The 115343-nt window shown below is 44.5% G+C and carries 66 protein-coding genes (2 of these 66 only partly in view); 59 read left to right on the top strand and 7 right to left on the bottom strand.

Annotation, left to right across the window (positions count from 1 at the left end; translation table 11 throughout):
• From G5B43_RS04730 to G5B43_RS04805, 16 genes are all read left to right on the top strand, one after another.
• Nucleotides 1–566 carry the 3' portion of a RagB/SusD family nutrient uptake outer membrane protein gene (locus G5B43_RS04730; RefSeq protein WP_165293573.1) on the top strand. The gene continues 901 nt to the left of window position 1, outside the view, so the window shows 566 of its 1467 coding nt (coding positions 902–1467); its start codon lies off the left edge, out of view; the stop codon is at nucleotides 564–566.
• A 5-nt stretch (nucleotides 567–571) separates the two neighbouring features.
• A complete protein-coding gene (locus G5B43_RS04735) occupies nucleotides 572–2188 on the top strand; it encodes a fasciclin domain-containing protein (protein ID WP_165293574.1) in 1617 nt (538 codons plus the stop codon).
• Between the two features lie 16 nt (nucleotides 2189–2204).
• The gene (locus G5B43_RS04740) at nucleotides 2205–3773 is read left to right on the top strand and encodes a fasciclin domain-containing protein (protein WP_165293575.1); all 1569 of its coding nucleotides are present in this window, start codon (nucleotides 2205–2207) and stop codon (nucleotides 3771–3773) included.
• Nucleotides 3773–6898 carry a SusC/RagA family TonB-linked outer membrane protein gene (locus G5B43_RS04745; RefSeq protein ID WP_240904756.1) on the top strand — a complete coding sequence of 1042 codons (3126 nt, stop codon included), beginning with the start codon at nucleotides 3773–3775 and terminating at the stop codon, nucleotides 6896–6898. Before G5B43_RS04740 ends, G5B43_RS04745 begins: the two co-directional genes overlap by 1 nt.
• A 14-nt stretch (nucleotides 6899–6912) precedes the next feature.
• On the top strand, nucleotides 6913–8541 hold the full coding sequence (locus G5B43_RS04750; protein WP_165293576.1) for a RagB/SusD family nutrient uptake outer membrane protein: 1629 nt from the start codon (nucleotides 6913–6915) through the stop codon (nucleotides 8539–8541).
• Between the two features lie 123 nt (nucleotides 8542–8664).
• Complete coding sequence (locus tag G5B43_RS04755; RefSeq protein ID WP_240904757.1) at nucleotides 8665–11901, top strand: SusC/RagA family TonB-linked outer membrane protein; 3237 nt, start codon at nucleotides 8665–8667, stop codon at nucleotides 11899–11901.
• Between the two features lie 12 nt (nucleotides 11902–11913).
• The gene (locus G5B43_RS04760; RefSeq protein WP_240904758.1) at nucleotides 11914–13728 is read left to right on the top strand and encodes a RagB/SusD family nutrient uptake outer membrane protein; all 1815 of its coding nucleotides are present in this window, start codon (nucleotides 11914–11916) and stop codon (nucleotides 13726–13728) included.
• A gap of 7 nt (nucleotides 13729–13735) precedes the next feature.
• Nucleotides 13736–14911: a glycoside hydrolase family 105 protein gene (locus G5B43_RS04765; protein ID WP_165293577.1), complete on the top strand. Its 1176-nt coding sequence runs from the start codon at nucleotides 13736–13738 to the stop codon at nucleotides 14909–14911.
• A 95-nt stretch (nucleotides 14912–15006) separates the two neighbouring features.
• Entirely contained in the window at nucleotides 15007–16107 is a 1101-nt protein-coding gene (locus G5B43_RS04770; RefSeq protein ID WP_240904759.1) for a glycoside hydrolase family protein, read from the top strand.
• A gap of 188 nt (nucleotides 16108–16295) precedes the next feature.
• On the top strand, nucleotides 16296–17744 hold the full coding sequence (locus G5B43_RS04775) for a polysaccharide lyase family 1 protein (RefSeq protein WP_206367242.1): 1449 nt from the start codon (nucleotides 16296–16298) through the stop codon (nucleotides 17742–17744).
• A gap of 8 nt (nucleotides 17745–17752) precedes the next feature.
• On the top strand, nucleotides 17753–19639 hold the full coding sequence (locus G5B43_RS04780) for a hypothetical protein (RefSeq protein WP_165293578.1): 1887 nt from the start codon (nucleotides 17753–17755) through the stop codon (nucleotides 19637–19639).
• 6 nt (nucleotides 19640–19645) lie between these two features.
• Nucleotides 19646–21358 carry a glycoside hydrolase family 28 protein gene (locus G5B43_RS04785; RefSeq protein ID WP_165293579.1) on the top strand — a complete coding sequence of 571 codons (1713 nt, stop codon included), beginning with the start codon at nucleotides 19646–19648 and terminating at the stop codon, nucleotides 21356–21358.
• Nucleotides 21359–21368: 10 nt separating this feature from the next.
• A complete protein-coding gene (locus G5B43_RS04790) occupies nucleotides 21369–24971 on the top strand; it encodes a DUF4450 domain-containing protein (RefSeq protein WP_206367243.1) in 3603 nt (1200 codons plus the stop codon).
• A 30-nt stretch (nucleotides 24972–25001) separates the two neighbouring features.
• Nucleotides 25002–27152 carry a hypothetical protein gene (locus tag G5B43_RS04795; protein ID WP_165293580.1) on the top strand — a complete coding sequence of 717 codons (2151 nt, stop codon included), beginning with the start codon at nucleotides 25002–25004 and terminating at the stop codon, nucleotides 27150–27152.
• A gap of 10 nt (nucleotides 27153–27162) precedes the next feature.
• On the top strand, nucleotides 27163–28290 hold the full coding sequence (locus G5B43_RS04800; RefSeq protein ID WP_165293581.1) for a glycoside hydrolase family 88 protein: 1128 nt from the start codon (nucleotides 27163–27165) through the stop codon (nucleotides 28288–28290).
• 131 nt (nucleotides 28291–28421) lie between these two features.
• On the top strand, nucleotides 28422–29486 hold the full coding sequence (locus G5B43_RS04805; protein ID WP_206367244.1) for a hypothetical protein: 1065 nt from the start codon (nucleotides 28422–28424) through the stop codon (nucleotides 29484–29486).
• 19 nt (nucleotides 29487–29505) lie between these two features.
• On the opposite strand, the gene G5B43_RS04810 is transcribed toward G5B43_RS04805, so the two are convergent.
• Nucleotides 29506–31404, bottom strand: a complete 1899-nt coding sequence (locus G5B43_RS04810) for a family 43 glycosylhydrolase (RefSeq protein ID WP_165293582.1) — start codon at nucleotides 31402–31404, stop codon at nucleotides 29506–29508.
• Nucleotides 31405–31637: 233 nt separating this feature from the next.
• Between G5B43_RS04810 and G5B43_RS04815 the strand changes: the two genes are divergently transcribed.
• The 25 genes from G5B43_RS04815 (at nucleotide 31638) to G5B43_RS04935 (ending at nucleotide 75930) form a co-directional block, all read left to right on the top strand.
• The gene (locus G5B43_RS04815) at nucleotides 31638–33485 is read left to right on the top strand and encodes a silent information regulator protein Sir2 (protein WP_165293583.1); all 1848 of its coding nucleotides are present in this window, start codon (nucleotides 31638–31640) and stop codon (nucleotides 33483–33485) included.
• Between the two features lie 295 nt (nucleotides 33486–33780).
• A complete protein-coding gene (locus G5B43_RS04820) occupies nucleotides 33781–35067 on the top strand; it encodes a Gfo/Idh/MocA family protein (RefSeq protein WP_165293584.1) in 1287 nt (428 codons plus the stop codon).
• Between the two features lie 27 nt (nucleotides 35068–35094).
• Nucleotides 35095–36087 (top strand): sugar phosphate isomerase/epimerase family protein, encoded by a 993-nt coding sequence (locus G5B43_RS04825; protein WP_165293585.1) that lies wholly within the window; start codon nucleotides 35095–35097, stop codon nucleotides 36085–36087.
• Nucleotides 36088–36105: 18 nt separating this feature from the next.
• The gene (locus G5B43_RS04830) at nucleotides 36106–37275 is read left to right on the top strand and encodes a Gfo/Idh/MocA family protein (protein ID WP_165293586.1); all 1170 of its coding nucleotides are present in this window, start codon (nucleotides 36106–36108) and stop codon (nucleotides 37273–37275) included.
• A gap of 94 nt (nucleotides 37276–37369) precedes the next feature.
• Nucleotides 37370–38680, top strand: a complete 1311-nt coding sequence (locus tag G5B43_RS04835) for a rhamnogalacturonan acetylesterase (RefSeq protein ID WP_165293587.1) — start codon at nucleotides 37370–37372, stop codon at nucleotides 38678–38680.
• Between the two features lie 12 nt (nucleotides 38681–38692).
• Complete coding sequence (locus G5B43_RS04840; RefSeq protein ID WP_165293588.1) at nucleotides 38693–41578, top strand: sugar-binding domain-containing protein; 2886 nt, start codon at nucleotides 38693–38695, stop codon at nucleotides 41576–41578.
• Nucleotides 41579–41775: 197 nt separating this feature from the next.
• Entirely contained in the window at nucleotides 41776–45021 is a 3246-nt protein-coding gene (locus tag G5B43_RS04845) for a SusC/RagA family TonB-linked outer membrane protein (RefSeq protein ID WP_165293589.1), read from the top strand.
• Nucleotides 45022–45054: 33 nt separating this feature from the next.
• Complete coding sequence (locus tag G5B43_RS04850) at nucleotides 45055–47211, top strand: RagB/SusD family nutrient uptake outer membrane protein (RefSeq protein WP_165293590.1); 2157 nt, start codon at nucleotides 45055–45057, stop codon at nucleotides 47209–47211.
• A gap of 455 nt (nucleotides 47212–47666) precedes the next feature.
• On the top strand, nucleotides 47667–49895 hold the full coding sequence (locus G5B43_RS04855) for a fasciclin domain-containing protein (protein WP_165293591.1): 2229 nt from the start codon (nucleotides 47667–47669) through the stop codon (nucleotides 49893–49895).
• 8 nt (nucleotides 49896–49903) lie between these two features.
• Nucleotides 49904–53176, top strand: a complete 3273-nt coding sequence (locus G5B43_RS04860) for a SusC/RagA family TonB-linked outer membrane protein (RefSeq protein WP_165293592.1) — start codon at nucleotides 49904–49906, stop codon at nucleotides 53174–53176.
• 17 nt (nucleotides 53177–53193) lie between these two features.
• On the top strand, nucleotides 53194–54696 hold the full coding sequence (locus G5B43_RS04865) for a RagB/SusD family nutrient uptake outer membrane protein (RefSeq protein WP_165293593.1): 1503 nt from the start codon (nucleotides 53194–53196) through the stop codon (nucleotides 54694–54696).
• Nucleotides 54686–56359, top strand: a complete 1674-nt coding sequence (locus G5B43_RS04870) for a fasciclin domain-containing protein (protein ID WP_165293594.1) — start codon at nucleotides 54686–54688, stop codon at nucleotides 56357–56359. The genes G5B43_RS04865 and G5B43_RS04870 overlap by 11 nt, the downstream gene beginning before the upstream one ends.
• Nucleotides 56360–56441: 82 nt before the next feature.
• Nucleotides 56442–56852: a hypothetical protein gene (locus G5B43_RS04875; RefSeq protein WP_165293595.1), complete on the top strand. Its 411-nt coding sequence runs from the start codon at nucleotides 56442–56444 to the stop codon at nucleotides 56850–56852.
• Complete coding sequence (locus tag G5B43_RS04880) at nucleotides 56853–58370, top strand: fasciclin domain-containing protein (RefSeq protein ID WP_165293596.1); 1518 nt, start codon at nucleotides 56853–56855, stop codon at nucleotides 58368–58370. It abuts the gene before it with no gap.
• Between the two features lie 9 nt (nucleotides 58371–58379).
• Entirely contained in the window at nucleotides 58380–61580 is a 3201-nt protein-coding gene (locus tag G5B43_RS04885) for a SusC/RagA family TonB-linked outer membrane protein (protein WP_165293597.1), read from the top strand.
• A 13-nt stretch (nucleotides 61581–61593) separates the two neighbouring features.
• The gene (locus G5B43_RS04890) at nucleotides 61594–63345 is read left to right on the top strand and encodes a RagB/SusD family nutrient uptake outer membrane protein (RefSeq protein WP_206367245.1); all 1752 of its coding nucleotides are present in this window, start codon (nucleotides 61594–61596) and stop codon (nucleotides 63343–63345) included.
• Between the two features lie 67 nt (nucleotides 63346–63412).
• Nucleotides 63413–64957 (top strand): right-handed parallel beta-helix repeat-containing protein, encoded by a 1545-nt coding sequence (locus tag G5B43_RS04895; RefSeq protein WP_165293598.1) that lies wholly within the window; start codon nucleotides 63413–63415, stop codon nucleotides 64955–64957.
• Nucleotides 64958–64986: 29 nt separating this feature from the next.
• A complete protein-coding gene (locus G5B43_RS04900; RefSeq protein ID WP_165293599.1) occupies nucleotides 64987–65637 on the top strand; it encodes a hypothetical protein in 651 nt (216 codons plus the stop codon).
• A gap of 133 nt (nucleotides 65638–65770) precedes the next feature.
• Nucleotides 65771–66307: an RNA polymerase sigma-70 factor gene (locus G5B43_RS04905; protein WP_165293600.1), complete on the top strand. Its 537-nt coding sequence runs from the start codon at nucleotides 65771–65773 to the stop codon at nucleotides 66305–66307.
• 240 nt (nucleotides 66308–66547) lie between these two features.
• Nucleotides 66548–67711 carry a FecR family protein gene (locus G5B43_RS04910; protein ID WP_165293601.1) on the top strand — a complete coding sequence of 388 codons (1164 nt, stop codon included), beginning with the start codon at nucleotides 66548–66550 and terminating at the stop codon, nucleotides 67709–67711.
• Between the two features lie 120 nt (nucleotides 67712–67831).
• Nucleotides 67832–71518 carry a SusC/RagA family TonB-linked outer membrane protein gene (locus G5B43_RS04915; RefSeq protein WP_165293602.1) on the top strand — a complete coding sequence of 1229 codons (3687 nt, stop codon included), beginning with the start codon at nucleotides 67832–67834 and terminating at the stop codon, nucleotides 71516–71518.
• Nucleotides 71519–71542: 24 nt separating this feature from the next.
• Nucleotides 71543–73129, top strand: a complete 1587-nt coding sequence (locus tag G5B43_RS04920) for a RagB/SusD family nutrient uptake outer membrane protein (protein WP_165293603.1) — start codon at nucleotides 71543–71545, stop codon at nucleotides 73127–73129.
• A gap of 8 nt (nucleotides 73130–73137) precedes the next feature.
• On the top strand, nucleotides 73138–74031 hold the full coding sequence (locus tag G5B43_RS04925; protein WP_165293604.1) for a putative zinc-binding metallopeptidase: 894 nt from the start codon (nucleotides 73138–73140) through the stop codon (nucleotides 74029–74031).
• A gap of 6 nt (nucleotides 74032–74037) precedes the next feature.
• Nucleotides 74038–75345: a DUF4302 domain-containing protein gene (locus G5B43_RS04930; RefSeq protein ID WP_165293605.1), complete on the top strand. Its 1308-nt coding sequence runs from the start codon at nucleotides 74038–74040 to the stop codon at nucleotides 75343–75345.
• A gap of 309 nt (nucleotides 75346–75654) precedes the next feature.
• Nucleotides 75655–75930, top strand: a complete 276-nt coding sequence (locus tag G5B43_RS04935; protein WP_165293606.1) for a hypothetical protein — start codon at nucleotides 75655–75657, stop codon at nucleotides 75928–75930.
• A gap of 184 nt (nucleotides 75931–76114) precedes the next feature.
• On the opposite strand, the gene G5B43_RS04940 is transcribed toward G5B43_RS04935, so the two are convergent.
• The gene (locus tag G5B43_RS04940; protein ID WP_165293607.1) at nucleotides 76115–76930 is read right to left on the bottom strand and encodes a hypothetical protein; all 816 of its coding nucleotides are present in this window, start codon (nucleotides 76928–76930) and stop codon (nucleotides 76115–76117) included.
• 576 nt (nucleotides 76931–77506) lie between these two features.
• Between G5B43_RS04940 and G5B43_RS19345 the strand changes: the two genes are divergently transcribed.
• The 3 genes from G5B43_RS19345 (at nucleotide 77507) to glk (ending at nucleotide 79232) form a co-directional block, all read left to right on the top strand.
• The gene (locus G5B43_RS19345) at nucleotides 77507–77692 is read left to right on the top strand and encodes a hypothetical protein (RefSeq protein WP_240904760.1); all 186 of its coding nucleotides are present in this window, start codon (nucleotides 77507–77509) and stop codon (nucleotides 77690–77692) included.
• Nucleotides 77693–77721: 29 nt separating this feature from the next.
• Nucleotides 77722–78129 carry a DUF4143 domain-containing protein gene (locus G5B43_RS04945; RefSeq protein ID WP_240904761.1) on the top strand — a complete coding sequence of 136 codons (408 nt, stop codon included), beginning with the start codon at nucleotides 77722–77724 and terminating at the stop codon, nucleotides 78127–78129.
• 65 nt (nucleotides 78130–78194) lie between these two features.
• The gene (glk, locus tag G5B43_RS04950) at nucleotides 78195–79232 is read left to right on the top strand and encodes a glucokinase (RefSeq protein ID WP_165293608.1); all 1038 of its coding nucleotides are present in this window, start codon (nucleotides 78195–78197) and stop codon (nucleotides 79230–79232) included.
• Here the strand turns inward: glk and G5B43_RS04955 are convergent.
• A complete protein-coding gene (locus tag G5B43_RS04955; protein WP_165293609.1) occupies nucleotides 79229–80290 on the bottom strand; it encodes an Mrp/NBP35 family ATP-binding protein in 1062 nt (353 codons plus the stop codon). The genes glk and G5B43_RS04955 overlap by 4 nt on opposite strands.
• A gap of 150 nt (nucleotides 80291–80440) precedes the next feature.
• On the opposite strand from G5B43_RS04955, the gene G5B43_RS04960 reads away from it, so the two are divergent.
• The 10 genes from G5B43_RS04960 to G5B43_RS05005 all read left to right on the top strand — a co-directional run bounded on the left by G5B43_RS04960 (nucleotide 80441) and on the right by G5B43_RS05005 (nucleotide 100828).
• Nucleotides 80441–83341, top strand: a complete 2901-nt coding sequence (locus G5B43_RS04960; protein ID WP_165293610.1) for a two-component regulator propeller domain-containing protein — start codon at nucleotides 80441–80443, stop codon at nucleotides 83339–83341.
• A 253-nt stretch (nucleotides 83342–83594) separates the two neighbouring features.
• Nucleotides 83595–86654 carry a SusC/RagA family TonB-linked outer membrane protein gene (locus G5B43_RS04965; protein ID WP_165293611.1) on the top strand — a complete coding sequence of 1020 codons (3060 nt, stop codon included), beginning with the start codon at nucleotides 83595–83597 and terminating at the stop codon, nucleotides 86652–86654.
• A gap of 18 nt (nucleotides 86655–86672) precedes the next feature.
• Nucleotides 86673–88223 (top strand): RagB/SusD family nutrient uptake outer membrane protein, encoded by a 1551-nt coding sequence (locus G5B43_RS04970; RefSeq protein ID WP_165293612.1) that lies wholly within the window; start codon nucleotides 86673–86675, stop codon nucleotides 88221–88223.
• Between the two features lie 21 nt (nucleotides 88224–88244).
• Nucleotides 88245–90293, top strand: a complete 2049-nt coding sequence (locus G5B43_RS19350; protein ID WP_240904762.1) for a glycoside hydrolase family 16 protein — start codon at nucleotides 88245–88247, stop codon at nucleotides 90291–90293.
• A gap of 203 nt (nucleotides 90294–90496) precedes the next feature.
• Complete coding sequence (locus G5B43_RS04980) at nucleotides 90497–93580, top strand: SusC/RagA family TonB-linked outer membrane protein (protein WP_165293613.1); 3084 nt, start codon at nucleotides 90497–90499, stop codon at nucleotides 93578–93580.
• Between the two features lie 12 nt (nucleotides 93581–93592).
• Nucleotides 93593–95155, top strand: a complete 1563-nt coding sequence (locus G5B43_RS04985) for a SusD/RagB family nutrient-binding outer membrane lipoprotein (protein ID WP_165293614.1) — start codon at nucleotides 93593–93595, stop codon at nucleotides 95153–95155.
• Nucleotides 95137–97185, top strand: a complete 2049-nt coding sequence (locus G5B43_RS04990) for an alpha/beta hydrolase family protein (protein ID WP_165293615.1) — start codon at nucleotides 95137–95139, stop codon at nucleotides 97183–97185. The genes G5B43_RS04985 and G5B43_RS04990 overlap by 19 nt, the downstream gene beginning before the upstream one ends.
• 66 nt (nucleotides 97186–97251) lie before the next feature.
• The gene (locus G5B43_RS04995; RefSeq protein WP_165293616.1) at nucleotides 97252–98679 is read left to right on the top strand and encodes a Gfo/Idh/MocA family protein; all 1428 of its coding nucleotides are present in this window, start codon (nucleotides 97252–97254) and stop codon (nucleotides 98677–98679) included.
• A gap of 98 nt (nucleotides 98680–98777) precedes the next feature.
• Nucleotides 98778–99509, top strand: coding sequence for a glucosamine-6-phosphate deaminase (locus tag G5B43_RS05000; RefSeq protein ID WP_165293617.1), 732 nt, complete (start codon nucleotides 98778–98780; stop codon nucleotides 99507–99509).
• 20 nt (nucleotides 99510–99529) lie between these two features.
• The gene (locus tag G5B43_RS05005; protein WP_165293618.1) at nucleotides 99530–100828 is read left to right on the top strand and encodes a sugar MFS transporter; all 1299 of its coding nucleotides are present in this window, start codon (nucleotides 99530–99532) and stop codon (nucleotides 100826–100828) included.
• A gap of 16 nt (nucleotides 100829–100844) precedes the next feature.
• Here the strand turns inward: G5B43_RS05005 and G5B43_RS05010 are convergent, their stop codons facing one another.
• The gene (locus tag G5B43_RS05010; protein WP_165293619.1) at nucleotides 100845–101867 is read right to left on the bottom strand and encodes a LacI family DNA-binding transcriptional regulator; all 1023 of its coding nucleotides are present in this window, start codon (nucleotides 101865–101867) and stop codon (nucleotides 100845–100847) included.
• A gap of 72 nt (nucleotides 101868–101939) precedes the next feature.
• Here G5B43_RS05010 and G5B43_RS05015 point away from each other — a divergent pair, with 72 nt between their 5' ends.
• Nucleotides 101940–104021: a transglycosylase domain-containing protein gene (locus tag G5B43_RS05015; protein WP_165293620.1), complete on the top strand. Its 2082-nt coding sequence runs from the start codon at nucleotides 101940–101942 to the stop codon at nucleotides 104019–104021.
• Here the strand turns inward: G5B43_RS05015 and G5B43_RS05020 are convergent, their stop codons facing one another.
• A complete protein-coding gene (locus G5B43_RS05020) occupies nucleotides 104022–106895 on the bottom strand; it encodes a PD-(D/E)XK nuclease family protein (protein WP_165293621.1) in 2874 nt (957 codons plus the stop codon).
• Entirely contained in the window at nucleotides 106892–110290 is a 3399-nt protein-coding gene (locus tag G5B43_RS05025) for a UvrD-helicase domain-containing protein (protein WP_165293622.1), read from the bottom strand. Before G5B43_RS05025 ends, G5B43_RS05020 begins: the two co-directional genes overlap by 4 nt.
• 310 nt (nucleotides 110291–110600) lie before the next feature.
• Here G5B43_RS05025 and G5B43_RS05030 point away from each other — a divergent pair, with 310 nt between their 5' ends.
• The 4 genes from G5B43_RS05030 to metF all read left to right on the top strand — a co-directional run bounded on the left by G5B43_RS05030 (nucleotide 110601) and on the right by metF (nucleotide 114364).
• Nucleotides 110601–111590, top strand: a complete 990-nt coding sequence (locus G5B43_RS05030) for a hypothetical protein (RefSeq protein WP_165293623.1) — start codon at nucleotides 110601–110603, stop codon at nucleotides 111588–111590.
• A 124-nt stretch (nucleotides 111591–111714) separates the two neighbouring features.
• On the top strand, nucleotides 111715–112284 hold the full coding sequence (locus tag G5B43_RS05035; protein WP_165293624.1) for a 30S ribosomal protein S16: 570 nt from the start codon (nucleotides 111715–111717) through the stop codon (nucleotides 112282–112284).
• A gap of 418 nt (nucleotides 112285–112702) precedes the next feature.
• Nucleotides 112703–113230, top strand: a complete 528-nt coding sequence (rimM, locus tag G5B43_RS05040) for a ribosome maturation factor RimM (protein WP_165293625.1) — start codon at nucleotides 112703–112705, stop codon at nucleotides 113228–113230.
• Between the two features lie 177 nt (nucleotides 113231–113407).
• Nucleotides 113408–114364: a methylenetetrahydrofolate reductase [NAD(P)H] gene (gene metF, locus G5B43_RS05045; RefSeq protein ID WP_165293626.1), complete on the top strand. Its 957-nt coding sequence runs from the start codon at nucleotides 113408–113410 to the stop codon at nucleotides 114362–114364.
• A 75-nt stretch (nucleotides 114365–114439) separates the two neighbouring features.
• Here the strand turns inward: metF and G5B43_RS05050 are convergent, their stop codons facing one another.
• On the bottom strand, nucleotides 114440–115343 hold the 3' portion of the coding sequence (locus tag G5B43_RS05050; protein WP_165293627.1) for a glutamine--tRNA ligase/YqeY domain fusion protein. It continues 767 nt past the right edge of the window; only the last 904 of its 1671 coding nucleotides appear in the window; its start codon lies beyond the right edge, outside the window — the gene reads right to left on this strand; the stop codon is at nucleotides 114440–114442.

Genomic DNA, 115343 nt, shown 5'->3' on the forward strand with positions numbered 1-115343 from the left:
ATGCCCTGTCATTATATGCGGAAGATACGGAAGATATACGTGCGCTAGGGGCTTCTTATGCCACCGATTTGAAAATATGGAAATATCTCGGTGCGGAAGCAGGTACCGGAATACCGCGCTCGTTTAGCGACCAAAACTGGATTGTGTACCGGATGGCAGACATTTATCTCATGAAGGCCGAGGCCCTAATCATGAAAGGTGAAAGCTCTTACCAGGCTGCGATAGAGCTTATCACTGCCGTCCGTGCCAGAGCGGCGATATCCCGCCCATTGGATGCAGGAACTACGGAGTTACAATTATTGGATGCATTGCTCAAAGAAAGAGCAAAAGAGTTTTTAGCAGAGGGGAAGCGTTGGTTTGATCTATTGCGTATCGCCCAGCGAGACAACTATAAATACAAAGAATATTTTATTGAGCAGGTACTTGCAGGTAACCCCGGAGCCTCTACACCGGTGATTCGAGCACAGCTGATGAATGAAAATGCACACTACCTGCCGATCCACATAGATGAATTACGCTTCAATAGGCTTTTAGTACAGAACCCCTATTATGAACACTTAAATTAAGAGAGATGAACACAAAAAAACAAATTTGGAGCTGGCGGTTCCTGATCTTTCTGGGTTGGATGCTCACCTTGGCGAGTTCCTGTAAGGATGCTTTCGAAAACAATACTTATACGGCGTATGAAGAGACACCAATCGCTCTTTACCTGAAAAATAACGAAGACAAATACAGCCTTTGGGTAGAGATACTGCAAAAAGCAAACTTATACAATACACTAAATCTCGACGCCATATATACGCACTTCGCTCCGGTTAACGAAGGTGTGGAACGTTATCTAAAAGCAACAAACTTAGGTGCGGTATCAGAAATGTCTGAGGAACAGGCTGCTTACTTAGTTCGATACCATTTAATTCCGAATGTAAAAGTAGAATTTGCGCAGTTTCAAAGTGGCGCCATTAACGAACTCAATGCGACGGACGATAACCTGTTTGTTGAATTTAGAAATGGAGGATTAGAAGCCGTTTATCTGAATGGCGTGTCGAGATTCAACAGTTATGATATTAAAGCGACGAACGGTATCATCCATAGTATTGATGACGTGTTGGTTCCGTTGGTGGAGACCGTTTATGACCGGTTGCAAGCACAGCAAGATTGGAGCCTGTTCAAGGCGCTGGTAGATCTGACCGGATACAAGGAAAAGCTAGCGACGGTTTATACGGAGACGACCGACCCTTTGGGAAATCCTATTCAGCAAAGGTTTAAATACACCGCCTTTGTTGTCAGTAATGAGACTTATAGCAAAGAAGGTATTCATGGCCTACCAGATCTATTGGAGCGGCTCGAGGTACCCGCTAGTAGTGATTATACAAGCCCGGAAAACCCATTGAATAAATACGTTTCATACCACTTATTGGATCAACAGCGATCGTATGCCGATCTGGGCCAATTCCCCGAAGGCATAACCAAAATGAACCTACAAACGATGGCACCAAATGAGTTGCTAAAAGTATCTGAAAGTGGCGTAGGATTGGTACTTAATAAGAATGAGGAAACACAAGAATCGATCGCGCTTGTAGAAACCAATATCGCCTGTAAAAATGGCGTTATTCATGAGGTGGACAACTGGATGCCGTTGTTTTTGCCGGAACAGGTGCAGGTGATTTGGGAATTGACCGATTATCCCGATATAGAAGCCAATGTGAGTCAGTACCGGAATGACAACTTAGGATCACAGTATAACAAAACATTCACGGCTAATGAACTAACGAATATCACGTGGTCTGCACGGCCTGAATACAAACAAAATGTAGTCACCTATCGGAATAATAGACCGTCGGAGGGGAATTGGTATGCCCTGTTGAACCACGATCATCTTCGTGCTGAATTAGGCGAGTCTGGCTGGATTGAATTTAAAGGGCCGACCATCGTAAAAGGGAAATACAAGGTGTCCTTTGTCTGGCCGAGTCCCAAGCATTCGACGCATACGGGAATTGCGGCATTTATCTTGGATCATGAGATGATCCACGCCCGTCTAGTGATATCGAACTCCCGGGAAGAGCGAAATTTAACCCAGGCGATGGGTACGGTAGAATTTACGGAAACAACAGATCATACCTTACGGATATTATCGTTAGATGGCCGTCTGATTACAATGGATTACCTGCAATTTGATCCCGTAGAATAATTTAAACCTCATTGTTATGAAACAGATACTTTATGCGGCAGTATGTTTAGTGACCATACTTGCCGGTTGCAACAAAAACTGGGACACCCACTATGGGAAAGAAGAAGGAACCGTGTCGCCACTGAATCTGCTGGACTATTTGAAATCACAGCCACAGTATTCGGACTTCGTAGCCAAGTTGGAAGAATATGATTTGGCAGAGGAATTGAAGCGCGACCAGAACCTGACCGTTTGGGCCGTTTCTAACGAAAAAATGAGCGCACTGGAAGATTTGGGCGAGGATACGAAGTTTATCCTTCGCTATCATATCAACAGTTTAATGTATGACAACACCAAGCTTAAGAGCGGATTGCGTGTCATGACCTTCAATGGAAAGTATTTATCCATCGACAAAGAAGGGCCGGCTATCCGTATCGGTGACGCAACTGTCGTGAAAGGGAACCAGATTTGTCAGAACGGTGTTGTGCATGAAATTGACCAGTTACTGACCCCCGACTTAAGTATCTATGAATATATAGAGTCGCTGGGCAATGATTATTCGATCATCCGGGATACCATCCTCGCGATGAACGACACCATTTTCGATCTTGAAAATAGTATCCCCATCGGTGTAGACCCCACTGGTAATACACTTTACGACTCGGTGTACGTCATCACAAACCCAATATTTGAACGTGTCAATATCCGATCCGAATTTTCGAATGTAACCATGTTTCTACCAAGTAATCAAGTGGTAGAAAAGTGCTTTGATAATTTGGGTATATTGTACGATCAATTTGGAAAAGACTTTTTGTATACGGATTCGTTGAAAGCATACACGTGGATCAAAGAGGCCATTTTTTATAATAGTATAGTGGATAATGTGATGGAAGGAGACATGACCTCTGCTTTTGGAAGGTTATGGAAACCAAGTATTCAGAAAGTCGATGCCGCTTTTAAACGAATGAGTAATGGACGGATTTATGAAGTGACCCACCTCAAAATACCGAATAATGTCCATATCGATATGATTAAGCAGCTGTTTCATTACTGGGAATTCGTGCCGGACGATGAAAAGGATGCATTATTTAAATTGAATAATGTCAAGAATATAGAACCGAAAGACAGAGATAAAGTTTCCTTCCCTACCATTGGCGTAGAGTTAACCTACCGTACATTGATGTTTGAAGGTGAGCTTGATGACGGTCAGTTAGCTTCGATCGAATATACACCAATAATGTTAGAACGAAACGAAGACGGATCGACAGGATATAAGACCGTAGAAGTACCTCCTGGTGAGTATAACCTGTATATGGGATTTTTGGCGAAAAATCATCCTTTTGTGAACATATATGTGAACGACACGCCAGTGGCGCTAAACCTCAACGTGGAACCTGCGACACCTTGGAATTATGACCGGGCGACGAATACGGTGTCGGGTACAAAATACAATGGCTGGGGGGGATTAGTTGGACCGATAATTATCGAAGGAACCGATGTTACATCATTTAAAATAAAAATAGAGTTTGCGGGGTTGGGTAAAGGAACTGTAGAACGTGTAGAACCGTACCACTGGGCACTGATCCCGACACAAAATAACTATTAATGAACCGAATATTAGCTGAATATATGACGAATATAACGAAGAGGAGGATGTGGCTCCCGCTATTGTTTACCGTATTGGTATGTGGGAGCGTTCCGGCATTTGCACAAACCACGATTACCGGGAAAGTAGTGAGCAATTACGACAAGAGTCCGGTGCCGGATGCGGTCGTGACCGTGCTCAACACCACGTCCAATATCCGCACGAAAAAAGATGGATCTTTTATCTTAAAGGACGTAGAGGATGGTGCTACCACCATTCGCGTTTGGAGCCCCGGCTATTATGAATCACATGTCGAAATATTGGGACGTACTACGTTCGAGATAACGTTGATTGGCGAAGGTAGAACGAATTACGTCAATGTCGTAGAAGGTACGTTTTCCGATAAAAACAGCAGTGTGCTATCAGACAATGACTACCGCGCCGGTGCCGCGGATATCGAACAGGTGCTGACAGGGGAGATGCCAGGTTTGCGGGTGTTGAACAAAAGCGGTATGGTCACCGAGGGGGGAATGTTAAATTTCCGAGGTGTGCGCTCGTTCGACGCGGATAACACGCCCTTGATTGTTGTCGATGGGATACCTTATTTACCGGATCTAGGGAATTCGCCCATCATAGGCGGATATTCCCGGGGGATGTTTGCACCATTTGCCTTACAGGACATAAAACATATCCGTTTATTAAAAGGAGCCGAAACAGCACGGTACGGATCCCTAGGTTCCAATGGCGTCCTATTGCTGGAAACTTCCTCGTCGGATGATCTAGAAACTGTGGTAGAATTTAAAGGAAATTACGGAGTCGCACATAATTACAATACGATTCCGCTATTAGGGGGTAGTGACTATAAAAGCTTATTAGGAATCGTAGGAATGACCCAATACGAAGATATGGGCGACTTACTGACGAGATTTCCTTTCCTCCGTGACGATCCGAATTACTATTATAATTTCCGCTATAACAATGCGACGGATTGGCAGGATGTCATCTATAGGAATGCGTTTGTTACCGATAACCATCTGCGTATCAAAGGAGGTGATGCGGTGGCGAAATACGATCTATCTTTGGGTGTACTGAGCCAGCAGGGTACACTAGATCAAACAGCGACTACGCGTTACAGCACCCGTCTGAACTCTAGCATTAATCTGGGCGGCAAGTTCGATTTAAAAGCGATCACTGCACTTACGTATAGCACCTCCAACATGCAAGAGCAGGGTATCCTACCCGCAACGAGTCCATTAGTGTCGGCACTTTACCGGGCGCCGATTCTAAGTCCCTTTCAAAAAGACGTGGATAATAATGTCCTGCCGGAGCTCGACGGCGTCGGTCAATTTGGTGTATCTAATCCGCTCGCACTTTTGCAAACGGCGGATTTTAAGTCGGATATCTACGATGTATTCGTGCAGGCCAACTTAGGCTATCAAGCGACCGATCGTTTTCGGCTGAACGCTGTTTTGGGTCTCTTCTCCAACTATACCCGGCAGAACGCTTTCATCCCGGGATTGTCTAGCGGTACGATCTTACCGCTAGAGGGCGGGATAGCGTTGAATACCGCGAGAGCAGGAGCCGGACAAGCATCTAACATTTCCTGGAACGTCTACGGAACGTATCACAAGAACTGGAATCGCGATGAAGCTTTTTTCGGTGGGGGTGTACAAGGCCTGTTGACTTCGCAAGAATATGATGCCGGAACCGGAAGAAATACGAGCTCAGATTTTTACCGGACCCTAAATTATGTAAATAACGCCGGCCGCTTGTTTTGGGGATACAACGAACAATGGAACTGGATGAATGTGTATGGGTATACTCAATATAACTGGCGTAGTCTCGCCAAACTAGACGTCAGCCTGAGTGTCGATGGTACCTCTGTGTCCGGCGTAAACGCGGATCGTTTTGGTATTTTTCCCGCGGCCGACTTATCTCTACTCTTGTCGAACACGGCACTTTTAAAAGACATCAACAGCATAGACAACTTGGTATTTAAGATTGGGTACGCCAAAACGGGGAATAGCCGTTTTTCGTCGAAGATTGGACAAGCGTACTATGGAAGCCAGCTATACCGGCAGCTAGCGGGAATTGTGGTAGGGAATATTCCCAACCAAGGGATCCGTTGGGAAGACAATGAAAACTGGCAGGCCAATTTGATTTTCTCCGGTATTAATCAACGGCTGAATGTGAATGTAGGCTATTATTTTAACCGAGCAAGTAACTTGTTGAATGCATTCCCGGTCTCTCCGATCGGTGGGATCGACCGGATTTATATGAATGGTGGAGCGATACATAACCAAGGACTGGAAGTGGATATGAATGTCGCAGTAATCGATAATCGCAACTGGTCGCTTACATGGCGCGGTAACCTATCCACGCTGAATAGCAAAGTAAAAAGCCTAGTCGGCGGTGTGGACATGCTACATCAGCAAGCCGATGGCGTCACGCGCATTAACCGCGTGGGCGAATCCCCCTTCTCTTATTATGGCGCTCGTTTTCTAGGTGTTATTTCCAGCGAGGCGGAGGCAAACGCTTTGGGTCTCCAAGACTACAAAAATCGTTCTTTTGGTGCGGGAGATGCCCGTTTTAACGATACCAATAGCGACGGTGTAATTGACACAGAAGACCAAGAACTGCTTGGCAATAGCTTGCCAAATCTTTTCGGAGGGACCTCACTGGCGATCCGGTACAAAAATATCCACCTGCAAGGGTTGCTCAGTTTCAGCAAAGGAAACCGCATGTACAACGGTTTGCGTCGCGGTTTGGAGCGTATGGACAGTTATGCGAATCAATCGGAGGCGACACTACGCCGCTGGCAAACGGACGGACAACAGACCAACATTCCCCAAGCAGCTTACGGCGATCCGATGGAAAATGCGCGTTTTTCTAGCCGTTGGATAGAAGACGCTTCGTTCCTTCGGATAGAAAATATCACGCTGTCTTATAAATTCGGACAACACCGGCTGAATGTACTTTCTAACTCGGAGTGGTATATCGCCGGCGAAAACCTCTTTACATGGACCGATTACCTAGGGTTGGATCCCGTGACGGCTTATAGCAATTCGATTAGCTATATGGGAGCAGACTATGGGAAAATTCCGTTGCCACGTACATTTAAATTAGGTGTTAACATTAAGCTGTAATGAACAATATGAGTATGAGAAAGACTTTTTTCGTATGTGGAATTGCCACGATGGCCCTTACCTTTGGGAGCTGTTCCGATTATTTTGAAGTGGATACGAACGATATTTTATTGGATAAAGATTATGTAAAGGAATCTAATGAACTTTACTCGGGCTATATGGGGGTGGCCTCCAAGATGCAGGCCATCGCGGATCAGACCGTGTTTCTGAGTGACCTGCGTACGGATTTGCTTGAGCCCACTGTAAATGCCCCACAAGATCTTTGGGATCTTTACAATTTTAAAGAAAAACCCGGTAATAGCTTTGCTAACCCACGGCCTTATTACGATTTGATCGTTAACGCAAATGCTTACTTGAGTAAGATTATCGCGTACAGAACAAATAACCCCACCGCCATTGAGGAGGCGCACTACCAAGCTCTAATATCCGGGACTATCCGTTTTAAGGTTTGGACGTATCTGACGCTGGGAAAACTTTATGGACAAGTAGCGTACTTCGATGATCCAGATCTCAATCTGGACAAGATCGGTGAGATTCCCGTGATCGGTTTCGATGAATTGATTCCACGCTTGATCTCCTTGATGGAAAGCGGCGTGGACGGCGTAAATGGTTTGTATGAAACCAACTGGGGCAATATTTTATATCCCGGCGTACCAGCCAACGAGCAAGATTTGGTGTGGAACATGATCTGTCCGTCACCAGCGCCCCTACGCATGGAGCTGTATCTTTGGAACAAAGAATATCAACGTGTCGTGGACATCGGTATTCCGTTTATATACGACAACGGTGGACGGCGTTATAAAGTAGATAACCAAGATTATAATGGCGAATGGATACAGGTCTTTACGCGGGATCCTGTTACGAAAACCCGTGTGCTTATCAATATCGTACCGTACGATTTTGAAAGAAACCAAACGAATCGCTTGATCAGCTTTTTTTCCAACCAGGAGCCATCGCTCTACTATTTAAAGCCTACGGAAGTAGCCATGCAACGGCATGCGTCCCAGTTACGCTATGACGGACATACCTTAGGTGATCAATATCGCGGAGAGAATTATACCTATTTTTTCCAGAATGGACAGTGGGTAATCCGTAAATTCTCCAGAGATCGGGAGAGTGCTTCGGAAATTTATAAAAACAATGTGCATATCGTCATCTATCGCGATTCGGATGTCCATTTTTTCCTTATCGAAGCGCTGAACAACCTAGGGAAATTCAGCCAAGCAGAGGCTCTATTGAATGATGGTATCGAGCAATACCTCATTCGTAATGTGGGAAATCTACAAGCGCCTTTTGATGATGAAGTGATGAATGCTGAATTAAAACGGAATTGGGGTATCCGTCGTCGAGTCAATCTCGGTCCGGTTTATCCGCAAGGCTTGTCTAAAGATGATATTGATACCGAAGCGGAAAAGCTGGAATATATGGAGGCCCTGGACCGCTTAGTAGCAGAAGAAACGCTGATGGAAAGTGCTGGCGAAGCAAAAGCTTATTTTGCATTGATGCGTATTGCCAAGCGATGGAATGATCCAGCTATCTTAGCCGATATCGTTTCTGCAAAATATCCAGATGGACAAAAGCAGCAGGTTAGAGGTCATTTGATGAACGAACAAAACTGGTTTGTAAAGTATCCATTGAAATAGGGGATAGCCTCCTGCTATTTAGTTGTTTTGTCAATTTTTAGATAAAATACGTCAATTTTTGAAAGTGTAAAACGCGCACTGGTCCCTACTTTTGACAGGAAGTAACTATAAACTGAAACATTTATGATGCTAACTGTTAGACAAAACGTAAAGGGGGGAGTGGTGTGCCTATTACTCTTTTTTGCTATGGTTTCGTTGGTTAAGGCACAAGAATTTTCCTTATCCGGGAGAGTGACTGACGCAAATAACCAAGCGATAAGTGGGGCCAGTGCGCAGGTCAAAGGAAAAAATGCAAGTACGTTAACAGATGAAGATGGTACTTTTTCACTATCGCTTGATGTGGGCGACGTATTACAGATAAGCTACGTGGGATATACGCCGGAAGAGGTGACCGTAAGCAGTCGAAACCCGATTACCGTCTTGCTGATGGCCGCTAACAACGATCTGGACGAGGTCGTGGTGATCGGTTACGGAACAGCTCGGAAAAGAGATCTCACCGGTGCGGTAGGCTCGGTAAAAGGTGACGATATTCGTCAAGTGCCGGTGACCACGGCAGCGCAAGCATTGACCGGTAAGGTCGCTGGTGTGAACGTCGTCACACAAAGCGGTGCTCCCGGAGCTGATGTCAATATTACCGTACGGGGCGGAACATCCATCACCGGTTCAACGACGCCGTTGTATGTCGTTGACGGATTCGTGATGGAAGATGCCTTAATGAAAATCGATATCAATGATATTGAAAACATTGATATCTTAAAAGATGCTTCCGCAACAGCCATTTATGGTGCGCGCGGAGCGAATGGGGTGGTATTGATTACGACGAAATCTGCAAAATCCGGCCGTACCGCGGTTGATTATAATGCCTATCTGAGTTTTGAACGGTTGAGCAGAAAGCTCGATCTGCTGGGCGTAGAAGATTATGTGAAATATCAATACGAATTCCAGACACTTGCTGGTAACGCGTCCAGGTTTGCTGATATGTACGGGGGAGATGTCGATGATCCTGATTTTGCTTCCGGTGCTTACGCACGGATCCATAACGACTATGGAACGCGTGCGGGCATTGATTGGCAAGATGAGGTGTTCGGTGGCAGCGCCTTGTTGCAAAACCACAACGTGAATATTTCCGGTGGAAACGAAAAGACAAAACTGATGCTGTCTTACAATAACACGAACCAAGACGGTATTTTAGCCAAATCCGGGTTCCGGCGGAACAGTGTGCGTGCTAAGGTCGACCACCAATTATTTGAAGGGGTGAATGTGGATTTCAATTCCCTGTTTCAGGATGCCAATAGACAAGGTGGCGGATCGTTGGGCGGTATGCTCAAAATGTCGGCCTTGCAGCCTGCCACCGGTGGCGTCCGTTATACTGACGAAGAAATGTTAAACACCGACATTGGGGACGAGATGCAGCTGATTGATTCGCAATACGATATTTCCAACCCAATTATTATGAACGACGCGCGTACCCGGGAACGGGCCTCACGTTTAGCGAATGTAAACGTCGGCCTGACGGCTAAATTTTTGAATGATTTTACGTTTCGTACGCAGGGATCCTATCAGTGGGGACAAACCCGTACCGATTTTTGGGACGATGGACGGACCAGGGATGCACAGAACAATGGCGGTCCCTATGGGGATATAAACAATGCCGAAGGATTTGAATGGCAATGGACGAATACCTTGTCCTGGATGAAAGACCTAGGGAACCACCATATTAATTTGATGGGCGGCCATGAAGTGCGGTACGAAGAAAGCCAAGGTCTTAAACACGAGTATTTTGAATTCCCAGCCAGTAATTTCGGTCTGAAAGACGTGAGTTTAGCCGGGCGGACAGAACGCGGCGAATCCGAAGCTGACCGCTACGGTTTGGTGTCTGGTTTCTTCCGCGGAATCTATAATTACGACGACCGCTACTTAGTGACGGCTACCGTTCGTGCGGATGGTGTATCGACCTTCCGTCAAGGTAACAAATGGGGAGCTTTTCCTTCTGCCTCCGCTGCTTGGAATATTCATAACGAAAGCTTCATGGAAGACAACGGCATTTTTGACCAGTTGAAACTGCGCGTGGGCTACGGTACGACCGGAAATGATAGAATCGGAACTACACGGTATGCAACCTTGTACGGATCGACCGTTGTTGCGGTAGATAATAAGACGGTCGTCGGTGTAAAACCGAGTAACACGTTAGGTAATCCAGCTTTAGTCTGGGAAAAGACACAAACAGCAAATGTAGGACTAGATGTGGCGTTGCTGAACAACCGGGTAAACCTGACTGCCGATTTTTACAACAACGAGTCGAAGAATTTATTATTGAAGGCCGCGATCCCCACATCGACGGGATACAGCGAGCAATACCAAAATGTCGCCACATTGCGCAATAGAGGTGTCGAACTCTCCTTGAACACGTTGAATATCCGTAACGAGAACTTCCAATGGCGGTCGGCCTTCAATATGACGTTCAACCGCTCGAAAGTGGGGCAGCTTTTCGGAAGCGGCGGCAATGATTACATGATCACCAATTATGAGTCCAGGATCAACTTTTATACTAGCGTAGGCGGCCCGATCAGTACTTTTTATGGCTATAAGTACGATGGCGTGTATACGACAGACGACTTCGTGCAAAACGGCGATGGTAGCTACACCTTGCGAGATGGGGTGGCTTCCCTTAAAGGTAAAGACCGTTCCGCGGTAAAACCAGGTGACGTAAAATACCTTCCTGTAGCCGGCCAAACAGACGCGGATGGAAATCCGGTATGGTCTGCGGACGATCGTACGGAACTGGGAAGCCCTGAGCCCAAATTTTTTGGTGGCTTCAACAACGAGTTTATTTATAAAGGGTTCGACCTTAGTGTGTTCCTGAACTTTGCGTACGGAAACAAGGTGTTCAATATGAATAGCCAGCGCTTTATGGGCCCGTACTTGCCTAACCAAAACTCGTTAGGCGATATGGCGGATCGCTTTACGCTGATCGATCCCAGCACAGGATTGGAAACAAATGACCTGAATCGATTGGCGGAACTAAATCCTAATCAACATGCAGCAGATCAGATATGGAGCTTAAATGCGGGCAATAATATCGCTATATCCGACCCGCTGGATTACTATCTGGAAGACGCTTCTTTTTTACGGATAAACAACATCACGTTAGGGTACACCTTACCGGGAGAAGTCTCCAAAAAGGCATTTATCCAACGGTTGAGGTTTTATATTACCTTAAACAACATCCATACGTTTACAAATTACTCCGGATTCGACCCTGAGGTTTCGGCGACCGATGAGATCTTAACACGAGGCGTCGACAACTCGGCTTATCCGCGGATAAAGAGCTTCGTAACCGGAATTAACTTAACGTTTTAAAAGCTAAGAATCATGACAAAATATAAATTTATCTATATGGCATTGGCTGGTCTTCTACTCAGTACATCTGCTTGTAAAGACTTTTTGGAGCTGCCATCAGAAAAGGATTTTGATAGCTCCACGATATTTGAGGACGTCGGCAAAGTGGAAATGGCCGTGTTGGGCGCCTATACCAGTACCTTTAATGCTGAACTGTTCTATCAGTTTGGTATGGGTAATGATGAAATTTTTTCTACCGAAGGAGAAACGAACTCGAAAAATCAGGTTTCAAATTATGTATATAGCCCCGCTATCAGTCCGACGGGTACCTATACGACGATGTATGCCGGTGTTGAACAGGCTAATGTATTAATCCGAAATATTCCGTTGATGGCGAGTGCGGACGACGCAGAACGCGACAAGTTGGATGCGCTTTTAGGCGAAGCTTATGCGATCCGAGCCATGAACATGTTGCATGTCGTACGTCATTTTGGTGATGTGCCTTATCCGACCGTTCCGGTAGTCGAGATGCCGGATTTCGCCTCGTCCCGCGTGAGCCGAGATACGATATTAGATGGTTGCGTGCAAGATCTGCAACGCGCTATCGAACTGCTGCCTTGGAAAGGAGAGTCGGGGATGCCAATAGAACGGGTATCGAAGAACACCGCGTACGGTCTATTAGCGCGTACCGCGCTTTATGCGGCAGGCTATTCGCTCCGTTGGGACTTGGACAGCTATGCACCCAGTAGCGTACAATTGGCCCGACGTTCGGATACGCAGCGTATTCAGGAGCTGTACGAAATCGCCCGGGACGCCTGTAAGGCCATTGTCGATAGAGGAGAAAATGAGTTGATCGATTATGAAACGATCTTCCGTGACTTGGTCAACGGAAAATATAATAAAGAGTCCATGTTCGAATACGGCCAAAAAGGTGCCGATCGTAACGAAGCGCGGCTTGGCTACACGAACGGTATCTTTGCGCATACCCAATCGTTTTATAACAAATCGCAGCCAGCAATGGCGGCATTACCTACATACTATTTTGAGTTTGAAGAAGGTGACGTTCGTCGTGATGTGACCATCTCGAATTATGCTATAACAGCGGAAAGCACGCACCAAATGAACACCTACGCGAACCACATGATCGGTAAGTATCGTGTCAATTGGAAAGCGGACGAAGGTGTTTCCGCAGCTCAGCGCGACATCAACTGGATCCATTTACGGTATGCCGATGTATTGTTAATGTATGCTGAAGCCGAGAATGAGTTGAACAACGGGCCGACTCCGGTGGCTAAAGAAATGTACGAGAAAGTGCGTTTGCGTGCTTTTCAGAACGATCGTGCACAAATTGGCGAAACGCCAAGTACCTACGAAGCATTCCGTGATGCCATTATCCAAGAGCGTAAGCTAGAACTCGGTTTTGAAGGCTGGCGTCGTACGGATCTCATCCGTTGGGGTATATTATACGAAAAACTTACCGCGACCAAGCAGGACGTCCTTGACTTAGCCAATCGTACTGGGAAATACGCGGACGTTCCGCGGTACCGCGCTTATAAGATCACCGATGCGAAGGCCTTCAACGATCCTACGGTTGCCTTAGACTTTATACCGTTAGCCATTGAGCCTACAGCCACGGAAAGGGAGGAGTTGCAGCGCCAAGGCTACACGATCGTGGACATGTATGGTGCCACGGCGGCCTTTTTTAATAATAAGCTGGCAGCCAATGAGGTTTGGGTAAGAAATATTTACCGCGGCTTAGAGAAGAACAAAGTAGAGCTGTTTCCACTTTCTACGAACACGATCGACGCAAATACAGGTTTGCGCGGACAACAACACCCTCTATACTAATTTAGATATGTCAACTAAAAAAATAGCGCTTTCGGGTTTTGTCTTTTTACTGTGCTTTATCGGTTTATCTTCAAGAATCCAGGCGCAAAAATTATACGTGCAATTCGCCGAGTCCGAAATGAAACGCTTCCCGGAAGCTTGGCAGATTGATCATGGCAAACGCCTGTACTTCGGCTACGGGCAAGGACTCGGCTGCTTGGCTATGCTCAAGATGTGGGAGAAAACCACCGACCAAAGGTATTTCGATTATGTGGAGGCTTGGGCCGATACGATCATCAACGAACATGGCGATATCCATCTCTATAAACGAGAAACATATAACATAGACTATATCAATCCTGGCAAAATTCTTTTTACCCTTTACGAGCAGACCGGAAAAGAAAAATATAAGCTTGCGATCGAACGGTTGATGGATCAGCTGAAAGTTCATCCCCGAACGCTCGAAGGAGCTTATTGGCATAAGCTGATTTATCCCCACCAGATCTGGTTAGACGGCGTGTATATGGCTAATCCGTTTATAGCGCAGTATGGTCGGTTTACAAATGATAGTGTGCATTATGACGACGTGATCAATCACATCCTCATCACGGCGAAACATACGTATGATGCCGAAACCGGACTTTATTACCACGCTTGGGACGAAAGCAAAAAACAGCAATGGGCCGACAACATGACCGGGCAATCGCCTAATTTTTGGGGTCGTAGCATAGGCTGGTGGTTTATGGCATTGGTTGATGTACTCGATTTTATTCCAACAGATTATCCCAGAAGAGACGAGATTGTGGCCATTATCAACGGGCTAGCTGAAACATTGCCTAAATATCAGGATGAAGAAGGCTTATGGTGGCAAGTCTTGGATAAAATTGGCAAGGAGAAAAACTATCAGGAGGCTTCTGTCAACGCCATGTTTATGTACAGTTTTGCAAAAGCGGCCAATAGAGGTTATATCTCACAATCTTATAAGACCGTAGCCGAGAAAACCTTAACAGGGATGCAAAAAAAATTGCTAAAGAAGGAAGCAGACGGTACACTTACACTTATCCAATGTAATGCCGTTGCGGGTTTAGGTGGGCATCCCTACCGCGATGGCAGCTACGATTACTATGTTAACGAGCGCGTCCGGGAAAATGATGCCAAAGCCACCGGTCCGTTCATTATGGGGTTATTGGAATTAAATAGATAACCTTGTTGTACACAGGACAGTGCATAACACTGTTGAGGTTGCTTTTTGATATATTAGAGAGATAAACTTAGATAGGTGACGTTAACAAATAAACCATGACGAACATAACAAGAGGACGAGCCGGACATTCCAGAAGAGATTTTATAAAAGCTAGCTTTTTTCTGCTGTCGGGTGCGATGATGACACCGTCTCTTTATGCATTTAACGCGAGCAATACGCCTGCTTTTACCTTAAAACCTATTGGTCGATCGCTTGCCCTGGCAGATTACTACATTTGGTGTTCTTCTCCGATTTGGGGCGATGACGGCAAAGTACATATCTTCTATTCGCGCTGGAAGAAAGAGAAGGGTATGAGTGGCTGGATTCGGGGTTCGGAAATTGCACATGCTGTGGCCGATCGTCCCGATGCTCCCTTTACAGATCTTGGCGTGGTGCTTAGTCCGAGAGAAGGATATTGGGATAGTACAACCTGTCATAATCCCCTCATCCAAAAAGTAGGGGATACCTATTACCTATTTTATATGGGGAACTCGAATGGAAAAACAGATACCAAGCGTATCGGTATTGCGACTTCAAAAAGCTTGGATGGACCTTGGGAACGTCCGGATAGTCCCGCGCTAATGCCGGGAGAGGAGGGTGCTTGGGACGATCATTGTACGACGAATCCTGCCTTTGTAGAGGGGAATGACGGCAAATATTGGTTGTTTTATAAATCGTGGAATACCGCAGAATACCAAAATCAATCGGGTGCAGTACGTGGAAACCGCAAGTATGGGCTGGCAAAGGCTGATCATCCCGAAGGGCCGTATATAAAAGTGTCGGAAAACCCGGTTATCGATTTTTCGGACCGTCCGAATAATGCGCAGCTGGAAGATGCTTTTGTATGGAAAGAAGCGGGGATGTATTACCTGATTGCTCGGGATATGGGATTTTATAACCATGAGTTTGGGCTGTTGTTGTCTTCTCCGGACGGTCTCCGTTGGTCAGAACCTCGGGTCTCTTACCTGGATATGAAAAGCTACGTGCAGGAAAGCGATCCTCCTGCGCATCTCAAACGCTTTGGTCGTTTGGAGCGACCCATGTTATTGCTCGACAAGGTTAAGGGAACACCGCGTTATCTTTTTGGTGCTACGCAGGGAGGAGCTGCTGAAACATCGACTACTTTTGTCTTCGAGATTGAATCGTATAAATTATAGTACGCCTAAAAATAGCCTCCACACCGATTTTGATCAGTTTTTAGATGGAATAGGTCAATTTTTAAACGTTTAAAAAGGGGGCTTATGTTATTTTTGGACATGCTGGAATATACGATCAGCATCTTTTTTTTAGCACAACTGTGTTAATTATAGTAGAGAAGACTATTCACTTATAAACATAATTCGATATGAAGAGTAATCCTTTTTTTAGAAAAACGTTAGCACTTGTTCTGTTTGCGGCACTGGGGATTATCAGCTGTACCAAAACGGAATTGGAGGGAGTACGCATTTATACAAAACCAAGCCAAGGGCCTTTCCCCGACTATGGGGAAGTGGTTGCGTTTCCGGGAGCAGAAGGCTTCGGTCGCAACGCAACTGGAGGTCGGGGAGGAGATGTTTATCGCGTTACCACGTTGGAAGATAGTGGGGAAGGATCGTTGCGGGATGCGGTTAGCCAACCCGGTAGAATCATCGTGTTTGACGTCGCCGGGGTTATAAACCTCCAAAGTGTACTGGTGCTGAGTTCCGATCTCACCATTTTGGGGCAGACAGCGCCGGGAGACGGCGTTGTGCTGTATGGGAATCGTATCTCTGCTTCAGGAGCTTCAAATGTTATTTGCCGTTATATCCGGATACGTATGGGAAGAAATGGCCCTAGTGGTCAGGATGCGATGGGAATTGCTTCGGGGGAAAACATGATCTTTGATCATATATCCGCAACTTGGGGGCGTGATGAGAACTTCTCCATCAACAGTAATACCACACGAAATATCACGATACAAAACTCATTCATCGGCCAAGGGTTGCAGAATCACTCGTGTGGAGGGCTTATGCAGACGACAGCAGAAAACGGTATTACCTTGTTCCGTAACTTGTATATAGACAACAAAACACGTAATCCGAAAGTGAAAGGTTTAAACCAGTTTGTCAATAATGTTGTATACAACTGGGGCAACGGTACGGCATATGATATGGGAGGTGGTTCGGAAGGGCTCTCCGTAACGAGTATTGAAGACAATTATTTCATTAAAGGGCCAGTGGTGAATTGGCAGGAAGTCCGATTGGAGGACGAGAGTCTTGAACTGCAATTGGTACCGATAAACCCAGCCCGTCCGTTTACAGGTGGAAACGAAAATTTCAGTGCATTTTTTGCAGGAAATCTTTACGATCACGATAAAGACGGTGCGCTGAATGGAGTGGAAATTATACCCGCATCCAACTGGGAAGAGTATTGTTCAGGAAATCCGGTATTCCTTTCATCCAGACCAAGCATATTCCCCAAAATAGGTCAACAAATAAGTGCCGCGGAGGCTTATGCATGGATTGTGGAAAATGGGGGGGCTAGTTTACCAGCCCGCGATCAGGTAGATAGCTATCTGATCGAAGAACTGACCTCACTGGGAACTAAGGGGACAATTATCCAGAATGAACGGGATACCCAGCAATTTCCATTGGGAGGTGTCGGTGAAATCAATGAAGGAGAAAAGCCGTTGGATAGCGACGGCGATGGTATACCGGATAGTTTTGAAGACGAATATGATTTGGATAAGAACGACCCGACCGATGCAACGAAGCTTGCTAGTAATGGCTACATGAACATTGAAAACTATGCGTTTTCTATTGGTACCACTAAATAATTACTCGTATGAAATCCATAATAAAAAGTCTGCAAATATTATTCATCGCTGTTCTATTTGCGAATTGTTCTAAAGATGCTTTGCAGCAATTCATTGTAGAGCAACCCAATTCCTTTGTTTTATCGATCAGTGAGGCGAGTGAGCTGAGCTATCAGATCAAAGCCAATGACAAGATTGGTATCAATAGTGCCGCCTATCCGGTACTTTATAATAGCCTCGTCAGTCTTTATGATGTACCCGTAGCGCCACAGTATCTGATTTATTATCCATCAAACGCGGAAATTTCGGGGGAAAATATACTAAAGTTTACATTACCTCAAACACAGAAGTATGTCAAAGGGAACATTGATCCCTTAGCGTACCCTCTTTTTAGCCTGACGGATAACGAAGGACTAGATAGTATGACCATGAGTCCGGTTTGTGGTGGACTAAAACTGATGGTACCAGCCAATGATCTTTTCAGCGCCATTACTTCGGTTTCGATAACGTCTGAAACAGACCTTTTAACGGGAACCGTAGAGATAAGAGGGGAGGACGGACAGATAGAACTTCTCGAGGAGCAGGCATCAAAGAAAGTAACGCTCAAAGGCGAAATTGATATTTCCGAGGGGCAACAGTTGTTCATTGCCCTACCTCCGATTACGTTTGCCGAGGCAGTTAAAGTTAAGTTTACCACCTTGAAAGGTATAGGAACATGTACTATCGATCTTACAGGAGAAAGTATAGAAAGTGGTAAGGTATTGGCCGTAGCATTAGAAGATATTGATTGGATGGCAAAAACGGACTACTATGGTAAAGCGAACAGCGTGATCGCCTCGCCCGGCGCCACATCGGTAACGGTTGACTGTACACCGTATTACACCACCAATTTACGATACACCTATGAGAACTATCCGAATGATGATGAAGACAAATTACCGCGTTCGGCAAAGATGTTGTGGAATGATGTATCTCCCGACTTTGTCGGGGACGTTTCCCTCGCTGCAGATGGCAAATCTTTCACAGCACAACTTAACGGGCAACCGGGAAATGCGTTGATTGCTATTTATGATAAGGAAGATCCAGATGCAGGGGATGCTAAGATCTTGTGGTCTTTTCATATTTGGGTCACAGAGACCAATGACGTACAGCTTGGTGTAAACGGCAAAGGGAATGCGTATACCGTTCTGGATCGTAATCTAGGTGCGGTGTCGGCAGCAGCAGGCGATTGGCGCGCTATCGGTATGTTGTACCAATGGGGGCGTAAGGATCCGTTTGTCAGTACGGGATCGTTGGGTGAAAATACCAATGCCACCATGTACAATCGCAATGGTACGGTGAATCTGCCTGTTGTCGCCGGAGGATCCGCTACAGGCTCGATAGAATATGCCACCCAAAATCCCACACGCTTTATACGTTCTTCACAGACCGGAAGCAGTACCGGGTCGCGGCCATTCCGTTACGCCCATGATTGGTTGTACTATGCAGACGACGGTTTGTGGGGAAATCCGGAGGGGTTTAATTTTCCGGCTTTTTCCTCTCTACAGAAATCTATCTATGATCCATCGCCGGAAGGCTATATGGTGGCGCCGCCAGATGTATGGTTAAAGGCGTCATCGGGAGCCGACAAGGCTGCCAGTATATTTGCCGATGCCGAGTGGAACGCGACCCATTTGGGTTACCGCGTACAAACCAGCGATAATGAAACTTGGTATACTATAGGCGGATGGCGAAGCCGTAGCAATGGGAGCTTGAGCAATGCACATTCGACTGGGTATTATTGGAGTAGCAGTGTGTCGGGCGCGGTCAATGCGAATGCCTGGTATATGAGCATAAATTCGGGTGGGGTGACGTTGAAAGGTGCAAATAGCCGCGCAAATTCCGCGTCGATTCGATCCGTAAAGATTATCAACTGATATTAGATGAATAAGAATACAAATATGAGAAAAATGTTGTGGCGCCTGAAAACTGCCTTATTAGTCCTTGTTGGTTTGGGTTGGTTATCCGCCGAAGGTCAAGAAACCAGCCAAGCGGGTTACAGTTACTTATATGAGGACTTACCTTTTGATATGCCCGTTCTTTCGCCGCCTACATTTCCGAAGAACGAAGTGTTACTTACTGATTTTGGAGGCATCGGAGACGGCACCACGTTGAACACGGAAGCATTTGCCAAGGCCATGAACGCGCTTTCCCAAAAGGGAGGTGGACGATTGCGGGTGCCGGCAGGTGTCTGGTTTACTGGACCTATCGTTTTCCAGAGCAATATCAATCTGCATTTGGAAGATCGGGCGATTATCTTGTTTTCTCCCGACAAAGATTTATATCCTATTGTAGAAACTTCTTTTGAAGGATTGGATACGCGTAGGTGCCAGTCCCCCATTTCGGGAAGGAATCTGGAAAACGTGGCGATTACCGGTAATGGAGCGATTGACGGTAACGGACATTATTGGCGCCCGTTGAAGAAGGAGAAGGTTTCGGAGAGCTTTTGGAAGCGGGCTACATCAGCAGGAGGGGCGTTCAAGCGGGATAATTATTGGATGCCTTCTGCACAGTATCTGCATGGTGATACCATTAGTGACATGAACGTGCCTCGCCATTTAAAAACCGAAGAAGAGTGGATGTCCGTGAGAGATTTCCTACGTCCGGTGATGGTCAGTTTTATCGAATGTCGAAATGTTTTTTTGCAAGGCGTGATTTTTCAGAATTCGCCAGCCTGGAATATCCATCCGCTGATGTGCGAAAATGTAATCTTGGACGGTGTACAAGTACGAAATCCTTCCTATGCGCAGAATGGTGACGGTTTGGATTTGGAATCTTGTAAAAATGCGATTATCGTCAACAGCACATTTGACGTAGGCGACGACGGAATCTGTATTAAATCGGGCAAAGATGAAGATGGCAGAAAACGGAATAGAGCAACCGAAAATGTCATCATTGATAATTGTACCGTATTCAAGGGGCATGGTGGCTTCGTCGTGGGCAGCGAAATGTCGGGAGGGGTTAAAAATATCTTGGTATCCAACTGTCAGTTTTTGGGTACGGATGTGGGGCTGCGGTTCAAAAGCCGTAGAGGACGTGGCGGTGTAGTCGAGAATATTTTTATCCGCCAGATCAATATGTTTGACATCGCTACCGAACCCCTTCATTTTAACCTTTACTACGGCGGCAAGTCCGTGGTAGAGACGTTAGAAGATGGAGATGAGGCTGCGATAGTCGAGGAAATTCCACCAGTGGACGAAACGACACCGACATTTAAAAATATCTATATCAATGATGTAGTCTGTGCGAGCGCACGAAGAGCAATGTATTTTTATGGACTACCGGAGCATATGATTGAAAATATCAATGTAGAGAACTTTATTGTCCATTCTAAAGTGGGGGGTGAATTGCGGGAATCAGAAAAAATCACCCTGAAAAATGTGGCAATTTACCCAGAAGAAGGATCCGTGCTGACATTGCGCAACGTACGAAATGTCCATATAGAAGGATTACGGACAGACGCTACAACCGATATATTTGATGTGTCTGGCCGTCGTTCATCCGATATCGCCATCCACGGTAATTACGCCGAAGAACAAATCAAGATGAGAAAAGACGCGCCATCAGATATACTGAAATTACATACCGTCAACTAGTATGAAGCGAATGAGAAAGGATATAACGTATACGATGGGAAGTCTATATCTTTCCTTGATTTTGTTATGGAGTACAGGGTTAGATGCCTTGGCGCAATCCAAACACTGGCAAAAGAATCCGCGTAGCGTGCATTATACCGAAGATCATGGTGATTTCCTGCTTGTCAACGGGAAGTATCGTTTTAATCGGGCGTTATATGGAAACCATAAGCCTTCGCGTGTAGAAGCGGGTGATTTACCCGAATTTGCGCTGTATATGCCAGGCATGGCCGGCAACCTGCAGTTCGTTCTAGAAAAAGAGGGTAGCTATAAAAAATTGATCGACGCCGAACATATCGAAACCCGATATCGACCGGGATCGATGATCTATCGCGTGCAGGATCCGTTGATCGGAAGCGGACACCTCGATATCGTCGTGCTGGCGCAGGCAGATGAAGAAGGACTTATTGTTAAACTAGAAGGCAAGGGTATACCCTCGGAGGCAAAGCTGCATGCGCTGTACGGCGGGGCAAGCGGACGTAAATTCAGTCGGGGGGGAGATATTGGTGCCGACCCCGAATCAGGTTTTTACCTATTGCCCGAATACGCAAAGGATAACCGTTATAAACTCATGCAGAATAGCTTTGAGCTGACTTATCTGGATGGGAAAAAGAAAGAGGAATTTATTTACGGTACTTTTTCAGCGACAACTCAACTTCGGCTTTCGGATGCAACGGTATTGGATGATCTGGCACAACTTGGTCAAAAAGGAGCAGCGGAAAGTCCGATTGTATCTGCGACTTATACGCTACAGAAAGCACCGATATATATCCAGATAGCGAAAGGACCGTTGGAAAAGAAGGTATATAGCGATGATATGCTTCAGGACCGATATAACCGCGCCGAGCAGGCACGGTTGCAGTTGGCGGAGCGTGTCAAACTGAAGACACCTGATCGCTTTATCAACACCTTTGGAGCTGCTTTGGCGGTTGCCGCCGATGGTGTGTGGGAAAGTCCTACTTTCCTGCATGGGGCCGTTGCCTGGCGTATGCGCTTAAATGCGTGGCGTGGTGCCTATTCAACAGATGCTTTGGGCTGGCATGACCGCGCAAAAGAGCATTTTTCCAGTTACGCCAACTCGCAGGTATTGGAACCGGAATCTGCTAAGGTCGTGATGGATACAGCCTTGCATTTGGCTCGGCATATCGAAGAAATGGGTACGGCTATGTTTTCAAGTGGATATATCTCCCGACATCCCAATAACAATACGGTAGCGCATCATTATGATATGAATCTCGTATTTTTTGACCAGTTATTTACCCATTTCAATTATACAGGGGATACAACTTATCTCCGAAAGATGTGGCCAACGATCGAGCGACATTTGGCGTGGGAGCGGAGGAACTTTAAAAGAAACGGACTGTACGATGCCTACTGCGCGATTTGGGCAAGCGATGGACTGCAATATTCCGGGGGAGGAGTTGCCCATACGTCCGCCTATAATTACCGTGCAAATACTGCGGCGGCCAAGCTGGCTAGACTGCTAGGAGAGGACTCATCCATCTACGAAGCGGAAGCACAGCAGATAGAGATGGCCATGCGGGAGCGGTTGTGGCTGGAAAATAAGGGATATTTTGCGGAGTATCAAGATGCTTTGGGAAACAAACTGGTGCACGATAAACCAGGTTTATGGACGATTTACCATGTTGCGGATGCTTACTTATTAGATGATTTTGACAGCTATCAAAATACCCAATATATCGATAATTACTTACCACATATTCCCATTGAAGTGGAAGGAAAGGAACACGAAGGGCTATACACGTTAGCAACAACTACCTGGCAACCCTATACTTGGTCCGTAAATAATGTGGCGTTAGCCGAGAATCTTCAAGGAGCTTTGGCCTATTGGCAATCCGGACGTCCAGACGATGCTTTTCATTTGTGGAAGAGCAATGTGGTGGAAAGTATGTACCATGGAATAAGTCCGGGGAATTTCCAGCAATTATCTCATTACGATGCGTTTCGTGGAGAACTGTATAGGGACTTTGCCGATCCGATAGGTGTAGCCTCCCGTACATTAACGGAAGGACTTTTTGGTTTCCTTCCCAAATTGATGGATGGGGAGATCCTGATAAAACCTGGATTCCCCCAAGACTGGGACTTTGCCGAGATCGAATTACCGGAATGGCGTTATGCGTATAAACGTGAACAAGGAAACCTATCTTTCCATATCCGTACGCAGTATGAACAGGCTGTACAGCTGAAAATGGAAGTTCCGGTATCGTATGCACAGATAAAATCAGTTAAAGTAAACGGCGATGTAGTATCGTGGTCTATAAAACCGTCGTCGATCAATAGACCGGTCTTAGTATTTGATGCGCCGGCAGCAAAAGAATTTAAGGTCGAGATTATCGGCGGAAAACAACTTAAATTAATGTCGGTAGCGCCTGTGGAGCATCCCTACACCGAAGAACTCAAGCTTCCTCTCCCAGAGGGCGTGGAAATAATAGACGTGTATGATCCTCAAAAAATCCTTCGGGGTCAGGACGATGAACGATTTTTCTTTACTCGACACACGCATAAAGGTACGTTTTTCGTTAAACTTCGACAAGGTGAAATGACTTGGTGGCAAGCCATCAACGTGGATTTGGTTCAGCCCGTTCAAACTGGTTTTGTACAACGGAATAAGCACCACTATCTTAGTCTAAAAAATCGGACGACACAAAATCAGGTAGTTGACATTGATGGAATTGGTGTTAAAAAAGAGGTTAAGCTTTCTTCATCGGAATCGGTGGAAATAACTTTACCAACTACCGGATTGTCGATGGGTACGAATAAACTGCGGGTTCGTACAGGCCAAGATCAATGGACCGCGCGTTATATCGTTTGGGATATAGAAAACCCAGGGAAGTACAGACCACAAGATTTGTCCCGCTTTTATAATGCGCGCGTACGCGATATTTTTGAGCAACGTTATCTATCCCCGAGGCCAGATGTACCTACATTACAGCTGCCTTGGCAAGGAATTGGTAATTGGTGCTATCCGCTTATCGAAGCTTCGATCGACGATAACGGTTTGATGGCGGCTCGAAAAGAGCAATCCGTGACCTATTTAGGAGTTCCATTTCTGATTAAAGGAGATGCGAAAAATGTAGTTTTCACCAGCCAATGGGATAATTATCCCACGACTGTTGAGGTGCCTTTGCAAGGCAAGGCAGAAAAAGCCTATCTGTTAATGGCAGGATCCACAAACCCCATGCAGGCGGAAATGATAAACGCACGGGTAAAAGTGACATACACCGATGGAGAGGAGGATATCCTGGACTTGAAGAATCCGACCAATTGGTGGCCAATTGAACAAGACTATTTAGATGACAACTACGCTTTTGAAATTCCAGATGAGGAGATACCCTATCGGATTAGGTTGAAAACAGGAGAACTGTATAAAGGAGGGGAATTGCCCAACTATACGGAAATAAAAGGTTACACGAACCGGGCAGTGGATGGAGGTGCCGCAACAATATTGGATTTGCCACTGGATAGTTCCAAAACACTGAAATCGTTGCAACTAGTGAGCGAAACCAATGATGTGGTTGTCGGTATTATTGCAGTTACTTTATTTGCGAAGTGAGCATGTTAAAAAAATAAAACAAATAATTATATGAGAAGAAATTTGATAACGGGATTTGGCGCATTGCTTCTGATCGTCGCCTCTTGCCATACGCAGGAAGATGATAAAATTGATCGAAAAGCGGTTGTACAGCGCCATAATATCGTAAACCAATCGGCGGATACACTTGCCTCATTGACCGTGGGAAATGGTGTATTTGCCTACACGGTTGATGTCACAGGTATGCAGTCTTTTCCTGTATATTATAAAAAGGGGGTATCACTAGGAACACAGTCCGAATGGGGATGGAATACCTTTCCAAATGATGGAGACTACAAATTTGAAGAAACCTTGAAGTCGTATGATTTCAACAATGAAGGGCGGGATGCAAAGTATAGCGTCCAACATAAAGAAGGGGGGAGAAATACCGAGGCGACAGAATATTACCGGGTGAACCCACACCGCCTACAGCTCGGAAATGTAGGATTGGCGTTTACGCTAAAAAACGGAGCGCAAGCTACCGTGGACGATATTCAACAGGCTGAACAGACGCTCGACTTATGGACGGGTCTTATCCATAGCAAATTTATGGTGGAAGGCGAACCGGTAGAAGTTTGGACCGCCGCAGCGCAGTCGGCCGATAGAGTTGCGGTGAAGGTTTCGTCGCCATTGATTGCGGCTGAACGTCTACAGGTATTTGTGCGTTATCCGTATCCGTCAGGCCAGTTTTTGGATGAAGCAGCTTATTATGGAGAAGAGGACAAGCATCAGAGCCGTATTGTTTCTGAAGGGGAGCATGCTGCCGTGTTAGAACATACACTTTCGGGAACAACTTATTTTACAGGGTTGAACTATTCTAAGGGGACAATCACCGAGACAGGTAAACATTATTTTGCCTATCAACCGGCATCGGATCTCGAAACATTTGAATTTTCCTTTGCTTTCGCAGAAGAAAATGGCTTTGGAGCTAGCGAACCCGATTACAAGAAGACCGCACAGGAGAGCGAGGATAGCTGGCAAGCTTTCTGGGAAAGCGGTGCTGCGGTTGATTTTGAAGGTAGTACCGATCCGAGGGCACACGAATTGGAACGTCGTTTGGTGCTATCCCAATACCTTACGAAGGTACAGTGCGGTGGCGACAACCCGCCCCAGGAAACAGGCTTGACATTTAATAGTTGGTATGGTAAACCGCATACGGAGATGCACTGGTGGCATGGCGTTCATTTCGCACTTTGGGGACGCCCCGAAATTATGGAGAAAACACTGAATTATTATTTCCACACATTCGAAAAAGCAAAAGCACTGGCGGAACGTCAAGGCTATAAAGGCGTGCGGTGGATTAAGATGTCTGATAACGATGGGAACGAAAGCCCTTCTTCGGTGGCGGCCTTCCTGATCTGGCAGCAACCTCATATTATCTATATGACGGAGCTAGCGTACCGTGATAAGCAGGACAAAAAGGTGTTGGAAAAATACAAGGACTTGGTGTTTGCCACCGCAGAATTCATGGCAGATTACGCATATTACGATGAAGAGAAGGATCGCTATAATCTTGGTCTGGGGGTTATTCCAGCACAGGAAGTATTTCCGGCAGCCAAAACCATCAATCCGACATATGAAGTAGCGTACTGGGATTGGGCATTACGCGTCGCCCAGGAATGGAAAGAACGTTTGGGCGAACCACGTGTAGAAGCTTGGGATAAAGTGATCAACAAACTCGCAGCATTGCCGGTGCAGGGCGACGTTTATCTGGCGACCGAAACGGCGACGGATTCCTATACGTTTCCCAAATGGATGACAGATCATCCAGCGGTACTTGGCGCGTTGGGAATGGTTCCTGAATCTCCGAAATTGGACAAGATGATTATGAAGAATACGCTGGATACCGTATGGGCTAAATGGTCGTGGGAAAAAACCTGGGGTTGGGATTTTCCGATGACAGCGATGAATGCCGCTCGCTTGAATTTACCGGAGAAAGCATTGGATGCACTCTTTATGGATATCCAAACGAATACTTATCTTAAGAATGGACACAACTATCAAGACGGTAGGCTGCGCATTTATCTGCCGGGTAACGGTGGGACACTTACAGCTGTGGCGATGATGCTGGAAGGCTGGGATGCTGCGGAAGGTGATATACCTGGCTTCCCAAAGGATGGTTCTTGGAAGATAAAGAAAGAAGGGTTTAAAAAGATGCCTTAAAAGCGAGTATATGAAGAAGATATTATTATTTGTGTTATTATGCTGTGGAAGCATTGCTTCCATAGCACAAGACTTCACGACAAAGAAAGAAGTGGTACAGCAACTACGTTTGGCCAATGATTATTTCATGAAAAAGTGGCCTGATCCAGGAAAAACCATTATCACCAATAAAGAGCGTCGCGGAAATATTTGGACACGAGGTGTGTATTATGAGGGATTAATGGCGTTCTATAAAATTGATCCGGAAAAAAGATATTATGATTATGCGGTTGATTGGGCAGAGAAACATGACTGGAAACCTGTACGGGGTGAAGTGTATACCCGCCATGCCGACAACCAAAACTGTGGGATGACGTATATTGATCTTTACCGTATTGACCCACAACCAGTCCGGATTGAAGCGATCAAAAAGAATATCGATTCGGTGATCAATAGTGGCCGTTATAACGATTGGACCTGGATTGATGCCATCCAGATGGCTATGCCGATATATGTAAAGTTAGGGGTTACATTAAACGATCCAAAGTACTTCGATTATATGTACAAAATGTACCATCATATCAAATATGTGGAAGGTGGAAAGGGCTTGTATAATTCGGAAGATAAGCTATGGTGGCGCGATAAAGATTTCGTTCCACCCTACACGGAGCCGAACGGCGAAGACTGTTATTGGTCGCGGGGTAACGGCTGGGTGCTGGCAGCCTTAGCATTGGTGTTGCAGGAGTTGCCCGCCACCGATCCGCATTATGCCGAATATTTAGCAGATTTCAAGAACCTGGCAGAAGGCGTGGCCCCTTTGCAGCGTACGGATGGCTTTTGGAATGTCAGCTTACACGATCCGAACCATTTTGGAGGGAAAGAAACCTCCGGCACCGCTCTTTTTGTGTATGGCATGGCTTGGGGCATGAATAATGGTATCCTAGACAAGGCAACATACCTGCCGGTGGTAGAAAAGGGTTGGACAGCTATCTCTAAGGAATCCATCCAACCCAATGGCTTTTTAGGTTATGTACAATCGACAGGTAAAGAACCGAAAGATGGTCAGCCGGTAACGGTAGACAAAGTACCGGACTTTGAAGATTATGGTTTAGGTTGTGTATTATTGGCAGGAACGGAAGTGTATAAGATGGTGGAATAGGCGTTACATCACAATGGGTCAAAGGTCGGGTTCGACTGCCGGACTTTGAAGATTGCGGTTTAGGTTGTATATTGTCGGTAGGAACAGATTTTGTAAAACGACGAAGCAAAGATACCATGAAGATTTTCAATATGATGACTAAAAAGCATTTCCTGAGTGTTGCATTTTATTTGATGTTAATACCCTTTCTATTTGCACAAACCCACAATAAACTATATGTCAAGGAAATTCATCAAGGACCTATTGTCGATCATCTTCATGCTGACGTAATAGTAAGTAAGAATAAATCCGGATTTGAAACCGGTCAAATGATTAAGGTAGATGGGGTGTACCACATGTTCGTTAACGAAATGTTTGATCGTGCGCATAGAGATATGCGAATCGCCTACTGGACTAGTTCGGATGCAGTGAACTGGAAACGCAAATCAACTATAGTCGAGAGTATTCCTGGGCGGTCTCCTTTTAATCCGAAATCGGAGGTCTGGGTTACCGGTGTCGAATTCAATGGGGAAGAAAACGCTTGGAATATTTTCTATGTTGCGTATCGTGCTGGAGATAAAGAAAAAGGAGAAATTGAAGCAAATGATTACGCAGGTCGGATCTGGCGTGCAAAATCTGTGGTGCCGGGCAAGGACGGCATTGCCGGTCCGTATGCAGAAATGGGAATCATCATGCAACCGGATGAAAATTCACAGGCGTGGGAAGGCGAACAGGCTATCGCAGCGTTCAATCCATATAAAGTAGGAGATTTATGGTATGCTTTTTATGACGGCCACACGCACACCCCCCTTGGCGATTGGCCGGTGGGAATGGCAACAGCTAAAAAATTGAGCGGGCCGTGGGAAAGAATGCCGGAGGGGCATAATCCGGTTCCGATTTCGCCGGAGTTTAACGAAAACCTACAAGTAACGGAACTGAAAAATGGAGGCTATTTAGCAATTTTTGATGCTATGGGAGATCATGAAATTGCGTATAGCCTTTCCGAAGATGGTATCCGCTGGCAACCCGAGGTACGATTGAAGATTCAATCCGATAATAATTTGTGGGCTGAACCAGGGGATCATGCTACCCGCACGCCGCTCGGCGCGGTGGAAGAAGAGGACGGCACTTTCACCGTGGTTTACACCGCCATGTATAATAAAGACGGTAAGTTATTTTATGGAATTGGTAAATGCACGTTAGCCTGGGTGAAATAGTGATGTGTGGAACCTCATTTCACAAACTCGGTGCTACTTTTTTTATTCTTCCGTCTTCGTAAAACTCCAGACGATCAACACAAACCTCGCGATGGTATCCGGCTGCACGCCCCATATCAATGCCGTTGGGACGGCTAAAGCGGTGATAAACGATATGCCACTCATCTGTTTTGGGTATTTGTAGAACCGAATTATGTCCGGTACCGTATATTCCCTTTTCAGGAACTTTTGACAAAATAAGGTTGTCTTCCGGGATTTCCATAGGGCCGGTAGGGGATTTAGACATCGCATAGCGTACACGATAATCTTCACTGCGGGTGTCGTTTTCCGAATATAGAAAATAGTAAATTCCGTTGCGGTAAAAAACTTCAACCGCTTCCCGGAAATGCGGTAAAGAGAAGGTTTGAAGTGTCTCCTTCTTCATCGACACCATGTCGTCGTTTAGTTCGACGACAGCCACATAACCATTCCCCCAATACAGATAATCCTTCCCCGATACTGGATCATGGAATATATCTGGATCTATTTCGGCACCGCGATTTATTCCCTGCGGTTTCCAGTCGACAAGAGGTTCTCCCGAATCGACAAAAGGTCCGGTAGGCTCGTCTGATACGGCTACGCCAATTTTTCCAGCACCGGTGTAATAATAGTAGTATTTGTATTCTCCGTTTTGTTCTTTTTCGATAATACAGGGCGCCCATGCTTTTTCACGCGCCCAAGGAACGTCCTTTGCTAAATCTAAAATAACGCCCTCGTCTTTCCAGTCTAATAAGTTTTCGGACGAGAATGTTTTGAAATAATGGCCGCTCCACTCCAAGAATCCGTCACTGGTCGGATACAGGTAATATTTTTTGTCCTTGTAGGAATATATAATCTCCGGGTCGGCATAATAACCCGTTATAATTGGATTATCGTTAAGCGGGGGAAGCCCATCGGGTTTGCCCCATTCCAGAATCAACCGTCGCAGATCCGTATTGGTGACCGAAACAATGGAACCATGACGCGGCTTGAAGTTCATTGATATCTCATTATCGATGGGAATGAAATTTTCCAAGTCTTCGCTTTTTGTAAAATGAAATTCCCTTTTACGATAGACATCGTACATCAAGATATAGGTATCCGAATTGTTTAGCTTAAAGATACTTGAACCTTCTACTGATTCATTGGTTTGTTGTTTATATCCATCTTTTTCCTTCCACTTTCCTGAGGTAAGGGATGGACTCGTCGCCAATTTGATACCATCTCCATGGCCTTCGGTTTTGTAGAACATATAGTAGAGACTATCCCGATAGTGAATAATATCGCCATCGATACACGGCTTTCCGTCTTTCGGGAAAAACAATTGCTTGGGTTCTGTCTCCAGGTCTGTAAAATCACCGTTTGCGTAGGCGTAATAAATGATGTCGGGACCATCTCCATGTTTCATCGACCAGTAAACGATGTATTTACCTGTTTCTTTCTCGTATATCGTTTGGGGTGCCCATACCCGTTTGAGCTCTTCCTGCCCGGCATATTTTTGCTGGATATTGATAACGTGTGAACTCCAGTTGACTAGGTCAGTTGACTTCATCAGTACCATGGCGCGATTGGAATCCCAGCCTTTTGAAGCCATCATGTCTGTGGCAACCATATAGAACGTTTTTCCATCCTCAGCGCGGAGAATATGTGGATCACGTAGTCCTCCGGCAGAGCTGATCTGCTTACTGTCCAAAACGGGTTTGTTGTCGTTGAGGGCATAGTAATTGTACCCATCAAGGCTGATGGCAAACCGGATGGCTTCACCGTTTTCCCCACTACCGAAATAGGCAAAGAGGTATCCGGTGAGGTCTTTTTCGAGCACCTCGCTGTTCTGTGCGGATAGCTGCGCACTCGATAGCAGTAGGACGAATAGGATGAACGTCATTTTGATTTGTTTCATATCGTAGGGTTATAAGCTATATTAGTTACAATACTATGCTTTTTTGGTGTTGCGGGCAACCTGCGCTGTCCTAGCCACTTTGCACCATATTAGCGCACAATCTGTGTAACGCTAGATAGCAGTTGAAAACGGATAGCGACCCTATTTGTTTTGAAATCAGGACAGTGCAGGTTGCCAAAAGAAATTAGAAATAGTAACTTAGGGGATATCACATATAAAATAAACCTTTTCCTATGCACTATATCAAGACCTTTTTTTGCAGTGCCATACTGTTTTTCGCTATAAGTACATTGGCTTTTTCACAAGATACAAGAGAGCGTAACTATATGTACGAGATTTTAAAGCCTAATCACGCTCAAAAACCAGATGTGAAAGGCTTTGTCCAAACGAGAGTTGAAGAAAGCTTGAACCGTGGATTGACATTAGCGCGTATCCAGGAAGGCGGTGCGACCCATATCAGCTGGAGGTTGTTAAAAACAGATGAAGAAGACGTGGCGTTTAATGTATATTGTTCTGTAAATGGCAAAGAAACGAAGCTGAATAAAAAACCTATAACAGAAACGACGGATTTTGCGGATACGCAAATCAAAGCTGAAAATGCGCTGTATTGGGTGGAGGCCATTCAAGGGAAAGGACGCACTTTGAGTGAAAAAAAGTCTCTTCCAAGAAATATAGGCGGAGAAGCCAATTATCATAGCATCAAGCTGAAAGATTCAAGCGTGACAGCCGGTCGAGTAGCTGTCGCGGATCTAAACGGCGACGGTCGATACGATTACATCATTCGTCACCCGAATAGTAACGTAGATCCGGGGGTGCCTACGCCCGATGACGGCACCACGTATAAAATTGAAGCCTATCTGCACGACGGCACCTATTTATGGACCAAGGATTTGGGATTGGGAATTGAGCCGGGTGTGTGGTACTCCCCGTTTATCGTTTACGATTTTAACGGAGACGGAAAGGCGGAGGTAGCATTGAAAACAGCTGCTGATGATTATCAAAAAAATGAAGCCGGACGGATATACGAAGGCAGCGAATACCTATCGGTGCTGGACGGCATGACAGGCGAAGAGATTGCTCGCGTAGCTTGGCCAGAACGGAATAATCGGTACGGTGACGTAAACCGCCAGAATAGAAACCAAATTGGTATGGCTTATTTAGATGGAAAGACGCCTTGTATTCTTGCTGCGCGCGGAACCTATAGATTGATGGTGGTTGACGCATGGCAGTTGAATAATGGTAAACTAGAAAAGCTATGGAGATGGGATGGTGACGAAGAGAATCCTGTTGTTAGAAGCCAGGGCGCACATAACATGGTCGCTGGCGATGTTGATGGAGACGGAAAGGATGAAATCTTATTAGGATCCTGTATGCTAAACAGCAATGGTACTTTACGCTGGTCGACCGGTTTGGGGCATTCGGATAAGGCTTACTTGACCGATATCGATCCACAAAGAGAAGGAATGGAAGTCTTTTTAGCTATTGAACCGTGGGTCGATAACGGCTACGGTGTTTCTACGGTGGATGCCAACACCGGAGAACGAATTTGGGGAGTAGGCCATAAAACCTTTCACGTCGGAGATGGCATGGTCGCGGATATTGACCCGAACAGTCGGGGATTAGAATGTTTTGCCTCAGAAGATAAAAAGGGCGGATCAATCGATAAATACCTGTTGAGTGCACAGGGAGAAAAATTAGGCGCTAACGAGGACGTCCCGCCTTGTCGAAACTGGATATGGTGGGGTGCAGGTAATATACGTCAGTTATTTTTCGGTGATGATAATCGCTGGGGTGCAGAATCGACTTCAGGTGGAAGAAATCAATCCATCGGTTATTGGAAAGGCGATGAAATAGCCAGTGGCATCTATGGTGATATCATCATGATAGCCGATTTGTTCGGCGATTGGCGGGAGGAGGTGATAACAGCGCTGCCAGGCGAGTTGCGCATCTACCATACCGATATTCCCGCGAAAGATCGAAAAGTAACGCTGATGCAAGATCCCATTTATAGAAGCTATGTGCTACAGCGCTCCCAGGGTTATCCACAGGCACCGGTGCCGTCGTATTATCTGGGGGAATAAGCAGATTGCTAGAGGTTGCGTAGGAATGGACGGCGCAATAAATTCATGCTACCGTTTCAAAAATTGCGATTATCATATAAGCGTTAAACAGTCATATGGGATGAAAAAACGAGACCGCGGATAAAAACGCCGCCTCGATTATTTCGATTAATAATTTTTTATCTAGCTAGATGTTGTAAAAGTTGTTGATTAAACGTAACTTAAACAATTAATTATACTTTATGCAACCGGTTTCACTCAACATGTTGCCAAAGCGTAAGGTGAATTTAAAATACCTGTAGCTATTTAAACTTATATGATGAAAAGAAAAGAGTTTATTAAAAGTACTGCTATGTTGGCTGCGGCTGGCATGATCTATAAAGCAAATGCCTTTTCTCCCCCTCAAGAGACCCTTAAAGTGGGACTCATCGGTGTAAAAGGGATGGGCTGGGCTAACTTAATGGCCTTACTGAAGCAACCTAACGTGCAATGTACGGCCTTATGCGATGTCGACGAACGTATTCTAGACCAACGTATAGACGAACTCCGGAAGAAGCAGATAGAAGTCAAACGCTTTATCAATTATAAAGAGTTGTTGGAAGGCGATCTCGTGGATGCCGTCATCATCGGAACACCTGACCATTGGCATTGCCTACAAATGGTAGATGCCGTAAAAGCGGGTAAGCATGTGTATGTGGAGAAACCTATAGGGAATTCTATCCGCGAATGTGAGCTCATGGTGGCCGCAGCACAAAAATACAATAGTATTGTACAGGTAGGACAGTGGCAACGTAGTCAACAACATTTTAGGGATGCCATAAATTTTGTACACTCGGGCAAACTGGGGAAAATTAGATTGGTGAAGGCCTGGGCCTATCAAGGTTGGATGAAAAGTATACCGGTAAAACCTGACGAGCCTATCCCGACAGGTGTGCATTACGATCAATGGTTAGGTCCGGCAAAAGAAAGGCCGTTCAACCCTAATCGTTTCCACTTTGAATTTCGTTGGTTTTGGGATTATGCCGGCGGGCTGATGACCGATTGGGGAGTGCATATGTTGGATTACGCACTGTTAGGCATGAAGGTGTCCGATCCGAAATCGGTGATGGCGGCGGGCGGTAAGTTTGCCTATCCCGATGATGCGTCAGAAACGCCAGATACGTTAACGACGGTATTTGAATTTGATGATTTTAATATACAGTGGGAGCATGCTACGGGTATAGACCTTGGACCTTATGGCAAAGATCACGGGGTTGCGTTTATCGGTAATAACGGTACACTCGTACTGAACAGAAGGGGATGGGAAGTTATCCCGGAAGGCGAGCGGATGGCAGCAGTGTCGTTTCAAAAAAGTCAGGATAGTGGACTGGACAACCACATGGCAAATTTCGTACAAGCCATACAGCGTAATGACCAGACTTTATTGCATGCGCCGATCGAAGCCGGAGCACACATTGCGATCTTTTCGCAAATGGGCAATATTGCTTATCGAACCGGAAAGAAACTCTATTGGAATAAAGAAAATCGAAAATTTACGGATACCGAGGCGAATCGTTATCTGGTATCAGCATACCATAACGGTTATAAACTGCCTCAAATTTAACACCCTAAACTTATTAAATATAGCAATATGTCTCGATTAGTAACATTATACTCGCTCCAATGGGGTGATTTATCATTGGAAGATGTATGCGCCAAAGCAAAAGAATTTGGCTACGACGGACTCGAACTTGGATTACCGGATCATCTGGATGTACGACAAACGGATCCCGAATATTATAAGGACATCCAAAACCTGTTGGGAAAGTATGGATTACAGCTAAAAGCGATTTCTTCGCACTTGGTTGGACAAGCGGTATGTGATCGAATCGATGAGCGGCACAAAGGTATTTTACCACCTTATATATGGGGCGATGGCGAACCTGAAGGTGTTCGCCAACGTGCGGCAGAAGAATTGATATTAACTGCAAAAGCCGCAAAATCATTAGGCGTAAACACCGTCGTCGGGTTTACCGGAAGTCCGATATGGCATTTGCTCTATGCGTTTCCTCCCGTTCCTGAATGGATGATTGAAGAGGGGTATCAAGCATTTGCCCGTCGTTTCATCCCCATTCTGGACGCGTTTGAGAAAATAGGTGTCCGCTTCGCATTAGAAGTACATCCTACGGAGATTGCTTTTGATACCGTTTCGGCTCGTAGAGCATTAGAAGCTGTGGGGAATCATCCTGCTTTCGGATTTAACTACGATCCCAGTCATTTAGGGTATCAGGGGGTTGACTATGTGGACTTTATTTACCAGTTTCCCGATCGTATTTTTCACGTCCACATGAAAGATGTTTATTGGAGTGATACGCCCAAACAGGTGGGCGTGTTTGGTGGGCATGTTGCTTTTGGTGATCCGCGTCGTTATTGGAATTTCAGAAGTGTAGGGAGAGGGAGAATCAATTTTGAAGATATCATTCGCGCACTGAACGTTATCGGTTATCAAGGGCCGCTATCTATAGAATGGGAAGATAGTGCCATGGACCGTGAACACGGTGCGCGTGAATCCTGTGAGTTTACAAAACGCATTGATTTTCAAATGTCCAAACACGCATTTGATGCTTTTTTTGCAAAAGATTAACCTTGTTTATCGTGGAATATGAAAAGTAGAAAGTTAAAGATGGGCATGGTTGGTGGTGGTCTCACCGGTTTTATCGGTGCCATTCACTTGCGGGCCGCCCTTATGGAAAATAAGATCGAACTGGTTTGTGGTTGTTTCAGTTCAAAGCCGGAGGTCTCTAAAGAGTCGGGAAGGTTTTATAACCTTCCCGACAACCGTATATATAGCTCCTATCAGGAGATGTTTGCGCGGGAGATCGCACTACCGGAGGAGGAGCGGATGGATTTCGTCGTTATCGTCACGCCGAATAACCATCATTTCGAACCGGCTATGCTCGCCCTGGACAACGGTATGCACGTTGTGGTGGATAAGCCTATGACATTCTCTTTGGAAGAGGCAAAGATCTTGCAGCAGAAAGTAACGGAAACCGGATTGATATTAGCGGTGACACATGTATACGCTGGATATCCGGTGGTGAAGGAGATGAAGACCCGGATAGCCGCAGGTGAACTTGGCAAGCTACGCCGCATCTATGTAGAATATCCACAAGGCTGGCTGGCAGAACGAATCGAAAAGGAAAGTGGAAATAACGCCGGTTGGCGTACAGACCCCAAGCTGTCCGGAAAGGCGGGCTGTATGGGTGATATTGGCACGCATGCCTGGCATCTTTGTGAATATATCTCCGGATTGAAGGTTAAAGAAATGTGCGCCGAACTGAACACCTTTGTCCCCGGGCGCCCTATTGACGACGATGGCACAGCTATGATGCGGATGGAACAAGGCGTGAAAGCTTTGCTGGCGGCCAGTCAGATCGCTATTGGCAATGCAAACAATATTAATATCCGTGTCTATGGCGAGAAGGGCAGCCTAAAATGGGTACAGGAAGATCCCAATAAGTTATTCTTCAATACCAGCCATAACCCCGAGCAGATTATTTATATTGGGGGAGACTATCCTTATTTAAGCCAACGCGCGCGATGGAATATACGAACGCCAGGAGGACATCCCGAAGGCTTTATCGAGGCGTTCGCGAACATTTATCGTAATTTCGCGCTTACGGTAGCCGCGCATAAAGCAGGCGAACACCCAACAGCGGAAATGCTGGACTTTCCCGACGTAGACCACGGGGTGAGAGGCATGCAGTTTATTGAAACGATTGTGAAAGCTGGATGGAATGATGATGCCAAGTGGGTAAAATGGGTGGAATAAAAGGGTAGAGGCAGGTTGCCACGGGTTGCCGCTGAGCGAGTAAAACAATAACTTGCGTATAGCAATGCCATAAATAAATCATTGCACATACGAAATGATTAAATTTTACAACATCGTCATAAGTTTGGTATGGCCGTTTTGTGTATCGACGCTTTCAGCTCAAATTCTTCAATACGAGTTCAGTTTTGGCAAAGCCTTTAGCGATCGCTCTGTTATTTTAAAAACTGCTGAACCGTACGAGGCAAACGGACAATATGGTTTTGAATTTGGTTCCGAAGAAAATGTCGAGATACGGGAAGGTAGCCATATCTTATTTAGTAACAAGCCCTTCTATTTCTCCGTCAATGTGCCCGAAGGAAATTATAAGGTGTCAATTGGATACCAGGGGCTGAGCGATAGCGAATTCAACAGTACAGTCCGTTCCGAATCAAGACGACTGCAGTTGGAACAAGTAAACGTACCGCGGCATAAAGAGGTACAAAGAAGCTTTATCGTGAATCGAAAAGATGCACGTATCCGTGAGGGAGAATATGTGCGCTTGAAAAAGCCGCGCGAATTAGAAAAGTTGGACTGGGACGATAAACTTACGTTAGAATTTCAACATACCAACAATATACGCTACATAAGGGTAGAGCAGGTCCAGGAAGTACCAACCATTTTTTTGGCTGGTAACTCCACGGTGGTTAATCAAGAACATGAACCATGGGCATCTTGGGGTCAGATGATTCCTCGTTTTTTCGATACTCAAATGACGGTTGCCAATCACGCGGAATCAGGCTTAGCGTTGAGTTCGTTTCTAACGTCTAAACGGCTGGATAAAATATTAACCATCGCCAAACCAGGCGATTATCTTTTTATCGAATTCGGGCATAACGATCAAAAAGAAAAAGATGAGAAAGAGGGTGCTTACAGGGGCTATACCGAACGACTGCGCTATTTTGTAGAAGCTTTTCGCGCAATAGGCGGTACGCCAGTTATTGTTACCTCAACAGCGCGACGTTCTTTTAATGCCAACGGGCAGCTACAATATACCTTAGCCGACTATCCCAATGCCGCCCGTAAAGTAGCTCAGGAATTACAGGTGCCGCTAATCGATCTGAATAAGATGACCCGCACATTTTACGAAACTTTAGGTGTGGAAGGCTCGAAACAAGCATTTGTTCATTATGCTGCAAATACGTTTCCAGAGCAACCCGAGTCTTTGCAAGATAACACACACTTCAATACCTATGGCGCATACCAAATCGCAAAAATGGTACTTCAAGGTATCATCGACAACCGCTTAGATATACGCAAACATATTATTGATTTTAAAAGTTATAAATCTACCAAGCCCGATGCGCACGAAGATTGGGAATGGCCGTTGAGTGTAAAAAATAGTGATAGGAAGCCGGATGGAAATTAAAGGTATAAACTGATGAACAGATTTATTTTTGTGTGTATTTTGGCCCTGTTCGTTTCGGAGGTCTGGGCACAGCGTAATTTTATTGATCTTTCTGGTTCCTGGAGATTTGCGCTCGATAGAGACGATGTAGGGACGGAGCAGTTTTGGTTTGATCGGGTGCTGCAGGAGGAGGTCCGATTGCCCGGTTCACTGGTGGAGCAAAACATCGGCGATGTGATTACGCTCGAAACGCAATGGACTGGAAGTATTTATGACAGCTCCTTCTACTATCATCCTCGATTGGAGAAATTTCGGCAATCAGATAACTTAAAATTACCTTTCTGGTTAACTCCTTTGAAACATTATGTGGGCGTAGCATGGTACCAGCGGGATTTTGTGCTTTCGGCCAACGACTTGCGGGGTAGCCTCAATCTGTTTTTGGAGCAGCCGCATACTGAAGCATCCGTCTGGGTAAACGGAAAGGAAGTAGGGACGCAAAACAGTATGGTCGTTGCGCATCAATTTGAAATTGCAGATCTTGTAAAAGAAGGGAACAATACGCTTACCATACGTGTAGATAACCGTATCAAAACAATTAACGTCGGTCCTGATTCGCATAGTTTAACGGATCATACCCAAGGGAATTGGAATGGTATCATAGGACGGATAGGGATGGAAAAGCGGTCGAAAATCCACTTGGATGATATACAAGTTTACCCGGATATCCATCAAAAAAAAGCGAATATCCGTTTGAACGTAAGAACCAACCGAACTAGCGAGCTACGCATTCTATATAAAGCTGAAAGTTTCAATAGTTCGGTGTTTCATCAGACTAGAAGGTACACGCGTACCATTCAGCCTCGAAATGTTAAGGATACCATAGATCTATCGATGACGCTGGGCGAAGGGATGTTGCTTTGGGACGAGTTTCACCCGAATGTATACCGTGCCACTTTTCAGCTGTATGATGGTGAAAACCTTTTGGATGAGCGAGAGGTAACATTTGGTATGCGGGAGTTTAAAGCGAGAGGCCGATATTTTTATGTGAATGGGCGGAAAACGTTTTTACGGGGCACCTGCGATAATGCGGTGTTTCCAATTACAGGCTATCCGGATACAGATGTGGACAGTTGGCTGAAGATTTTCCGTAAGATCAAATCCTACGGTTTGAACCATGTGCGTTACCATTCCTGGTGTCCGCCAGAAGCTGCGTTTAAGGCCGCTGACATCGTAGGTTTATATCTACAGCCTGAAGGGCCGAGCTGGGCAAATCATGGTTCGTCACTTGGAAGAGGAGAGCCTATCGATCAATATATTTACGAGGAGACCGGCCGCATGGCACGGCAATACGGGAACTATGCCTCTTTCTGTATGATGGCATATGGTAATGAACCGCGTGGTAACCAGATTCCTTACCTAACTGCTTTTGTGAATTATTGGAAAGCGAAGGATGCACGTCGACTATATACCGGAGCATCTGTGGGAGGTAGTTGGCCGGTCATACAAAATAATGAGTTTATGGTCCGGGCGGGGGCTCGAGGTGTAGATTGGAACCGAAGACCGGAGAGCCAGAGCGACTTTAGACAGCAGATCGCACAATTTACGGTTCCTTTTGTAGCACATGAGTTAGGGCAACACTGCGTGTTTCCCAACTTTGAGGAGATAGAAAAATATACAGGTGCGTATCGTGCAAAAAATTTTGAACTTTTTGAAGAAGATCTGAACGACCATCACATGGGAGACCAGGCTAAGATATTTTTACAGGCTTCCGGCGGTTTACAGGCATTGGCCTATAAACACGAAATGGAAAGGGCTTTCCGTACGCCAGGTTATTCTGGATTTCAACTGCTGTCTTTAAGCGATTATCCGGGGCAAGGGACGGCGATGGTAGGACTTCTGGACGCCTTTTGGGAAGAAAAAGGCTATATAGATGCCAAGGAGTTTCGGAAGGCTTGTGACACCACTGTCTTACTGATACGTACGCCAAAATTTGTGTTTGATCATTCCGAAACGCTTCGTTTTTCGATAGACGTCGTCCATTTTGGCCAGCGTGCCTTAGAAAATCCTACGCTGAACTGGCGCTTGCTAAATAATAAGCGCAACGCGTATGCGGAAGGAAAACTTATCGTAGATAAATTGGATCTTGGGCTTCATGAAAACATAGAGCAGATAGAGGTTCCACTAGATGGAATCAGGACAGCGAAGGAAATGAAGCTGGAAATCGTTTTGGAAGGAACGGAGATCAGCAATGATTGGGATTTTTATATCTATCCTAAAGAGCTACCTGTCTTATCCAACGATGTGTTTTATGCAACGGAGATAAACGATCGGGTCAGTCAGGCGTTGGCCGGCGGAGGCACCGTATTTTTGAATCTGTCAGGGAAAATTACGAAAGGCAAAGAAATCGAACAGCATTTTCGTCCTGTTTTTTGGAACACCTCTTGGTTTAAAATGCGCCCGCCACATACCCTTGGTATTACCTTGGATGATCGGCACGCTGCGTTTGCGTCTTTTCCAACAAAAAACCATAGCAGTCTTCAATGGTGGGATGTTTTGCATAAAACCCAAGTTATGCATTTGGAGGATTTTCCGGCGTCGTTCCGACCATTGGTACAGCCTATTGACACTTGGTTTATGAATAGACGCTTAGCTTTACTTTTTGAAGCGAAGGTGGGTAAGGGAAAGATACTAGTTTCTTCGGCGGATCTTTCCGAAGATTCAGAAAATATCGTTAGAAAAAATCTATACCACAGCATCGTCAATTATATGGCTTCGTCCTCATTTCAGCCCGCACAGGAGATTGACATACGCCTCATACAGAACTTGGTGACAAAGGAGTCGACGCTTACCTTCGATACCTATACCAGGTCTTCTCCAGATGAATTGAAGCCGGATTTGAAAGAGATGCTGCAGCACTAAAGACGGCATCGCTGTTATGCAGGTAAAAGGGGTAGTCGAGCAGGATACCGCAGGTTGCTGCCGATTTAACAAAAAGATAACTTCGTAGAAGAATAAATTGTAACAGCAATTTTACCGGCAGATTGCCCCGTAAAAGTCTGTGATGATTATTCCATACAGCCATTAAAAACAAATTTTATATGAAACATTTTATTCCTATGAAACTTATATCTCGAATGTTGACAGTGATATGCTATATCACCTGTAACATTTTTTACACGTCTCTTTTGTCTGCCCAAGCGCAGACGTCTACTATTAGCGGTAGGGTAACGGACGAGTTAACCAACGAAGCGATCCCTAACGCTACTGTGTCGGTAAAGGGGAGTACCATTCAATCCAGTACAGATGTCGAAGGCGTGTTTCGCATCGACGCGACGCAGGGGCAGACCTTAGTTATTACGACCATCGGATATCTATCAAAAGAGGTACCCGTTACTGGTACGCAGATCAATATCATGTTAATACAAGACGAACGAGATTTAGAAGAGGTCGTTGTGGTCGGTTATGGTACGCAACGGAGAAGAGACGTTACTGGTGCAATCTCCCGTGTTTCGGGTGAAGAATTGCAGGAAAGACCGGTTCAGAATATATCAGAAGCGTTACAGGGGAAAGCCGCCGGTGTAAACGTGGCTAGCAATATTCGACCCGGAGAAACACCAGGCATTAGAATTCGGGGGAATCGATCCTTGACTGCTCAGAATGATCCGCTAATTGTGGTTGACGGTATCCCCTTGGTGGGTGGAAGTCTAGGTGATATCAGTCCAAATGACATTGAATCGCTGGATGTCTTGAAAGATGCATCAGCGACCGCCATCTATGGATCACGTGCGGCCAACGGCGTGATCTTGGTAACGACAAAAAGGGGGAAAGCCGGCCAGGTGACGGCTGCTTATCGTGGTACCGCGACGATCGACCGATATAGGTCCTTAACCGATTGGATGGATGGGGGGCAATATATCGATCGCTGGCGGGAAGGCTTGATGAACGGTGGATTATACGAAACTGCGCAGTTTAAAGATGGCTTCTCACCTGTAGTAATGGGCTACCCAGATCCGTTTGAAGATGAAAGCAGAATGGGGTTGGCACAGGATATCCATGCACGAAATAACGTGTGGAAGGGCTATGAATGGGAGGAGTTTGGAACGACTGTAAAGATGCGCCCGACAACAGCAGCCGAACGTGCGATGGGCTGGCCGGCAGAAGTACCCGTTTACAACGCGGCTAATATTCCGACCTACGATTGGGTAGGCGATGTGACACGTCCGGGAGTAACACAAAATCACCAAGTGTCGCTGTCTTCGGGCACGGAAAAATCACGTATATACGCTTCCATAGATTATTTTGACCAACAAGGCGTACTAAAAGATCAGGATTATGAGCGTTTTAATATCAATTTGAACGGCGATATAACAGCAACCGATTGGCTGACATTTGGTGCAAGTATCCTCGCATCAACTTCCTTGCAGAATTACGGTATCTCGACGAATACCTCGAATACCGGTTCGAAGAATCTTCTTTCGCGTGCATTGGATCAATTTCCTTATGCCACCCCAAAAGATCCTGAAGGCAATTGGATCCTTAATCCGGGGGGCAACCTGCAACTTTTTAATCCCATTATGGACATTGATCAGGTGAAGAACGAACGAAAGACCTATGCGATTTCACCTACCTTGTTTTCCGAGGTGCAGTTTTTGCCTTGGCTAAAATATCGGTTCAATTTTGGGGCGCAGTTCCGAAATTGGCGAGCAGGTGCTTGGACGGGGCCGGGAGCTACCAATCACCTGAACAACAGACCTAACACCGCCGGCTATACAAACGAGCAACGGTTTTCTTGGGTAGCTGAAAATTTGCTCTATGTCGATCAAAATTTTGGAGAGGACCACCGACTGAATGTGACTTTATTGCAGTCTGCACAGCGGGAACAATTTGAGAGCACGGCGACAAATGTTATCGGAACGGTATACGATATCAGTTACTGGTACGATCTGGCTGCCAATTCTAATGGTCGTCCTAATGGTTATGGAACTGGTTTTTCGGAAAAAACGCTGATGTCCTACATGGGACGTGTCAATTACGGTTACAAAGGTAAATACCTTATCACAGCGACAGGTCGGTATGATGGAGCATCCGTATTGGCACCTGGGCATAAATGGCATTTTTATCCTTCCGTTGCATTGGCTTGGAACGTCATGGATGAAAATTTTATGCAGAACGTTTCCTGGCTGAACGAGTTGAAGTTGCGCGGTGGATATGGTGTTACGGGCAATTCGGCGGTGAATCCCTATACTTCGGGAGGGCCGTTGAGCCGCAATCCTTACGTGTTTGGAGAAAATGCCGCCATTGGCTATTTGCCGCAGTTGGTACGAAATCCTCTTCTGGGCTGGGAGCAGACGGCGCAGTACAATGTGGGTATAGATTTTAATGTATTGAACAACCGAGTAAGCGGTAGTTTGGAATTTTATCAAGGCAACACATCGGATCTGCTTCTTACGCGTTCGCTGCCCCCGGTGTCGGGATATGTAGAAAAATTGGAAAATATAGGAAAAACCCTGAACCGAGGTTTTGAAATAACCTTAAACACGGTCAATATTCAAAAAGAACATTTTACGTGGAGCACGTCTATTAATTGGAATACCAACCATGAAGAAATCGTGGAGTTGCAGAACGGTAAACAGGATATGTTGGCACAACGTTGGTTTATTGGCCAGCCGCTCCACGTATTTTACCAATTAGACAATGCGGGGATATGGCAAGGGACACCGGAAGATATCGCCGAAATCGAGAGATTTAACGAGAATGGACATGATTTTTATCCTGGAACTGTACGGGTGGTTGACCAAAACGGTGACTATCGTATAACGGCAGATGATATGGTAATCAGAGGAACTAACCGTCCAAAATGGTCTGGTGGTATCACCAACACATTTCGCTATAAAGACTTAACATTGAGTACATTTATCTATGCGAGATGGGGGCAAACCTTTTTTGGGGGTTATCCAAATTCTTATGGCGGTATCTGGCCGAATGGACGGGTAGAAAATGACCTTTGGTCCTGGGACAACCCTGAGGGACGGTGGCCACAGGCGAGTAATCTACCGAACAGGGAGAATACAGGGGTTGCGATGCAGTTTCACGATGGTTCCTTTGTTTCCGTCCGTAATATCTCGTTGACCTACGACCTACCGAAGGTGCTGCTGACAAATCGCTTCGTCAAAGGTTTACAATTTAATGCACAGGTGCTGAACCCCTTCATATTCGGGAAAGACGCTGTCAAAATGGGCTATAATCCCGATGATGACACGAACTGGGAAAGGTCTTCAGGTGACGGTAATCCGCTCGGTGGAAGCAACAATAATACCGTTCTACCACAATCCTACGTACTCAGTATCCGGGCTAACTTTTAATTTTTAATAAGGTAATGTAAAATGAAAGGAATCATGAAAAAATATATAATTGGATTATTAATAGGCAGTATGTTTGTTTCCTGTAAAGACTTTTTGGATGAACGGCAGGTCTCCAGTTTAACGCAGGATTTTTACAACGATGAAGGCGGATTGGAAGCCCTCATTAATGGACTGTATGTATATGCTAGAAATAAACACGAGTGGGACGGCAGTGGAGCCCGGCTTATTGAGACGGAAACGGATACGTATCAAACGGCTTCCGCGCCTGTAGCGCGGTACGCCAGTGCTGAATATGGTACCGATGTCAGCCGTATCGCAGGCAATATCAATAACTTTTTAGGTGAGGTAAATAGTAACTTTGCGGCTATGGGAGCCTATCCGCATATCAATAATTGTAACTTGGCCCTTGAGCAGATCGATCAGGTCGCACCCGGCAAATTTGGCTCTGATGAGACTTTTCGAAACAATAGAAAAGCAGAAGTCCGTTTTTTGCGTGCATGGGCCTATTATTTGGTTTCTAATCAGTTGGGAGATGTCCCTTTGCTGGTCAACGCAAGAAGAGAAGACGATGGTATTTATTATTATCCAAAAGCAAGCTTAGAGGATATTTATAAGCAGATCATTACCGATGTACGCTTTGCCTATGAGCAACTTCCGCCATTGCAATCGGATCGCGGCCGCATTACTAAGCTGGCAGCGGGACATTTTTTGGCTAAGGTTTACCTCAACCGCGCGCAGGCGGCGGGCTTTCAATCGAGTTCGGAACCTCATTTGAAGATGTTATATAAAGGTAACGTCAGCACAGATTTGGACTCCTGTATTTATTTTGCCAGCGAGGTGATTAACCTGGCCGGCGGAGAAGGGGGCCTTGCACCGGATTATTGGGCCTTGTTTGACCCGGCTGTCGCAGAGAAGAATCCGCATCCAGAAATTCTGTGGTCTGCGCAGTTTGACGTTAATCCAACTACCCATACGCGCTTTGGCAACAGATCGGTAAATTATCATACCGGTAACTATACCAATCAGTCGGGTGTGCAGCGATCCATGCTATACGGTCGACCATTTGGTACATTTAAACCTACCGATTGGGGGTATGACAACTTTAAAGACCGGATGTACGATTCGCGCTACAGTAAGACATTTCGTCACGAGTATATCAGCAATATGCCAAATGCTACCAGTAGTTCATATACTTGGAATGCAGCAGCAGCTAGTTGGTGGAATACCCATAAGCCAGCCGACGCACCTACGGTCTCAGCTGGTGAAAAACGTATTAAAGAAAATCAACGGGCTATTATTTATGTTGAAAATACAAAAGAAACCGCGCTCGACTCGGCCATGGTTTATAGCCAACCGTATCAGTTCATCGTTCGATGGGTTCGCTCTGCCGTGACAGGAAGATACTACTATCGACTATTTATTGATGGCTCTAATCTGGGACTCGCAACGGGAGCACCGGCTCCTTATCTTTCTTCAAAGAAACACGTGGATCCTTTGCGTGGAGGAAGTTCCGATGAATCTAATTTTAATAGCGAACAAGGTACCCGGGATGCGATTTTAATGCGTCTGGCGGAGACATTTTTAATTCGCGCCGAGGCTTATGGCCGTAAGGGCGACTACGGATTGGCAGTAGCGGATATCAATGTGATACGTAGGCGCGCTGCATTTAAGGCTGGGGAACCACGCCCCCAACCCCTTGTTGAATGGGAAGCCCAAGCGCAGGAGCTAACAGAAATCGAGCGGCAAGCACCCTACCAGAGTGTTTCCACAACATTTGATAAGATCATGGTGTCGCAAAACCATTTCACGCCGGGTACGCCGGAAGCTCAAAGAGAAAACTATATGCCGACTGTTACGTCAAAAGCAGACATGTTTGTCCATTTCGTCTATAACGAAAAAGCAAGGGAATTTTTATCGGAGGGACTAGCTTGGGAAGATTTACATAATGCCGGTATCCTGTATGAACGCACAGTGTATTATAACCAGATGGCCTCAGACCGGATGGGGCTGTGGCCCGTGGCGAGCAATACGGCAAACGGAAACGGTCAGGATGGAAACGGAAAAGGACAGATGCAGAAACACCATACATTTAGACCGTGGCCGAATGCTTTTTTAGTTCGGCTTACGGATCAAAATGGTACGCCGTTGGACGGAGCTGCTCGAAAAGCTTATCAAAATCCGGGATATTAATACCTCTTTTTCTGAGGGATTTTGGGCTGTCTCCTATCAAAGAGACGGCCCTTTTCATTATTGCTTAACAAAGTCTTCCATCCGACCGTCTTGGATAACATGTGCCGTGTACATGACCAGATCGATGATAGCAGGATGCCGCAGGTTGCCGCTTCAGAACAGGTGTAATATATTTGATATATAAAACAATTAAAAGCCGAAGTACTAACAATAAACAATAATTAGGAAGAAGAAAGCATATAAGATAAACTATACTAAAAACCGAAGAAATAATTAAATAACATGTTGCCCGAGCCGAGGCACGGATCTAAAACAGGATGATAAGGACATACTGACCTGGAGGACATTTGCGCTAACGACAGTGTGCAGACCTACACGGTAATGGCGTCAGCCAAACACGAAAACTAATCTACAGCAGTAGAACTTAAATTTTGATAAACCTATAAAACTATGGTATGCGTTTTTACAAATTAATCTTTTTATTGGGGCTGTTTACGGCATTTTGCCTAAGCTGTCGGAAAGAAGCTTTCGATGACTACTACAGCCGCCCGGACGATTTGGAATCACCGATATATACCCGCCTGGAGGAAGAAGGAAGATTTTCCCATTTCCGTCGGTTAATTGAAAAAGCGGGCTATATGCAGACGCTTAATCAGGCTGGATATTGGACACTTTTTGCACCAAATGACGACGCAGTCAGCCGCTTTTTGCAAGCGCACAACTATGCGACAGTAGAAGAAGTGCCGGATGCCGTTGCCGAACAGATCGTCCGATACGCCTTAGTCTATAATGCCTTCCAAACCAATCGTATTGCTGATTACCAGTCAAATTTGGGCTGGCAAGAAGGGATGGGATTCCGGAGGCGTACAGCTTATTATGATGGTTTCCGAAAAGAAAAAGTGAAGATTAATGGAACGGAAAGAGAAATCGTTGTTGGGGAGTCGAACCGAAATAATGTGACGGTAAACTTCGGAACACCCTACTATGTAGACGGCGACAACAATAATAAATATGTAACCTATTTCCACGAAAAGTATAGACAGTTTAATAGTCTCTCTGCTGATGATTATAGTTTCTTCCATCCATCCACGTCAGCGTCAAATTTTCACTTCATGGGCGGTTCCGTCGCTAAAGCCGATATTATTGCGGAAAACGGGGTAATACATGAAGTGGATGTAGTGACATTGCCGCGTCCGAGTTTGGATCAGTATCTGAAAGAGCATGATGAGTATAGTTTCTTTCGAGACTCTATCCTCAACCAGTTTTTCGTGACATACGAATATAGTCCTACGGCGAGTAAAACTTACGAATATCGGACAGGACAAGTAGAAGAGGTGTACATCAAAGTGTATGATCCATTGTTAGCCTTTTCGCCAAACAATGAGAACTTTCTCAAGGAGGAGGATAATGACGGACAGCAAGATGGCTATAGTATGTTCATCCCAACCAATGACGTCATAGAGCCCTGGATACGTAATGTGTTTCTGGAACATTACAAAACGTTGAATCGGGTACCCAAAGGCGTTATGGCGGATTTCATCAACACCATGTTATGGCAAAGTGCGGTATGGCCCAGTCAGTTCTCCACGAAAACCAACCTACACGAAGAACCGGCCCGCTTTACCAAAGCCGATATTACCGATAAACAAATGGTGAGCAACGGGTTCTTTTATGGGACAAGTAAGATACAGGAATCTGATTTGTTCAATACGGTATATCGACATGTGATTCTCGATCCCGAATACTCCCTGATGTTAATGTTGTTGGAGCGCGAACACAAACGGCTTGTTATCAATCCGGGAACGAATTTTACCTTGTTCTTGTTTTCCAACAGCTTGCTGAGCAGCTTGGGCTATTCCTACAACGAACGCTTGAGTGAATGGTCGTGGATAGACCGTAATGGAAATACAATGGGACATGGACAGACACAGACCCGTCTAGCGCGCTTGCTATATTCACATATCGTCGAAACCCCGAATGATGAACTAGCAAATATCAATAATACACAAGGCTTTATCCAAACAGGGGATCGGGCACTGCCAGGGGAATTTATCAAATGGAAAAACGGTCATATTTACGCAGCAGGCAATGAACGGTTACAAGAGCCTGTACACATTGTAGGAACAGCGAAATTTGGAAACAACGGACGTGTTTATTATGTAGACAATCTTTTGGAATTCTCGAATGAAACAGCGGGCGAAGCAATGGCTCGTATTGCCACGGAGAACCCGAATGTTAGCAAATTCTGGGAATACGTCTCAAAATCACCGCTCTACGTAGCAAACGACCGGGTGATAACCGGAGTAGCGGGGGGGAGCTCATATACCTTATTAATGCCGAATAACGACGCGGTACAACAGGCTATAGATGATGGTGTCTTACCAGCCGATCCAGCGACGGGAGATATCGTTGGTAAATTCCAGATAGAGCGTTTTATTAAATACCATATCTTGACCAATGTCAATGTTGCCCCTGACGGTAACCAAGATATTCTATCCGCTATTACGTTGATGAAAGACGAAAACGATGAATCGCTAACGGTCAATGTATCGAATGCCGTCGGTAACCTACGCTTTGTCGATAGAAAAGGGAGAACGGTGTCGACAGTTTATACGCCCGATCTATACTTGAGCGACCGCATTGTGTTACATGAACTGAACGGATACTTAAACTACAACAATTAATCCAAATTATGAGACAATTAACATATAGTTTTTCACTTTTGTTGTTTTGGATATGCTGTGTAGGGCAAACGGCGGTCGCGCAACACATTGTGCGCGGCAAAGTAATTGATGCCACATCCAAACAACCTTTGGCGGGTGTTACAGTTTCCGAACTGAGTGCCGACAATCGAACCGTGGCTGCGACAACCACGGATATAGAAGGTAACTATGCCCTAGCGGTTACTACAGCATTGAACCGCCTGAATTTTTCGTTTATCAGTTATAACGCGCAGGTCGTACGCATCAACAGCAGAAACCAGATCAACATGGAGTTGCGTACCAGTGATAGCCAGATTGAAGAAGTGGTTATCACCGGTGTCGGTGGAGCTCAACCTAATACCGGGTTGTTGAATATTTCCGCTCGGGATTTAACCACGGCTACAGCAACCATTAATGCGAGTGTATTACAGGACATGCAATCAAGCTCGATTGACGAAGCCCTGCAAGGACGCTTGCCAGGCGTTGATATTGCCGCCAATTCCGGCGATCCGGGATCTGGGATGTCAATCCGTATACGGGGTACCTCGTCCCTAAGCGGTAGTGCGGAGCCCTTGATTGTGGTCGACGGTATGCCCTATGAGACTGAAATTCCCGGTGATTTTAACTTTGGAGCAGCCGACGAAGACGCCTATGCCCAGTTACTGAATGTCGCTCCAGCGGATATAGAGACCATCTCGGTGTTAAAGGATGCTGCCGCAACCGCTATGTGGGGGGCAAGGGGCTCCAATGGCGTGCTGTTGATTACAACGAAGCGTGGAACGATGTCGAAGCCACGGATAGGGTACTCTTTCCGTGGCGCACTTTCCGCTGTGCCAAGTGCTATCCCGCTGCTCAGCGGCGATCAATATTCTTCGTTGATTCCGGAAATGTATATGAACCGAACGGGGCTTCCTTTGAACACATTAGCCAGTAAGGAGTTTCAATACGATCCAGGCGATGTTTATTACTATAACAATTACAGCCAGAATACAGACTGGATAAACGCGATCAACCAGACCGGTCTGTCAAACGACCATACCTTTTCTATACAGGGTGGAGGGGAGAAAGCAAGATATTATTCTTCGGTGAGTTACTTGGGACAGCGCGGCGTAACGGTCGGAACGGGTTTAAATCGAATTGCAGCCCGATTAAATTTAGATTACGACATATCGGAGCGCATTAAATTCCGTACCGATATCGCTTATACCCATACGGTAACTGATCGTAACTATGTCAACTCGAAAGATAATCAGGATAATATTCGCGGTGCGGCTTATATCAAAATGCCGAATATGAGTTTGTGGGAGTACGATCCGTATGGCAATCTGATGCCGGTGTATTTTTCGCCCGATCGGAATATCCAAGGGGCTTATCCTGGCACATATAACCCGGCGGCAATGGCCGAATATGCCTATAATAAACACATGGGCGAACGGATTACACCAACCTTTAATTTGCGTTATGAACTGATTAAAGGAATACTATTTTCTGATTTCAGTGTGATGTTCGATATGAATAACACACGGGTGAACAATTTCTTGCCGCAATTAGCAACCGGTAGACCGTATACGGAGACGGTGGTAAACCGTGCGGGGGAATCGGATCGCGATGATTTTCGAATTCAGACCAAGTCTAACCTGATTTATACGCCGAATCTGGGAGACAAGATGAAGCATGACCTGCAGATGTTATTTTCTTGGCAGACCGATGATTTTCGCGGGTTGAGTTACGAGTCAATGATTTCGAATACGGCCTCTACCTTATTGACTGATCCATCCAATCCTGGTCGGACACAGAACAACGAACTAGTGTTGCGAGGAGGAGAAGGACAATCGCGGTCGATTGGCGGTGTGTTTAGTACTCAATATAAATTCTTGGACCGTTATATCGTGAACGTGGGTATCCGTGGCGATGGAAATTCTAAATTTGGAGCCAATTATCGTTACGGCTATTTTCCGTCCATTTCTACACGTTGGCGCGTTTCGGGTGAACGCTTCATGGAACATCTGCCCTTTATTGATGAGCTAAGTTTCCGGGCAAGTTACGGGCATTCCGGGAAAGCACCCCGTTACGATTACCTCTTTTATAGTAATATCGTGAGCTATGACCAGACGTATTTGGATGAAGCAGGAACGGTTCCGGCGAATATGGCGTATAGAAATCTCAAATTCGAACGGGTAAAAGGTGCCAATGTGGGATTGAACCTGGAAATGTGGAAACGCCGTTTCCGTTTGGATATGGAGTTTTATCGCAACCGCACCACCGATATGCTATTCGATGACTTGGGCGTGCCCAATACCTCTGGATTTGAAAGTATTTGGTTGAATTACGGCGTGATGGACAATCAAGGATGGGAGCTGAATCTCCATGCAACTCCGTACCGTTCGAAAAACCTAATGGTCGATTTTGCTTTCAATATCGCTCGGAACCTGAATGTAGTCCGCGAAGTGCCGGAGTTTTTTGTGAACGAATCTGGAACAGGAACGGTGAATGGCGATTATAAGCGGTTTCTGCGGATTAATAATCCCATTGGTTCTTTTTACGGCTATCGGTACGAAGGGGTGTATTCCACATTAGAGGAAACTATTGCAAAAGATGGCAACGGACAGGCTATTTATGGTCCGGACGGCGAACCCGTGTATATGCGGTTTAATTACCCATATACAGATTACGTATTCCAACCGGGGGATGCAAAATATGCCGACATCAACAACGACGGCAGTATAGATGAGCGGGATATCGTTTATCTCGGCAATTCCAATCCGAAGTTTACCGGCGGATTCGGCCCATCGATTACGATTAAGAATAGTTTGCGGATTAACCTGTTTTTCAACTTCCGTCTAGGGTATGAAGCCATTAACGATGCATTGATGCACACCACAAAGATGACGAACTATGATAATCAGTCTACGGCCGTATTACGCCGCTGGCGGAAAGAGGGTGACGTGACGGATATGCCGCGTGCACTGATGGGTATGGGATATAACTGGTTGGGGTCGGACCGATATGTACAGGATGCGTCATTTCTGCGTTTCCGCTCGGCAACCGTTAGTTATACCTTTAATCGAGGCAGTATGATCGATCGTATAGGCATGAGTAATCTGCGTTTATACGTAACAGGCGAAAACTTCTATACTTGGACGCGTTACCTCGGACAGGATCCGGAAGTCAACATGCAGAGCGGTATCTTCGGTTTGGCACGAGACAACTCGCGCACACCACCAACGATGCGCTTTACATTCGGTTTATCGACAAGTTTTTAACCTAGAAGAAGATAGTGATGATACATATATTCAAAAAATCAATTTCCGTCCTAGCACTTGCCTTGCTGAGTTTCAGTTCCTGTAATAAATGGTTAGAGCTCAAGCCACAAGAGGGTGTAGTGGCCGAAGACTATTGGAAGACGAAAGAACAGGTACGGGCTGCGGTCAATGGACTGTATATATCCTTGATAACACCGATCTATGGCAATCGACACCTTAGTCAGGAGCTGTTTATGCATGCCGAGATCCGTACCGATATGGTCGATATCAGTACATTCGCTCCACAGACGTATACCGAATACCGTTTTGCCGATATGCTGCCAACCAATTTGTTCAGCAATTGGGGGATGTTCTATAAGATTATTAACTACTGCAATAACGTCATCGACAACGCGCCAGCCGTCAGAGAAGTTGATCCAACGTTTACACAAGCAGATCTAGATGCTTATGTAGGCGAGGCCTTGGCAATCCGGGCTTGGATGTATCTTAATTTGGCGCGTATCTGGGGTGATGTACCGATTAAGTTAACGTATACGGCGTCAGACGAAGATTTGGTGTCTATCGCGAAATCACCGCAGGCAGCAGTACTGCAAGCGGTAGTAGACGACTTGGTTCGTGCGGAACCGATGGTGCGTGAAACGTTTGGTAACAACGCTGCAGATAAAGGTAAAATAACCCGTTACGCGGTCAACGCGCTGCTGGCGGATGCCTATCTGTGGCAAGATGAATTTCAAAAAGCGGCAGATGCCTGCGATAAAATTATCGATGCCGGCATATATGAGCTGGTACCAGGCGATCCATCAACTTGGTTGAACCAGCTTTTTGGACAGGGTAACTCTGTCGAAGGCATTTTTGAATTGCAGTATGACCGGCAGCAACTGAATCCTTTTTATGCTTTATTCCGATTGAATGCCCTTTACACAGCCGGACAGCATGTATATGAAGATTTATTCCAATTTGATGCTGCGGATCCGACAAACTTTGACGTGCGCGGCGATCGGGGTGCGTTGTCAACCGCGACCAATATGATCTACAAGTACCATGGCCTAAACCGGACGCAGATCAAATCGCTGGAAGAATCCTATACACATTGGATGGTTTACCGCTACGCAGATGTACTCCTGATGAAAGCCGAGGCGCTAAATGGCCTGAACCGCGGACAGGAGGCTTTAGACTTAATTTACACGATTCGAGAACGTGGGAATGCCATGCAAGGCACCGATTTAGACCCCGCACCGGATGACCAGCAGGGCATCACCACGTTTATCGTCGAGGAACGTGCCCGGGAATTTGCGTACGAAGGAAAGCGTTGGTTTGATGTGCTGCGCAATGCGCGCCGGAATAATTACCAACGAATCGATTTGATTACTAGTATGGTCGTGAATTATGCACCGGCGGATCGGCAACAAGCCATGCTGGGCAAATACCGCGATGTCGATAGCCATTACCTTCCGATTTATTTTATTGAGATCCAACGTAGTGGCGGTGTACTGCAGCAAAACCCTTTTTATGGAAACTAAAGATATAACAGTGATGAAAGCGAGAAAGATATACCACATGACAGGTCTGCTGTTGCTGGCAGCGGTACTCTGGTTGCCATTTTCCTGTACAAAAGAGAATTTCACGGAGACAACGGATACCCGTCCGAATATCAGCCGCTTTTTAGCGGAACATGAAGACTACAACCTCTTTGCTGAAGCCATTAAGCTGGCGGGTGCATCTTCTTATTTGGATGCTTGGGGGACGTATACGGTTTTTGCACCCAATAACAGTGCCATGCAGAACTTTTTGCAAAGCGAGGGAAAAGGTAGCGTGGGTGATCTCTCGGAGAGCGACGTGAAGGATCTGGTTAACCTGCATATTGTGCAGGATACCGTTTCTACAGGGCAGTTTCGGGATGGCAAGATTCAGCGCAACTCTGTTTTTGGAATGTTTATCACCACAGGTGTACAAAATATTGACGGGGAATCTTATTTCGTCTTAAACAAGGAATCGAAGATTATTATGCCGAATATCCGGACGGGCAATGGCGTGGTACATGGTGTCGATAAAGTGTTTACGAAAGTAACGAACACGGTGATGGAGGAAATTGAAGCCGACCCGAACCTCAGTCTATTTGCGGAGGCCTTGCACCTAACTGGTCTGGATGCCTTGCTCAATCAACGGGTAGCGGAACAGTTTTTCTCTGTGCTTGCGGTGAGCAATACGGCTTTTGCCCAGCGGGGTTTCAACACGATACAAGATTTAGTCGACAAATACAGCCATACCGGAAATCCTAAAAATCCAGAAGATAGCTTGTATATGCACATGTCTTATCATGTCTTGCCGGATTTGAAGTATGTATCTGACCTGGCGTTTTCGAGTTCACATACCACGCAGGTGCCGCGGGAGGTACTCTTGGTCAAAGTAGACCGGGAGAAAATCATATTGAACGAAGAGGAATGGCTTGGGCAATTAGAAGAAGGAGCCGAAGTAGACCGGGAAGCCAGTGATAACACGACGGTAAACGGAGTGTTGCATTATATTAAAGACGATATCTATATTAAACAACGGCAACCTTTCCGTGTGGATTGGGATCCGGCAGATCAACCGGAGCTTAAAGTAGCTGGGGTGTATCGCCGGGGAGGATTAAGTATTCCAAAAGGTTATTTTCAAGATGTCACGTGGGGCGGAGCAGAAGGAGAGCAGTTGTGGTATAATGGTACGGCAAGTGGGAATATGGCAGGTGCGGCTTATGGAGATGTCCTTGAAGTTCGGATGAGAACCGCTTGGATTCCTTGGATTGAGTTTAAAACACCTGTTGTGGTGAGGGGACGCTATAAGGTTTGGGTAGGCTGGCGAACGATCTCTAACAATGGACGTGGGAATACTATCGACACATATATCAATGGTGTGAAACTATCGAGATCCATAGCTAATCAAGAATATAGAATACGAGACTTGCCAGAGCGTGAATTGGAAAGTTTGGGTTATAAAAAGCACATTAGCTATAACAGTAATAACTATAACTGTAAAATGGTGGGTATCGTCGATATCGACGTTACCGATAGGCAGATTCTACGTTTTGAAACTAGTACCAACCAGAATGCGAATTTTTTAGTTGATTTCATTCAATTTATCCCGATAGACCAAGAGCAAATCTATCCGCAGTTTGATACCGAGGGAAATGCCGTTTATCCGTAAAAGAAGAATAAGATACAAAAGCAAATTTTAAAATATTTATATTATGAAAGCAATATTTTTAACAATCGCATCTATATTATTATTGAGCAATATTAGCTTTGGGCAACGTATAGAGTGGTGGGTGGGTTCAAGTCCATATGTCACTTATTATGATGATTATACATTAATATTTGATACCGGCGATGGCATACTTTCTGGCCAATATGAGTTGCTCTCCGACGGACGTACAATAACGTATGAAGTTACTGTTAACCCTCCTACAGGAGCAGAAGTAACTGAATTTTATACCTATGCACTCTACGATATGCCTAATGCGGGGCCTAATTGGTGGGATATTTGGAACCAACCTCATACTATTCCTGGGCCGAAAACGTATTCAGGCAGTTTTTATCTTTCTGATACTGAACCTGTTTATTTTTTTCTCAGTAATGGATATAATACCATAGATGTTTCTCATTATTTCTATTTTTCTGGGGAATATCAACCCAATTAAATGATACCGTCGGTTTTGAACGGAATGAATGGTACTATTGATTCCTATAAGTATGAAATTAAGAAGATGATGAAAAAACACCATATATTAACACCAGTAATAGGACTCATCTGTATCCTATTACTGCAAGTCGGTTGCTCAGACCCCTGGGATGAACATGCCCGGGAGAACGAGGGGCTGACGAACGAGCCGCTATTGGAGCGATTGGATGAGGAATCTGAGGCGAGTGAATTTATGAAGTTGCTACACAGTTCGGGCGTAGACAAAGTATTGGATGGGAACAATGCCTATACGGTTTTTGTGCCCGACAACAATAGCGTGCAGGCGGTAGCTGCTTCGCTCCAAAATAATGCAGAAGCCTTAGAACGCTTTGTGAAAAACCATATTGCGGTATCTACCCATCGGTTGAATGCCTCGGCGGATACCGTTCGTCTGACCATGCTCAGCGGAAAAACCCTGGATTTCGTCAACAGCGAAATCGATGGTGTAGCTTTCAGCAAGACAAATCAGGCAGGTGCGGACGGGCTATACCACCTGATTACCGATGCCTTAACGCCGCGGCAGAGCTTGTGGGAATACCTAAACGAACACGCTGATGAAGCACAAAATGCCTTTATTCTAAGCCTCAACGCGTACAACTTGTACGATACAGCAGTTGTCGAAGATCCAGCAGATTATTATTTAAACAACGAGTTTTTGCGGAACGTCGGCGATATGCGGGACGAAAATCAACGTTTTACGTATTTTGTCTTGAAGGATGCGGATTTTACAGCAGACGCACAGCAGTTCCTGCCGTATATAAACTACCGGAACCATGCCGATTCCTCGTATGCGATCAGTCAGTACGAAATTGTAAAAGATCTGCTGTTTAAGCAGGCATATAGCAAGGAAAATTTACCGGCGATGCTGCTCAGCGCATCGGAAGTATCCTTCCCGGTGGATAAATCGGCGATTAGCCAATCGGTACGTTTGAGTAACGGCTGGGTGCATATTCTGGATAGATCGACGCTGCCCGTGGTCAATAAGTTGGTAGACACCTATGTGCAGGGAGAAGAACCATGGGGCTTTTCAGCCTCGGTCGCGGAAAGAACGTTCCACCGGGTACGCAAAGATCCGTTTGGCGAACTTTTTACCGATATCATGATCCAAAACCATGGGGTTTCCAGTCTGCAGGTGGCATATCAGACCCCCCGGATGTATAGCACAACTTATGATGTATACTGGCGAGCACTGAATGATGTACAGGCGAACGTATTCCAGCAGCAGGTAGGGATTTTCGAGTTTGATACGCGTCCGAGCGAAGATAATCCAGAGCAGGAAGTCAGAGAGCCCATTTATATATTTCCGTATACCAATGTAGAGCAAAATAATTATAGCGAGGTCTATTTGGGGGAATTTACTTTGGCAGACTATAACCGGATTGTACCTGTATTGCAAGGAGCAGCGACTACAGCAAATGGAAATAACACGTTGGTACTGGATTACTTACGCTTTGTGCCGAAACTAAAAACCAACTAAACCAATTAGATGATGCAATTGATATATAAACTATTTATCGGAAGTGCTGCATTAGCCACTTGCCTATCGAGCGGGTTGTTGCAGGCACGGTCGGTAGCACCGCCCGTAAAACTGGAGATAACAACGGGTTCCGTGCAAGAGTTAACGGTCTCTGGAACGGTCCGGGCAGCAGATAGTGGCGCCCCGGTAGTCGGCGCCAATGTGCAAGTGGTCGGATTCTCGGCAGCCATAACCGAAGACGACGGTACGTTTTCCCTTAAGCTACCCTCGGCGACGGCTAAAATAACCATCAATGCGCCCGGTTATCAGGAGAAAATCGTGTTTGCGAAAACCGGAGACTCGAATTTAGAGATTTGGTTGTATGAGGAAGGCTATAATCCTATCCGTCAGGAAGCGGTCTTGTTTAACGAAAAACAAAGCGTTCTGTCGCAGGTTGCGGCGGTGCAAACGGTCGATTTAGGGAAATACCAGTGGAAAGCGACTTCTAATGATAACACTGCACAATTTCTGCAAGGAAAAATTGCCGGCTTGAATGTAGTGCGTAATTCAGGTACAACCAATGCTGGTGCAAATCTGACCCTTCGGGGTATCAATTCGTTCTACGGTACATCCAAACCACTGCTGGTCGTGGACGGTGTCCTTTACGATGATGAGGATTATAGTGCGGAGCTACTCGCTAATTACAGCGAGTCGGGACTGGCGAACATCGATGTAAAAGATATCGATAACATATCCGTGTTAAAAGATGGTTCGGCACTATATGGTACCAAGGGTAGTAATGGAGTCATCTTTATTACAACCGCCCGCGCGAAAGAGCTCGCTACCCGGATTGATTTTCTAGCAACAACCGGATTCAATAACAAGCCGAAAAGCCTGCCGATGATGGATAGTAGAGGCTATAGGAGTTACTTGTCGGAATTGTTGAGTACGCAGGGTTTAGGAGCGGACTCTATAGCGCGGTTACCGTATTATAGGCTCGATGCGGAAAATACGGAGCGCTATAGCTACATGAATGAAACCGATTGGCAATCAGAAGTGATGGATCACAGCATAAACCAAAACTACTACCTGAAAGTAGCAGGGGGCGATAACATCGCACAGTATGCCCTGTCGGCGGGTTATACCAATGATCGGGGCGTGTTAAAATACGATAACCTGACCCGATACAACATGCGTTTGAATGGCGATCTCACCTTATCGGAGAAATTTACGGTGCAGAGCAATCTTTCTTTTTTCTACAATCGGCATGATATTCGAAACCAGGGTGTGGATTCCCATTCCAGTCCGTTATATCAGGCATTGATTAAATCACCGTTCTTGGCGCCTTATGGTTTTGATGGGCAAGGCAATATGTCACCGGTATTTGCCGATATCGATGTTTTCAGTCAGAGTAATCCCGCGGTGTTGGTCAGCGAGAACACCATAGGACAGAACCAAAGCTACCGCTTCGTCGGGAATCTTCATTTCAATTATCAGTTCAACGACCGTTATGCCTTGCGTACTGTAGCGGGATTAGTGTATGACAAAGGCCGTGAGAATTTTTTCTTACCGGAATTGGGGGTGTTTTCCGAAGATCAGCTTACTGCGGAGATACGAAACCAAGCGGGTATCCAGAACCGGAAACTTTTTGCGTTGTTTAATGATACGTACTTTACGGCAAACAATACGTTCGGAACAGATCACCGTTTAGGCAACCGGATAGGCTTTCGTGTACAACAGCGCAATGCAGAATATGATTATGGTCTGGCTTTTAATACAGCAAACGATAATTATGTGAATGTATCGGGGGGAAGCAATCTGCTACGCCAGATCCGGGGCGGATTTGGGAATGCCAACTGGTTAAACGTGTACACGTCGCACGATTACGCTTATAAGGAACGTTATATGGTAAGGTGGGATCTGGCTCTCGATGGTTCCTCACGTTTTGGCCCAGAAGCTAGTCAAGGTGCCCTGAAGCTCGGGAAAGATGCCTTTGCACTTAACACCGCACTCCATGCGGCTTGGATGGTTTCTGCCGAGGACTTCTTCCGTGCCGACGCTATCAACCTCTTTAAACTTCGTGCTTCCTATGGCGTATCAGGAAACGACGATATCGGTGACTATGCAGCCCGAACCTATTATATTTCTCAGAATTTTCTAGGCATACAGGGACTTATCCGGGGGAATATCGGAAACCCAGCGTTGCAATGGGAACGTGCTTTCAAAGCCAATTTGGGACTGGATCTATCGTTAGCCAAAGAACGGATAAATATATCGGTCGATTTATACAACCATCGCTTTAAGGATATGATTACCTATCAAGCCCTATCAGCACAGACAGGGATGGATTTGGCGTTTACCAATGGTGCATCGATGCAAAACAACGGTTTGGATCTGAACATCACCGGTCGTTTGATTAATAAACCGAATACCAAGTGGGATGTCGGTGTACAGTTGGCGACCTACCAGAATAAGGTATTGACAGTGCCGGGCGGCGCGTTTGAAACAACCTACTATGGGGCACGCATGATCACGGCGGAAGGTGGCGCAGCGAACCAATTCTATGGTCTGCAGAGCTATGGTGTATTTGCAACCGCACGTGATGCCGCGAATACCGGTTTGAGCAGACGAATGACGGATGGAAGTTTATTGCCATTTCAAGCAGGAGATGTACACTTTATAGATCAGAATGGCGATAATATCATTGACGAAAAGGATAGAGTGGTCATTGGTAATCCGAATCCAGACTGGTTTGGCTCATTGCATACGACATTCCGCTATAAGCGGTTTTCGATGCACGCGCTGTTTACCTATTCGTTGGGTAACGATGTTTACAACGCCACACGCCACCGTTTAGAAAATGTATCCTCCTACCATAACCAGAGTATCGCCGCCAATTACCGCTGGAAGGAGGAAGGACAACAGACGAATATGCCGAGAGCCAACTGGGGTGACCCACTCCACAATGCCGAGTTCTCCGATCGCTGGATAGAAGATGGCTCGTACCTGCGCTTGCGCACGATCAATTTTGGTTACCATGTACCGGTTAATCACGATATCCTAAAATCATTCGATGCTTTTCTGACGGTCAACAACTTGTTTACGGTATCTAACTATCTGGGTTACGACCCTGAATTTAGCGCCAACAGCTCGATCTATAGCCAAGGGATCGATATCGGGATGACGCCACAGTTCAGGACAATACAAGTGGGAATTAAGGCTGGGTTTTAATATAAAAATGAAGATGATGAAGAAGAACTTTATATATGGTCTTTCCGTTGCACTGGTTTGCTTCGTAGGCTCTTCCTGCAGCAAGTTCTTGGATGTAGAACCGGAAGAGGTGTTGGTAAAAGAACAGATGTACCGAAATATATACGACGCAGATGCTGCCGTTATCGGGGTTTACGGGAAGTTACTATCGTTAGCTGAACAGCACGTTCTATGGAACGAACTGCGTGCCGACCTACTCACGGTGACCAACCGGGCAAACCCCTACTTGCAGGAGATCAGCACGAACGATGTAGGAGCCATTAGCGCCGATAATCCGTATGTCAATCCGCGCAAGTTTTACGAGGTTATCCTCAACTGCAATGACGTGTTGGCCAATTTTCAGATTATGCGGGAAGAGAATAAGTTTACGCCGGAGGAGTATAACCAACGCTATTCGGATATCATGGCCGTGCGGACTTGGGTATACCTGCAGTTAGGGATACATTTTGGGAGGGTGCCTTATGTAACTGATCCGTTGGATGATACCGATGCGGTGCTGGACAAGGGCAAATATCCGTTGTTGGAATTTGAACAGTTGCTAGCGCAACTCATCACCGATATGGAGGCTATTCCCTATAAGCTGCTTTATGCGAGTACGGAATCCCTGATGTATGCGGTGGACGGCTACGATATGGAACGCTTTTATATCAATAAGCAGGCGTTATTGGGTGATTTGCATTTATGGAACAACGATTACCAGAGAGCGGCGGAATATTATAAGCTGGTGATGACCAGCTATGATAATTTAGGAAACGACAACTTCCGATACGATCGGTATAAGATTAAATGGGCAGAAGTGTCAACCAACAATGATATCGCAGTAGGCTATCTACGCTACCGAGAGCAAGACGTACGCACCTTGATCAATAGCAAAACGCAAGGTTGGCGCTCGATGTTCTCGCGAACGCAGGATGTCTTGTGGAATACGGAATGGGTGTGGTCTCTGCCGTTCAACAGCAACTTCAGTCCGCAGAACCCATTTATCAGTCTATTTGCTGCCAATGGTGGCGATCACCTATTAAAACCGAGCTTGGAATCGCTTGATTTATGGAATAGCCAGACACAGCGGAATGGCGTGCCTTATGATGCACGACGCGATTTGTCGGTATCGATGATCGGACAGGAAGGGGTCGTTTCGAAGTATACCGATGAATTTTCGGACATCGGGACAATGTTGCCGATTGATAAATTCCAGCGCAACGGCAAGTGGCATTTATACCGGGCGGCGAAGCTGCATCTGCGCTTTGCGGAGGCTGCTAATCGGGATGGACATCATAAATTGGCGGTAGGACTGTTGAATAACGGTGTGGGGCGTATATATGACGATCCCAATCAGTCCGATAAAACAGATATACAACAAACGCATCTACCATTCCCGTATGACTTCGATGCCCGAAATGGAAATAACCCGCATTACAGGGCCACTTGGCATCGAAACGATGGTCTCCGAGGGAGGGCTTATGTCACCTTTCGGGAAATCAACCCGACGGACAGCTTGACCCAGGTCGAAAATTACCTGATTGAAGAGGCGGCTTTGGAAATGGCGTTCGAAGGAAGCCGTTGGGAAGATCTGCTTCGCATCGCCATGCGTCGGAACGACCCATCCTTCTTAGCCGATAAAATTTACGAAAAATTAAGCAAGGAAGGCAATCCACGGGCGGATGCTGTCCGCAGCAAACTAATGAGTCGTGAAAACTGGTATCTGCCGTTTAACTGGGAACAGTGATTAATTGTTAATGATGAGTAACTAAGTGAGATGATGACAAGATGGGGAGGTCTAAAAAACTACAATAATGAAGAAATATATTTATCTTTTTTTAATGATGTTGTGTACCATCGGTTTTTCGGTTTCGGCACATTCGTATTACATCGCTGTAGATGGGGATGATAACAACGCGGGTTCAATAGCCGACCCTTTTGCGACACTGAATAAAGCACAATCACTGGTACAATCTGGGGACACGGTATACTTCCGAGGAGGAACGTACAAAATTAAGCCCGAACAGATTATGACGCCTACCAGTGGAGGAATATGGGCACATGTATTTGATATGAGCAAAAGTGGTGCAAGCGAGAACCAACGCATATATTATTTCGGCTACGAAGGTGAACGTCCCATATTCGATATGTCTGACGTGAAACCGGCCGATCGTCGGGTAGTTGTCTTTTACGTCAGTGGTTCCAATCTCCATTTTAAAAACTTTGAAGTGATCGGCACACAAGTGACTATTGTAGGACATACGCAGTCGGAGTGCTTCCGTAACGATGGGGGAAACAATAATATCTATGAAAACCTCGCCATGCGTGACGGCATGGCGATCGGCTTTTATTTGGTGCGAGGTTCCAATAACCTCGTTTTAAACTGTGATGCTTACAACAACTGGGATTATATCTCGGACGGTGGTCGCGGCGGAAATGTGGACGGTTTCGGGGGGCACCCAACCAACACCACCAGCACAGGCAATGTATTCCGCGGTTGTCGGGCATGGTGGAACAGCGACGATGGCTTTGACCTCATCAGTGCTTATGCCGCCTATACCATTGAAAACTGTTGGGCGTTTTACAACGGTTATAAGCCCGAAACCTTTGAAACTGCGGGAGATGGAACGGGTATAAAGGCTGGTGGTTATGGTATGGGCGAAAATGCCGATGCGCCATCTGCAATCCCGATGCATATCATCCGGAATAATATTGCTTTTCAAAATCGTAACCAAGGTTTATACGCCAATCATCATTTAGGGGGCATCCTATGGGAGAACAACACGGGCTATATGAATCCTTCTAATTTTAATATGCTGACGCGGAAGTCTCGAGAAGAAGCCGTGGACGTAGATGGTTACGGACACATTATCCGGCACAATTTATCTTACAGCCCGCGTACAGCTGGGCGGCATATCATCAATGTGGACGAAGCGCTGTCTCAGATCAGTAACAATTCCTTCCTGCCGGTGAACATGGAAGTAATGGCAGATGATTTTATAAGCCTCGACGAAAGCCAGTTGATGTGGTCCAGAAAGGCAGACGGCAGTTTGCCGGATATAGACTTTCTAAAATTGAAAACCACGAGTCCGTTTTTCGCAGCAGGAATGGGCTATTTTTACACACCTCTTGGGAGTATCACATCTTACGAGTGGATCGAAGAACCGACGATTGTTATTGAACATCATGTGGCACGGGTAGTCGGTACCGGTGCAGGTCGCTTTAACAGTTTCTTTGTCAATGGAACACGGGTTCCTTTTAGTACAGGAAGGGTCGATTTGACATTATATGAGGGAGAAATCGATCTACGTGCGGCAAGCGCAAGTGGCGATGTGATCAGATTGAAAACGGTGAAGTAGGAGGAAGAGGTATACTAAAAAAGATAATCATGATACAAACGATAAATATACGCTCCTTTATGCTTTTGTTACTTTGCGGTATCGTACTATTCTCCTGTAAGAAGGAAAAAGCGGTACCGTTACAGGCGCTGGAGTTAAACAAAAACAACATAGAAATCTTGGAAGGTTACACATCAACGGTAGAGATTACGAGTGGGAACGGGAATTATGCAGTTTCTGAAACCTCTTTGGTTGAGGTAGAGATTACCGGCAATATAATTACGTTTACAGCAACCGAAAATTATGGTGAGGAGCGGTTGTTCATTATGGATGGAACAGGGAGAAAAGCAGCGGTGGATATTAAAGTCATTCCCGCCGTACTCAGCGCAGACGATCCGCGGTTTTATTGGGACAACATGATTGCATTGGAACAAGCCAATGCATGGAGTACGACTATTTTGGAAAACAAGGTGGCTATAACGAATATAGCGGAAAAGAAGCAATTGGTGCTGTCATGGAACGGTGAATTTGCTGTCGGAGTGAAGCCAAGGGCGACACTTCGTATTATCGATGAAGACGATAAGCAAAATATATCATTGACCAAACTAGAAATATTGTCAATCGACCGAAGTAAGAACTTATGTACAATCGTGTTTTATAAAGAAAAACAAAAGGGAGAATTGGTGTTTGTGTTGCCTTAGACAAAAAATAGAAAAGAATAAAAAGTTAAATCCAACAATTTTTCACAAAAATTACCGCACAAAATATTATTTTGTATATTAGCTTTGAATTGCAACTAACTTACTAACTTTTTCAAGCGTAAGCGACTTGTCCATGAAGGCTACAGATCAAGATAAGCACCTTTTTAGTAGATATTACCGTGCATTATGCTGTTTTGCTTGGCAGATGGTGCAGGATGAAAGCGTCGCTGAGGATTTGGCACAGGACGCGTTCGTTGCTTATTTAAACAACAAAACACGACTGTCTGATGACGAAAACGCCATAAAATCTTTTCTATATGCTTCGATAAAACATGCCGTATACAACATGAGCCGTCATAACAAAGTCGTGCGAAAATTCTGGGAGCGTACGGTGTTTACAGAGTCGGACGATATTGATTACGAACATCAGATTATTCGGGCAGAGTTTACTTCCGCGGTACATGTTGCGTTAGAAAGTCTACCAGAAGGCTGTCGAAAAATCATGACCATGAGTTATGTGGACGGCTACTCCAATGAAGACATCGCCCACGAATTACAGATTAGTGTCAATACTATAAAAACCCAAAAGCGTCGAGGGCTTAGTGTCTTGCGCGAAAAGCTGAATTTCAATTACTTTTGGCTTTTTCTATTCGTTTTGTTCGTTGTCTAAATCGGAATTGTCTGAACTGTGATTTCAGGGGTTTATTTGACTGGTATGATTGTACTATCCCTCTTTAACTGTTAAATGTCACATACGGATATTTGAAGTTTGTAGAAATAACCCCTTTGCACAAAAAATCCTTTCAAATATCCGAAGTGACGACTTTTTTTGTTTCTTTTTTTGAGAGAAAAAAAGAAAAATAAAATTCTTGTCACCCCAAATCCTAATTTAGGTTTCTTAACTTAAATTATGGATACAAACCCATATCATATCGCCGATATTATTGCCAAGCGTTTCAGAAATGAACCGCTCGATAGTCATGAGCAGCAAGCATTGGATACATGGATACAAGCTCATCCTAAGAACAGGACATTGTTTGATGAACTGATGGTGAAAGGCGTATCTACGAAACTGGACTGGCTGGATGACCTAGATGAAGAATCGGCTTGGCAAAATGTCCAAAAGAAGCAAGGAAAAAAGCGTAGCCATCAGTTTATGTGGCGCGTCGCTGCGACTATTGCGTTGGTTTCTTCGTTGTGTCTTGCTTTGTGGCATTATAAAACGAATGATACAACAGATGAGAGGCAAATCGCTACGTCACAACTGAACTTAAATACAAATGATGTAGGTCCGGCTCTTTTAGGCGCAAAGATTATCCTTGCCAATGGTAAAGAGGTGAAAGTGGACGATACGTTGAATATTGCCTCGGGATCGTCTATAATAGCTAAAGAATTGGACTTTTCCAGCGAGTCTGCTATACCTGAACTCATTTTTCATACGTTGGTCGTGCCGGCGGCCAACTTCTTCAAGATAACCTTAACAGATGGAACTACTGTGTGGGTTAATGCCGCAAGTGAACTCCGATTTCCGGAAGATTTTGGAGCGCATGAGCGACGTGTATACCTAAAAGGAGAAGCTTATTTTGAAGTGGAAAAAGATGCCGAAAGACCTTTCTTTGTAGAAACGGAAGAAGTGAATATCCGTGTGTTGGGAACACATTTTAATGTGTCCGCTTACGGGAAAAATGTCAAGACTTCATTAGCGGAGGGTAGCGTGGAAGTAATCAATGATACACGCTCTGTCATCATTGCGCCCGGACAAAGTGCGGAGTGGAGCAATGGAGATCTAAAAGTACGCAAAACTGAGCTACAGAGAGATCTTGCCTGGAAGAATAACATATTCTATTTCAGGAATGATCATATTGTCAGCATTGCAAACCAACTGAAGCGCTGGTATAACATAGATGTGTCTTTATCACAGGATGTGCCGTTAGATAATACGTATTCGGGTGAAATCGGCAGGAATGTCAATCTATCGGAAGTATTAACCATGTTGGCATTTGTAAGCGATCTAAAATTTACACTAAACTCTAATAAATTATTAATCACTAAACAAAAACCGATGATGAGATAAAATTACAACAACAAACGAAACAATGGAATTTAACGAGAAACAGGGATGTTGCAGCACCCCTGTTGAAATCAAGTTAAATAAAGCAATGAACCTTACACATTAACTCAATTACTCAAATGTATGAATTACTTCTTATTTGACAAAAGGCGAAAAGAAGCATGGAAGCCGCCTATTGTCTTAATTCTCCGGACGATGAAAATTACAACTTTTCTCTTGCTGGTTTTCATGACCTGTGCCTATGCAGAAGGAACTGCACAGAAAGTATCTCTTTCGTTAAAGAACGCGAAGCTGGAAGATGCTTTTCAACAGATTAGTAGACAGACAAACCTCAAATTTTTGTACAATGATGATGTGATAGCGAAATCAACGCGTGTTAATCTAAACGTACGCGCAACCAATGTAGAAGAGGTGTTGCACATGATGTTGCCGGAATCCAATTACTCTTTTAAAGTTATCGCAGGTACCGTTAGCATACATTATCACGAAACGGTTCCTGTTTTGAAAGCCGCCGCCGTGAGCAAGCAAAATACGATTAGTGGCCGCGTGACATCGATGAACGGCGAGCCTTTAGCCGGTGTATCAATAGGTGTAAAAGGAACCTCACAAGGCACGACAACCAATGAAAATGGTGAGTTCTCAATCATTGCTCCTAGTGGCAGTACATTAGCTTTCCGCTATGTAGGTTATTTGACGAAAGATATAGCTATAAGCAATCAACGGACATTGAATGTGCAGATGATGGCAGAAGATCAGGCGATAGAAGAAGTCGTAGTAACCGGGATGGGACAACGGGTTGACCGTCGTTTGTTTACCGGTGCAACATCACAGATTTCCGGCGAAGCTGCGCAGATTGGCGGACAGATTGACCCGAGCCGTGGACTGGAAGGCCGTGTAGCCGGAGTCTCTGTGCAAAACGTAACGGGGACGTTTGGTACAGCGCCGAAAATTCGCGTGCGCGGTGCTACATCTATTTACGGTGCGTCAAAGCCGTTGTGGGTTATCGATGGCGTTATTGTAGAAGATGTCGCTGACGTGAATGCAGATGCGCTTTCTTCTGGAGATGCTTTGACGTTGATCAGTTCGGCTGTAGCCGGGTTGAACATGCATGATATCGAATCGTTCCAGATATTGAAAGATGGTTCAGCAACCTCTATATATGGTGCCCGTGCGATGGCAGGGGTTATCGTTATCACGACTAAAAAAGGAACGGCCGGACGTAGCTCCTTAAACTATACAGGTGAATACACTATTCGTGCTACACCACGATATTCCGAATTCAATATCATGAACTCACAGGAGCAGATGTCGGTTTATCAAGATGTTTATCCGAAACAAGATATCCGCTTCGGAGATCTGTTAACAGAAGCCAACAGTGGTGTGTATGGCGATTTGTATCGTCGTATACAGACTGGTGAGGTTGTGAACGATTTGTTTACCAACAGGCATCATGTCAACAACTTCCTGCGAGAAGCAGAATACCGTAACACGGATTGGTTTAGCCAATTGTTTCAGCCGAGTGTACAACACAACCATTCGGTGAGCATGTCGTCCGGTACCGAAAAATCGCAGTATTATTCGTCCATCAGTGCCTTGGTAGATCCAGGGTGGACCAAGCGAAGTGGGGTTAACCGCTACACAGGTAATTTGAATGCCAATTATAATATCTCGGATAATCTTCGCTTAAATATCATCACGAACGGCTCTTATCGTCAGCAACAAGCGCCCGGAACGTTAGGGCAGACGACTGATGTGGTTTTCGGGGAAGTAAAACGTGATTTTGATATCAACCCCTATGCCTATGCGATGAACAGCTCGCGTACACTTGATCCTAACGTCTTCTATACCCGCAACTATGCGCCGTTCAATATTCTGCACGAGTTGGAAAACAATTATATGGACGTGAATGTGACCGATCTCCGTTTCCAAGGAGACTTGAAATGGAAGGTTGTTCCGGAATTGGAATTAGGTGCTTTTGGTTCGGTACGTTATCAGTCCACCGCACAGCACCATTATGTAAAAGATTTGTCTAATCAGGCACAGGCGTATAGAGCAGGTATTGATTTTGGAACCACTGTGATACGAGACAAAAACCCGTTCTTATATACCGATCCGGACGATCCGTATGCGCAGCCCATCTCCGTATTGCCGGAAGGCGGTATTTACAACCGCACGGATTATACCATGTTCGAGCAATTATTCCGTTTCACGGCACAGTATAATAAAACCTTCAATTACAATCATATTGTAAGTGCCTTTGCCGGTTCTGAATTGACGGCTTCCGACCGGAATAATACGTGGTTCCGTGGTTGGGGGTTGCAATATGAATTGGGCGAAAGCCCATTTACAGATTATCGCGTGTTTAAAAGAGGTCAGGAAGAGAATACACCCTATTTCCATGTGAACAGGAACAAGGACAACGACCCGACGAACACCAAGTATAAGCAAGCGGCGTTTTTTACTAACCTGACTTATTCGTATGCGGGTAAATATATTTTGAATGGTACCTTCCGTTATGAAGGATCCAACAAGCTAGGGGAAGCAATCTCGGCTAGATGGATGCCTAGTTTTAATATCGCGGGAGCATGGAATGCACACGAAGAGGACTTTTTTACAGACTTTTCTCCTGGACTCTCACATTTGACGTTGAAAGCTTCCTATAGCTTGACGGGGGATAGAGGACCGGCCGACGTCACCAACTCGCATGCCATATATGCCTCGTATAACCCATGGAGGCCGACAGCGAGTGATACGGAATCGGGTTTGCAGATTATGGATCCGGCAAACTCGGAACTGACGTATGAGAAAAAACATGAGCTCAATATCGGAACATCGATAGGTCTTGTGGACAACCGCATTAATATTGAGTTTGACTGGTTCAAACGGAATAACTTCGACTTAATTGGCGTGGTGAATACACAGGGAATGACTGGTGTAATCTCCAAAATGGGGAATGTCGCCGACATGAAATCGAGTGGAGCGGAATTGAGCTTAACCGGACATATCTTCCGGGATAGCGAGTTTAAGTGGCGATCTAATTTGATTTATTCCCATGTGAAAACAGAAGTCACCCGTCTGGATACGCGCAGTCAAGTCATTGATCTGATTACAGGAACTGGGTTTGCTCAAGAGGGCGGGCCGTCAAGAGGATTGTATTCTATTCCTTTTGTTCGTTTGAACAACGAAGGCTTGCCTGTTTTCCTAGGTCCGGATAATGAAGAAACCATAACGGATATATACTTTCAGGAGCGGGATAGAATCGATTATTTAAAATATGAAGGACCGACCGATCCGATCCATACCGGAGGCTGGGGTAACCAGTTCAATTACAAAAACTTCGGCTTGAATGTGTTTATGACATATTCTTTTGGAAACGTAGTTCGTTTAAACCCGGTATTTAAGCACGAGTACGATGATTTGACGGCATCTACCAAAGAGTTCGCAGACCGTTGGATGGTGCCGGGAGACGAAGCCTATACGAATGTGCCACTTGTCTCTTCTAAAGGGCAGAACAGAGCGTATAACAACGACCTTCAGTATACGTTTAATGCCTACAATTATTCGTCCGTACGTACCGCGAAAGGCGATTTTATTCGCTTAAAAGATGTGTCCTTATCCTACGAATTGCCCAAAAATTGGGTAAATGCATGGAAGGTGAATTCATTGGGTTTACGTTTCAACGCGACTAACCTATTCCTGATTTATGCGGATAAGAAGTTGAATGGACAGGATCCGGAGTTTGTTAACGCGGGAGGTGTAGCTGCACCGATGGCTAGACAATATACATTGACATTACGTTTGGGATTGTGATGGAAACTTTAAGAAAGGATTGAAATGAAAAGAAAGAACAAATTATATATAGCGATAGCCTTAGTCTGTGGGTTGGGCTTCTTCTCCTGTGATAAATTTTTGGATGAGATGCCCGACAACCGCGCAAAACTGGATACCGAGGCTAAAATTGATAAAGTCTTGGTGTCGGCTTATCCTGCAACAGCTTATTTGGTGTCAGCGGAGTTTTCATCGGATAATATAGATGATTATGGAATAAGTAATCCGTATAACGAACGGGATCTGGAACAATTGTTCCGTTGGAACGATGTGACCGAAAATACAGACGACAGCCCCAAAGAAGTTTGGGAAGCTTGTTATAAAGCTATTTCCAGTGCTAATGCGGCGTTGGGCGCGATCGAGGAAATGGGAAATCCGGCAAGCTTAAATGCGCAGCGTGGAGAGGCCTTGGCAGCGAGGGCATATTCTCACTTTATTTTGGTTAACCTATTTGCACAGCATTATCATAAAGATCATGCGGCGACAGATTTAGGCATCACCTACATGTTAGAAACCGAAGATGAGCTGAATCCACAATACGAGCGCAACACGGTGCAAGAAGTGTACGATTATATGGTGCGTGATTTGGAGGAAGCGTTACCGCTGATTGATGACGCGTCCTACGGTGAAACACCAAAATACCACATGAACTCCAGGGCGGCTAATGCACTGGCGGCACGCATTGCCTTGTATATGCAGAATTGGGAAAAGGCGATTAGTTATGCTACTGCCGCTATTGGTTCCAATCCTTCACCTTTATTGCGGGATAACCGTACTATCTCCGCTAGTGCGGTAGAAGTTACTCCCGCTGCCATTGCCTATAACCGTAGTTCCATCAAAGCGAACTTGATGCTAGCGACAGCAGGTACGAGCCACGGGTTATACTTTGGGAATTATTATACTGGTGCTCGGTTTGCCCATGGCGCGTTTATCAGTAACACAGAGACCATGCTCGCAGAAGCTCCTTATGGCAAACGGACGGCCACCGGATATATTCCGCAGGTGTTTGTGTATTCCGGAACGAATTTGGATAAACATCTATTTCCCCGAGTTTCCTATCAGTTTGAATATACCGACGTTGTCGCCGGTATTGGTTATCGCCGAGGCGCCTATGCACCCTTTACTACGGAAGAAACGATGTTGGTGCGCGCTGAAGCGTTGATTCACCTGAAACGTTATGAAGAAGCGGTGGTGGATATGAAACGATGGGTAGATAATACCTTAGCGAATCCACCGGCAACGTTTACCGTGGAAAGTCTTAACGAATGGGCTGATGGTTTGGAATATTACGAACCGGATGAACCTACGCCGAAAAAGAGACTGGATCTGGGCATGATTCCGTTTGAGACGGGGACGCAGGAAAATATGCTGCATGCCTTGTTGTATATCCGCCGGATAGAGACCATGCACATGGGGCTACGTTGGTTTGATGTGAAGCGTTATGGTATTGAAGTGGCACGACGGTTGATTACGACAGGTACCACAGTTTCTGTCGTAGAAAACGACACTAAATTGGTTGCGCGCGATAACAGAGCGGCATTACAAATCCCCTTGGATGTAATTTCTGCAGGTTTAACTCCTAATCCTAGATAATGATGAACATGATAAAGAAACTAAATATTTTGTTGTTATCTTCTTTGTTACTTTTTTCCTGCAAAGAAGAACGTTTAGATCCAACGAGTGTTTTCGAGGATCTAGAAGTGGAGACAAACGAACTGGATAACTATATTGAAGACCAGTTTACAAAAGATTATAATATTGCCATTGTGTATAAGTTTGTTGAAGCGGAGTCGGATTTGGACTATAACCTCAGTCCGGCGAGTTACGAGAGTTCGGTACGCATGACTAAGCTATTGTATTATCTCGGTATCGCACCGTATGATGAGATTACGGGCAGTAAGGACTTTATACGGTCGTATTTCCCAAAGTTATTGAACTATATCGGTTCGGCGGGGTATCGGAATAACGGAACGTTTGTATTGGGTACAGCTGAAGGGGGGGTTAAGATTTCGCTCTATCTATTAAATAATCTCACGGAGGAAACGGGTATGGATGCAGACTTTTTGAACTATTACTACTTCCATACGATGCACCACGAATTTGCGCATATTTTGCACCAGACAAGGGATTACCCGGCTTCATTCAAGGAGATTACCGGCGCCGGTTATGTGGCGGATGCGTGGAGCGATATCTATAGCGGCTCCTCAGCTGATGCCTTGGCCGCGGCAGATGGATTTGTTTCTCCTTATGCTTCCAAAGAAGCTAACGAGGATTTTGTCGAAACGTATTCGTATTATATCACGCTATCCCCGGCGCAATGGGAACAGCGTATCAGTCAAGGAGGTGAAGAGGGTAAGATAATCATAGAGACGAAATTGGACATTGTACGAACGTACTTCCAAACGGTTTGGGATATCGATCTGGATGTGTTAAGAGACGAAATTTTAGCCAGACAGGCAGATTTGCCCAATTTTGATCAAACATCTTTAAACTAAAAAATTATGAAGTTAAAACACATCATATTTACGTTTTTGCTTCCGGTTTTACTGATTACGTCATGTAAACGCGAGCAGGACCGTATCTTCGAGGAGAATGCCTCGGTGCGGATGACGGAAGCGATTGCCAATGCATACGAAGTCCTCCAGGGCAACGAAGCGGGCTGGGTAATGACGTATTACCCGAGCGACAATCAAGAGTTTGGTGGTTACACCATTTTTACGAAGTTTATTTCCAATGCTCAGGTGACGATGGTTTCCGATGCGATTGAAAGCTCGGAGACGAGTACCTATTCTGTGATTCATGACACTGGTCCCGTTTTATCTTTCAATGGCTATAATAAAGCTATCCACTGGTTTTCCGAACCTGGAATGGACAATGGAAGGATTGGTGCCGATGATACTGGAATGAAGGGTGATTTTGAATTTATCGTGCTGAAAGCAACAGCGGATTCGGTTGTTCTTAAAGGCAAGAAAAGTGGTACGGAAGTCGTGATGCTGCCGTTAAGCGGCGACGAGTTTGAGCAACAAGGGGAAGCCTATCAGGAAGCTGCAAGTCAATTTAGTGAGTTTGGCGTTTTTAAACTGGAAGATGCCTCGGGAGAGTTGTTGGATATGCCTTATTCTTCACCGATCCGTGTTTTTCGTAATCCGAAGGATAACAGTGGAAACGAAATGTCTTTTCGTGTGATCCCAAGCGGACTGGAGTTTTACGCGGAACAGGAAATGGAAGGCGTAAGATTCAAGACCTTAAAATTCGTAGAACCAACGACTGCTTATCCTTATGGCTATTATACAGATGATAATACAACTTTTAAAATAGTTCCGGATGTTACGCCGCTGAATTTGTGGTTTATCAGTAACGAATGGTATATGGCGTACAGTAAAGTTGGGTCAACTGGACAAATTTATTGGGATCGTGCAAGAACTGCCCTAGAATCCAATGGTTTGCAGCTAAATGAGTTTAGTATTGGTTCTATCGCAGGCCTTTCCGGCGTTACGTCTTATCTATTAAACAATTATACGGTAGGAGGACTGATAACACATAACCTTGTGCCGGTTCCGGGAACAACAGATCAGGTGAGAATCTCGCTTGCTGGATCTATTTATACCTATACGGGGATGACTTTTGGAGTAGCATACTGGAACGCAGGGTTAAATCAGTTTACTACGCCATTCAATAATCGTACTTTTGTGATTACTACTTTGGATGCACTAGATCGACCTAAGTCAATTTTGTTAACGGATACACAGATTCCAACGAATACGTTTGAATTGACGCTGGATGCAATCACAGATCCATTTAATAATTAATTTGTGTTTGTTATAAAAACATAGGGGAGTTAACAAGACTCTCCTATGTTAATGAATTATATCTATGCAACCTTATTTTTAAAAAAAATATTGTTTTATCGAAACTGATGATATCGGTTTTTACGATATTTTTATCTTGTCAATCCGTGATTGAAAATAGAGATTTGTATCCAGTGGAAAATGTGTTATTTTCCAACGACGGACTAATTATAAGTAGTCCTGATGCTTTGAATTATAGTAATCCTGTGCCTCAACAACCATTAGCCTAACCTTTTTATGATAGGGAGATAACAAATAAAAACATTGCTTATGATGAGAATATTGTTTGGATTACATATTGCAGTCACTGTATTTTTGATTCTAAATCGGATATTGTATTTGGTGTGGCCGGAAAGTTTTATGGTAACCATCTTTGGCGTACTATGGGAACTTTGTATCATACCTATTATTGGTCTTATCTTGTTCAGTGTCGCTATGCTGGTTATGAAACTGTTTAAAAAAGATTTTTCACTATATGTTCCAGTATTGTTATCGGTAGTGTTTAATATTTTTTTACTAATTATATTGCCGTATCTTATGGAATAGAACGATTTATCATAATATGATTTCCTTAAATATCATAATATTTAAGGATTGTGATCCTGTAAAGTTATAATATTTAAGGATTGTAATCCTGTAAAGTTATGATATTTATAGACTAATCTCCAAATATTCCTGCAAATTCTTCTATAGCTATGCTGGAGAATACCTCTTTTTTACATTTCTCTCTCTAATTCCCACTCCGCAACTTCGCCAACCCCTTAATAAAACTCAGCTCCCGATACTTCTCCGGCATAGCATCGATAACTGGTTTGAACGATTGATAAATCTCTTGACTCGTTATCCGGTTATGCAATATAAACGGGACGATAACGTTATTAGCATGCTCTATTAAAAACCGTTTTTCTTCCTTTTCGTATTGGGGTAAAATCGTGCTTGTCCACAAGTCTTTGATCTGCGAGTTGACAGCAGCAGCTTGCTGTAAATCGTTCTTATCATTATAGTGGTAAAGTAATTTTTTCAAAGTGTCCCTTTGGCTGTGGTATTGTTGGCGAAACCGATGCCAAATGGATTCGTATGCTTCGTACAGTTGCGCTTGCTTTCCCTCGACTTCAATGGATGGTGTGAAAGTACGTTCGTTGGATAGCAGTTGCTCTTCGAGCATTTCTTTCGTTACACCAGCGGGTGTATATAGATGTATGGCTCCATCCCGTTTAGGGTCAATAAAGACACGTTTTTGCAACGAATAATACGACGGATTATCCAGTGTATGTGGTCGGAGACTTTTAAACTCGTCAGGAGTAATTACGTCCCGATCCCACATTATGGTCAGTAAATGAATGCCGTACGTCAGCGAATCTAATACGAGTTGACCACGTAAGGTGTCTTCGTAGACCTGCGTACCATTGGAAAGGTTGAATATGGAAACGATTTTGTCACCTCCTATTGGGACATCCACGCGTAAACGTACCTTTTTATTTTGGGAAGTACAGGAGATGCAGCTATATAGAAAAATTAGACCCGCATATAGTATTTGATTTTTCATTGTTTGAGGTTAATTGTAAATGCATGAATTAGCTTGCCTTGTTTTTGACGCGACTACGTTTAATAAGATAAAGATACAGATATTTCGTTTTTATTTTCAAGCGTATTTCTTGAAGAATCTCCTGTTTTGTACATGTACATAGCGTCTACTGTAATGTGGTTAACGTCTATGTACAGTGACATAATCAACAAGTCAATGTAGTTGTCGGCTATGTCACGTTACATACCGTATTTGTTGCGTGACATAACCGACATGTCACTGTACAAAATAGACTTGTTGCGTGCATGCATTGCAAAGGCACAGTACTTAGCCGAATACTCGGGGAACACACGCGCAATCTATCCTGACAAAATGGACAATGCACGGAACATCGCCGCTTTGTCAAGGAACAAAATCTAATTGTTCCGTGCGGACATTGACATGTACCTGTACATAATCGCTGAGAAATAACGATTTGCTGTTTTTCCATGCGTCGTCACATTTCCGTTCGTGTTGGATTGTATAGGATTAAAGGTTAGATCGAAATTTCAAAGTTTATGTTCGGAAATTTCAAAATACATATCCGTAAATTTCAAAATGGCGGGTGCAGATATCCTACCTAACAATTATATGGGAGCATGTATCGCAGGAGGATACCCGGCTATTTATCACCGAGGGATTGTCCCTACAAACTTCTATACCAGCTATGTCCAAACATCTGTGGAGAAAGATGTAACCCAACTGATTAATATCAGATATATGAACGTTTTCGAACCTTTCTGAAACTATGTGCAACACGTGCCGGTCAGCTTTTGAATTTAAATGCATTAGCAAATGAATGCAATATTTCTCAACCTACAGCAAAAGCTTGGTTATCTATTTTGGAGAGTAGTTATATCGTTTTTTTACTATATCCTTATCATGAAAACTTTAGCAAACGTTTAGTAAAAACACCGAAGTTATTTTTCTATGATACCGGTTTACTAACACATTTGTTAGAAATAAGAGAACCGGAAGAACTTCTGCTGAATAGACTAAAAGGTAATATTTTTGAAAATTTTGTCGTAGCTAATTTTCAGAAAATAAATGAACATCGTTACAAACACCTGCATTACTATTTCTGGCAGGATCATAACGGATTGGAAATAGATATCCTCGTTAAATCTGCTCGAGAATTTGATATTTATGAGATTAAATCAGCGCAAGACAGCTGCACCTAAACGTTTACCGAGGGTTGTATAGGTAAAGAAAGATTCGTATTATAGCCTATCAAATCGCAATGGTTATGTCATATAGATTTTATTTGCCACACAGAGAGGGCGGGGAGCGAACCGGGAAGAAGATCTTGGCCGTTGATATAGGAGGAACCAAAACGAGTTTCGGTGTTTTTGAAGTAAACAGAGATACACTTTCCCTTATACGGGAGGAGACATTTGCGTCTCGTTCGATGGGTACATTTGAAGAAATTCTACATAAATTTCTCGCTTCTGATCATGGCGCAAAACCTGATGTGCTGTCGATCGGCGTGGCTGGGCCCGTACTGGAGAATAAAGTAACATTGACGAACCTCTCGTGGGAATTGGATGCCGCGTCGTTAAAAACCGAATTTGATATAGAACAGGTGTCTATTATCAATGATTTAGAAGCTACCGCGTACGGTTTAGTAGGATTAAGTTCGGAGGACACCGTACCCTTGTTTGAAAGTTCTGAGAAAGTTTCCGGTAATATGGCGGTGTTGGCACCGGGAACGGGATTGGGTGAAGCGGGGATGTTCTGGGACGGAGGATACCATCGCCCATTTGCAACCGAAGGCGGACATAGCGAATTTGCGCCACGTACAGATATCGACGTGGAATTACTGAAGTATTTGCAACAAGAAGACGAAATTATCAGTTGGGAACATGTCGTATCCGGCCCAGGGATTTATCGAATTTACAAATTCCTTCGGGATGTTAAAGGACATAAAGAACCCACCTGGTTGAAAGAAAACTTCAAAAACAATGAAAATCCCGCAGCCGTGATCAGTCATGCGGCTATGCGGGAGCTGGACGCGACCTGTAATTTGACGATGGATCTGTTTGTTAGCTACATGGCACGTGAGTCAGCGAGTTTGGTGCTGAAACATAAAGCGGTAGGCGGTTTATGGCTAGGAGGAGGTATCCCGCCAAGGATATTCCCGTTGCTGAAAAAAGATCTATTCCGGAAGCAGTTTATCCAAAATGCACATATGACCCATCTGTTGGAAAAAGTATCTATCCGCGTTATTTTAAATAGCCAGGCCGCATTGATCGGTGCCGGTTATTACGGCGCTTTTGGTACTTAACCCACTTTATTTGCTAATATGCTCAACTCCTGGGCAGTGCGACCAGCTATTTCTTTGTAAGCATGGACAACAGGTTCGTCCGCATCTAAAAGAATAGGGAAACCGTTGTCACCCGCATCGGCAACAGCTTTCACTAACGGTATTTCACCCAAAAATGGCACATTATTGTCTGCAGCAAGCCGTTTTCCGCCATCTTTGCCAAAGATATAATACCTGTTGTCCGGTAATTCAGCTGGCGTGAAATACGACATATTCTCGACGATCCCAATAATGGGGATATTAATGCCGTCCATACGGAACATTGCCATCCCTTTCATGGTATCGGCTAACGCAACCTGTTGTGGTGTGGTCACGATAACGGCACCCGAAATAGGATAAGACTGGGCAACGGTAATATGAATATCGCCTGTTCCTGGAGGCATATCGACAACCAGATAATCCAATTCTCCCCAATGTGCATCGCCAAAGAGCTGCTTGATGGCCGATGTTGCCATCGGTCCACGCCAGGGGATAGGTTGGTTAGGGTCGGTGAAAAAGCCTATAGATAGTAATTTCAATCCAAATTTTTCTACAGGTGCTATTTTCTGCTTACCGTTAATTTGAATAGATTCGGGACGTGTACCTTCCAGCCCGAACATAAGCGGTAGCGAAGGACCGTAAATATCAGCATCCAGTAAGCCGGTTTTTGCACCACTCTCCGCCAATGCTAACGCCAGATTACTTGCTACGGTCGATTTGCCGACACCACCTTTACCAGACGAAACCAGAATAATATTTTTAATACCATCCAGTTGTGCAGCGTCTACACCGACCACTCTGGAAGTCATATTGATGTCTACTTCCACCTCTTTGCTTACAAAAAGACCAATCGCGTTCCGGCAAGCATGTTCAATATGTCCCTTCAGTGGACAAGCAGGGGTTGTCAATACGACATCAAACTTGACTTTATTTGGCAAGATCTCTATATGTTGGATCATGTTCAACGTCACCAGATCTTTTTTAAGATCCGGCTCCTCTACATGACTTAAAGCGTGCAATACTTGTTCTTTTGTAATCATGACAATGGTTTGTTACGTTACAAATTTACACATTGAAAAAGAGAATCCTGTCATCTGTTTGTTGTTAAGCGAAATTGTCTTCTTAGGGGTATTTTGCTATCTTCGTCTATCAGCATGTTGCTTTTAAGAATTGTTCGATAGAGACCAAGTATGAACAAAAATATTTTTATTCTTTTATTATCTTTCTGCTTGTTCCAGAAGGAAGGTTTTGCGCAACGAACGATAGCGATGCCACAAATCGTAAATTATTCCAGTAAAGCATATCAGGGTGGTGTCCAAAACTGGGGTATAACCCAAGATACACAGGGTATTATGTATTTCGCTAACAATGAGGGGTTGCTTTCTTTTGACGGGCGATATTGGCATGTATATCCATTACCTAATTCCACTATTGTGCGCTCGGTTTGTTTTGACGGAAATGGAAGAATTTATGTAGGGGGACAAGATGAAATAGGCTATTTTGAAGCCGATGAAAAGGGTACGTTGCTTTACCATTCCTTAGTAGGGAAAATCCCCGCGAAGGAAAGGAAATTTGCAGACGTCTGGCATATTGCCATATTAGGGGAGCATATCTTTTTTCAAGCTAATAATCATATTTTTCATTACTATCAAGATAAAATTAATGTAGATAGACCGCACAGCAGTTGGCAATATATGGCGTCTGTTAAAGATGCATTGTATGCGCAGGATATGGAAAGAGGAGTTCTGCGTTATGAAAATGGCAGTTGGAAACAGGTCGCTGGAGAAAGCTCTCTGAAAGAAGGAGCGATCATTACCGGTATGGTACCATATGGGGTAGATACCTTATTGGTTGCGACAATGAAAGATGGTCTTTTTTGCTTAATAAATGGCAATTTTTTCCCGAAAGCAACACCTATGGATGCCAGATTTTCGACAAACCGAATCTCAAGTATCCGGTTTTTAGGAAATGATTTATTTGCCGTAAGCATGTATCCTGGAGGTATGTTGATTATCGATAGAAACGGAGAGATCGTTCAACGATATAGTTACGGTGAGGGGTTGCAGACGAATAACATCCGCGATATATTTAAAGATAGAAATGGCAATCTATGGTTAGCTTTGGACGATGGGATAGACTATATTGCTGTCAATAGCGCCATAAAGTATATTTATCCTGACCAGAATACGAAGCTGGGAACGTATAGTTTACGTATTTTCAACCATAAGTTATATCTCGGGACGTCCAACGGTTTGTATGTAACGCCCTATAGAGGCAATGCGTTAGATAATATCGGTATGTCGGAGGCGAAGTTTGAAAAGGTACCCCATAGTGATGGACAGGTATGGTCTGTCCAAGAGGTGAACGGGCGGTTGCTAATTGGACATGAAGAGGGGAGTTTTGAAGTTGGGGATGACGGTATCAGACCAATTCATACTGCGACAGGAATCTGGACATATCAAGCGGCTTCCCGGGTTTCGCCATCCCGGAATATGGTGATCGGTTCTTATTTGGGATTACGACACCTCTTATTCGATGGTCAATATTTTGTGGATAATGGGCACATAGACGGTTCAGACGAATCTTTAAGATTTGTGTATTACGATGATAAAAATCATGAAGTTTGGGTATCACATCCCTATCGAGGCGTTTTTAAGTTGTCCTTGTCGCCAGACTTTAAAAAAATCGTCCGGCACAAACGATATGATGTCGCGGAAGGCTTACCCGCTATGTTGCATAACTATGTTTTTCATATTCGAAATGATATCCTTGTATCGACGCCAAAGGGCGTATATATACACGATGCCGTACGCGACGCTTTTATACCAGCAGAACAATATCGGGCGCTTGTTGATGTACCGATTCAATACATGATGGAGGATAAGATGGGAAACGTGTGGTTCGCCAGCAATAAAAGACTAGGCTTATTGGATTTTTCCCGTCCGCTAGAAGAATATCCGTATACAGTTTCTTATTTTCCAGAATTAAACGGAGAGATATTAGGCGGATTTGAATCGGTTTATGTACATGATACAGCAAATGTATTTATAAGTGGGCAAAAGGGAGGTATTTTACTTAATTATAAGGCTTATCAGGATCGTGCATCTAAACCCGATATGTTGCTCCGGGCTGTGAAAGCGTTCGATAGTGACAAAAAAGAAAAATTGTTGTTTGGAGGCTATCGGCGTCATGATATGTACAGCATGAAACTGCGTTACGCCTTTAATTCCCTTCAATTTATCTTTAGTTCGACCATGTATGATCAACAGGAGCAAGTGGAGTTCAGTTATATGTTGGAGGGATTGGAAACAAAATGGTCCGCTTGGAGCAATAGAAGTGAAAAAGAATATACTAATTTGCCGGCCGGTACGTATGTTTTTAGAGTCAAATCTCGAAATGGGATGGGGAATGAATCCGAAGAACAGACATTCTCATTTCGTGTCGCACCGCCCTGGTATGCGCATCCGGTTAGCTACGTGTTTTACGGTGGAGTGTTGCTTGTATTTATTTTCTGGTTGCTGAGTATCCAACGTAAAAAACTAAAAGCAAGACACCAGGACGAACTTCACGTACGGCAGTTAGAAATTGAGAAAAAGGAGAAAGAAGTTATCAAACTCCGTAATGAAAAACTCGAAGCAGAACTTGGTTTTAAGGACAAAGAGCTGGCAAATTTGACCATGAATATCATACAGCGGGGTGAAGTGTTGAGTAAGATCAAAGATAACATCACCCAAACAATGAACCGTCTGGAAGATAAAGAAGCGCAACAAAACTTCAAACAATTAATTCGACTTATCCGATCAGCAGAAAGAACAAACGACGATTGGGAGAAATTTAACGCGCATATCCACCATGCGAATGAAAATTTCTTCCTAAGGCTTAAAAAACAACATCCCGATCTAACAACAAATGAATTGAAATTATGTGCCTTGCTGCGTATGAATCTTCTCTCCAAAGAAATTGCACAACTCATGCACGTCACGGTCAAAGCAATCGAAGTAAGCCGCTACCGCTTACGAAAAAAATTAAAAATCGATTCCGAAGTCAACCTATATGACTATTTAATGCAGTATACGAAGAATGATGAGTAGTGAGAAACGTACAATAAATATATGTTTCGAAAAATCTAGCTGATAATCATATTATTATGTGTTTTTTGTAGCGTGTTTGTAGGGGTGTTTTAATATTATTTTAGGCTTCCAAAAGACTATTGTAGTGGTAATTGTAGTCTCGTAAAAAATTTACTTTCCCAATTCGTGCCTTATTTTTGAATCACGTTCTCCTCACTAAGGAGAATAACAGCGAACTAAAAAAATTTATAAACCATGTTAAACAAATCAACTTATGAGGATTAGAATTTTACATGCATGCATTTTGCTTTGTATGTGCTTTTCTGTTATAGAACTGGCTGCACAGACGATGCAATTACGGGGACGAGTGACGTCTGCCGTCAATCAGGAACCTTTGGCTGGTGTTACCGTTGCCGTTCAAGGGAGTAACGAAGCCACCAGCACGGATCCATCCGGACAGTATGCCTTGGAAGTAGCTGGGAACAAGGCGACCTTAGTGTTTACCCAACTAGGTATGCTGTCTTCCCGGGTCGTGGTGACACAGAGTGGGGTGTATGATGTCCAGTTACAAGAAGGTTCTGACGAACTTGAAGAAGTCGTGGTGGTGGGATATGGCACGCAACGTAAAGGTGACCTGACAGCTCCTATCGCAACAGTAGATATGGAGGAAATGGGCAAGCGGACGGTGACCAATCCTATGGAGGCGCTGCAAGGGGCCGTAACAGGCGTGCAGGTTGTCAGTTCTGGTGCGCCGGGAACATCGCCCAGCGTTCGCATAAGGGGGGTAGGTTCATTCAACAATGAAAGCCCGCTTTATGTGGTCGACGGAATGTTTATGGATAATATCGACTTCCTGAATCCAAACGATATTGCCGAGATGTCTGTGCTGAAAGATGCTTCTGGAGCCGCCATTTATGGCGTGCGGGCGGCGAACGGCGTTATTCTGGTAACGACCAAGAAAGGTACGTTGAATATGAAACCGCGGGTGACCTATAACGGTTATATTGGGTTCCAATCGCCGACCAATGTGCTGAAGATGGCTAATGCACGAGAACATGCTTCTTATGCTATTGCAACCGGCAACGAAACTTTTGTGAACAATTCAGTAACGAAATTTGGTGGTACAGCTGAAAATCCAGCTATGGATACCGACTGGTATCAAGAATTGTTACGTTCGAGGGCTTTACTGACTAATCATAACCTTGATATACAAGGTGGTGCCGAAAAAATTACCTATACATTCGGCGTAAACTACCTGGATCAAGATGGAATTATGGATGCTAAAAATAGTCACCGTAAGTATAATATTCGAATGCAGACAGAGGCGCATGTCACCGATTGGTTGAAACTTGGTTTTACCGCGCATTTCAATAATTTCCATAACTATTCACCGGATAATGCGGCTTTTCGTCAAGCTTATTTTGCCTCTCCACTCTATCCGGTATATGACCCCTCCTTAGAACTGGCTAAACCGGAAAAATTTGGATCCAGCACGGTCATTGGTATGCCTTCCAGCTTCTGGTTTGCTAACCCTGTCGCTACGGCATACTATAGAAACGACCAGACGAAAGGATTCCAGATATTGCCGAGCGCTTATGCGGAGATCCAATTATGGAAAGATAAATTGACGTTTCGCACACAATGGAGCCAACGTTATCACTCTACACACAATATCAACTATCAGCCGGTCTATTATATTGACAACGATCAGCGTAACAATAATTCGTTTCTGCGATCTGCCCAAGAACGTAGCACAAATTATATCTTCGATAATTTGCTAACCTATAAAGACGGGAAAGAAAAGCACCATTGGTCGGTACTTTTGGGACAATCGACACGGGAAGACCGCTGGCGGCAAACGTGGGTACAGGCTAACGATGTTCCTGAATCGGAAGAGTTTTGGTATATCGGCGTCGGTGCACAGGGAACGGCTTCAGCAACGGGATACGGTGAGGGTGGTTTTCGGAACGCCGGAATTTCGTACTTTACCCGCGGTACGTATGACTATGACAATAAGTATTTGCTGACCGCTACTTTCCGTGCCGACGGAAGCTCCAAATATCAGACCAAATGGGGATATTTCCCTTCTGTAGGTTTGGGCTGGGTGCTGAGTCGAGAGAAATTCATGGAAAACCAAACGCTTTTCAATCAACTAAAAATCCGTGGAAGCTGGGGTAAATTGGGTAATGACGGTATTCAACCAAATGCCGGTTATGCAACGGTCTTTTCGGGAAATAATTATTCCGGAATATTTGGAAGTATAGGCACTACGAATGGCAGCCGTATTCCAGGATACCGCATTAGCAAATTCTTTACACACGTACGTTGGGAAGTTGTAGAAGAATGGGATGGAGGTCTCGACTTTACGTTATTGAACAACCGCCTGAGCGGAACGGTGGATTACTATCACCGGAAAACAAACGACCTAGCCTTTGACCGACCGATTCCCTTCTCTTGGGACCGAGTGTATGGCAACTGGGGGAGTGTAGTCAATAGTGGATGGGAAATTGGTCTACAGTGGAAAGATAGAAAGGGAGACTGGGGCTATGCTCTAGCAGGGAATTTGACGACACTGAAAAATCGGGTTACGAATCTCGGAGGACTCGAAAGCATTTTGAATGGCTTCCCGGAATGGTCGGCAGAATTTCCTTCGCGGATAGAGCTGAACCAACCGATTAATTTCTTCTATGGCTATGAAGTAGAGGGTGTATATCAAAATCAAGCACAAATCGAGGCTGATCCGATCGCAAATACCTACAATACACAAAATCCGGACAACCCCATTTTACCTGGTTATCTGAAATATAAGGATCAAAATAAAAATGGTGAACTGGACGAAGAAGACCGTGTCAACTTAGGAAACTACTTGCCTAAACTGACATATGGCTTCAATATCGCGTTGGATTATAAAAAGTTCGATTTCAGTATCGCATTTCAAGGCGTAGCCGGCAACAAGATTCATAACCTGAACCGTGCTATGCGTCGGAAATACAGCCAGATGAACGCCGATGCGGCATTTATTAACGGTCTATGGACAGGAGAGGGAACAAGCAATACATCCCCTTCGGCGCAAGGCTCGGTTGCACCGTGGAATTTGCAAGCAAGCTCTTTCTTCGTGGAAAGCGGTGCATATTTACGTATACAAAATATTCAACTAGGCTATAATTTGGATCTGGCAAAAGGTATCCCCGCGCGTATATATGTAACAGCAGACAGGCCCTTCATTTTTACCAAGTACAACGGTTTTACTCCCGAAGTAGCAGGGATGGGATTTGATGCCAATGTTTATCCAATCGCATCTTCTTACAGCTTAGGTTTAAGGCTATCTTTCTAATTTATAAAGGATAAAAATATGAACACAGTGCAATATATCTTATTGGCGGCTTGTATTACAGGCAGCTTTTCTTTAGCCGGATGCAGCAAATTTCTGGATAAACCCCTAGAGAATCAACAACGTTCGGAAGAAATCGATTATGCGAACACGGCACAGATGTATGCGCCGGTGTCTGGTGTATATCGTTCGGCAGCAGATGATAACCTCGTTCATTGGATAGATTTGTCTATCCGTTGCGTACGGGATGACGACTATCAGCAGGGGGCTCCAACCCCAAATGACAACCCCGAGCTGATAGCGATTAAGAATTTCCAGCGTGATGTGACAGTACAGTCGTACTGGGGCCTGAACCAATCCTGGAATAGTTATTACGGATTGGTTATTGCCGCCAATAACGCTTTAGTAGAGCTAGATCAGTTCGCTGAACATATCCCCGAAGGGAATGCTGCGGATCTGGCACTGAACAGACAGTATAAAGCCGAAGTCCGTTTTTTAAGAGCCTATGCTCATCTAATGGCTTCCCGCCTGTTTGGTGACGTGCCCATTTTGATTGATAGTGAAGATATAGGTAGTTTGGCCACCATCAGTAAAAGCAGCAAAGAGGCGGTACGGCAATTTATCATGGATGAAATGAATGCTTGTGCGCCGGATCTGGAAGACGCCCGACCGAATCAATCGAAGCACATTGGGGCCGTTACACGCTATTCGGCGTTATTGCTGAAAGCAAAGGCTGCGGCAGACCTTGCGGGGAATGATAACGGTAGCGCGTACTGGGATGACGTACTCGATGCAACCAACGAGATTATCAACAGTAACAAATTTTCGCTCTATCAAGATTTATATGAATTGTTTAAGATCAAGGGTAAATTGGCTGACGAATCGCTGTTTGAATTACAATATTCCGACTTTGGTCTTGGGACTGGTGATATTGTACGTCCTGGGGTAGACTGGGGTACATTTTTCAGATGGCAAGGGCCTCCAGGCGACCAAAAGGGAAGTCCAATATCAGGTGCAGGTTGGGTACCGCCTTCACAAAATATCGTGGATTTCCTTACTGCTCGAGGTGATGCCGAACGGTTAAAACTGACAATTCAATATTGTGGCGATCAAGGAGATCCCACTACTTTTGTGACTACCCCCAGCGGTGATCAGGTATATGGTAATGAATTTGGTGTCAAATATTTCAATGGGAAAGCTTACTTACCGAAATCGGATATGACATCAGGTCGTATGGAATATGGTGCAAATAATAACGTACGTATCCTGCGTTATGCTGATGCCCTGTTGCTAAATGCTGAGGCAAAGGTCAGGAAAGGCCAGAATGGTGACGAACCTTTCCGATTGGTTCGTGAGCGTGCTAAATTGGAACCGATCTCCAATGTGACACTGGATCAGATCATCGATGAAAGACGGGCGGAGTTCGCGTGTGAATGGTGGGGCGAGCGCTTCAATGACTTGGTACGAACGGGTAAAGCCACAGAAGTGTTCGGCTCTAAATTTGTACCCGGTCAAAGCGAGTTTATCCCAATTCCGCAAACACAGATAGATGCTAATCCCAATTTAAGATAAACTTTAAAACCTAGATACTCCATGATGCTATTCAGATTATTATTATATGTGATGCTAACTTTTTTCCTAGGAATTCCAGTTGTCTCTGCGCAGAAAAATAAACCCATCAAGACAACTATCGTACAACAAAAGGGAGGCTATATGCTGATGAGAGAAGGAAAACCCTATTTTATAAAAGGCGCCGGCGGAAGTCAATATATGGAACGTTTAAAAGCTTACGGTGGAAACTCTATACGTACATGGAGTCCACACGATGCGGGAAGAATTCTGGATGAGGCGTATGATTTGGGGTTGACAGTCACTTTAGGACTTTCGATACACACGGAACGTCACGGTTTTGATTATAATGATGCGGAGGCCGTATCTAAACAGCTGGAGGCGACACGCGATGTCATCCTGGCGTATAAGGATCATCCCGCTCTTCTGGCTTGGGGTATTGGCAACGAACTGAACTTACACTATTCCAACCCGAAAGTGTGGGATGCGGTCAACGATATCGCGAGCATGATCCATCAACTGGATGGTAATCATTTGGTGACTACTATGTTAGCCGGTGTGAATAAAAAGGAAATCGATTACATCAAGGAACGATGTCCGACACTGGATTTAATTGCCGTACAGGTGTACGGCGGTCTTGCTTCCGTACCCCAACTAATCAAGGACGCTGGCTGGGACAAAGCATATATCGTGACGGAATGGGGGCCTACCGGACATTGGGAGGTGGTCTCGACACCGTGGGGTGCACCGATAGAGGAAACAAGCAGCGAGAAAGCAACCGTATACCAAAAACGTTATCAAGCCTCCATCGCAAACGACAAATCTTGTTTGGGTTCCTATGTTTTCCTCTGGGGACAAAAGCAGGAACGAACCCCCACATGGTATGGGCTTTTTACGGAAAACGGCGAGGAAAACGAAGTCGTAGATGTGATGCAGTATCTCTGGTCAGGCAATTGGCCGGAAAACAGGGCCCCCCATTTGAAATCGCTGACTTTAGATGGTAAGCAAGCGTCAGATTTCCCCGTCGTTGAACCCGGCAAAGACTATGTGATCTCCGCTTCTGTAATCGATCCGGACGGCGACGAACTGGTGGCACGTTGGGAACTTCTGGAAGAAAGTACGGATTTGAAAGAAGGAGGGGATCGGGAAGAACGTCCGGGCGCACTTTCGGGGTTAGTGGCAAAGGAAAACGCGATGCAGACGTCATTGAAAGCTCCTGACCGAGCAGGAGCGTATCGTTTATTTGTTTACGTGACAGACGGAGACAACAACGTGGCAACGGCAAATATCCCTTTCTATGTTAAATCCGGTGTCGATACGTTCACTTCAAAAACATACCGCTTTACAGAGCATCCGGTATGGGCGGACGAGTTTGATTACGAAGGGCTTCCGGATACGGATAAATGGAGCTACGATATAGGAGGGAGCGGCTGGGGAAATAATGAGTTACAATATTATACAGAAGCGCGTCCGGAAAATGTACACGTGGCAAACGGCCTATTAACCATTACCGCCCGTAAAGAAGCATATGAAGGCAGCGAATACACGTCTACACGTCTTGTTAGCAAAGGTAAGGGTGATTTTTTATACGGCCGATTTGAGGTGAGAGCCAAGGCTGCCAAAGGTCGAGGAACTTGGCCTGCCGCTTGGATGTTACCCACCGACTGGGCGTATGGGGATTGGCCTGCGTCGGGAGAGATTGATATTCTCGAACATGTAGGGTATGATCAGGATGTGGTGCACATCAGCGTACATACCGAAGACTATAATCATTCCATCGGTACGCAAAAGACCGCTTTTAAGAAAATAGAAAATGCTACGACCGAGTTCCATATCTTCCGCGTAGATTGGACGCCGCAATATATCCGTGGTTTTGTAGATGATGTTCAATTGTTCAATTTCCCGAACGAAGGCAAGGGATATCAAGCATGGCCTTTTGATAAGAAGTTTCATTGGCTACTGAACCTTGCGGTAGGTGGAAATTGGGGTGGTCAACAGGGTATAGATGATGAAGCTTTCCCAGCACAATATCAGGTAGACTATGTACGGGTATATGACTTGTTGAATCCGTAAGAAATAGGTCGGTTTTTATGAATTTTCGCCCCTTTTTCAAGCAGGAAAAGGGGCTTTTTTCGTAATGTACTTGTACATTTCCGATAACGCTACCGATGTTTTAGTTAGAGAAATAGTTGGAATATACACGCATATGGTATTTCTTTGACCTTATCAAATTTTGATAACACAAGAGTCAAAATAATAAACCACAACACAACATTATGATACGTACAAATTACCTTAAACAAGTATTTCTATCGGGGATTGTGATTCTTTATATATGCCTCGGGGCGACAGTGGCTCTGGCGCAACAAACAATCTCAAGAACTATCACCGTAAAAGAAGGACGCAATCATGCTCCTTTACCGGGTGCTACCGTGGTCAACTTAACAACAAAACTGTCTACGGCAACGAATGAAACCGGAACAGCTAATCTAGAAGCTTCGCTAGGCGATAAACTTCGGGTAACGTTACTAGGTTATGTTGCCCAAACGGCGGTGGTGGGCAGCGAAAATAGTCTGGAGATTCTCCTTATTCCTGAAGAACAAAATATTGCTGAAGTTGTTGTGACAGCCTTGGGCATCAAGAGGGAAACAAGAGGATTGACATACGCTACGCAGCAGATATCTGCGGAGGCGGTCAATGATGCTCGGGATAACAGCGGTAATATCATGAGCAGCTTGACTGGTAAAGTAGCGGGCGCGGTTGTCACCACCAGTTCGTCAGGTCCCGGTGCTGCAGCGCGTGTAGTATTAAGGGGAAACAAATCGATATCGGGCAATAATAATGCATTGGTTGTTGTAGACGGCGTCCCCTACGATAATACGCCTGGTACACAAGCTACGGGTACGACGCCTAATTATGGTACAAGTGATGGGGCGGCAAATATCAATCCGGATGACATTGCGTCCATCAACATCCTAAAAGGCCCGTCCGCTGCGGCATTGTATGGAACCCGCGCAGCGAACGGTGCGATCATCATCACAACGAAACAAGGTCGTGAGGGGCGTTATAATATCGAATATAATGGTAGTGCGGCTATCGACCAGGTGAATATGCTGACCAGCTTCCAGAACACCTATGGCCGCGGAAATGGTGGCGTGGCAGGAACCAATATCGGTGAAAGCTGGGGAGAACGAGGTACGACATTTAGTAACAATGTGCGTAATTTTTTCCAAAACTCTTCCACATTTAATAACAGTATAAGCACTTATGGGGGAACCGAGAAGGTACAGGGATATATGTCCTATTCCAATAATAAGATTGGGGGTATTTTTCAAGGCAATGACCTCAAGCGAAATAGCTTAAATCTGCGATTAAATACAGAGATTATTCCGAAGTTGAAAACCGATGTCAAACTGAACTATGTCAACCAGCAGGTTGATAACCGTCCGCGGTTGGGTGATATGGGAATTCCCATAGAAGCTTATATCATGCCAAGAGATATGGATGAGGCGGAGTTGAAAGATTATGAAACGATTAATCCTGTTAACGGAGAACCTACACGTAAATATTGGTCTGGTTCAGCCGTTTATGACAATCCATACTGGAGCCTTAACCGAACATCGGTAAACCAAGCACGCGACAGAATAACCGCTTTGGGTTCTGTGTCCTATCAACTTACCGATTGGCTTGACGTATTAGGACGTTATTCTTTTGATAAGTATAAAGATGTGATAGATGGCTCGTTTTATCATAGTACGGTCTCGTTGGGAAATGTGCGTGAAGGGGGACAATATTATGAAACCCATACGGAATATTCGGAACAGAACTTCGATTTCCTGTTGAATGGTGAAAACAAGTTAAGCGATAATATCCAGTTGAACTATAATTTGGGAACCAGCTTCTTGAAAAGAAACTATGGGACTTTTCAAAATATGGCGAATGGATTATCGATACCCAATCAGTTTTCTTTGTTAATGGCAACAACTCCCGAATTCTTAAATATCCGTAATTATGAAAGACGCCTAAATTCCATTTATGCCAGTACACAATTGAGTTTCTACAATAACATTTTCTTGGATTTGACGGCGCGCAATGATTGGTCATCTACCTTGCCATCGCCCTATGGCTTTTTCTATCCATCGGCAGGTCTGTCAGTAGTATTTAACGAGTGGCTGCGCATGCCTAGTTGGGTGACGTTTGGTAAAGCAAGAGTGTCCTATACACAGGTGGGGAATGATGCCGAACCCTATTTATTAAATCAACTGTATCAATTCGGATTGGGAGCAGGTAAAGGCTTTGTGTCGCGCAATCCGACAAAGGCCATTCCAGATTTGAAACCAGAGTTAACCAAGTCGTTTGAAGCAGGATTGGATATGCGTTTTTTTGATGATCGATTGACATTCGATGCGACGTATTATAAAAGTAATTCGGTTAACCAATTGATGTACCTGGCATTGCCTATGGCCAGCGGATTTAGTAGGGAATACATTAATGCTGGAGATATTGAGAACAAGGGGTTTGAAATTCAGTTGACGGGAGCCCCGATAAGGAATGATAGATTTAGTTGGAATACCTCTATGAATTTCTCCACCAATACCAATACGATTTTGGAATTGGATGAGAGGACGAAACGTGCTAATATAACCGATAATACCAAATATGCGACGGTAGTTGTTAATGAAGGTGGGAAATATGGTGACTTATATGGCCATGTATGGAAAAAAGATGCTAACGGGCAGTATATAGTGGATGCAAATGGACTACCTGTAGTAGAAGCGAATCAAAAACTCGGCAATTTTAACCCGAAAGCGTTATTAGGCTGGTCTAATACATTTACTTATCGGAATGTATCCTTGCATACCCTTATCGATGCACGCATAGGAGGTGAAATTGTATCGGGAACAGCCGCCTATTTAGCGGCGTTTGGAGTAGCTGATTTTACCGAAACCCATCGGGACGGCAGTTGGATATTACCGGGCGTACATGCGGATGGCACGACAAATAATACGGCGATAACGGCTCAGCAGTTTTGGACAACTGTTGGACAAAACGGCCGAGATGCTTGGGGCGAATTCTTTACGTATGATATGACCAATGTTCGCTTTAGGGAATTGGCAGTAAGCTACAAATTTAAAGTGGATGGATGGAAAGGTATCCAGGCAGCACAGGTTTCATTAACCGGGCGTAACCTGTTTTTCTTTTACAGAGGGAAATCGAAAATGGATATACCGGGACTCGGTAAAATTAAAAATCCGATCGATCCTGAAGGCGCATTAGGAGCAGGTAATTACCAAGGGGTAGAGGTCGGATTGCCTCCGACGGTGCGTACCTATGGTTTGAACGTAAAGGTTACATTTTAAATTTCAGAAATCATGAAAAGATCATTTATATATAGCGCAATTGTTGTTTTTGGTTTAGTATCGTGTACGAAAGATTTCGAAAAACTGAATACGGATCCGGATAATTTGACGGAAGTAGGAGCTCGCGAGCGACCTTTTATGTTTGCAAAGGCGCAATCTTCTTCAGCGATGAACAGGTCGTTTTACCAAACAGTCCAAAACCTGGGACCCGACTTGTATGCGCAATATTTTGCATTGACTACTACTTCTTTCAGAACAGATAGATATGCCTTGACACCGGATTGGCAACGCCGATTCTGGACAGTCGTATACGTGGATACGGCTCCGCAATTAAAAAGTATTATGGATAATGTGGAGGAAGGCAGTGGAGAGGGCGCTTTAGCTAATATATTATGGGTATATGCTTTTCACCGCTTAACGGACCAATTTGGCCCCATACCATATTTTGATGCGGCAGAACCTAAAGATGCCATTCCCTATGATCCCATGGATGAAATTTATGACGATTTCTTTGTGCGATTGACAAACGCTGTGGATGCCCTAAAGGCGCTCCCTGCAGGAACCAAGGTGTATGAAGGTTATGATCTAATGTATAATGGAGATATTGAGAACTGGATACGGTTTGCCAACTCGCTTCGCTTGCGATTAGCATTGCGAATTTCGAAAGTCGATCCAGCTAGAGCAAAAACAGAAGCAGAAGCAGCAGTTGTATCGGGAGTGATGGAGGAGAATGGACAGAATGCTTCACTGCTCAAATCTCTAAATGGAAACGATACGAACGGTTTGTCACAGGTGGCGGTTTGGAATGAATTCGCTATGAGTTCAACTATAGCATCCTATCTCAAAGGTTATGAAGATCCTCGTCTGGGGATTTATTTTCAACCAAGTATAAATGGGGGACAATTTAATAGTTTAAGAAATGGTTCCACAGCAACAGATCTGGGGATAACACGTAATCAGGCAGCGCGAAATTCGAATGTGGGGGAGTACTGGGTGCGATATAGTGGTTCTGTAGAAAAACAGAATGTGGTTATCGAGGGTAATTTAGTACAGCGACAGCATGTGATGAGTGCAGCAGAATCTTATTTTTTACGAGCAGAAGGAGCGTTGAATGGGTGGAATATGGGAGCGGACGCGAAAAGCCTGTATGAAGAGGGGATAAAAATAAGTTTGACACAATGGGGAGTTGATGATGCTGCTGTTAACACTTACCTTACGTCCACCCGTCTGCCTGTAGCACCGGGAGACTATCATAATTCTCCAGCCGTTGCAAATACACCCATAGCTTGGGCTGCGACAGAAGCAGTACAACGTGAACAGGTCGGTGTACAGAAATGGTTGGCGATATACCCCGATGGTATGGAAGCATGGACAGAATTTAGACGATCTGGTTATCCAAAGATGTATAACGTAATCCAGTCGGAAAATGCCGATTTACCTGTTGGAGCTTTTATTAAAAGAATGCCATATCCGTTAACAGAAGAAACAAGCAATTTGGAGGAATTGACTAAAGGGCGTGCTTTGTTGGGGGGAACTGATAATGCAGCAACAACATTATGGTGGGATATCGATTGATGCGTTATACTTATATTGCTGTGATTATCATTCTTCAATCAATTATGGTAAAATTGCCGCAGGCGCAACAAGTTAATGCGTTGCCTACGGTTTTGGGAATTCCAGAAACACTGGATAGAACAGAGAGCTGGGTTATGGACCATGTGCGGAGCTTGGCAATGGACAGGAACGCTCGTCCACAACCGCTCGATATACCAACATGGATTCGGAAAAATCTGAATCTGGATGCGGTTGATTTTGGCGAGTTGGACATGCATATTGTCAAAACGATTAACCTTGATGGTTTGGTTGTGCATAATATCTTGTTCCAGAGCCAACGGGGTGTATACGTGCCAGCGAACCTATATGTGCCTAAGGGAGATGGGCCTTTCCCGGCGATTATCAATAGCCATGGTCATTGGCCCGGAGCAAAAAAGGGTCTTATAGTACAGCAGACAGCACAGCTATTGGCACGAAACGGTTATGTATGTCTGAATATGGATGCTTGGGGAGCAGGAGAAAGGGGATCTAATCACACACATGAATACCACGGAGCAAGTCTGGGGTCATCACTTTTAGATGCGGGTATTCCCTTGATGGGTATGCAATTGATCGATAACCAAAGAGCGATCGATTTGTTGCAATCGCTTCCATACGTGGATCCGAAGAGAATCGGTGCAACCGGAGCGAGTGGTGGTGGAAACCAGACGTGGTGGTTGACAGCATTGGATGAACGGATTAAGGCGGCTGTCCCCGTAGTGAGTGTAGGAACTTTTGAATCCTATGTTATGAATAGCAATTGCGTTTGTGAGCTTCATCCTAAAGGTCTTGTGGATATGGAAAAAGCCGATGTACTGGCATCAATAATGCCGCGAGCGATTAAGATTCTCACAGCATTACAAGATGGAAATGCAGCGTTCAATGTACACGAGATGTTGAAAACGTATCACAACGCAAAACAGCACTACGATGAAGCTGGGTATAGTGAGTATTTCGTGTATGAACTCTTTGACGAAAAACACGACTACACAGCGGAGATGCAGCATCGCATGCTGGAATGGTTTGATCAATACTTAAAAACAGATTCAGCGAATTCCCTCGACACGACTTTTTATCCACTGGATGAAGAGGAGTTGACGGTAGCTGTCTCACCAGAGCTCAAAGCCAAGGTCACCACAACCGCCGCATATGTAAGTGCACGAGGAAAACATATGCAAAATGTGTTGGTACAGTCGGAAACAATTCATAAAGAAGTAAAGATTCAGGAACTAAGAGAGCTGCTGTTAAGCTATAAAGAATTAACTATTCGTCAGGTAGAAAAAATACCTGATCAAGCCGGTTACCAACGTCTTATTTTGACAGCAACAGATCATCGGCTTATTCCTCTTTTGATAAAAGAGCCGGCTGTTGGTAAGGTATTAAACGTCGTATTTCCGTCGAAAGGTGTTTCGTCGATACCCCATGATAGCTTGGATAGATGGACGTCCAATGGTACTGGTGCCGTATTCGTTGACTTATTTGGTCTTGGAGAACGGAGCTCAAAACGAGGCGATGAAATAGACGGACGTTTGCCTCGTTTCCACACGCTATCGAGATCCTTATTATGGATGGGGCAGAGTGTGATGGCTACTTGGACGTCGGAAATGAGGTTGGTGATGGCATATCTGCATGAACGTTTCCCAAATCAGGAGATCCACATCATTGCGGATAGAGAAACGGCGATAGCCAGTTTGATTTATAGTGTAGTTGATCAATATCGTGGATATTTCTCCTTGTCTGATACGCCCGTGACTTATGTGCCGGATTATGAAACAAATGTCAATGAAAATGGACTGAACATGGCGGTGCATATTCCGGGAATAATCCCTTGGGGAGATATAGTAGGATTGGTTGCTCTGAGTCCGGCAGATGTACATATAGAGCGTGTTATTGGAATGTCAGGAAAAGAGATAGATAAATCGAATGTTTCGATATATGCGAAGCAAATGGAACAAATCAGGTTAACGTTAGGGAATACAAGTAAAATTCGCTTAACCGTTGAAAATCGTTAATGCATAATAACCGCGTAAAGCGAGCTCATTGATACAATAGAAAACTTTAACGCATAAATAAAACATATGGATACAAATAGAAGATCGTTCTTGAAATTGTCGGGATTGGCGGGGTTAGGATTACTAGCGGGTTGCAAAACTTCCAGTGGCGGACAGATGTCAGCCCGGTTGCACCATATTGTCACGGAAGTTGAGAAATCGTATGAACCCATATTTAATATGTCTGGTTATGCTGCTCCTGCGCTGGATACAGTTCGGCTGGGCTTTATTGGTGTTGGTAACCGCGGCTCCGCTGCGGTAGAGCGTATGAGCAGGATCGAAGGGGTTGCCATCCAGGGAATCTGTGATGTGCGAGGGGAGAAAGCGGAGGCGGCGAAAGGACGGATAGCCTCTCCGGGACACGAAGCGAAAATCTACGTTGGAGAAGAGGATATCTGGAAGGAGATGTGTGACCGAGAAGACATCGACCTGGTCTATATCGCCACGCACTGGGCCACGCATGCAGAGATGGCCATCTACGCTATGGAGCATGGAAAACATGTAGCGCTGGAGATCCCGGCTGCTACCACGGTAGAGGACTGCTGGCGATTGGTGATGACCTCCGAGAAAACGAAAAAACACTGCGTGATCCTAGAGAACTGCTGCTACGATTTCTTCGAACTGTTGACGTTGAACTTGGCAAGACAGGGTTTCTTTGGGGATATCGTACATTGCGAAGGCGCCTATATACACGATATCCTTGACAGTTTCTTTGAGGAAGGGAAGCGCTACGATTTCTGGCGACTGAAGGAAAACGCAGCCCGTAACGGTAACCTTTATCCCACGCACGGGCTGGGACCGGTTTGCCAGATATTGAAGGTGAACAGGGGAAATAAACTGGAATTTATGACCTCCATGGCTTCTGCGGATTTTTCACTACAGGCAAAAGCAAGAGAAATCAGTCAAACAGACAAGCGTTTCGAAGCGTATGCAAAGAAGCCGATGCGGGGAAACATGAACGTTTCCAGTATCATGACCAACAGTGGCAGTACGATCATGCTCCAACATGACGTCAGTACCCCGCGCCCCTACTCTAGGCTGCATCTGATCAGCGGAACGAAAGCTTTCGCGCAGAAATATCCACTACCGGGAAAGATAGCGGTCGGACACGACGATTTTTTGGAACCGACGGAAATGAAGAGACTAGAAGAGGAGTACACCCCCGGTATGGTGAAGCATATCGGTGAGCTGGCAAAAAGTATAGGCGGTCATGGCGGTATGGACTTTATGATGGACTGGCGGCTGATCGACTGTCTGCGGAACGGACTGCCGGTAGACATGGATGTGTACGATGCGGCAACGTGGAGCGTCATAGGACCGCTCAGTGAATGGTCGGTCGCCAATGGGTCACAGCCTATCGCCATACCGGATTTTACGATGGGCAGATGGAAAGAAAATAAGGTACATGAGATACATCTGGAATCGGGCGGAAATACCAACGTCGTGAAAGCTTGATCCGACGACCTAGGTTCCATCGCGATTGGCAGAAAAACACGACGTAATGAGCTCATTTATACAATTGAAAATTTAACACATATAAATAATTTATACAGATGAAAATTGAAAAGTATGCAACCCCAGGGGATTTGGGACAAGCAGCGGGAAAGTTAGGTGCGGAGTGGATCAGAGAAGCGATTGCGGAAAAGGGCGAGGCGAATATCATCCTGGCGACGGGACAGAGTCAGTTTGAGACGATCGATGCGCTGGTACAGGACAAAAGTATAGACTGGTCTAAGGTGAGGATGTTCCATCTGGATGAATATATAGGTATGCCGATCACCCACAAGGCTAGTTTTAGGAAGTACCTGACGGAACGGTTCATCGACAAGGTGGATGGAGTGAAGGAAGCCGTACTGATCAACGGTGAAAACGATCCGGAAGCGGAACGCAAACGTCTGGAAGAAAAGATCGGACAGCATCCCATTGATGTCGCCTTTGTGGGGATAGGCGAGAATGGGCACCTGGCGTTCAATGATCCACCTGCGGACTTTGATGTGGAGGATGCATACCTGGTGGTCAACCTTGACCTGCAGTGCCGGCAGCAGCAAATGGGAGAGGGCTGGTTCAACCATGTAGATGAAGTGCCGTTACAGGCGATCTCGATGTCGATCAAACAGATCATGAAGTCTGAACGCATCATCTGTGCAGTACCCGACCGGAGAAAAGCACAGGCAGTTAAGGACTGTCTGACATTGCCCGTTACAAACGTGCATCCCGCAAGTATCTTGCAGGAACATCCAAACTGTGTATGCTTTCTGGATGCAGGATCAGCTTCATTATTATAATCCAACGTACTGCTTGTATCATGACGACATCAACATATGCACTGGACAGAAAGGGAACGGCGATATCCATAGGAATCGTCGGCCTGATGTTCTTTGTCTTTGGATTTGTATCGTGGGTGAATGCGATATTGATCCCCTATTTTAAGATAGCCTGCGAGCTGACGAATTTTCAGTCGTACCTAGTGGCCTTTGCGTTCTATATATCCTACCTGGTCATGTCCATGCCGTCTTCCTACCTGCTGAAGCGGGTGGGGTACAAGAAGGGCATTGTCATCGGTTTCTGGATCATGGCCTTGGGTGCACTGCTGTTCGTTCCGGCGGCATATGGACGTACGTACATGATTTTTTTGGCAGGGCTCTTTACATTGGGAACGGGATTGGCTGTCCTGCAGACGGTGGCCAACCTCTACATCACGCTGATCGGTGACCGGGAACGTGCCGCCCAGCGAATCAGCCTGATGGGGATATGCAATAAAGGGGCCGGGATATTAGCCCCGCTGGCCTTCTCCTGGGCCGTTCTGCGGCCAACGGACAACGAACTGTTTAAACAGATACCGCTGATGGACGTAGTACAGCGGACACAGGTACTGGATGAACTGATACTGCGGGTGGTGGCGCCCTATACGGTTGTTGCTATCGTATTGTTCCTTATCGGCGTACTGGTGAATTATTCTCCCCTTCCGGAGATAGCGAATCCGGATGCAGAAGATGGGCAGGAACAGAAAAAGGGCGTATTGCAGTTTCCGCACCTGGTACTGGGGGCCATCGCGATATTCCTGCATGTGGGTACACAGGTCATTGCCATCGACACGGTGATCAGTTATGCAGGCTCTATGGGGCTGTCCTTGGTGGAAGCCAAGGCCTTGCCCTCGTATACGCTGACGGCAACGATCATCGGATATCTATTGGGAATCTCGCTTATACCGCGGTTTATCGGCCAGAAAAGGATGCTGCAGATCTGTGCTTTGTTGGGGCTGTATTTTTCCGTCCTGGTGTGCGTTGCCCAAGGACAGGTCGGATGGTTCAATATGCACCTAGACGTGTCGCTGTGGTTTCTAGTATTCATCGGCCTACCCAATGCGTTGATCTGGGCGGGGATATGGCCGCTGGCCATTGCCGGGTTAGGGAAATATGCCAAATCAGGCTCGGCATTAATGATCATGGGGCTTTGTGGCAATGCGATATTGCCTCTAATTTACGGTGCGTTGGCGGATACGCTGAACGTAAAGCAGGCTTATTGGGTGCTGGTGCCGTGTTTTCTGTATATTGTGTACTATGCTTTTTGGGGGCACCGGATCAAATCCTGGTCGATTAAATAATGGTAAATGGAATAAGTTAAGCGTCTTGAGACGACCGAACAGATTGCCGGATGATAAGCTTTCCTGGTAGCAATATATCGTGAGGCTCGTGATTTTTATTTTTAATATGTTTGATGAGGAGATTGCAACTTTGTTGTCCAATTTCAAACGCAGGCTCTTCTACCGTGGTTAAGTTAGGCTCTATGACGGTAGCAATAGGGTCATTGGTGAAACCGATTACGCCGAATTCGACTCCAACTTGAATGTGTTTTGCTTTTAATGCTTGAATGGCGCCAACAGCTTTTCTGTCATTGACGGCAAAAATGGCATCGGGCTTTTCTTCTAAAGAAAATAACGTTAATGTATCGGTATATCCGTCTACTTGAGAAAAGCCAGAAAAAATAATATGATCATCGTTCCGTGGTAAGTTTGCATTTTCCAATGCCGCCAAATATCCTTTCATTCGTTCTTCGGTGAAATTTAGCTCTTTGGGCCCTGCGATATGCGCAATTTTTTGATATCCGTTTTCGATAAGATGGTTGGTAGCCATATAAGCACCATCAAAGTCACTTTGCATAATCTTCGAAACGTGAATATGATGAGGAACTCGGTCAAAGAACACCATCGGAACGCCCTGTTCCATTAATTGTTCGAAATGATCTTGCGTGTCTGAATTGGAGGAAATAGAAATCAATAGTCCATCTAGGCTCGTTGTTGCAATATTTCTCAGTAACTTCTTTTCTCTGTCGAGATCGTCGTTGGTAACAAAAAGTATAATGTTATAGCCTTGCTTGTACGCTTCTTCTTGTATTCCGGAGATAACGGTGGAAAAATAATAATTGGTAATGAACGGAATAACCACTCCGATATTCTTTGTGCTGCCAGAGGCCAGGGCAGCTGCATTTTTGTTCGGCTTGAAATTTAATTTTTCCGTTAATTCTAGAACTTTCTTTCTCGTTTCTGGATTGACGTCGTAGGCATCCCGTAAGGCTCTCGATACCGTTGAAACGGAAATATTCAACATTTTCGCAATATCTTTAATTCCGTATTGTTGCTTCATGCACTAAGTTAATCAAAAACAACATACGCTTTCAGAAAAAATATTCTATTTTTAAAACGGAAATAGATTGGTATGCGCATATTCGAAAAGTTGCCTTCTTTAACAGCAAAGCAAAAGAAAATGACCTTCATAGTCGGAGGTGTTCTTCTGTTATTATTCATAATGGGACTGATCATAGCCCTGTCTGTCCGCACGCGGATGTTGGATAAGGCGATGGCGAAAGTAGAAAACATCTTGCTTGAGCGGTATCATACTGATTTTAATGTGCAGGAATATTCGTTTACGGGTTTGACTACCGTAACTTTCCGGGATATTGAAGTTATACCGCAACAACGGGACACGCTCGCAAAGATTGAGCGGATGGCGGTGTCGGTTCGCTTATTTCCTTTGCTGTTCGGAGATGTGAAAATTGGCAATCTAGTTTTACAAAATGCGGATGTAACCTTGCTAAAGCGAGACTCGATCAGTAATTATGATTTCCTATTTCAAAAGCAAGCAAAAGATACGACAGTTAGGATAGCGGAAGATACCGAAAGTAATTACGCTTCATTGATTGACGGGGTGATAAAGCAGGTGTTTTTTAAGATTCCGCGAAATATGGAATTAGAAAATTTTCAGCTTTCTTATCAAGACGATAGTGTCCACCAACAGATTCGATTGCCGGAAGCGGTGATGGATGGGGGTGATTTCGAGACAAGCCTTTTTCTGAATGACCATGATGCGCAATGGAATTTGAGCGGACGTGTAAACCCCGATAAACAGCAATTGCGTGTGGAAGTATCGTCTGAGGAAGAAAATGTGGAACTTCCTTTTCTACGTCGGAAATTTGGTCTGCGCGTAAGTTTTGATAAAATAATGTTTGACCTTGCGCAAGTGAAACGTGTCACGAAAGATTCTCTTACACTTGCCGGCAGATGGTCTTTTGATAACCTGCATGTGCATCACCACCGTCTTTCGGAAGATGAGGTTGTTCTTCCTGAAGCTATCGGCGAAGGCCAACTCAATATCGGCAAAACTGCGATAGAAATTGATCCCAAAAGTAAAATCCGGGTGAAGGAATTTGAATTTCAACCTTATGTCAAGTTTATCCCCAAACCCGATAAAGTAGTTAGTCTGTCCGTGCATACAGGTAAGTTCGAAGCGCAAAAATTATTTGATGCGATTCCGCAAGGATTGTTTGAAACGTTGGACGGTATCCAAGTGGAAGGAAAAATAGCATATGATCTTGATTTTTCCGTGAATTTCGCTGAGCCGGACAGTGTGGTGTTTAAATCTAAAATGGACGACAGAGAGCTGAAAATAGTGAAGTGGGGAAAAGCGGATGTGCGTGCATTGAATAATGCGTTTACCTATAAAGCGTATGAGGATACGGTGCTCATGCGGGAGATTGTGGTCGGCACGCAAAATCCAAAATTTACCCCATTAAATCAAGTGGCATCTATACTAAAGAAAACAGTGCTGAATACCGAAGATCCTTATTTCTATCAACATAAGGGATTTGAGGAGGAAGCATTTAAGTTGTCCATCGCCACGAATATCAAGGAACGTGCATTTAAGCGGGGAGCGAGTACGATCTCCATGCAGTTAGTGAAAAATGTCTTTTTGAATAGGAATAAAACCATGATGCGGAAATTTGAGGAAATCTTGTTGGTTTGGTTGTTGGAGGCGTCGGGGCAAGTGAGCAAAGACCGCATGTTTGAAGTATATCTCAATGTGATCGAGTGGGGGAAAAATGTATACGGTATTCAAGAAGCATCTTCGTACTATTTCGGTAAAACACCTGCGCAATTGAATATCGGAGAAAGCTTATACCTGTCCAGTATTATTCCACGACCGAAGACGGGCCTTTCTTCTTTTGACTACACCGGACATTTGAAACCTTGGGTACAGCGGCACTTCAATACCTATGGTTATATCATGAATAAACTTGGCCAATTGCAGGACGAACAAGTGCCGGAAGCTTACGGCTTCTACGGCGTCGTTTTAGAACCCGGATTACGGCCACCACGACCAAAAGGGATAATAGATACCACGTTCCGAGAAATTGACCCGGAACAGGAAGCTATCATGCGAGAGATGGAAAGAGATGAGGCACGGCGCAGAAGCCTGCTGGAGAAACTGTTTGGTAAAGAAGTGGATCCGCCCGAAGAATAATCATTCCTCCACATCCTCTACGGCATTCCGATAGAACAATGTATAGGGGTCTGACGGGTAAACCTTACTTTCCGGGGAATGCTTAAACGGGATGTCCGGATTAAAAATCTCTTCCAAGGTGCTGCGTAGAAATGTGGTAAATTCTTCCTTAACCAATGTTAGGGTTTCCGCTTCCAAAAATTCTTTGCTATGGAATAATGTCCCCTCTTCACGCATCCGTCGGGCAACGTATAGATGCGGTTCCAACTGCTTTCGACCTGTCACTTGTTCAAATACATAAGCATAAAACAAGGTCTGTATTAGGGCTTTGTTTTCGGTGTTAGGTGCGAATACCTTTTCTAGGTTTTTAAATTCGACACTATCGCCGCCCGTTTTGTAATCCACGATACGTGTCCTCACCTGGTTATCATGCGTGAGCACCTCATCCACCCGGTCAATGATACCGAACAGGCGGATGGTTTCCTCCTTTCCGTTTATTAGCATCGGGAAGTCGAACGTATAGTCTTCCGTATTCTCCAATTCGATGATACGAAATGCCTTATAATGTTCCATATCATATTGTAAATACACGTTGATATATGCCGAGGCGATCTTGTGCATAATACGCTGCATGCTATTTAGTACATCCACGGATGTTATTTCGGTATGATATTGCAAACCGATCTCCCGAACGACCAGTTCATCGATTTCGGGTAGCTTCGTTTTCAACACTTTTGTGGGCGTGAAATCTGCAAATCCCTTATAAGGTTTCAAGAGCGTTTCCATCACATTATGGATAACAGTACCTAGCCTATTCATTTCGAATTCGTGAGAAATAGTGGGCGGCTCTTTGATTTCGGCGACATACTTTAAAAAGAACTGTAGGGGAGATTGCAGATAGGTAGTCAATGCCGTAGCGGCCAGTTTTTTCTTCTCTACGATAAACGTATTCCACAATTGATGCCATATAGCCCCTTCTTTCGGTATGACTAATTCTTTACTGTTTTCGGGGAAACGTATGGGTTGCTGTTGTGTATGAACGACAAAGTGGAAGTTGCTTTCGAATTGCAATTGTTTAACGAAGCGGCTTTCTTCTCCTGTACTGCTCTCGTCAACTAAGCTGTTATAGAATACGTGGAGGCCGTTGCTGTATTGAAAATGACGATAAAATAAATAAGCAGAAAGGGCATCTTGATTTTCCAGTATAGGAAGATCGTACGCTTGGCGCAAGCTGTTCGGTAGGAAAGTAGGGGAATTTGAGGTTTTGGGTAAAACACCCTCGTTTGCTCCAAGTATATACACCTGGTCGAAATTCAAACAACGACTTTCCAATAATCCCATGATTTGCAAACCATTTAAGGGGTCTCCTTCGATGGCTGAATTGATGGGGGCTATCGCTTTTCGAATTAACCCGATCTGAAAAGCGATAGAGGTAGGTGCGATGTTGTCTATCCCCTGCTTTAACTGATTTAAAACTTTCTTTGTTTCAATAAGCAGGTTACTATCGATCTGGCTAATGCGGTCTTGCGCCGCTATAGAAACCAGCAGACTATCTAATAAGTGCACCAGTGTTGGTATAAGCACAGATGGATTAGCCAATGGCTTAAAAAACCGAGGGAATACACTACTCGCGATGGTTACCATATCAATATCCACCTCGAAAAGTTGTTTATCGGTTATGTCTTTTAGCAAACGTTCTCTTTCAGCTATAGCGACGCTTGTCAAGGGATGGTTCACGAAGGTTTCTATATATTGAAAAGGAATTTTGAGTCTGTGATGATGTGAAATCTCTTCTTGTACATCCATCCATAGATTTAAAAGCCCGTATATCGGCGATTGTGTAAGGGGATAACCGGTCGTGATATTAGGTTTGACGTCCGGCAGACTTTGCAGCAGCGGAACGAGTAGGCTTTCATCCGCAAGTAAAATAGCTGCGCTCTGATCTGACAATCCGGAAGCTTCCAGGACATCGTGTAAAATCTTTGTTTGACTATTTTTTCCAGTGCAAGCATACAACTGTACGATTGTATTTCTATTGCCCAATATGTTCGGGCTTTCGCCTAGTGCGTTTACCAGTCCGTAGCTTTTGATATTACGCCGGATAAACAAGCCAGCCTCTTGTTGTACATCGTCCATGTAATAGGCATCCGCATCAAAATAGAACAGCGCGCGTCCCTCTTCCTGCCACTTTTGGAATAAATGTACTTCGGCTTTGCTGAGGGCATTAAAACCAACGAATAATACTTTTTTATAACGCTGGATAAAATTTGGATGGGCAACATGACCCTCCACCAGATTACGATACAACGTAGGATAATTTATTTGCTTTTCTTGTGTTAACTTTTGTTTGAAAGCTTTATAGAGTTTAGGTAGTCGTTTCCATAGTTTAAGGAAGCGTTGTTGTAGGCCGCTATGACCAGCAATACTGAACGATTGCCAAAACTGACGGATGAAGTACTGCTGTTCGGCCGTAAAATGTTGAAAGGTGATATCAATCTTGGTGGTATCGTACAACTCCATGTAGATGCTGTCGATATCCACGAGCTCATAGTCCAATTGCCCGAAATCGCTCAAGATAATTTCCGCTATCGGATAAAATTCTTCCAATGTTTCCGGTTCAGCACCTTCGGCAACCAACTGTTCATTATGCAGTTGGAAAAGATAAAAGAACTGGCTGAGCTGTGAAGCCTCTGCAGCATCAGAAGCTTGTTTGAAAAATTCTTGTATCGTAAAAAACTGTGGAGACCATATCGCTTTGCCATATACATCCGCCAGGTGTTTTTTCAAATAAGTAATAGGGCGTTTATTATTGAATATAATGGCAATGTCCGCTAGATCGTTTCCAAAGCGATTGTAAATATCTTCTGCTACACTATGTAAGAAAGGTTTGTTCATTTCACTTCAACTAATTCGTTAATCTTGGCATAATAAAGATACCCTTTGACATTGGTGTATCCGAGATGATGTAATGCCTTTTTGTAATTGTCCACCTGCCATTGGTGGTCGGCGTAGTCGCCTTTCGTGAATTTGAAATCGAGTACGATGGTTTCTTTTTCACTGGTAAATACTTTGTCCGGTCGAATCGTTTCACCATTTTCCAGGATGATGCTCGCTTCGTTCCATACTTTATAGCTGCCCGTTAACCATTGATGGATCATAGGGTGATGCCATATCCGGTAGATCTCTTGTAAGATAAAAGGGCGATCTTCTTCCGTCAATATTCCATTTTCGATGTAATCGTTGACGAATTTATCTACTTCCTGCTCACTGGTGATCTCCGACATGATCTCGTGTGCGAGGATACCATATTGGGCGGCTTTCTCCAACATGAGGATGTTATTGATGTTCCTTTTGTTGGATTTGTCGAAGGCATTTTGCAATTCCGAGGAGACCGGATAGGTTGACAAGCTGACGTTACGGTATTCCATTTTTGTCTCCCTAGATGCATGTTCACGATCTTTTTGCTTGGATAACGCTTCGTCTGGTGTTTTGGGAACAGGATGGTCTGCCAAAACATGATTCTCGTGAAACGGAAACGGGGCATGTTCATCGGATAAAACCTGGTAAAGCACATCGCTGATATATTCGTTTTTTATATCGAATCCAAGTATCTCGCCTGTTTTCTTATCTACGTTTTCCTTGAACGACGGAGCTAGTACATATAGATGCTGTACGGCCCTGGTGGTCGCTACATAAAATGTGTTCAACGCGTCCATGTAGTTGAACAGCATTTCTTCAAAATATTGCTTGTAGAAAATCGATTTTCCTATGGTGCTACTGTATTTTATGGGTATTTTGCCAAGTGCCTCAAAGGGTGATCCGGCCGTATCAATCCAAAAATCACCATTGGTCATCCCGTCCAGATCCCAGGAACAAAAAGGAAGTATGACCACATCGTACGCCAATCCTTTTGATTTATGTATAGTCGTCACTTCAATCGCATCGATCTTTCCGTTTGCCGGCAACGAAGCGTTGCTAGCGTCTTCTTCCCAATATTGTAGAAATTGGGTAATGCCGCGTTCACCCGTTGCGGAAAAATTGGAGACTATATCCTTAAAGGCCAATAAATAGGGGATATGTATACTATCTGTTTCATGAAGCCCATAGACTTCTATCAATTGTTCGACTAAGTGTATAAGGGGCGATTGTTGCAATCTCGACCATTGCGCTGTTAAATGGACAGGTAGAATGGCTTCGATATCGTGAAGATTATTATTTTTAAACACCAGCCAATAGGCATCATCAAATTTTTGTCGGCCATTGACGAGCTGGTAAAGGTACGCCATTTTTGCTCGGTGGATAACATGTTTGTCCGTGGTATATACCAGTGCTTTGAGTGTCTCGATAAGCAATAAAACGGCATCATTGGAGGACAGATACAGTGCGTCGCCGGAGATGACATCAAAATCCAGTTCTGCGGTGTTTTTATAAAGCATTAATGTTTCAATGACTTGACGCGCCTGCGCGTTGCTTCTGACCAGAATGCCAATTTGCTTTGCTTTGTATCGACCGGATGAGATCCAGGAATGGATTTTGTCACATAGGAGTTGCAAAGCATCTTCCATGACTTGGTTTCGCCTCCTCATCCCATTCGCTACGGGCAAATACTGTATTTCTATCGAACCAACCTTGTTTGGATCATCGCGGCGATGGGGAGGAATTTGCTGCGTACTGTTTTTATAAGCTTTTATGAGCATCTCGGCATTGCCGGAAGATGTCCACCAATCTTGTCCTTCCTCATCGAGGCATTCCATTACTTTCTCGTTGAGAACGTTCTGTAGTTTTTGGGGAATGCTACCAAACAGGTAATTATTGAATGTAATGATATGGGGGAAACTCCGAAAATTTGTTTCTAAAGAACCGTTTTCAATAAAACCGGTACGTTGCTGTTCGGATAAATGAAAAGCTTGTGCGACTTGGTCTTCTACCTGCTGTAATAAGATACGCCAATCGCCGTTACGCCAACGGTAGATGCTTTGTTTCACGTCGCCAACAACGAGGTGCTCGTTTATTTTCTGTTTGGCGTTACCGAGCGCGTTAATGAGTAATGGACTGTAATTTTTCCATTGAATACGGGACGTATCCTGAAATTCATCGAACAGGAAATAGTTGTACCGATTGCCAATTTTTTCCCAAATGAACGTCGGGTCGTTGTGCTCGTCTAACCCCAGCCGATTTAGCAAGATTTGGGCATCAGAAATGAGTTGTGCACCATTTTCCCTTCGCCATTGGCTCAGCAAATCGCTCATTTCTTTAAGTAACCGTAAGTAATACAAGTTATTCTGTACGGACTGGTAGGCAATGAACGTGGGAAATAGTCTGTATAAATCCGCAAATTGTTGGAGAATAGGTTGCAATGCCTGTCGTATATCATAACGTACACTTTTATCCGTTGTAGTATAGGGATCTTCATCATCCAATAACGCCAAAAAGCGATCAAAATCTTTCTGTAATTCAGAAGGAGATTTTTTATAAACATTGTCGTTAATCTTGCTAGCGATGATAAGCTTGTTTCGAGATTTTCCTTTAAGTTCATCAGCTGTAATATCAAATGATCGAAAGGTCGCCGTAAATGTTTGTATGGTTTGGCTTAAGGTATCGAAGAAAAATTTTGTTTTCTCCTGGACATCTTTATTGAGGAGCGTAAAGACTTCGCCAGCCTTGGCAGAGGCCAAATAAGCATTAAACTCCTGGAAGTTCTCGGTAAAAATCAAGTTAGCAAGGCCAAGAAGCTGTTGCCGATAGTTCCAATTTTCATTGCGGGCTATTTTTTGTTCTGCATATTCGATAATCCACTCCAGTAAATCGGGACGTTCATCCAGTAGCTGATTGAGCATAATAGATAAATCCTGTTTTACTTTGGAGGTATTCATCTCTATTTTATACGCGGCATCAAGGTTGAGCTCATAGGTAAAACTGCGGATAACTTTTTGTGAAAAACCGTCTATCGTACTGACGGTGAAGCGACTGTAATCGTGTAGGATTTTGCGGTAGACACGATATGCTTTTTGCTGCAATGCCGATGCATCTGATTTTGGAAATTGTTCGAGTAGGAGTTGTCTGAAGTCCTCGATTTTTTGGCTTTTGTCAGCTGTCGCTAGTCCTTGCAGAACATGGAGTATCCGTTCCTTCATTTCTGCCGTGGCTTTGTTGGTAAACGTTACAGCAAGAATCTCCCGATAGCTATTTTCGTTGGATAGCAATAAGGTAAGGTAATGCAGGGTTAAACTAAAGGTTTTTCCCGAACCGGCCGAGGCTTTCAATATTTTTAAAGGAGCAACAGTGTTCATAGTACAAAGTAAGAAGTAAAAATGAAAAAGGCAAAAAAGTGAAGTTGAAGAAAAATGCTTAACATTGTCTCATGAAGATATTATTGATTGTAAACAGTATTATTTTTATCTTTTTTCTCTATCTTTTATTCGTCAAGGAAATAAATGTATATGTCATATTATTATTTGTGTCTACGATATTGAATTTCCTGTATTTCTTTTTTGTTAGTAAGAAAAATAATGAAATGTAGTGAGTAAAAGCTTGTTTTTCATATATTTGTATATTATAGTATAACTGCTGATTAATAAAGTTGTGAAAAGACTGCTCTATATGGTATTCATTTGCGGGTTGTTAACAGCCTGTACATCTGATGATATGGAAGAGCTTTTGTTTGATAGGGTTTCGAGTATCCAGATAGCTATGCAAAGGAGCGGTATTGGATCTTTAGCGCCAGGTTTGCCATCTGAAGTGGCAATCGCGACTTATCCATTTGAATATGATGCATTGGGTCGCGTAGTAAAGGTCGGCTACAAAACTTTTTATTACGGTTCGGATGGCAAGGTAGCTTATTCCAAGGAGGGAGAGATAAATCCTAGCGACAATTATTATTTTGAACGATTGAGTTATCATTGGGACGGACAAGGTAGACTGAAAGAGGTTTATGTAGATAGTCTATACCAAAGATACCAGCACCATGACCATCAACCCGTTTCTAACGAATTTGCTTATCAAGAAAGTAAATTAAAGGATGAGTTGTTAGCGACTTTTAGTTATGAGGGAGACAATCGCAGACCATCCACCATTAAATATCGTAAAATGAATCGAGCGTTGCCGTCTCTAATTGTTACTTTGGGAGAAGAAGAAGAAATACACTATATATATGAGAACGAAAATGTTGTATCTGTTCAACGTGATGGATATTTGAAACAGAATGAAGTTGGGTTGGGTGGTCCTGTAGGTCTAATTCCATACAAGATGGAAATGGCTTATACCTATTTAAGTAATCCACATCATTTAGCGAGAATTTATACGCAGTTGGGTTTTCATCCCTATAAGCTTACTGAGGTAGTAAGTGTTAATTGTATTGCCAGAAGTCAGGTAAGTATAGAAATCGAAGGAGGAGAAGATATAGGAGATAGATGGACGCGGCCGGAAGGGGTAGATACCCATTGGACAGATTTATATACGGGTTCGGAGGAACCTTTTTTGTCTTTCGGGAAATCCAACTACAGTTATCGTTTTAATACTTTAGAATTACCCACCGAAATTGTTGTAGAAGGAGACGGCACGATGCAGCGCACGTTAATTAGCTACGAATAATCTTTAAGAAGTCGATTTTTAGATAAATTTTAATTTTTCCTTTTTAGTTTTTAATTGTTATCTTTGCATCCCCTCTTGCGCGAAGCACGGGGGATATGTTGAATACATAAACAATTAAAAAAGAATGGCAACTAAAATCAGATTGCAAAGACACGGTAAAAAAGGAAAACCTTTTTACCACGTAGTAGTAGCAGATTCACGTGCTCCGCGTGACGGTAAATTCATTGAACGTTTAGGTTCTTACAACCCAAACACAAATCCGGCGACTATTGTTTTGGATTTCGACAGGGCATTGTACTGGATGAACGTAGGTGCACAACCTACTGACACAGCTCGTGCTATCCTTTCTTACAAAGGTGTTCTTTACAAAAAACACTTAGAAGGGGGTGTGAAGAAAGGTGCTTTTGACGAAGGTCAAGCGGAAGAGAAATTCGCTAAGTGGTTGGAAGAAAAAGACGCTAAGATTGAAGGTAAGAAAACAGGCTTAGTTCAATCGAAAGAAGAAGCTAAAAAAGCTGCTCTTGCTGTAGAAGCGAAGAAAAATGCAGAAAAAGCTGCCGCTCTTGCTGCTAAAAATGCTCCAGTTGCAGAAGAAACTGAAGCCGCAGAAGGTGAAGCAGAAGCAGAAGTTCCTGCGGAAGCCCCTGAAGCAACAGCAGGAGATGCTGCAAACGCAGAAGAAACTGAAGGATAAATCTTATTCATACAGATTCAAGAAAGCCGAGTTTATGAAAATTCGGCTTTTTTACTTTTTTTACCTCGAAAAAAGTAAACAAAAAAACTCGTCGCTTCAAATCTTTGAGGAGAGGGATAATACCAAGGGTGGGTTTCTACAGCCTCAAATATTTGGATGCGACACTGGAAGTTAAGGAGGGGATAATGTAATTGCGCAAATAAAAGTGGAGAATTAATGAATAGCCGTAATGCAGACTAAATCGGCCTCGCATTGTTCCGCGGGCAGCTTTACGCAGGATATTCCGTTAAAAACAGAATGCTGTTTGACCGAAGGGAGTTTCATTCTGTTTAGGAATAGATAAGTAAAGATAGCGGAACCATGCAAGCCTTGATTTTTTGTTTCTTTTTCATCAAGAAAAAAGAAAAAGATTAATATTATGAACATAAACGACGCTTTCTATATTGGTTACATCACGAAGACACGTGGATTAAAAGGTGAGTTGCAACTTTATTTTGAATTCGCCGATTATACGGCATTAGACTTGAATGTACTCTTTTTGGAGATAAACAAAAAGTTGATACCTTATTTTGTAGATAGTATAAAATTACAGAACAACAGCACGGCGTACTTAAATCTTGAAGACATAGATCATGTGGACAAAACGAAAGAGCTTATAAAAAAGAAGGTCTATCTACCCAAGGATAAAATGCCCGAAAGAGACCCGGATGATTTTCGCTACACCGATTTTGTCGGATATCTTGTAGTGGATGAACATGAAGGTGAGATCGGTGAAATAATCGATGTGCAAGAGTTTCCGCAGCAATTTATTGCTACCGTTGATTTCGATGGGAAGGAGTTGATGTTTCCTTTAAGTGAAGATCTTATTCTGGGAATTGATGCGGAAGAGCAGGTTCTAGAAGTAGAGCTGCCACAAGGATTAATTGATATATATAGGGAAACGTAAATCTGTAATGCGTAGCTCCTGACTAGTTATGAATTACGGATCGCGAGTTACGAAAAATAATATTACTTTTGACTTTCAGATAGAAGATGAAACCATTATGATCCGTCAGCTGGCTGGCCAGTCGAAGGGATGAATGAACAAAGATAACTTCATCACTTTTTACGAAGAATTTATTAGATGAAAATTGTAGACCATATAAAAAACGCAAACGGAAAGACTTTGTTTTCATTTGAGCTATTGCCTCCAGCAAAAGGGCAAGGTATCCAGAGTATTTTTAAAACAATGGATGAACTTATGGAGTTCAAACCTCCGTTCATTGACGTAACCTATCATAGGGAAGATTACCTATATAAGCAACATGTAAGCGGGTTGTTGGAGCGTGTTGCGTACCGGAAAAGGCCCGGTACAGTCGCTATTTGTGCAGCCATTATGAACAAATACAAAGTGGACGCTGTGCCTCATTTGATTTGTGGAGGGTTTACTAGAGAGGAAACGGAAAATGCGCTTATCGATCTAAATTTTTTGGGTATTGACAATGTACTCGTACTTCGTGGTGATGCAAGAAAAGGTGATCCCGATTTTGTTCCCACACCCGGCGGACACGCTTATGCCACCGACTTATTGCAGCAAGTTGTTGATATGAATAATGGGAAATATTTGCATGAAGATATCGAAAGTTCGGCAAAAACAGATTTTTGTATAGGAGTGGCGGGCTATCCGGAGAAACATTTTGAATCGCCGAATTTCAATACCGATTTTAAATGGTTGAAGAAAAAAGTGGAAATGGGCGCCGAGTTTATCGTAACACAGATGTTTTTTAATGTCGAGAAGTATAAAGAGTTCGTTACGAAATGTAGGGACAATGGTATTCATGTCCCTATTATTCCGGGCCTAAAGCCAATGACTACCAAAAGACAATTGATTACACTGCCTAAGATTTTCCATTTGGATATCCCGGAGGAATTAAGTGAGGCAGTAGACAATTGCAAAACGAATGCGGATGTACGACAGGTAGGGGAAGAATGGTTAGTGGAGCAATGTAAAGAATTAATCAAATTTGGAGCTCCTGTGTTGCATTTCTACACCATGAGTAATCCGGGGCCAACGAAGAAAATTGTGGAACGGTTGGCTTAGCATAAATTATATCATAAAAATGCCCCCAGAAAGTGTCTAAATTTTTGGGGGCATGGCCATTCATCTTTTTTTTGTTTATCCTTTCTTAATCTCTTTAGCCCAACTATCTTTTAATGTGACTGTCCGGCTAAACACCAAGTGCTCTAAAGTCGATTTAGTATCCAAGGTGAAATATCCTAATCTGATAAACTGGTAACCTTTACCAGTCTCTGCTGTTGCCAAATCGGGTTCTATATAAGCCTTATTGATAATTTGCAAACTGTTCGGATTAATAGATGCTTTGAAGTCTTCGGCAGCCGCAGGATTTTCTTCATTGAACAAACGATCGTAGAGTCTCACCTCGGCTTCTTTGGCATATGCAGCTGATACCCAATGAATAGTTCCCTTTACTTTTAGTCCTGATGTGTCTTCCCCTGATTTCGAATTAGGTACGTACGTACAATGTACTTCGGTTATATTACCGTTTTCATCTTTTATAAAATCATCGCATTGTACAATGTAAGCATGCTTTAGGCGCACAGAAAGACCCGGTCCCAACCGGAAAAATTTCTTAGGAGGTTCTTCCATGAAATCATCCCGTTCTATCCATAACTCTTTCGAAAAAGGAATAATGCGCGAGCCTTCTCCTCCCTCTACTTCTGGATTGTTTTCGCCAATTAGATCCTCTGTTTGTCCGTCCGGGTAGTTCGTGATAACGAGTTTAATGGGATCCAGTACCGCCATCCGTCGCCAAGCGGTAGCATTGAGGTCTTCACGGATGCAAAATTCCAATAGGCCGACGTCGATCATATTTTCCCGCTTTTGAACCCCAATTCGCTCACAGAAATTACGGATAGATGCCGGTGTATAGCCACGACGTCTTAGACCCGAAATAGTCGGCATACGCGGGTCATCCCAACTTTCTACATATTTCTCGTTGACCAGTTGCAATAATTTACGTTTGCTCATCACGGTATAGGTCATATTCAAACGTGCAAAT

Source organism: Sphingobacterium sp. SGR-19, assembly GCF_011043555.1.
GTDB lineage: Bacteria > Bacteroidota > Bacteroidia > Sphingobacteriales > Sphingobacteriaceae > Sphingobacterium.

Coding starts and splice junctions, on each gene's coding strand:
- G5B43_RS05030 (WP_165293623.1), top strand. CDS start 110,601: ATGGTATTCATTTGCGGGTTGTTAACAGCCTGTACATCTGATGATATG.
- rimM (WP_165293625.1), top strand. CDS start 112,703: ATGAACATAAACGACGCTTTCTATATTGGTTACATCACGAAGACACGT.
- G5B43_RS04920 (WP_165293603.1), top strand. CDS start 71,543: ATGAAAAGAAAGAACAAATTATATATAGCGATAGCCTTAGTCTGTGGG.
- G5B43_RS04750 (WP_165293576.1), top strand. CDS start 6,913: ATGAGAAAGACTTTTTTCGTATGTGGAATTGCCACGATGGCCCTTACC.
- G5B43_RS04810 (WP_165293582.1), bottom strand. CDS start 31,404: ATGAAACAAATCAAAATGACGTTCATCCTATTCGTCCTACTGCTATCG.
- G5B43_RS04965 (WP_165293611.1), top strand. CDS start 83,595: ATGAGGATTAGAATTTTACATGCATGCATTTTGCTTTGTATGTGCTTT.
- G5B43_RS04735 (WP_165293574.1), top strand. CDS start 572: ATGAACACAAAAAAACAAATTTGGAGCTGGCGGTTCCTGATCTTTCTG.
- G5B43_RS04805 (WP_206367244.1), top strand. CDS start 28,422: ATGATGACTAAAAAGCATTTCCTGAGTGTTGCATTTTATTTGATGTTA.
- G5B43_RS04990 (WP_165293615.1), top strand. CDS start 95,137: ATGGTGGGATATCGATTGATGCGTTATACTTATATTGCTGTGATTATC.
- G5B43_RS04780 (WP_165293578.1), top strand. CDS start 17,753: ATGAAATCCATAATAAAAAGTCTGCAAATATTATTCATCGCTGTTCTA.
- G5B43_RS04860 (WP_165293592.1), top strand. CDS start 49,904: ATGAGACAATTAACATATAGTTTTTCACTTTTGTTGTTTTGGATATGC.
- G5B43_RS04850 (WP_165293590.1), top strand. CDS start 45,055: ATGAAAAAATATATAATTGGATTATTAATAGGCAGTATGTTTGTTTCC.
- G5B43_RS04960 (WP_165293610.1), top strand. CDS start 80,441: ATGAACAAAAATATTTTTATTCTTTTATTATCTTTCTGCTTGTTCCAG.
- G5B43_RS04800 (WP_165293581.1), top strand. CDS start 27,163: ATGAAGAAGATATTATTATTTGTGTTATTATGCTGTGGAAGCATTGCT.
- G5B43_RS04760 (WP_240904758.1), top strand. CDS start 11,914: ATGACAAAATATAAATTTATCTATATGGCATTGGCTGGTCTTCTACTC.
- G5B43_RS04940 (WP_165293607.1), bottom strand. CDS start 76,930: ATGAAAAATCAAATACTATATGCGGGTCTAATTTTTCTATATAGCTGC.
- G5B43_RS05020 (WP_165293621.1), bottom strand. CDS start 106,895: ATGAACAAACCTTTCTTACATAGTGTAGCAGAAGATATTTACAATCGC.
- G5B43_RS04785 (WP_165293579.1), top strand. CDS start 19,646: ATGAATAAGAATACAAATATGAGAAAAATGTTGTGGCGCCTGAAAACT.
- G5B43_RS04915 (WP_165293602.1), top strand. CDS start 67,832: ATGAATTACTTCTTATTTGACAAAAGGCGAAAAGAAGCATGGAAGCCG.
- G5B43_RS04930 (WP_165293605.1), top strand. CDS start 74,038: ATGAAGTTAAAACACATCATATTTACGTTTTTGCTTCCGGTTTTACTG.
- G5B43_RS04870 (WP_165293594.1), top strand. CDS start 54,686: ATGGAAACTAAAGATATAACAGTGATGAAAGCGAGAAAGATATACCAC.
- G5B43_RS04985 (WP_165293614.1), top strand. CDS start 93,593: ATGAAAAGATCATTTATATATAGCGCAATTGTTGTTTTTGGTTTAGTA.
- G5B43_RS05005 (WP_165293618.1), top strand. CDS start 99,530: ATGACGACATCAACATATGCACTGGACAGAAAGGGAACGGCGATATCC.
- G5B43_RS04900 (WP_165293599.1), top strand. CDS start 64,987: ATGATACAAACGATAAATATACGCTCCTTTATGCTTTTGTTACTTTGC.
- G5B43_RS04840 (WP_165293588.1), top strand. CDS start 38,693: ATGAACAGATTTATTTTTGTGTGTATTTTGGCCCTGTTCGTTTCGGAG.
- G5B43_RS04820 (WP_165293584.1), top strand. CDS start 33,781: ATGATGAAAAGAAAAGAGTTTATTAAAAGTACTGCTATGTTGGCTGCG.
- G5B43_RS04925 (WP_165293604.1), top strand. CDS start 73,138: ATGATAAAGAAACTAAATATTTTGTTGTTATCTTCTTTGTTACTTTTT.
- G5B43_RS04880 (WP_165293596.1), top strand. CDS start 56,853: ATGATACCGTCGGTTTTGAACGGAATGAATGGTACTATTGATTCCTAT.
- G5B43_RS04935 (WP_165293606.1), top strand. CDS start 75,655: ATGATGAGAATATTGTTTGGATTACATATTGCAGTCACTGTATTTTTG.
- G5B43_RS04910 (WP_165293601.1), top strand. CDS start 66,548: ATGGATACAAACCCATATCATATCGCCGATATTATTGCCAAGCGTTTC.
- G5B43_RS05025 (WP_165293622.1), bottom strand. CDS start 110,290: ATGAACACTGTTGCTCCTTTAAAAATATTGAAAGCCTCGGCCGGTTCG.
- metF (WP_165293626.1), top strand. CDS start 113,408: ATGAAAATTGTAGACCATATAAAAAACGCAAACGGAAAGACTTTGTTT.
- G5B43_RS04845 (WP_165293589.1), top strand. CDS start 41,776: ATGAAACTTATATCTCGAATGTTGACAGTGATATGCTATATCACCTGT.
- G5B43_RS05000 (WP_165293617.1), top strand. CDS start 98,778: ATGAAAATTGAAAAGTATGCAACCCCAGGGGATTTGGGACAAGCAGCG.
- G5B43_RS04885 (WP_165293597.1), top strand. CDS start 58,380: ATGATGCAATTGATATATAAACTATTTATCGGAAGTGCTGCATTAGCC.
- G5B43_RS04825 (WP_165293585.1), top strand. CDS start 35,095: ATGTCTCGATTAGTAACATTATACTCGCTCCAATGGGGTGATTTATCA.
- G5B43_RS04955 (WP_165293609.1), bottom strand. CDS start 80,290: ATGATTACAAAAGAACAAGTATTGCACGCTTTAAGTCATGTAGAGGAG.
- G5B43_RS04890 (WP_206367245.1), top strand. CDS start 61,594: ATGATGAAGAAGAACTTTATATATGGTCTTTCCGTTGCACTGGTTTGC.
- G5B43_RS04775 (WP_206367242.1), top strand. CDS start 16,296: ATGAAGAGTAATCCTTTTTTTAGAAAAACGTTAGCACTTGTTCTGTTT.
- G5B43_RS04770 (WP_240904759.1), top strand. CDS start 15,007: ATGACGAACATAACAAGAGGACGAGCCGGACATTCCAGAAGAGATTTT.
- G5B43_RS04995 (WP_165293616.1), top strand. CDS start 97,252: ATGGATACAAATAGAAGATCGTTCTTGAAATTGTCGGGATTGGCGGGG.
- G5B43_RS04830 (WP_165293586.1), top strand. CDS start 36,106: ATGAAAAGTAGAAAGTTAAAGATGGGCATGGTTGGTGGTGGTCTCACC.
- G5B43_RS04790 (WP_206367243.1), top strand. CDS start 21,369: ATGAGAAAGGATATAACGTATACGATGGGAAGTCTATATCTTTCCTTG.
- G5B43_RS04865 (WP_165293593.1), top strand. CDS start 53,194: ATGATACATATATTCAAAAAATCAATTTCCGTCCTAGCACTTGCCTTG.
- G5B43_RS05015 (WP_165293620.1), top strand. CDS start 101,940: ATGCGCATATTCGAAAAGTTGCCTTCTTTAACAGCAAAGCAAAAGAAA.
- G5B43_RS04905 (WP_165293600.1), top strand. CDS start 65,771: ATGAAGGCTACAGATCAAGATAAGCACCTTTTTAGTAGATATTACCGT.
- glk (WP_165293608.1), top strand. CDS start 78,195: ATGTCATATAGATTTTATTTGCCACACAGAGAGGGCGGGGAGCGAACC.
- G5B43_RS04740 (WP_165293575.1), top strand. CDS start 2,205: ATGAAACAGATACTTTATGCGGCAGTATGTTTAGTGACCATACTTGCC.
- G5B43_RS05010 (WP_165293619.1), bottom strand. CDS start 101,867: ATGAAGCAACAATACGGAATTAAAGATATTGCGAAAATGTTGAATATT.
- G5B43_RS19350 (WP_240904762.1), top strand. CDS start 88,245: ATGATGCTATTCAGATTATTATTATATGTGATGCTAACTTTTTTCCTA.
- G5B43_RS04765 (WP_165293577.1), top strand. CDS start 13,736: ATGTCAACTAAAAAAATAGCGCTTTCGGGTTTTGTCTTTTTACTGTGC.
- G5B43_RS04970 (WP_165293612.1), top strand. CDS start 86,673: ATGAACACAGTGCAATATATCTTATTGGCGGCTTGTATTACAGGCAGC.
- G5B43_RS05035 (WP_165293624.1), top strand. CDS start 111,715: ATGGCAACTAAAATCAGATTGCAAAGACACGGTAAAAAAGGAAAACCT.
- G5B43_RS04855 (WP_165293591.1), top strand. CDS start 47,667: ATGCGTTTTTACAAATTAATCTTTTTATTGGGGCTGTTTACGGCATTT.
- G5B43_RS19345 (WP_240904760.1), top strand. CDS start 77,507: ATGGCGGGTGCAGATATCCTACCTAACAATTATATGGGAGCATGTATC.
- G5B43_RS04895 (WP_165293598.1), top strand. CDS start 63,413: ATGAAGAAATATATTTATCTTTTTTTAATGATGTTGTGTACCATCGGT.
- G5B43_RS04755 (WP_240904757.1), top strand. CDS start 8,665: ATGATGCTAACTGTTAGACAAAACGTAAAGGGGGGAGTGGTGTGCCTA.
- G5B43_RS04745 (WP_240904756.1), top strand. CDS start 3,773: ATGAACCGAATATTAGCTGAATATATGACGAATATAACGAAGAGGAGG.
- G5B43_RS04795 (WP_165293580.1), top strand. CDS start 25,002: ATGAGAAGAAATTTGATAACGGGATTTGGCGCATTGCTTCTGATCGTC.
- G5B43_RS04835 (WP_165293587.1), top strand. CDS start 37,370: ATGATTAAATTTTACAACATCGTCATAAGTTTGGTATGGCCGTTTTGT.
- G5B43_RS04980 (WP_165293613.1), top strand. CDS start 90,497: ATGATACGTACAAATTACCTTAAACAAGTATTTCTATCGGGGATTGTG.
- G5B43_RS04815 (WP_165293583.1), top strand. CDS start 31,638: ATGCACTATATCAAGACCTTTTTTTGCAGTGCCATACTGTTTTTCGCT.